Origin of the sequence: Pseudomonas sp. BRG-100 (assembly GCF_000737955.1) — a bacterium.
Lineage (GTDB): Bacteria > Pseudomonadota > Gammaproteobacteria > Pseudomonadales > Pseudomonadaceae > Aquipseudomonas > Aquipseudomonas synxantha_A.
Map to the genome: position 1 here is coordinate 1377714 of NZ_JPRX01000001.1, position 115343 is coordinate 1493056.

The 115343-nt window shown below is 58.2% G+C and carries 103 protein-coding genes and 1 pseudogene (1 of these 104 only partly in view); 36 read left to right on the plus strand and 68 right to left on the minus strand.

From position 1 onward, the window contains the following. The 3 genes from JH25_RS27850 to JH25_RS21255 all read left to right on the plus strand — a co-directional run. Positions 1-1162 (plus strand): RHS repeat-associated core domain-containing protein (locus tag JH25_RS27850; protein WP_177327393.1); only part of this gene is annotated, 1162 nt, incomplete at its 5' end. Further along, complete coding sequence (locus JH25_RS21260) at positions 1162-1551, plus strand: hypothetical protein (RefSeq protein WP_032877153.1); 390 nt, start codon at positions 1162-1164, stop codon at positions 1549-1551. The genes JH25_RS27850 and JH25_RS21260, both read left to right, overlap by 1 nt. A gap of 116 nt (positions 1552-1667) precedes the next feature. Then, on the plus strand, positions 1668-2030 hold the full coding sequence (locus tag JH25_RS21255) for an Mpo1-like protein (protein ID WP_005786360.1): 363 nt from the start codon (positions 1668-1670) through the stop codon (positions 2028-2030). A gap of 6 nt (positions 2031-2036) precedes the next feature. Here JH25_RS21255 and JH25_RS21250 read toward each other — a convergent pair whose 3' ends face one another. The 3 genes from JH25_RS21250 to JH25_RS21240 form a co-directional block, all read right to left on the minus strand. Beyond that, positions 2037-2834 (minus strand): acyl-CoA thioesterase, encoded by a 798-nt coding sequence (locus tag JH25_RS21250; RefSeq protein ID WP_032877154.1) that lies wholly within the window; start codon positions 2832-2834, stop codon positions 2037-2039. A gap of 89 nt (positions 2835-2923) precedes the next feature. Then, on the minus strand, positions 2924-3685 hold the full coding sequence (locus tag JH25_RS21245) for a CHAD domain-containing protein (protein ID WP_032877155.1): 762 nt from the start codon (positions 3683-3685) through the stop codon (positions 2924-2926). Between the two features lie 44 nt (positions 3686-3729). Beyond that, entirely contained in the window at positions 3730-4008 is a 279-nt protein-coding gene (locus JH25_RS21240; protein ID WP_005786355.1) for a hypothetical protein, read from the minus strand. A 205-nt stretch (positions 4009-4213) separates the two neighbouring features. On the opposite strand from JH25_RS21240, the gene JH25_RS21235 reads away from it, so the two are divergent. Further along, positions 4214-5251, plus strand: coding sequence for a patatin-like phospholipase family protein (locus JH25_RS21235; RefSeq protein WP_005786353.1), 1038 nt, complete (start codon positions 4214-4216; stop codon positions 5249-5251). 102 nt (positions 5252-5353) lie between these two features. Here the strand turns inward: JH25_RS21235 and JH25_RS21230 are convergent, their stop codons facing one another. The 8 genes from JH25_RS21230 to JH25_RS27615 all read right to left on the minus strand — a co-directional run bounded on the left by JH25_RS21230 (position 5354) and on the right by JH25_RS27615 (position 18623). Continuing rightward, on the minus strand, positions 5354-6043 hold the full coding sequence (locus tag JH25_RS21230; protein WP_032877156.1) for a response regulator: 690 nt from the start codon (positions 6041-6043) through the stop codon (positions 5354-5356). Between the two features lie 46 nt (positions 6044-6089). Then, positions 6090-8741: a sensor histidine kinase gene (locus JH25_RS21225; protein WP_032877157.1), complete on the minus strand. Its 2652-nt coding sequence runs from the start codon at positions 8739-8741 to the stop codon at positions 6090-6092. A gap of 77 nt (positions 8742-8818) precedes the next feature. Beyond that, positions 8819-9364, minus strand: a complete 546-nt coding sequence (gene kdpC, locus JH25_RS21220; RefSeq protein ID WP_032877158.1) for a potassium-transporting ATPase subunit KdpC — start codon at positions 9362-9364, stop codon at positions 8819-8821. Positions 9365-9391: 27 nt separating this feature from the next. After that, a complete protein-coding gene (gene kdpB, locus JH25_RS21215) occupies positions 9392-11449 on the minus strand; it encodes a potassium-transporting ATPase subunit KdpB (protein WP_177327394.1) in 2058 nt (685 codons plus the stop codon). A 12-nt stretch (positions 11450-11461) separates the two neighbouring features. Next, positions 11462-13156: a potassium-transporting ATPase subunit KdpA gene (gene kdpA, locus JH25_RS21210; RefSeq protein WP_032877160.1), complete on the minus strand. Its 1695-nt coding sequence runs from the start codon at positions 13154-13156 to the stop codon at positions 11462-11464. A gap of 8 nt (positions 13157-13164) precedes the next feature. Beyond that, positions 13165-13254, minus strand: a complete 90-nt coding sequence (kdpF, locus tag JH25_RS27855; protein ID WP_003218754.1) for a K(+)-transporting ATPase subunit F — start codon at positions 13252-13254, stop codon at positions 13165-13167. 224 nt (positions 13255-13478) lie between these two features. Further along, entirely contained in the window at positions 13479-17546 is a 4068-nt protein-coding gene (locus JH25_RS0126925; RefSeq protein WP_050549328.1) for a hypothetical protein, read from the minus strand. Between the two features lie 51 nt (positions 17547-17597). Then, entirely contained in the window at positions 17598-18623 is a 1026-nt protein-coding gene (locus JH25_RS27615) for a hypothetical protein (RefSeq protein ID WP_164699503.1), read from the minus strand. A 380-nt stretch (positions 18624-19003) separates the two neighbouring features. Here JH25_RS27615 and eat point away from each other — a divergent pair, with 380 nt between their 5' ends. Further along, positions 19004-20368: an ethanolamine permease gene (eat, locus tag JH25_RS21205; protein ID WP_032877161.1), complete on the plus strand. Its 1365-nt coding sequence runs from the start codon at positions 19004-19006 to the stop codon at positions 20366-20368. 110 nt (positions 20369-20478) lie between these two features. Then, complete coding sequence (locus tag JH25_RS27860; protein WP_003172675.1) at positions 20479-20646, plus strand: DUF2897 family protein; 168 nt, start codon at positions 20479-20481, stop codon at positions 20644-20646. An 8-nt stretch (positions 20647-20654) separates the two neighbouring features. Here JH25_RS27860 and JH25_RS21200 read toward each other — a convergent pair whose 3' ends face one another. From JH25_RS21200 to mtnA, 26 genes and pseudogenes are all read right to left on the minus strand, one after another. Then, positions 20655-21503, minus strand: coding sequence for an urea carboxylase-associated family protein (locus JH25_RS21200; RefSeq protein ID WP_032877162.1), 849 nt, complete (start codon positions 21501-21503; stop codon positions 20655-20657). Positions 21504-21517: 14 nt separating this feature from the next. Then, on the minus strand, positions 21518-22162 hold the full coding sequence (locus JH25_RS21195; RefSeq protein ID WP_032877163.1) for a GntR family transcriptional regulator: 645 nt from the start codon (positions 22160-22162) through the stop codon (positions 21518-21520). A 140-nt stretch (positions 22163-22302) separates the two neighbouring features. Then, positions 22303-22635, minus strand: a complete 333-nt coding sequence (locus JH25_RS21190; protein ID WP_032877164.1) for a ComEA family DNA-binding protein — start codon at positions 22633-22635, stop codon at positions 22303-22305. Positions 22636-22746: 111 nt separating this feature from the next. After that, entirely contained in the window at positions 22747-24741 is a 1995-nt protein-coding gene (locus JH25_RS21185; RefSeq protein ID WP_032877165.1) for a polysaccharide biosynthesis protein, read from the minus strand. A gap of 174 nt (positions 24742-24915) precedes the next feature. Further along, on the minus strand, positions 24916-26094 hold the full coding sequence (locus JH25_RS21180; RefSeq protein WP_032877166.1) for a DegT/DnrJ/EryC1/StrS family aminotransferase: 1179 nt from the start codon (positions 26092-26094) through the stop codon (positions 24916-24918). Between the two features lie 106 nt (positions 26095-26200). After that, entirely contained in the window at positions 26201-26818 is a 618-nt protein-coding gene (locus JH25_RS21175; protein WP_032877167.1) for an acetyltransferase, read from the minus strand. Further along, positions 26818-27411 carry a sugar transferase gene (locus JH25_RS21170; RefSeq protein WP_032877168.1) on the minus strand — a complete coding sequence of 198 codons (594 nt, stop codon included), beginning with the start codon at positions 27409-27411 and terminating at the stop codon, positions 26818-26820. The genes JH25_RS21175 and JH25_RS21170 overlap by 1 nt, the downstream gene beginning before the upstream one ends. Before the next feature lie 51 nt (positions 27412-27462). Then, positions 27463-28695 (minus strand): glycosyltransferase family 4 protein, encoded by a 1233-nt coding sequence (locus JH25_RS21165; RefSeq protein ID WP_032877169.1) that lies wholly within the window; start codon positions 28693-28695, stop codon positions 27463-27465. 4 nt (positions 28696-28699) lie between these two features. Beyond that, complete coding sequence (gene wecB, locus JH25_RS21160; RefSeq protein WP_032877170.1) at positions 28700-29830, minus strand: non-hydrolyzing UDP-N-acetylglucosamine 2-epimerase; 1131 nt, start codon at positions 29828-29830, stop codon at positions 28700-28702. A 29-nt stretch (positions 29831-29859) separates the two neighbouring features. After that, positions 29860-30975: a UDP-2-acetamido-2,6-beta-L-arabino-hexul-4-ose reductase gene (wbjC, locus tag JH25_RS21155; RefSeq protein WP_032877171.1), complete on the minus strand. Its 1116-nt coding sequence runs from the start codon at positions 30973-30975 to the stop codon at positions 29860-29862. Between the two features lie 2 nt (positions 30976-30977). Then, complete coding sequence (locus JH25_RS21150) at positions 30978-32015, minus strand: polysaccharide biosynthesis protein (protein ID WP_032877172.1); 1038 nt, start codon at positions 32013-32015, stop codon at positions 30978-30980. A 12-nt stretch (positions 32016-32027) separates the two neighbouring features. Next, the gene (locus JH25_RS0126930; protein WP_177327395.1) at positions 32028-32927 is read right to left on the minus strand and encodes a glycosyltransferase family 4 protein; all 900 of its coding nucleotides are present in this window, start codon (positions 32925-32927) and stop codon (positions 32028-32030) included. A gap of 307 nt (positions 32928-33234) precedes the next feature. Further along, positions 33235-34400, minus strand: a pseudogene (locus tag JH25_RS27865) (EpsG family protein). Continuing rightward, complete coding sequence (locus JH25_RS0126935; RefSeq protein WP_050549330.1) at positions 34393-35646, minus strand: oligosaccharide flippase family protein; 1254 nt, start codon at positions 35644-35646, stop codon at positions 34393-34395. Before JH25_RS0126935 ends, JH25_RS27865 begins: the two are co-directional and overlap by 8 nt. Positions 35647-36096: 450 nt before the next feature. After that, positions 36097-37386, minus strand: a complete 1290-nt coding sequence (locus JH25_RS21140) for a Wzz/FepE/Etk N-terminal domain-containing protein (RefSeq protein ID WP_081883287.1) — start codon at positions 37384-37386, stop codon at positions 36097-36099. Between the two features lie 333 nt (positions 37387-37719). Then, on the minus strand, positions 37720-37950 hold the full coding sequence (locus JH25_RS21135; protein WP_032877174.1) for a LapA family protein: 231 nt from the start codon (positions 37948-37950) through the stop codon (positions 37720-37722). Positions 37951-37974: 24 nt separating this feature from the next. Continuing rightward, positions 37975-38271, minus strand: a complete 297-nt coding sequence (ihfB, locus tag JH25_RS21130; protein WP_003189779.1) for an integration host factor subunit beta — start codon at positions 38269-38271, stop codon at positions 37975-37977. 131 nt (positions 38272-38402) lie between these two features. Then, on the minus strand, positions 38403-38687 hold the full coding sequence (locus JH25_RS21125; RefSeq protein WP_032877175.1) for a lipoprotein: 285 nt from the start codon (positions 38685-38687) through the stop codon (positions 38403-38405). Positions 38688-38847: 160 nt separating this feature from the next. After that, positions 38848-40533: a 30S ribosomal protein S1 gene (gene rpsA, locus JH25_RS21120; protein WP_005786304.1), complete on the minus strand. Its 1686-nt coding sequence runs from the start codon at positions 40531-40533 to the stop codon at positions 38848-38850. A 120-nt stretch (positions 40534-40653) separates the two neighbouring features. Then, entirely contained in the window at positions 40654-41343 is a 690-nt protein-coding gene (cmk, locus tag JH25_RS21115) for a (d)CMP kinase (RefSeq protein WP_005786302.1), read from the minus strand. Beyond that, positions 41340-43550: a bifunctional prephenate dehydrogenase/3-phosphoshikimate 1-carboxyvinyltransferase gene (locus JH25_RS21110; RefSeq protein WP_032881057.1), complete on the minus strand. Its 2211-nt coding sequence runs from the start codon at positions 43548-43550 to the stop codon at positions 41340-41342. The genes cmk and JH25_RS21110 overlap by 4 nt, the downstream gene beginning before the upstream one ends. A 28-nt stretch (positions 43551-43578) precedes the next feature. Next, entirely contained in the window at positions 43579-44691 is a 1113-nt protein-coding gene (gene hisC / locus JH25_RS21105) for a histidinol-phosphate transaminase (protein ID WP_032877176.1), read from the minus strand. Positions 44692-44700: 9 nt separating this feature from the next. Further along, entirely contained in the window at positions 44701-45795 is a 1095-nt protein-coding gene (gene pheA / locus JH25_RS21100) for a prephenate dehydratase (protein ID WP_003172650.1), read from the minus strand. Continuing rightward, positions 45795-46880, minus strand: a complete 1086-nt coding sequence (gene serC, locus JH25_RS21095) for a 3-phosphoserine/phosphohydroxythreonine transaminase (protein WP_032877177.1) — start codon at positions 46878-46880, stop codon at positions 45795-45797. Before serC ends, pheA begins: the two co-directional genes overlap by 1 nt. 245 nt (positions 46881-47125) lie before the next feature. Further along, a complete protein-coding gene (gene gyrA / locus JH25_RS21090) occupies positions 47126-49780 on the minus strand; it encodes a DNA gyrase subunit A (RefSeq protein ID WP_005786294.1) in 2655 nt (884 codons plus the stop codon). A gap of 425 nt (positions 49781-50205) precedes the next feature. After that, positions 50206-51276 (minus strand): S-methyl-5-thioribose-1-phosphate isomerase, encoded by a 1071-nt coding sequence (mtnA, locus tag JH25_RS21085; protein ID WP_032877178.1) that lies wholly within the window; start codon positions 51274-51276, stop codon positions 50206-50208. 109 nt (positions 51277-51385) lie between these two features. Between mtnA and JH25_RS21080 the strand changes: the two genes are divergently transcribed. The 4 genes from JH25_RS21080 (at position 51386) to JH25_RS21065 (ending at position 55083) form a co-directional block, all read left to right on the plus strand. Beyond that, complete coding sequence (locus tag JH25_RS21080) at positions 51386-52717, plus strand: TRZ/ATZ family hydrolase (protein WP_032877179.1); 1332 nt, start codon at positions 51386-51388, stop codon at positions 52715-52717. 64 nt (positions 52718-52781) lie between these two features. Continuing rightward, complete coding sequence (gene ubiG, locus JH25_RS21075) at positions 52782-53480, plus strand: bifunctional 2-polyprenyl-6-hydroxyphenol methylase/3-demethylubiquinol 3-O-methyltransferase UbiG (RefSeq protein ID WP_003172645.1); 699 nt, start codon at positions 52782-52784, stop codon at positions 53478-53480. A 4-nt stretch (positions 53481-53484) separates the two neighbouring features. Continuing rightward, positions 53485-54156: an N-acetylmuramic acid 6-phosphate phosphatase MupP gene (gene mupP, locus JH25_RS21070; protein WP_032877180.1), complete on the plus strand. Its 672-nt coding sequence runs from the start codon at positions 53485-53487 to the stop codon at positions 54154-54156. Between the two features lie 186 nt (positions 54157-54342). Beyond that, the gene (locus tag JH25_RS21065) at positions 54343-55083 is read left to right on the plus strand and encodes a YciK family oxidoreductase (RefSeq protein WP_032877181.1); all 741 of its coding nucleotides are present in this window, start codon (positions 54343-54345) and stop codon (positions 55081-55083) included. 133 nt (positions 55084-55216) lie between these two features. Here the strand turns inward: JH25_RS21065 and JH25_RS21060 are convergent, their stop codons facing one another. Genes JH25_RS21060 through JH25_RS21035 form a run of 6 tightly spaced genes read right to left on the minus strand, consistent with a single transcriptional unit; the run spans position 55217 to position 61376 of the window. Next, positions 55217-56731: an ABC transporter substrate-binding protein gene (locus tag JH25_RS21060; protein WP_032877182.1), complete on the minus strand. Its 1515-nt coding sequence runs from the start codon at positions 56729-56731 to the stop codon at positions 55217-55219. 31 nt (positions 56732-56762) lie between these two features. Beyond that, entirely contained in the window at positions 56763-57734 is a 972-nt protein-coding gene (locus JH25_RS21055; protein ID WP_032877183.1) for an ABC transporter ATP-binding protein, read from the minus strand. Further along, entirely contained in the window at positions 57731-58687 is a 957-nt protein-coding gene (locus JH25_RS21050; protein ID WP_032877184.1) for an ABC transporter ATP-binding protein, read from the minus strand. The genes JH25_RS21055 and JH25_RS21050 overlap by 4 nt, the downstream gene beginning before the upstream one ends. Continuing rightward, positions 58684-59541 (minus strand): ABC transporter permease, encoded by an 858-nt coding sequence (locus JH25_RS21045; RefSeq protein ID WP_005786281.1) that lies wholly within the window; start codon positions 59539-59541, stop codon positions 58684-58686. The genes JH25_RS21050 and JH25_RS21045 overlap by 4 nt, the downstream gene beginning before the upstream one ends. After that, a complete protein-coding gene (locus tag JH25_RS21040; protein ID WP_032877185.1) occupies positions 59538-60485 on the minus strand; it encodes an ABC transporter permease in 948 nt (315 codons plus the stop codon). The genes JH25_RS21045 and JH25_RS21040 overlap by 4 nt, the downstream gene beginning before the upstream one ends. A 3-nt stretch (positions 60486-60488) precedes the next feature. Then, positions 60489-61376 (minus strand): proline iminopeptidase-family hydrolase, encoded by an 888-nt coding sequence (locus JH25_RS21035; protein ID WP_032877186.1) that lies wholly within the window; start codon positions 61374-61376, stop codon positions 60489-60491. A 183-nt stretch (positions 61377-61559) separates the two neighbouring features. Here JH25_RS21035 and JH25_RS21030 point away from each other — a divergent pair, with 183 nt between their 5' ends. Together JH25_RS21030 and JH25_RS21025 are read left to right on the plus strand one after the other, a co-directional pair. Further along, positions 61560-62324 carry a LuxR family transcriptional regulator gene (locus JH25_RS21030; protein WP_005786276.1) on the plus strand — a complete coding sequence of 255 codons (765 nt, stop codon included), beginning with the start codon at positions 61560-61562 and terminating at the stop codon, positions 62322-62324. A 90-nt stretch (positions 62325-62414) separates the two neighbouring features. Beyond that, a complete protein-coding gene (locus JH25_RS21025) occupies positions 62415-63347 on the plus strand; it encodes a proline iminopeptidase-family hydrolase (protein ID WP_032877187.1) in 933 nt (310 codons plus the stop codon). A 100-nt stretch (positions 63348-63447) separates the two neighbouring features. Here JH25_RS21025 and JH25_RS21020 read toward each other — a convergent pair whose 3' ends face one another. Beyond that, positions 63448-64950, minus strand: a complete 1503-nt coding sequence (locus tag JH25_RS21020) for a nucleobase:cation symporter-2 family protein (protein ID WP_032877188.1) — start codon at positions 64948-64950, stop codon at positions 63448-63450. A gap of 157 nt (positions 64951-65107) precedes the next feature. On the opposite strand from JH25_RS21020, the gene JH25_RS21015 reads away from it, so the two are divergent. Next, complete coding sequence (locus tag JH25_RS21015) at positions 65108-65941, plus strand: nucleoside-binding outer membrane protein (RefSeq protein ID WP_032877189.1); 834 nt, start codon at positions 65108-65110, stop codon at positions 65939-65941. Positions 65942-66068: 127 nt separating this feature from the next. On the opposite strand, the gene punC is transcribed toward JH25_RS21015, so the two are convergent. After that, entirely contained in the window at positions 66069-67253 is a 1185-nt protein-coding gene (gene punC / locus JH25_RS21010) for a purine nucleoside transporter PunC (RefSeq protein WP_005786270.1), read from the minus strand. Positions 67254-67375: 122 nt separating this feature from the next. Between punC and punR the strand changes: the two genes are divergently transcribed. After that, positions 67376-68290 carry a DNA-binding transcriptional activator PunR gene (gene punR / locus JH25_RS21005; protein WP_032877190.1) on the plus strand — a complete coding sequence of 305 codons (915 nt, stop codon included), beginning with the start codon at positions 67376-67378 and terminating at the stop codon, positions 68288-68290. Between the two features lie 21 nt (positions 68291-68311). Here the strand turns inward: punR and JH25_RS21000 are convergent, their stop codons facing one another. Next, the gene (locus JH25_RS21000; protein WP_032877191.1) at positions 68312-69481 is read right to left on the minus strand and encodes an aspartate aminotransferase family protein; all 1170 of its coding nucleotides are present in this window, start codon (positions 69479-69481) and stop codon (positions 68312-68314) included. A 102-nt stretch (positions 69482-69583) separates the two neighbouring features. On the opposite strand from JH25_RS21000, the gene JH25_RS20995 reads away from it, so the two are divergent. Then, positions 69584-70489: a LysR family transcriptional regulator gene (locus JH25_RS20995; RefSeq protein WP_032877192.1), complete on the plus strand. Its 906-nt coding sequence runs from the start codon at positions 69584-69586 to the stop codon at positions 70487-70489. Here JH25_RS20995 and JH25_RS20990 read toward each other — a convergent pair. Both JH25_RS20990 and fabV read right to left on the minus strand, forming a co-directional pair. Next, entirely contained in the window at positions 70467-71108 is a 642-nt protein-coding gene (locus tag JH25_RS20990; RefSeq protein ID WP_032877193.1) for an HAD family hydrolase, read from the minus strand. The two genes, JH25_RS20995 and JH25_RS20990, sit on opposite strands and share 23 nt — an antisense overlap. A gap of 214 nt (positions 71109-71322) precedes the next feature. After that, positions 71323-72516 (minus strand): enoyl-ACP reductase FabV, encoded by a 1194-nt coding sequence (gene fabV / locus JH25_RS20985; protein WP_032881058.1) that lies wholly within the window; start codon positions 72514-72516, stop codon positions 71323-71325. Between the two features lie 276 nt (positions 72517-72792). On the opposite strand from fabV, the gene JH25_RS20980 reads away from it, so the two are divergent. The 4 genes from JH25_RS20980 (at position 72793) to JH25_RS20965 (ending at position 75959) form a co-directional block, all read left to right on the plus strand. Then, complete coding sequence (locus JH25_RS20980) at positions 72793-73617, plus strand: aspartyl/asparaginyl beta-hydroxylase domain-containing protein (RefSeq protein ID WP_032877194.1); 825 nt, start codon at positions 72793-72795, stop codon at positions 73615-73617. A gap of 148 nt (positions 73618-73765) precedes the next feature. Then, entirely contained in the window at positions 73766-75139 is a 1374-nt protein-coding gene (gene ppnN / locus JH25_RS20975) for a nucleotide 5'-monophosphate nucleosidase PpnN (RefSeq protein WP_032877195.1), read from the plus strand. A 170-nt stretch (positions 75140-75309) separates the two neighbouring features. Then, entirely contained in the window at positions 75310-75567 is a 258-nt protein-coding gene (locus JH25_RS20970; RefSeq protein ID WP_005786256.1) for an AbrB/MazE/SpoVT family DNA-binding domain-containing protein, read from the plus strand. Then, positions 75564-75959 carry a PIN domain-containing protein gene (locus JH25_RS20965; protein WP_032877196.1) on the plus strand — a complete coding sequence of 132 codons (396 nt, stop codon included), beginning with the start codon at positions 75564-75566 and terminating at the stop codon, positions 75957-75959. Before JH25_RS20970 ends, JH25_RS20965 begins: the two co-directional genes overlap by 4 nt. Before the next feature lie 126 nt (positions 75960-76085). On the opposite strand, the gene JH25_RS20960 is transcribed toward JH25_RS20965, so the two are convergent. Both JH25_RS20960 and JH25_RS20955 read right to left on the minus strand, forming a co-directional pair. After that, the gene (locus JH25_RS20960) at positions 76086-76415 is read right to left on the minus strand and encodes a YXWGXW repeat-containing protein (protein WP_005786252.1); all 330 of its coding nucleotides are present in this window, start codon (positions 76413-76415) and stop codon (positions 76086-76088) included. Between the two features lie 170 nt (positions 76416-76585). Continuing rightward, positions 76586-77482: a LysR family transcriptional regulator gene (locus tag JH25_RS20955; RefSeq protein WP_032877197.1), complete on the minus strand. Its 897-nt coding sequence runs from the start codon at positions 77480-77482 to the stop codon at positions 76586-76588. Positions 77483-77581: 99 nt separating this feature from the next. Between JH25_RS20955 and JH25_RS20950 the strand changes: the two genes are divergently transcribed. Beyond that, on the plus strand, positions 77582-78253 hold the full coding sequence (locus tag JH25_RS20950) for an NADPH-dependent F420 reductase (RefSeq protein WP_032877198.1): 672 nt from the start codon (positions 77582-77584) through the stop codon (positions 78251-78253). 64 nt (positions 78254-78317) lie between these two features. On the opposite strand, the gene mqo is transcribed toward JH25_RS20950, so the two are convergent. Beyond that, the gene (gene mqo, locus JH25_RS20945; RefSeq protein ID WP_032877199.1) at positions 78318-79964 is read right to left on the minus strand and encodes a malate dehydrogenase (quinone); all 1647 of its coding nucleotides are present in this window, start codon (positions 79962-79964) and stop codon (positions 78318-78320) included. A gap of 482 nt (positions 79965-80446) precedes the next feature. Here mqo and JH25_RS20940 point away from each other — a divergent pair, with 482 nt between their 5' ends. Further along, positions 80447-81634 (plus strand): MFS transporter, encoded by a 1188-nt coding sequence (locus JH25_RS20940; RefSeq protein WP_032877200.1) that lies wholly within the window; start codon positions 80447-80449, stop codon positions 81632-81634. 97 nt (positions 81635-81731) lie between these two features. Here JH25_RS20940 and JH25_RS27870 read toward each other — a convergent pair whose 3' ends face one another. Together JH25_RS27870 and JH25_RS0126940 are read right to left on the minus strand one after the other, a co-directional pair. Beyond that, positions 81732-81950 (minus strand): hypothetical protein, encoded by a 219-nt coding sequence (locus JH25_RS27870; RefSeq protein ID WP_081214412.1) that lies wholly within the window; start codon positions 81948-81950, stop codon positions 81732-81734. A gap of 145 nt (positions 81951-82095) precedes the next feature. Next, positions 82096-82386 (minus strand): DUF6124 family protein, encoded by a 291-nt coding sequence (locus JH25_RS0126940; RefSeq protein ID WP_032877201.1) that lies wholly within the window; start codon positions 82384-82386, stop codon positions 82096-82098. 526 nt (positions 82387-82912) lie between these two features. Between JH25_RS0126940 and JH25_RS20935 the strand changes: the two genes are divergently transcribed. The 3 genes from JH25_RS20935 (at position 82913) to tal (ending at position 85903) form a co-directional block, all read left to right on the plus strand. After that, a complete protein-coding gene (locus JH25_RS20935) occupies positions 82913-83350 on the plus strand; it encodes an acetyltransferase (protein WP_032877202.1) in 438 nt (145 codons plus the stop codon). Between the two features lie 227 nt (positions 83351-83577). Beyond that, a complete protein-coding gene (gene dusA, locus JH25_RS20930; RefSeq protein ID WP_032877203.1) occupies positions 83578-84573 on the plus strand; it encodes a tRNA dihydrouridine(20/20a) synthase DusA in 996 nt (331 codons plus the stop codon). Between the two features lie 403 nt (positions 84574-84976). Continuing rightward, positions 84977-85903 carry a transaldolase gene (gene tal, locus JH25_RS20925; RefSeq protein WP_032877204.1) on the plus strand — a complete coding sequence of 309 codons (927 nt, stop codon included), beginning with the start codon at positions 84977-84979 and terminating at the stop codon, positions 85901-85903. A gap of 201 nt (positions 85904-86104) precedes the next feature. Here the strand turns inward: tal and rssC are convergent, their stop codons facing one another. The 3 genes from rssC to JH25_RS20910 all read right to left on the minus strand — a co-directional run bounded on the left by rssC (position 86105) and on the right by JH25_RS20910 (position 88791). Beyond that, positions 86105-86587 (minus strand): anti-sigma factor antagonist RssC, encoded by a 483-nt coding sequence (rssC, locus tag JH25_RS20920; RefSeq protein WP_010212025.1) that lies wholly within the window; start codon positions 86585-86587, stop codon positions 86105-86107. Then, the gene (gene rssB / locus JH25_RS20915; RefSeq protein WP_005786210.1) at positions 86587-87768 is read right to left on the minus strand and encodes a two-component system response regulator RssB; all 1182 of its coding nucleotides are present in this window, start codon (positions 87766-87768) and stop codon (positions 86587-86589) included. Before rssB ends, rssC begins: the two co-directional genes overlap by 1 nt. A 333-nt stretch (positions 87769-88101) precedes the next feature. Next, a complete protein-coding gene (locus JH25_RS20910; RefSeq protein WP_005786208.1) occupies positions 88102-88791 on the minus strand; it encodes an MlaA family lipoprotein in 690 nt (229 codons plus the stop codon). Positions 88792-88987: 196 nt separating this feature from the next. On the opposite strand from JH25_RS20910, the gene JH25_RS20905 reads away from it, so the two are divergent. Beyond that, complete coding sequence (locus JH25_RS20905) at positions 88988-89596, plus strand: hypothetical protein (protein ID WP_032877205.1); 609 nt, start codon at positions 88988-88990, stop codon at positions 89594-89596. A 110-nt stretch (positions 89597-89706) separates the two neighbouring features. Further along, positions 89707-89973: a DUF4404 family protein gene (locus tag JH25_RS20900; protein WP_005786202.1), complete on the plus strand. Its 267-nt coding sequence runs from the start codon at positions 89707-89709 to the stop codon at positions 89971-89973. A 138-nt stretch (positions 89974-90111) separates the two neighbouring features. Here JH25_RS20900 and queF read toward each other — a convergent pair whose 3' ends face one another. Next, positions 90112-90942, minus strand: coding sequence for an NADPH-dependent 7-cyano-7-deazaguanine reductase QueF (queF, locus tag JH25_RS20895; RefSeq protein ID WP_032877206.1), 831 nt, complete (start codon positions 90940-90942; stop codon positions 90112-90114). A 66-nt stretch (positions 90943-91008) separates the two neighbouring features. Then, positions 91009-91530: a copper-resistant cuproprotein CopI gene (gene copI / locus JH25_RS20890; RefSeq protein WP_032877207.1), complete on the minus strand. Its 522-nt coding sequence runs from the start codon at positions 91528-91530 to the stop codon at positions 91009-91011. 158 nt (positions 91531-91688) lie between these two features. On the opposite strand from copI, the gene JH25_RS20885 reads away from it, so the two are divergent. After that, on the plus strand, positions 91689-92369 hold the full coding sequence (locus JH25_RS20885; protein WP_005786195.1) for a heavy metal response regulator transcription factor: 681 nt from the start codon (positions 91689-91691) through the stop codon (positions 92367-92369). Then, the gene (locus JH25_RS20880; protein WP_032877208.1) at positions 92366-93712 is read left to right on the plus strand and encodes a heavy metal sensor histidine kinase; all 1347 of its coding nucleotides are present in this window, start codon (positions 92366-92368) and stop codon (positions 93710-93712) included. Before JH25_RS20885 ends, JH25_RS20880 begins: the two co-directional genes overlap by 4 nt. 117 nt (positions 93713-93829) lie before the next feature. Here JH25_RS20880 and JH25_RS20875 read toward each other — a convergent pair whose 3' ends face one another. Genes JH25_RS20875 through JH25_RS20865 form a run of 3 tightly spaced genes read right to left on the minus strand, consistent with a single transcriptional unit; the run spans position 93830 to position 97076 of the window. Then, positions 93830-95074, minus strand: coding sequence for a lipoprotein-releasing ABC transporter permease subunit (locus JH25_RS20875; RefSeq protein ID WP_005786190.1), 1245 nt, complete (start codon positions 95072-95074; stop codon positions 93830-93832). A gap of 60 nt (positions 95075-95134) precedes the next feature. After that, positions 95135-95818, minus strand: coding sequence for a lipoprotein-releasing ABC transporter ATP-binding protein LolD (gene lolD / locus JH25_RS20870; protein ID WP_019818240.1), 684 nt, complete (start codon positions 95816-95818; stop codon positions 95135-95137). A gap of 7 nt (positions 95819-95825) precedes the next feature. Next, complete coding sequence (locus JH25_RS20865; protein ID WP_032877209.1) at positions 95826-97076, minus strand: lipoprotein-releasing ABC transporter permease subunit; 1251 nt, start codon at positions 97074-97076, stop codon at positions 95826-95828. A gap of 94 nt (positions 97077-97170) precedes the next feature. On the opposite strand from JH25_RS20865, the gene JH25_RS20860 reads away from it, so the two are divergent. Both JH25_RS20860 and JH25_RS20855 read left to right on the plus strand, forming a co-directional pair. After that, the gene (locus JH25_RS20860) at positions 97171-97749 is read left to right on the plus strand and encodes a PilZ domain-containing protein (protein ID WP_032877210.1); all 579 of its coding nucleotides are present in this window, start codon (positions 97171-97173) and stop codon (positions 97747-97749) included. A 44-nt stretch (positions 97750-97793) separates the two neighbouring features. After that, positions 97794-98516: a glycerophosphodiester phosphodiesterase gene (locus JH25_RS20855; protein ID WP_003172585.1), complete on the plus strand. Its 723-nt coding sequence runs from the start codon at positions 97794-97796 to the stop codon at positions 98514-98516. A 42-nt stretch (positions 98517-98558) separates the two neighbouring features. Here JH25_RS20855 and sthA read toward each other — a convergent pair whose 3' ends face one another. Continuing rightward, complete coding sequence (gene sthA / locus JH25_RS20850) at positions 98559-99953, minus strand: Si-specific NAD(P)(+) transhydrogenase (protein WP_005786183.1); 1395 nt, start codon at positions 99951-99953, stop codon at positions 98559-98561. A 213-nt stretch (positions 99954-100166) separates the two neighbouring features. Here sthA and JH25_RS20845 point away from each other — a divergent pair, with 213 nt between their 5' ends. Then, a complete protein-coding gene (locus JH25_RS20845) occupies positions 100167-100700 on the plus strand; it encodes a chalcone isomerase family protein (protein ID WP_032877211.1) in 534 nt (177 codons plus the stop codon). A 184-nt stretch (positions 100701-100884) separates the two neighbouring features. Here JH25_RS20845 and JH25_RS20840 read toward each other — a convergent pair whose 3' ends face one another. After that, positions 100885-102348 (minus strand): glyceraldehyde-3-phosphate dehydrogenase, encoded by a 1464-nt coding sequence (locus JH25_RS20840; protein ID WP_032877212.1) that lies wholly within the window; start codon positions 102346-102348, stop codon positions 100885-100887. 340 nt (positions 102349-102688) lie between these two features. Here JH25_RS20840 and mfd point away from each other — a divergent pair, with 340 nt between their 5' ends. From mfd to JH25_RS20825, 3 genes are read left to right on the plus strand one after another with little or no spacing between them, the layout of a single operon-like run. Then, positions 102689-106138 (plus strand): transcription-repair coupling factor, encoded by a 3450-nt coding sequence (mfd, locus tag JH25_RS20835; protein ID WP_032877213.1) that lies wholly within the window; start codon positions 102689-102691, stop codon positions 106136-106138. A gap of 11 nt (positions 106139-106149) precedes the next feature. Beyond that, a complete protein-coding gene (locus JH25_RS20830; RefSeq protein WP_032877214.1) occupies positions 106150-106716 on the plus strand; it encodes a CsiV family protein in 567 nt (188 codons plus the stop codon). Between the two features lie 9 nt (positions 106717-106725). After that, a complete protein-coding gene (locus JH25_RS20825) occupies positions 106726-109416 on the plus strand; it encodes a DEAD/DEAH box helicase (RefSeq protein ID WP_032877215.1) in 2691 nt (896 codons plus the stop codon). 101 nt (positions 109417-109517) lie between these two features. Here the strand turns inward: JH25_RS20825 and nagZ are convergent, their stop codons facing one another. Beyond that, on the minus strand, positions 109518-110528 hold the full coding sequence (gene nagZ / locus JH25_RS20820) for a beta-N-acetylhexosaminidase (RefSeq protein ID WP_032877216.1): 1011 nt from the start codon (positions 110526-110528) through the stop codon (positions 109518-109520). A 136-nt stretch (positions 110529-110664) separates the two neighbouring features. After that, a complete protein-coding gene (locus JH25_RS20815) occupies positions 110665-111372 on the minus strand; it encodes a TetR/AcrR family transcriptional regulator (protein WP_005786171.1) in 708 nt (235 codons plus the stop codon). A 263-nt stretch (positions 111373-111635) separates the two neighbouring features. Here JH25_RS20815 and lexA point away from each other — a divergent pair, with 263 nt between their 5' ends. Next, the gene (gene lexA / locus JH25_RS20810; protein ID WP_003172575.1) at positions 111636-112244 is read left to right on the plus strand and encodes a transcriptional repressor LexA; all 609 of its coding nucleotides are present in this window, start codon (positions 111636-111638) and stop codon (positions 112242-112244) included. Between the two features lie 10 nt (positions 112245-112254). Continuing rightward, positions 112255-112728: an SOS-induced cell division inhibitor SulA gene (sulA, locus tag JH25_RS20805; RefSeq protein ID WP_005786162.1), complete on the plus strand. Its 474-nt coding sequence runs from the start codon at positions 112255-112257 to the stop codon at positions 112726-112728. A 53-nt stretch (positions 112729-112781) separates the two neighbouring features. On the opposite strand, the gene JH25_RS20800 is transcribed toward sulA, so the two are convergent. From JH25_RS20800 to topA, 3 genes are all read right to left on the minus strand, one after another. Then, the gene (locus JH25_RS20800; RefSeq protein ID WP_005786160.1) at positions 112782-113015 is read right to left on the minus strand and encodes a hypothetical protein; all 234 of its coding nucleotides are present in this window, start codon (positions 113013-113015) and stop codon (positions 112782-112784) included. Between the two features lie 115 nt (positions 113016-113130). Beyond that, positions 113131-113652, minus strand: a complete 522-nt coding sequence (locus JH25_RS20795) for a DUF6586 family protein (protein WP_032877217.1) — start codon at positions 113650-113652, stop codon at positions 113131-113133. Between the two features lie 194 nt (positions 113653-113846). Further along, a protein-coding gene (gene topA, locus JH25_RS20790) for a type I DNA topoisomerase (RefSeq protein ID WP_032877218.1) crosses the window boundary here: on the minus strand, positions 113847-115343 show its 3' portion. The gene runs 1125 nt beyond the window's last position; the window shows 1497 of its 2622 coding nt (coding positions 1126-2622); its start codon lies off the right edge, out of view; the stop codon is at positions 113847-113849.

The window sequence follows — 115343 nt, forward strand, 5'->3', positions numbered from 1 at the left end:
TTCCCAAGACGTCCAGGAGCGCTTTGCCCACGACCCGGCGGGCAACCTGCTGATGCAAGACCGCCCCGGCCCGGACATCGTTGCCGGCAACCGCCTGATGATCCAGGGCGACCGCCATTACGACTACGACGCCTTCGGCAACCTGATCCGCGAACGGCGCGGCAAAGGCCATCAACTTGTCACGGAATACCGCTACGACTGCCAGCATCGGTTGATTGGCGTCACCAAACCCAACGGGCAGACCGCAAGCTATCGGTATGACCCGTTTGGGCGGCGTGTCAGCAAAACCGTGGATGGCGAGACCACCGAGTTTTTTTGGCAAGGCGACAAGCTGATTGCCGAGCACCATGCGGAACGCCATCGCAGTTACCTCTACGAGCCCGAAAGCTTCCGCCCATTAACACTGCTGGAAGGTTTCGGCCCAAAAGAGACCAAGCCCTACCACTACCAAGTCGACCACCTCGGCACCCCGCAAGAACTGACCGACACCGAAGGCGAAATCGTCTGGTCCGCCCACTACCGCGCCTACGGCCAGATCGCCCGGCTCGACGCAGGCAAAATCGACAACCCGCTGCGCTTCCAAGGTCAGTATTTCGACCAGGAAAGCGGCCTGCACTACAACCGCCATCGCTACTACAATCCGGATATTGGTCGTTACCTGACGCCGGATCCGGTGAAGTTGGCGGGTGGGATCAATGGTTACCAGTATGTGCCCAATCCTACTGGGTGGATTGATCCATTAGGTTTAGCTTGTGCGCCTTCAGACTGTCCTAATCCAAGCACGGGAAACAGCTGGAAACTTAACCCAGATGTCGATCTGGACTGGAGAAAACAAGCCGGCGACAGCTACCAACAAATGCATAATGGTTTGGATGAGGCTTTTCGCAGAACGGGTATACCCAAGACCGAGTACAGCGTATCGAAATGGAGCAAAGACCAATATGGAAAATCATTTCCAACGGAATGGCGGGTACAAACGGGTCCCAATAGGGGAGCTGAAGTGAATATTGACGATCCAGTACTCGTGCCAAGTAAGGAAGGCCCGAAATCCCCTCATATTGGCTATCAAACGCCTGGAAAGAGAGGTGAGGGAGGAGCAAAAAGAGGCCATATCCTGCTTCAACTCGTTCCCGTCAGCCGGTCAAGAATAGGTGTCCCCTGATGAGCTATTTGGAAGACGAAATAGACGCAGCCTTTAATACCTTGAACATCGGCGCTGGAAAGCTTGACTCAAGCGAACTCAACTTATTGATAAACGCCCTGACGAGAAAATTCTTCAAATCGCAAAGCAATGTGCTTGATCCCATCGAGCTGAACGAAAAAAGCACGGAGCACAACCCTGACTTTTGGAAGGAAATACCGTATCGCATCAGCGAGAGGGATCTAATTCTGGTGGTATTTGACTCAGCATATACCGCCTGGAAAATTGATAACTCTCGAGTTCTAGCATCTGTTTTAGGCGAAACCACCGGCTATCCATTTTGGATAACCGATAGCGAAATAACGTTTTTGGTGCATATGGATGATCATAACTGCGTCATTTGGGCATGAGGATCACTCCGCCAAACTGTTCTCTATAACCCTAATAGCCAGCCTTGATTCGCTACCCCGCCCGTGCGCACCTAAACTCTGTCCAAGTTGTTCCAACGGACAGAGGACTCACGATCATGGGCAAACGTCACCCCAATCTCCCCGCCTGGCAATGGCGTCATTACCCTCAAAACCATCAGCACCCGACCAACCTGGCGTTGCACCTGATTGCCGTGCCGCTGTTTATCGTCGGTTTCCTGCTGATCGTTTCAGGGGTGTTCAGCCTGAGCCTGGCCAGCTTGGCTATCGGTGTGGTCGGCATCGTGGCGGGCCTGGCGTTGCAGCGTCACGGCCACAGCCTGGAAGCCCAGGCCAGTGAGCCGTTCAGCGACCGTAAAGATGCGGTGCAACGCCTTGTTGTCGAGCAGTTCGTGACCTTCCCGCGCTTTGTGTTGAGCGGTGGCTGGTGGCGTGCCTGGCGGCAACGTCACCACCACTGAAGGGGCTTAGGCGAACACCACCACGGTCTGGCGGCTGAGGGCGATCAACTCGCCGGTCGGGCTCCACAGCGCAGCGGCCGCATGGCCGTAGCCGTCGCGGGCATGTTCGATGTTGACGTGGTATTGGCACCAATCGAGGGTGGTCAGGTCTTGCAGCGGCTGGATGAACTCGATGGTCCAGGTCAGGGTGCTGCCTGGCGCAGGCTTTTTCAGGTGTGGCAGCAGGGCCGGCGGCCAGGCGTCGACCAGGGCGAGGATATGCGCCTCGGTCAGTGGCTCTTCTTTCACATCCCCGCGCAACCGTACCCAACCGCCCATGTCGCGGGATTTGTTACCGGTGAACGGCAGGCCGCCGACACTCCAGCGCATCGCCAGATGGCGCATGAATTCAGGGGTGACGCCCTTGATGTAGGGCAACTCCTGACATTCATCCCAATGTTTGAATACCGGCGGAGCTTCGCTCGCCACGTCAATTTCCGATGCTCGAGACGCGCCAAAGCTGGCCTGGACCAGGGTCGCCACTTCGCCGTTCTGCAACACGCGGCCGAGCAACTGGCTGACGGCCTTGCCTTCGCGCAACACTTCGACTTGATAACTGGCGGGCACATCCGGCGCGACCGGGCCGACAAAGGTGATGGCCAGGGAGCGCAAGGGGCGATCCGCCGGCACCTGCGCGCGCAGGGCCTCATATTGCAGGGCGGCGACCAGGCCGCCAAAGGTGGCACGGCCCTGAGCCCATTCGGCAGGAATGGTGACGTCCAACGGGTTGCTTCGGGCAGCGTCGAGCAAATCACTAAAGCGCATGGCGACCTCACATCAAGAAAATCGATGGGGAATCTTAACCATCGAGACGGACCGGCACACCGCCCATTCCGGCCAAAAGCCGGACCGCGTTAAAAACAATCGGCGCTGAGTTTGTCCAGCACACGGTCAGCCTGCCCTTGAGCCTTGAGCATGGTGCGCTGCCAGATGGCAACGCAGGGTTGCAGATCCGCCTGCTGCCCGGCCTGGGCCAGCCACTGCCAGCAGTCATGCCAGTCGCCCAGGGCGCTTTGGGCTTTCTTCAATCGCGACATGGCGTTGGGGGATAGCTTGTCCAGTTCGGGGTAAGCCTCGGCGGCGTAACGCACGCGCTTGATCAGCAACCGCAGGCGGTGGCGATCATGCTCGGGATCCTTCAGGGCTTCATCGAGGTTCTGCCATTGCTTGGCCAGGCGTTTCTCGATGCGCGGGCGCAGGCCTTTGAGCAGTTTCTGGTGCTGGGAGGCGCGAATAAAGCGTGGGAATGCATCCAGAATCAGTAACAGGTGCGCCAGTTCCGGGCTTTGCGCCACATGGCGATAGGCCTCGGGTTGCAGGCGCAGGCGCCGATCAGCCGCCTCGTGATAACCGTGCTGATGCAGATACGCCGCCAGGACCTCGCGGTCACGCAGCGGCGTGGTCAATTGGCCAACCGTACTGGCGGCCAATTCAAGCTGTTCCACACCGGGCAGCCCGCGCAAAGGCCGCAACAAGCTGCGCAAGCGCCGCACGGTGGTGCGCAAATCATGCAGGGCTTCATCGTCAGTGACGGCGGCGAGGCGAGCCTGGCAGCTCAGTAACCCTACTTCCAGGCCTATGACCTGGGCGACTAACTGATTGACCAGCGCTGACATCCTGCCCTCACTTTCCAATGAATAATCCTACTCGCCGCTACAGGTCAACGCCCGGCGCGAGACTCACGAATATAGAACCGCGCCTTCTGGGCTTTGTTGGAGCACCCTTCAAACGCTTCAAACTGCTGCTGGGTCTTGGCGCCAGTCAATAGCGACAGAGCCTTGGAGTAGCTCACGGTACCAGCAAAACCTTCAGCCTTGGCCAGATCGAGTTCTTTCCAGGCGGCATCCAATTGGGAACCGCAGCTGTCGCGGTAGGCCGTCTTGCCGGCACAGCCGGCCAAGGCCAGCACGATCACAGGCACACACATCCAGGCTTTCATTGATGACACCTCAAAATAAGCAAAATCATTCGTAGCCTGTAGACGTTGCCCACAGGGAAAAGTGCCTTGTCCCTAGCCTGAAATCGGTCGTACCTATTGCCAGAGCATACCCGAGCGCAAAGGTTATCCTCTAAAAATAACCGAAGATTGAAGCCGCCCCCCGGATGGGTGCATTGTGGGCACCTGTTTTGCGAAGGACTGGGACATGAAAAAACGTGTTGCCTTAGTGCTGGGCTCCGGGGGAGCCAGGGGCTACGCCCATATCGGGGTGATCGAAGAAATCGAACGACGCGGCTATGACATCGCCTGTATCGCCGGCTGTTCGATGGGCGCGGTGGTCGGCGGTATCTATGCCGCAGGCAAGCTGGACGAATATCGAAACTGGATCGAAAGCCTGGACTACCTCGACGTATTGCGCCTGGTAGATGTGAGCTTTCGCCTGGGTGCGATTCGTGGCGAAAAAGTTTTCGGGCAGATTCGCAAAATCGTCGGCGAGATCAATATCGAAGAGCTGCGCATCCCCTACACCGCCGTGGCCACCGACCTTACCAACCAACAGGAAATCTGGTTTCAGGAAGGCTGCCTGCACCAGGCCATGCGCGCATCGGCGGCGATCCCAAGCCTGTTCACCCCGGTGATGCAAGGCAATCGGATGCTGGTGGACGGCGGGCTGCTCAACCCGCTACCCATTGTGCCGGTGGTGTCGAGCCACTGTGACTTGATCATCGCGGTCAACCTCAACGCCACCAACCAGAAGCACTATCGGCTGCCGGTGATCCAGCGCCCGCCGGCGTTCAAGAGCCGCTTCAACAGCCTGGCCAAATCACTCGGATCGCACCTGCCATTTCGCCGTAAACAGGCCGAGCAGTTGATGAAGCTCGAACAGGAAGCCTTGCAGGCCCAGGCAGCAGAGATCAACCCGTGGCTGGAGTCGGCTGAACCCGAATCCCAGCAACCCGCTGCCGCGCCGGAAAAAGCCGGCGCACCGAAGTCGGCGACCGGCTCGTTCATCATCGATAACGTCGGGCCTGCGTCGCTGCTGGACCTGATCAACCAGAGTTTCGAGGTGATGCAGACGTCATTGGCGCAGTACAAGATCGCAGGCTACCCGCCAGATGTGCTGATCAACGTGCCGAAGCGAGTGTGCCGGTTCTTCGAGTTCTACAAGGCGCCGGAGCTGATCGCCTTGGGGCGGGAGATCGCCAGTGATACGTTGGATCGGTATGAGAGTGAGCAGAGTTGAGCGCGTGGGTGTTGCTGATGGCCTCATCGCGGGCAAGCCCCACATTTTAATCTGTGAATACACTCAAAATGTGGGAGGGGGCTTGCTCCCTCCCACAAAAACTCAAGCATTCAGCAACCGATACCCCACCCCCGCCTCGGTCACGATAAACCGTGGCTGCGTCGGGTCATCCGCCAGTTTCTGGCGCAGGTGCCCCACCACGATACGCAGGTAATGGCTGTCTTCGGTGTGAGTCGGGCCCCAGATGTCCTTGAGCAATTGCTGCTGGGTAATCACCCGCCCCGGATGCCGGGCCAGTTGCGCCAGCACTGCATACTCCTTGCGGGTCAGCGCCACTTCGGCACCGTCCAGCAGCACGCGGCGATAAGCCAGGTCCACCGTCAGCGGGCCGAAATTCAAGGCGGCTTCCTGGGCCTCTCCCGCCGGTGCCTGACGCAACAACGCACGCACCCGAGCGAGGAATTCCTGGATGCCGAAGGGCTTGGTCACGTAGTCATTGGCGCCACCGTCAAGAGCCTCGACTTTCTGGCCTTCACTGGCCCGCACCGACAGCACCAGCACCGGTACCGTCGACCACTCGCGAAACTCGCGCAGCACCTGCTGGCCGTCCATGTCGGGCAGCCCCAGGTCGAGCACCAGCAGGTCCGGTTTGTTCAGGGCCGCTTGCGCCAGGCCTTCGTTGCCGGTGCCGGCCTCGATCACCTTATAGCCCTGGGAGGCCAGGCTGATGCGCAGGAGTTTGCGGATCTGCGGTTCGTCATCTATGACGAGAATCGTCGCGGTCTGGCTCATGGTGTCCGTCAAAATTCGTTAAAGAATCACCCCATTCAGGAGCCATTCAAAGGTCAGTGTCCAAGCCAGGTTGAGATTGTAGCGGCAGAAACAACGTGATGCAGGTACCCCGCCCATCAATGCCATCGGCCACGCTGATATGCCCACCATGCGCACCGACCATGCCCTGACAGATCGCCAGGCCAAGGCCGGTGCCCTGCCCGCCCCGATCACCGCGGGCAGCGGTATAGAACATGTCGAAAATCTTCGCACGCTCCTCCTCGGGAATCCCCGGCCCTTCATCCGCCACGGCAAAAAACAACTGCTCATCCTGCACGCCAGCGCGCAACTGCAAGCGACCCTGGGGCGGCGAAAACCGGGCGGCGTTTTCCAGCACATTGACCAATGCCTGTTCGATCAACGCCGCATGCACATACAACAAGGGCAGTTCCGACGGCACCTCGGTGCTCACTTGCAATGGCGCCAGCACCGCGCGCAAACGCCCGAGGGCACTGCCGACGATATCACCGGGCGACACCCAGTCGCGCGCCAGTTTCAGCGCGCCGTGGCCCAGCCGCGTCATGTCCAGCAGGTTCTGGATATAGCGGTCCAGGCGCTCGGCCTCATCACGGGTGCCTTCAAGCAATTCGCGACGATCCTCTATGGGAATGGCTTCGCCGAGGGCCAGCAGGCTATCGATACTGCCGCGCATGGAGGTCAACGGCGTGCGCAAATCGTGGGACACCGACGCCAGCAAGGCGCTGCGCAGTTGTTCGGTTTCACCGTGCAGACGCGCCGACTCCAACTCTTGCCCCAACTGCGCCCGCGCCAGCGCCTGGGCCAGTGGCTGGCTCAAGGCAGTGAGCAAACGTCGGCGTTGCCCGCTCAACTCCAGGCCCGGTTTGGCGCTGACACCGAGCAAGCCCAGCGGCCCCTCTTCACCCGACAACGGCCACCACCACCAACGTCCGAACGGCAAGGTGCCGGTGCCCATACCGGCAGGCTGATCATGCTGCCAGGCCCAATCGGCGGCAGCGCGTTCGGCTTCGGTGAGGGTCAGCGGGCCACCGGTCTCGACCGTCCAGCCGCCCTGACCGTCGCGATTGACCAGACACAAGTCAAGATCGCGCCAGCCTTGCAGATGGTGGGCGGCGGCGCTGATCACGGCTTGGCGATCGGTGGCCGCCGTGAGCTTGCGCGACAGGTCGAGCAGCTCGCTGGTTTCTTCCTGGGTATCGCGCAACGCCTGCAGCTGGCGGCGCTGGCGCGCGGCGAGGTTGCCGGTCAGGGCTGCCATCAGCAGGAAGAACAGCAGGGTCAGCACATCCTCTTCGCGCTGAATGGCGAAAGAAAAGTTCGGCGGGATAAACAGAAAATCGTAGGTCATGAACGACAGCGCCGCGCACACCAGCGACGGCCCCAGGCTGCTGCGCACCGCCACCAGCAATACGGCAGCGAGAAACACCAGCGAGATATTCGGCAGCGGCAACACACTGGACACGGCCCAAGCCACGGCCGCAGCAACCACCGTGGCAACCACCGCCAAAGCGTAATCGAACCACACCAACCCGCGCACATCCGGCAAGCGTGGCGGCGCCGGTATGTCATCGCTGTCGAGGACATTGATTTCCAGGCCACGGGCATTGCGCAACAGCCGCGCCGCCAAGCCACCACCGAACAAGCGCCGGCGCCAGCGCATCCGCGACTGCCCCACCAGCAACAAGCTGGCACGGCGTTCGGCGGCGTGCTGGATCAGGGTCTTGGCGACCTCCCCGGCCCGCAGTAACACCACTTCGCCGCCCAACCGCTCCGCCAGTTGCTGGGCGTTCTGCAGACGCAGGCGCGATTGCTCATCCCGCGCTCGGCCGTTGTCGACGTGCACCAGGCTCCAAGGCAAATGCCGACGCTGGGCCACGCGACTGGCATGACGCACCAGGCGTTCGGCTTGCGCGTCGCCATCCACGCCCACCAGCAAACGCCCACGTACCGCCGGCGCGGCCTGTCCGAGTTGGCGATAGCCCTGGGCCAGATCATCGTCGACGTGGGCGGCGGCGGTTTGCATCGCCAGTTCGCGCAGGGCCATGAGGTTGGTCTGGGTGAAAAACGCATCGATAGCCGCACGCGCCTGCTCGGGCACATACACCTTGCCGTCACGCAGGCGTTCGAGCAGTTCGCGGGATGGCAGGTCGATCAGCAACAGTTCGTCGGCCTCTTGCAGCACCCAGTCCGGCAGGGTTTCGCGCACTTGCACGCCGGTGATGCCACGCACCTGATCATTGAGGCTTTCCAGGTGCTGGACGTTGACCGTGGTGAACACATTGATACCGGCCGCGAGCAATTCCTGAATATCTTGCCAGCGCTTTTCATGACGGCTGCCGGGGGCGTTGCTGTGGGCCAGTTCGTCTACCAGCACCAGCTTGGGCTTGGCGGCGAGCAGGCCGTCGAGGTCCATTTCTTCGAGCATCACGCCGCGGTATTCGCTGCGCAACAGCGGTTGTTGCGGCAGGCCGCTGAGCAAGGCTTCGGTCTCGGCGCGGCCGTGGGTTTCGACCACCCCGGCAATCAGCCGTACGCCCTGGCGCAGTTGGGTGTGGGCCGCCTGGAGCATGGCGTAGGTCTTGCCCACGCCAGGCGCGGCACCGAGGAAGACCTTGAGCCGGCCACGGCCAGCCCGGGGCAGATCGGCTAACAGGGCATCGGCGCGGCCGGAGTCGCTCATACGGGTTCCTTCAGACAGGTATTTTCAGGTCAATGAAGATCAACTGTGGGAGGGAGCAAGCCCCCTCCCACAGGGGTTCAGAGTTTTTCCAGGGCCATGTTGAGGGCCAGGACGTTTACCACCGGCGGCCCTACCAACGGGCTTTCGATGTGCTCATCCAGCAACCGCTGCAAGGTCGCCACCGGCACATTGCGCGCAGCTGCCACTCGCGCCAGTTGATAGGCAATCGCGTGCGGTGGCAAGTGGGGATCAAGGCCGCTGCCGGAGGTCGTCAGCGAGGCCAGTGGCACCGGGCCCTGGCCAGGCACTGATTGTTTGCCGGCATCCTCGACTATGCGAGTCGCCAAGGCCGGATTGCTGGGGCCCAGGTTACTGGCACTGCTGGACACCGTCGCAAAGGCTCCTGCTGACGGGCGTGGATGAAACCAGCGGTCGCCGGTAAAGTCCTGGGCGATCAGGCTGGAGCCGCGCACCTTGCCGCTGGCGTCGTGCACCAGGCTGCCATTGGCCTGATCGGGGAAGGCCACTTGCGCCACGCCCGTGACCACCAGCGGGTAGGCGACGCCGGTGATCAGGGTCATGAGTACCAGCAGACTCAGGGCGGGGCGGATGATGTTTGTCATAGTCAAATCCTCAATAAATCAGACAGGTCAAACCAGGTGCAGCGCCGTCAGCAGCATGTCGATGGCTTTGATACCCACGAACGGCACCAAGAGCCCGCCCAGGCCGTAAATCAGCAGGTTGCGCCGCAGCAAGGCCGCCGCACTCGCCGCTTGCACCCGTACACCGCGCAGCGCCAGGGGAATCAGCACCACGATAATCAAGGCGTTAAACACAATGGCCGAGAGGATCGCGCTCTGCGGGCTCTGCAAGTGCATGATGTTGAGCACGCCCAGTTGCGGGTAGATCGAGGCGAACAGCGCCGGCAGGATTGCGAAGTACTTGGCCACGTCGTTGGCGATGGAAAAGGTCGTCAACGCGCCACGGGTTACCAGCAATTCCTTGCCGATCTGCACCACGTCCAGCAGCTTGGTCGGGTCGCTGTCGAGGTCGACCATGTTGGCCGCTTCGCGTGCGGCCTGGGTGCCGTCGTTCATGGCCATGCCGACGTCAGCCTGGGCCAGCGCAGGGGCATCGTTGGCGCCGTCGCCGCACATGGCAACAAGGCGACCATCGTTTTGTTCATGGCGAATACGCGCGAGTTTCTTCTCTGGCGTGGCTTCGGCCAGCACGTCATCCACCCCGGCTTCAGCGGCAATCGCGGCGGCGGTCAGGGGGTTGTCGCCAGTGACCATCACGGTGCGAATCCCCAACTTGCGCAACTCGGCAAACCGCTCGCGGATGCCGGGCTTGACCACGTCCTTGAGATGGATCGCACCGAGCAATTTGCCATCGGCGCAGACCAGCAATGGGGTGCCGCCGCTTTGGGCGATCTTGTCGATTTCCCGCGACAGCGCAGGTAAAAGCTCGCTGCGTTGCTGGCCGATAAACGCCAGCAGCGAATCCACGGCGCCTTTGCGGAACACGCGGCCCTGATAGTCGACACCCGACAATCGGGTCTCGGCGCTGAAGGGTACGGCGGTCAATTCATCCAGGCTTGGCTCGGCCTGCGGGTGCAAGGCACGCAGGTATTCAACGATGGATTTGCCTTCCGCCGTGTCATCGGCCAGGGATGCCAGCAGCGCGCCTTCAGCCAATTCCCGACCACTGACGCCAGGCGCCGCGACCACGGCCGAGCAACGACGGTTACCAAAAGTAATGGTGCCGGTCTTGTCCAGCAGCAACACATGCACGTCCCCCGCCGCTTCCACGGCGCGACCGGACTTGGCGATCACATTGAGACGCACCAGGCGATCCATGCCGGCAATCCCGATGGCGGACAACAAGCCGCCAATGGTGGTGGGAATCAGCGTCACCAGCAGTGCGACCAGGAACACCAGAGGCAGGCTGCCATTGGCAAAATGCGCGAACGGCTGCAAGGTCACCACTACCAGCAGGAAGATCAGGGTCAGGCCGATCAGCAGGATATCCAGCGCGACTTCGTTGGGGGTTTTCTGGCGTTTGGCGCCTTCCACCAACGCAATCATGCGATCCAGTGTGGACTCACCCGGGTTGGCGGTGATGCGAATCAGCAGCCAGTCCGACACCAGCCGTGTGTTGCCGGTAACGGCCGAGCGGTCGCCGCCGGACTCGCGGATGACCGGGGCGGATTCGCCGGTGATCGCCGCTTCGTTGACCGCCGCAATACCTTCGACGACCTCGCCGTCACCGGGGATCATTTCCCCCGCGGCAACACGTACCACATCGCCCTTGCGCAGGCTGGTGGCCGGTACCACCTTGAAGCTGCCATCGGCCTCCTGGCGCCGGGCGCTCAAACCTTCGCTGCCGGCCTTGAGGCTGTCTGCGCGGGCCTTGCCGCGGCCTTCGGCCAGGGCTTCGGCGAAGTTGGCGAACAGCACGGTGAACCACAGCCACACGGCGATTTGCACCGCAACAAAGGTGGGCACGGTGGTATCGGGCACAAAGCACAATACGGTGGTGAGGATGGCGGTCAGTTCGACCACCAGCATCACCGGCGAGCGTTGCAGTTGGCGTGGGTCAAGCTTGACGAAAGCCTGGACCAGCGCCGGGCGCCAGAGCGCCGAGATGGCGGTTTTGGCAGGCTCCTGGGTTTTGACCAGGGCCGCGTTTTTTGCAGGCATATTCATTTTCATGTCCCTTTAGAAGCCCATGCTCAGATGTTCAGCGATAGGCCCAAGCGCCAGCGTCGGCAGGAAAGTCAGGCCGCCCACCAGCAAAATGGTCACGGTCAACAAGGTCACGAACAGCGGGCCATGGGTGGGGAAGCTGTTCTGGCCAATCGGTGCGGCCTTCTTCATCGCCAGGCTGCCGGCCAGAGCCAGCACCGGGAGGATGTAGCCAAAGCGGCCGATCAACATGCCCAGGCCGAGCATCAGGTTATGGAACGCGGTGTTGGCACCGAGGCCGGCAAACGCCGAACCGTTGTTGGCACTGGCCGAGGTGTAGGCGTAAAGCAACTGACTGAAGCCGTGGGGGCCAGGGTTACTGATCGCGCCCGCCGGGCCCGGCAGGCTGGCGGCGATGGCACTCAACACCAGCACGCCGACCGGCATGACCAGCAGGGTCACCACCAGCAATTGCACTTCCTTGGCCTGGAGTTTCTTGCCCAGATATTCCGGCGTGCGGCCGATCATCAGGCCGGCGAGGAACACCGCGATCAGTACGTTAAGCAGCATGCCGTACATGCCAGCACCGACGCCGCCAAAGATCACTTCGCCAACCATCATGTTGACCAATGCCACCATCCCACTCAGCGGGCTGAGGCTGTCCTGCATACCGTTGACCGAGCCGTTGGATGCCGCGGTAGTGGTCACCGACCACAGCACGGTGCCGGTGGTACCGAAGCGTGTTTCCTTGCCCTCCAGCGGTGCGGTTTGCTCCACGGCCGGGTTGTTCAAGGTCGGATTGGGCTGGTATTCGGACCACAGCGACGTCGCGCCGCCGATCAGGAACAGCGCCAGCATACACGCGAGGATCGCCCGGCTCTGACGCAGGTCTTTGACGTAGTGGCCGAAGGTAAATACCAACGCCACCGGGATCAGAATGATCGAGGCCACTTCGAACAGGTTGGCCCAGGCTGTCGGGTCTTCGAACGGATGCGCCGAGTTCACCCCGAAGAAGCCGCCGCCATTGGTGCCCAGTTGCTTGATCGCAATCTGGCTGGCCGCCGGGCCCAAGGGAATCACTTGGTCCACGCCCTGCAGCGTGACGGCGTCAACATAGTGGGCGAAGGTTTGTGGCACGCCCTGCCACACCAGGAACAGTGCGAGCACCAGGCACAACGGCAGCAGGCCGTAGAGGGTGGCGCGCGTCATGTCGACCCAGAAGTTGCCCAAGGTCTGGGCAGATTTGCGTCCGATCCCACGGCACAAGGCAACCAGGACGGCGAGACCGGTCGCCGCACTGACGAAGTTCTGCACAGTGAGGCCGGCCATCTGGCTGAGATAACTTAGGGACGCCTCACCGCTGTAGTTCTGCCAGTTGGTATTGGTCATGAAACTGACGGCGGTGTTGAACGCCAGGGTCCATTCCTGGCCCGGCAACTTCTGCGGGTTCAGTGGGAGGGAGCCCTGGAATAACAGGATCGAGAACAACAACAAGAAGCCCGCAAGGTTGAACGCGAGCAAGGCCAGCATGTATTTCTGCCAGCTCTGTTCCTGCTGCGCGTCCACGCCCGAAAGGCGATAACAGACCTTTTCGACAGGCCCCAACACCGGCGTCAACCACGTGCGCTGGCCTTCCATCACCTTGTAGTAGAACCGCCCCAAAAACGGCGCCGGCACCAGTACCACGGCAAAGAAGGCGATGATCAGCCAATAGTCATAACTGTGCATAGCCGCTCCTAGTTCCGATCCGCGCGTAACAGCGCAACCAGCAGATAAATGAACAGCGCCACGGCCAATAGCAGTGACACTCCGTCCAGAACGCTCATGGAAATTTCCCCGTCTTGCGGCGATTGCCGCGTGTGGGGGCATTGTCCCTAGGAGGGGTGTAAAGGAACGAGAGCAAGGCGTTGGGTGAGGCGTAAAGATGGCGTAAAGAGTGGGTTTATCCGGGGTTTACAGGGGGCCTTATGGGGTAACCATCCAAAGGTGCCAGGTTAATGATCGCGAGCAAATCGACCCTTGCACTGCCACCTTTTGACCCACTGAGTGATTACAGAGGCGTGAACAAGTCGGAAACTCCTCCCGGCACCGCGGCCACGTTGGGATTTACCTGCGACTCTTTAAGCACTGACACTTGATACTCAGGTAAGCCCGATTCACCGTCGAAGTGCGACAGCATTGCCTTGCTCTGGCCTTTTCTCAAGGTCATTTCCAGGGCCGCTTTCATTTGCGTCTCGTCGGTGAATATCGCAAGACCATAGTTAGGGTCAAAATAGAACCATGTCTTGTTCCCATTGAGATCAACCACAACACGGGCCATCAAGCCATGGTCTGGGGTGCTGATTAACAAAGTTTTCGTTTCGCGGCTACTGGCCAAATCGGAAATGATACCGGTGGAGGGAACCTGTTTAAGTTCACCGGGTTGAAGGTATTTAGTTTCGATTTTTTCCTGAAGCCGGCTCAGCTTACTACGGAAGGTAGCGACTTGAGTGGCGCGCAGTTGTTCGGCATCGGCTTTCGCCGGGTCCAGTTTTCGCAACTCTGCAATGTCCTCGCCCGGAGGCACGGGGCGCATCGCCTGACTTAGATTTTCAAGAAAAATTTCGTGTTTGCCCTGCTTGAGGGCTTCCGCCATCAGCGTAGACAGCGCCGCGCACTCCCCCTCCGACAACAAGTCAACTCGACTGAGGTACAACCCTTGAGGAATACCCTTGATCACTATAGGCGGGCGGGCGTCTGTTAATCCAATGTCTTCGCTGAAACGTTTGAAGTTTCTCTTGCTCGCCTGTTCTCTTATCTTTTCCATATGCCTGACCAAGTAACCAATTTGTTCAGGTGTGCGTTCGGGTGCGATAGCCAGCTCTGCCACCTGATCGAGAGTCAGTTTTTCCGTCAACTTGTCTAGCCCTGCCGGCTGCCCTGCGCGATACCCTCTCGCATAGCCGTCTTTGTCAGTGAGGGCCGCTTTAAGATGGGCCATCTTGAACCTGTCGGGCAATTCTTGGAGATCTGCAATTCGTTTTGCCAGACTACCGAGTTGGCCCGGCGTACGGCGCTGGGCTACCGCAAGGCGTTTTAACTGATCGATGGTCATCGCTGGAGAGTAGCCATAGACGGCTTCTGGGTTTAACTCTCTCCACCCCTTTGAGTACGTGGCGAGGTCTTTACTCTTTGCATCGGCTATAACGTTATTGTAGTCAGTGCGAAAGTTTTTGTTGGGCGGCACAGGAGGTGCCAATGTGTTTGTTATTCTTTCCCACGACAGGTAATCAGAGAATCCTTTGATTTCCCCTTTGATTGCACCTTGTTCGGGCTTGAAACCCTTCGCGGTACCATATGGGCGACCGCTGATGGGGTCATAGAGACCCCACTTACCATTCTGGAAGACCGCAGATCCATGTAGGGTCTGCTCGCCAACCTTGAATGTACCGTTGGCTACCGCGTCATAACGCTTACTGAGGTTGATGAGTTCCGGCCGGCCTAATGTGCTCTTGACGAACCGGAAGTTGTTAATGACGTGGCCAGCGCCCTGGGTGACCACTTTCGCCCCCCCCACAATCAAGTCACCAACACCGGCTAGCGGATTGAGCTCGGATAGAAGGCTTGTGCCCATTATTTTGGTGACCTTGAGCACCTTTTTCAGTGCGCTCCCCCCTTTAGCCAGCACTTTCGCTGCTTTGGCAGCAGCACCGACACCAGCGGTGATAAAACCAAAAATATCAAATGCAACATCGGTGATTCCTTCACTGTAGTTACCGTCTATAAAGTTGACAATTGCCGATCGAAAGGGAATAAAGTCGAGAAGAAAATTCCCTATCACTTTCTCCTGTTCCGCCCCCTGTTCGGACCGCGTCGCCCCCATAGCGGCTTTCCGAATGGCAGGGTTATCGAAGTCCAGTGCCTTAACAATCGAGTCAGCAATATGGTTGGCTCGTTCGTCGGTGAACAGGTACGGTGCAGACGGTGCGGAGGCTCTTGGCTGATCAAGAATGTGTCGTTTGATATCATCAGCATGTCTCACGCCAAACGGTAATATAGCCGCTAGCGTATTACTGCCATCGACCCATTTACTTAAATCTTGATCGGGGAAAAACTCCTCGGTTTTAGTAACCTCGTTCTGAATGTACTCAGGATCACGCGGCACCTCAATATTGCCAAGGTTTTTGATCAGACCTTTTTCCGTATCGAACTCATAGTTACTGGTGGTGCCGTTGCGTTTAGCGGTTACTATTACCTTGGAACTGGTATGAAACAACGTATTACCCAACGTTCCGATTTTATAGCTTTTCTCTTGATAATATTGGATTTCGCCAAAGCTGAGATTTTTTTTATCTTCCGGTGGCAAGTTGGTAAGGGCGTTCATAATAGACAGCTTTTTGACTGCCTTATGGTTGGCTGTTACCGTTGAAAATGCCTCATCAAAATCTTTTTGAATACTAAATTCCGGACTCTTAGTAAAAGCGGTAAACCTCGCAAGATCAATGCCATCGCCCTCTTTAATAATTTTCCAGCGTTCATCCATTGCATTCCCTTCCATGACGATATCCAGCATGGAATAAGAAATGCCAGGAGCGTAGGACGCGTAGGGCGAAGTTTTGGCGAATTTAGGCTCCTCGAACGCTACGTTTTCCCCAAACGTCTTCTTGAGTAACGCCAGGGCGATCTCTCGACGGCTTGGCAGGGGCGTATCCAGTAAAGCCGAAGCTTTTTCGAGTTCTGTTTGCTGATGGTTGAAAGCCGCTTGCGCTTTGTTGATGTCGTCCTGGGTGTAAAGCGCATCCTGTTTTCCGTTGAGAATGTTATTGGCCACAGCCCAATTGAGCAGTATCGCCGTTTGCGCAGGCTTGGGAGCCGCGTCTCGGGTGTCGGCGGCGATCATCACTTCAGCGTAGGTCATATGGGCGACGCTGCCGGGTGACTGGGCTTCGATGGCGGCGACCGCAATGCACAGAGTCGCCCACGCCACACTGCCGTAGACCACACTGTCGGGGACATCTTTGACCAGTAATTGCGGCGCTGCCCGCATCAGCAACAGGTACGCCCCCGCCTTGGCCATCGCCGATGATGCACGGCCGGTTTCAATCAGGTGCCGGCTCAGGCCTTCGATGATGGCTGAGAGGGGCTGGCCCCAATATTTTTTATCGGTCAGGTCGAAACCGGCTACCCAATTTCGATGCGCCCTGGTGAGAGACTCCGGGTCCAGCGCCAGATTCATGAGTGCCAGCGTATAGTCATTGACGCTGATGTCCGTGGAGACGCCACCCAAATTGGTTTGCATCTCTAGTCCCAGCGCATGCCCTTGCGGGGAGCCCACGAGGGCCTCCAGCATCGTCACTGGATCCTGCAATACGTCCTGAGAGTGCGGTTGACGCGTGTTCAAGTAGTCCAGCAGCCCCATCTGCGTGCTGACCTTATAGTCACTGGCGACGGCCCGCACCGTCTGCTGCTCGCGGGCAGTCATAGGAATCGGCCAGGACAGGCCGCCCCCGAAATTGCCTAACGGGTGCTGCTGGGCCCTTGCAATTGCCGTTTGTGCCAGGGAAAGCAGCTCGTCCAGGGTCTTGGGCAGGGGCAAGTCATTTTCGTTGATGAATGCCTCCAGACTGATCGACTTACCGGGTTCGCGGACAGATGACTGGTAATGAGCAGAGTCCGGGGCAATTCTCATCGGCGTACTTTTCAAGAGGGCCGATATGTCCTGCGCCGTGGCGTTTTCCGGTAGCGCCTGGCCGGCCTGGTTAAGCTGTTGTGCCAAATACTGCCAGTTGCTGCGATTCGCTGTCCGTTGCTGCATAACCTGGAGATTGTCCTGCTCGCTCAAACGCTCCAGCAGCCACTCATTGCGTGCCCGCAGAACGTTATCGGCGCTGAAATGTGGCGCCAGAGCAGACGCCTGATCCAAGTCCCTGAGCGTTTGCGATCGTTGCCAAGGGTCCGTGCTCGCTACACCGCTATCGTCGTCGAATAGCGCTTGCAGCTCGGTGTTTACCTGCTGCTGCTGGCGTTCGAGCAGCTGCGGTACGCCTGCGGCAATGACGTCAGTGGTGAGTGGAATAAGGGTTTGGCTTAGCTCGTTTTCCCAACCAGGCTTGAGGCTTTGCTCGACCGAAATCGGCAAACGCTGCTTGGCCTGTTGCGCGGCATAAGCGTTGTTGCTGAGGCGCTGGCGCTAGGCTTGCAGGGCTTTGGCCGGGCTGTCGAACACCTCGTAGCCATCGCGGGGGGTATAAAGCACCGTGAGGCCGCGTTGCTCGCTGGGCGATAGTGCCCTGTTGGTGTCCGAGTTATTGAACGGGCGCTGTGTCGACGAACCGTCACTACTCGTGATCAGGAAGGCGCCTGCCATCAACGTACCGTTGGGCTTTGGCGTATCGAGCTTGAGCGGATACACCCCAGGCCGCTCTCCATCCTGCATGGCGCTTTCCCGCGCCTCCAGAGTGGGGTATTCAATCGCTTTGTCGATCAGCACCTTGGCGGCCGGGAGCATTGTGCCTTCTTCTACCTGAAGCGCTGCAAGGGTAGACAACATCTGCCGTTGAATACGCAGTAACTCGCCTTGCCGTGCCTCAGGGTTCGCTTCGCCAGAGCGTGGCTCCGTCCAGAATCGGGCAAGGCTCGAGGGCAGCTCTTTTTCGATGGTTTGGGCAATCGACAACAGGCTACCGGCAGCGTCCAGTTGTTTATCGCGTTCGGCCGGCGCGTCCCCCAGATAAAAACCGCAGTCTGTGGTGGCGGGGCTTGTGGAGGCGTCCGAGCCACCGAGCCCCTTGGAGGTCTTGAGCGCGTTAAAGAGTGCCGCAGTGGCAGGCTCTACAGAGAGCAATGTGCGCTGCCCCTGCTCATCAGTGTGATAGCGATGAAAATAGAGTTTAGTGGCGTCCAGCGGCGTCTGTTTGTAGAGCGCCTCAGCGAGTTGCTGTTCGATGACGCTCGAAAGGGTTGGCTGCTGGCCCGTCAGTGCGTGGATTTGCTGATTCAGCGCCCGAAATTGGTGAAGCAACTGAAGGTGTTTTTCGCTGATTTGCCGGCCGTTTTTCAAGCCTGCCGGGGTCACGCTGATGGGGGCAATGCCCTTCACATGAGGAATCGTTGATGGCTCATTTGCCGGCGATAGGGCATTGGCCTCGGGCAATAGAACGCTGTGCGAGGGGGGCAGATCCCGGCGCGCATGAAGACCAGTCACAGCTGAAGTCATTTCGGCTTTCTCGGATGTATTAACCCATGCGTCCCTGACGATTATTCATGTAACACTCTTCCTGAATGGGCACCGCATAGTGAAAACTGAGCAGGGAACAGTTCCGACAAGGTCGATCAGTAATAGTAAGTAAGCGTAAATGGACCGCCTCCAACAGCCCGTTGATTGCAACCATGTCATGGGCCAAGACATGCACCACCGTCAGGTCATGGCGGATAAACCGACCGGGCTGGCGCACATATCTGGTGCGCACCGGAAAACTTCAAACACAAAACCATCCTCCAAGCGACACTGGCGCCGCTTTACGACGTATCCCCATGGCATGGCACGCCTGCTGCAACACGCTGAACCATTTCCAACGGTTCAGGGAGCGCAGCACAATGAACACACAACTCAAACCCACCTTAGGCACCCTGCATCTCTGGGGCATCGCCGTGGGGCTGGTGATTTCCGGCGAGTACTTTGGCTGGAGCTACGGCTGGGGCGTGGCCGGCACCTTAGGCTTTCTGGTCACTTCGTTGATGGTCGCCGCGATGTACACCTGCTTCATCTTCAGTTTTACCGAGCTGACTACCGCCATTCCCCATGCCGGAGGCCCCTTTGCCTACAGCCGTCGCGCCTTTGGTGAAAAAGGCGGCTTGATTGCCGGGCTGGCTACCTTGATCGAATTCGTCTTCGCCCCGCCCGCAATTGCCCTGGCCATCGGCGCCTACCTGAACGTGCAATTCCCGGCACTTGATCCCAAGCACGCCGCCGTCGGCGCTTATATCGTGTTCATGGGCCTGAACATCCTCGGGGTCAAACTTGCCGCGACCTTTGAGCTGGTGGTGTGCGTACTCGCCGTCGCCGAACTGCTGGTGTTCATGGGCGTGGTCGCCCCGGCGTTCAGCTTCAGCAACTTCGCCCTCAACGGCTGGGCCGGTTCCGACACCTTCGGCGCGCCGGCGATTGCCGGGATGTTTGCCGCTATTCCCTTCGCCATCTGGTTCTTCCTCGCCATCGAAGGTGCCGCCATGGCCGCCGAAGAAGCCAAGGACCCCAAACGCACGATTCCAAAAGCCTACATCAGCGGCATCCTCACCCTGGTGTTCCTGGCCATGGGCGTAATGTTCTTCGCCGGTGGCGTAGGCGACTGGCGCACCTTGTCGAACATCAACGACCCACTGCCCCAGGCGATGAAAACCGTAGTCGGCGAAAGCTCCGGCTGGTTGCACATGCTGGTGTGGATTGGCCTGTTTGGGTTGGTGGCGAGCTTCCACGGCATCATCCTCGGCTACTCGCGCCAGTTCTTCGCCCTGGCCCGCGCCGGTTACCTGCCGCCCTTCCTGGCCAAACTGTCGCGTTTTCAGACACCCCATCGAGCAATTATTGCCGGCGGCCTGGTCGGCATCGCGGCCATCTACAGCGACGGCCTGATCAACCTGGGCGGCATGACCCTGACCGCCGCCATGATCACCATGGCGGTGTTCGGTGCCATCGTCATGTACATCATGAGCATGCTCAGCCTGTTCAAACTGCGTAAGACCGAGCCCCTGCTGGAACGCACCTTTCGCGCACCGGGCTACCCCATCGTGCCGGGTATTGCACTGGTACTGGCAGTGGTGTGCCTGGTGGCGATGGCCTGGTTCAACGCCCTGATCGGGCTGATCTTCCTGGGCTTTATGCTGGCAGGCTTCATCTATTTCCAACTGACCGCGCAAGACCGCGCCGACGCCCCGACAGATGCGATGTTGACGGGACTATAGCGCCCGCGAGGCAGAACGGGCCTACACTGAACTACTCAGAAAGCCCGTGACTCAAAGCAGTCATTACCGTGGGAAACTTTCCCACGGACATCTGCCTCAAGGAGAGCCTTATGCCGTGGTATGCGTGGTTGATTATGGTAGTCGCAATCGGGTCGATCGTCGGAGGGCTGATGATGCTGCGCGACAGCGCCAACAAAGTCGAACTCACCGACGAACAACGTAAACGCGTGGCCGAGCGCAATGCGCAGGCGGATGCCAAGGATGCGCAGGATCGCTGAACCTTGAGTTACTCCCAATCCGCCTTGGCGATATGCAAACCGTGCTGCCCCTTGTAGGCAGCACGTTCCGGCTGGCTCCAGCCATTGAGCAACTCATCCTCCAACCGGTAGATCTCCACCCCCAACGGACGACACACCGTCAGCGGATCCTGCGCATCCGGCCCCCACATCGGTAGCGATAAATCCCCGCCAGGGCACGTCGACAACGCACACAGCAAATCAATCTCGGCAAAAAACTCCAGGTAATCACCCTTCTGCGCCGGACAGGCTTTCATAAAGTACATGTCATCGTGATTGAGGCCCGTGCACTGGAAAATATTCAACACGTCATGCACGTCGAATTCCGTCAGCCCATGGGGCAATACCGCACGGGTCAGGTTCGAGTGGCAATGGTGATGAAAGTCCTCCCCAGTCAGCATCCGGTTCACATAGGGATCGCAGCGCGTACCAAGCAAATCGTGCAAGCGTCCGCCGTATTCATCGATGCCGTAACTGGCGAGGCTGTCGTCGGTGATGGTCACCAGCGGCCGTAGAAAAGGCAGGTTCGACCACAAGCGATCATGGGTGCTGACATGGGCACCCTGAAGCTGCCGAGTGCGCGCAGCCCACAAACGCTCGCGCGGGTCATTGGCGTTCCATACGTTGAAGTCCCCCACCTGCGGGCCCACCGGCGTGGTCACACGGAACACATGCCCGGCCGGCACTTTCCATGCCCTGCCCGTACGGATAGGTACCTCGAACTGTTCGATCAACGTGCGCTGGGTTTTCTGATCACGAATGCGCTCATAGAACGCCGTATCCACCTGCAATGCTGAGCCTTTGCTGACTTGGTACGCGGCCGGATAGTCTTTATACATGGGGCAATCCTCCATCAAGGGTGATCAAACAAGGCCAGGGAAAGATGTTCCGAATCATCCAGGTACAGGCTCATCGCCTCGCTGGCGGCCTGGGTTTGGTTGCGGGTTAACAGCGTGTATATCTCATGGTCGCGCTCCAGCCAGGGTAACTGGAAACTCTGCTCATCCGGCGCGGCGCAAAACACCAGGCGCAGCTGGGCGATCACCTGGGCAAAAAACTCGTCGAACAGTGGGCTGTCCATCAACGCGATGATCTGTTGGTGGAAAACAAGACTGTGGGTAGCCACCGCTCGCCAATCTTCGCGCTCCCGGGCCAGGGTGGTGGCGTCGATAGCGTTTTGCATGCGGCCTGATTGAGTGTCCGTCAGCGGGCCGCTTTGGGCTATGGCCTGCAATTGCAGGGTGCGGCGGACTACGAAGAGGTCACGTACTTCTGCCCGCTGCAGGCGCCGAACCATTACGCCCTTATTGCGGACATAGCGGGTAAGCCCTTCTTGGCCCAAGCGATGCAGCGCCTCACGGATAGTATTGCGCGAGGCGTTGTAGCCCTTGACTAAGTCGGCCTCGACGAGCGACACACCCGGCAGCAGCCGCCCGCCGATAATGTCGGCGCGTAATTCCAGGGCGATTTGGTCGGCTAAAGACAAGCTGGACGTCATGTACACCTCAAGATTGTTGAACAATCGTTGAGTTGAATGTAATCACGTTTCATGCCAACGCGGCCTGAGAGTAAATAGACGCAGCTTTGATAAAGGAAAGGCCGGTCAATGACCGGCCTTCTGGGGCTATCTTCGCATCTTCAATTAATAACCAATCTGTCGCGATTCTTCTCCAGCAGTGCTTTACCGATGCCTTTTACTTCCAGTAACTCATCCACCGCTGTGAACGGACCGTTGCTTTCGCGATACGCAACGATTGCCTTCGCCTTGGAAGCGCCGATACCGAACAGGTCGCGGCGCAGGGTCTCGGCATCGGCGGCGTTGAGATTGACCTTGGTGGATTGCTCGATCTTGGTCATTTGGGTGGAGATTGGGCTTGAAGCTTCCGGCTTGATGGGAGGCGCAGCGGTGGTGGCGACGGAGAGGGAGGTGAGGAAGGCGAAGACAAGAGACGAAATGTAGAGGTTTTGCATTGGTGACGCTCCATGACATCGGTAAGAGAAAAGCAGCTTTTCCGAAGCTGCTTTTCTACGTTAGGCGATGGGTGGAGGGTGTCAAAAATGGGTGAGTAACAGGGTGTTAACTCACGGCTCCAAGCGCCGCTGCTGGTAGATCCAGTCGACGATTTCGCCATCGGGGGAATAGCCGCTAACGGTATCGCGCAGAAGCTGGCGGACACGGGTGTAGTCGTCTTCATCAACCGCAGCAAGCAACTCAGTGAGCTTGCCTTTGAGCGCTTCCCATGAGAGATGATCTTCATTGGCACTCATGATCATCGGGTGCTGGGTAGCAACGACGTTGTCACCAATCAGCAACTCTTCGTAAAGCTTTTCACCGGGACGTAGGCCAGAGAATTCGATGGCAATATCACCGTGGGGATTCTTCTCAGAACGCACACTCAAGCCGGATAGGTGAATCATTTTTTCGGCCAGCTCGACAATCTTCACTGGCTCTCCCATATCCAGAACGAATACATCGCCTCCCAGCCCCATGGAGCCTGCCTGGATTACCAGCTGGGCCGCTTCAGGGATCGTCATGAAGTAACGAGTAATCTTTGGATGAGTAACCGTCAGCGGGCCGCCAGACTTGATCTGCTTGTGGAACAGCGGAATTACTGAGCCGGAAGAACCCAGCACATTGCCAAAACGAACCATCGTGAAACGGGTTTTGTTGACCCGTGAGATGTTCGACTTGTCACCAAACAGTACGGGAGCCGGTTCACGACTGAGCGCTTGTAGGGTCAATTCAGCCAAACGCTTGGTACTGCCCATGACATTAGTTGGGCGTACCGCTTTGTCGGTGGAGATCAAAACAAAGTTGGACACCCCGACCTGAAGCGCGGCCTGGGCAGTATTAAGCGTACCGATCACATTGTTCAGCACGCCTTCGGCAATGTTGTGCTCAACCATCGGCACGTGCTTATAAGCTGCGGCATGGTAAACAGTGTCTACGCGCCAGGTTTTCATGACATCTACCAGTTTTTCCTGGTTACGCACCGACCCGAGGATCGGCAATAGCTTAACTGGCAGCGACTCACGAACAACGCGTTGCTCAAGCTCCGAAAGGATGCTGTACAGATTGAATTCACTGTGCTCAAACAATAGCAGCGTCGTCGGACGTAACGCGAGAATCTGACGGCACAGCTCAGAGCCGATGGAACCACCCGCGCCAGTCACCAGAACATTTTGCCCCTTGATGCAGTGCTCCAGAAGCTCGGCTTGAGCAGGTACCGTATCGCGCCCCAACAAGTCGGCAATGTCGACTTCCTGAATATCGTCGACCTTGACGCGGCCACTGGCTAGATCCATGAAACCCGGAACGCTGCGTACGTGGAGCGGAAAACCTTCAAGGAAACCAAGGATTTCACGGCGACGACCGCGATTAGAGGAGGGTATTGCAAGCAGGATTTCTTGTGCGCCAGTGGTGTCGATCATGCGCTGGATGTGTTTGGGTTTGTAGACTTGCAGGCCTGAGATAACACGATCAGTGATGCTGATATCATCATCAATAAAAGCGACAGGACGCATCACCCTGCCCATGCGCAACGCTGCAACTAACTGGTTGCCCGCAGCGCCTGCGCCGTAGATAGCTACCCGTGGCAGACCATTATCACGACTCGTGAAAGGCACGTGCTGTGATGCAGCGAACCAGTCACCCAGAAAGTACTGACGCATAGCCAGACGCAGGCCGCCCACCATGATCAGGCTGAGCCACCAGTAGTTGAAGATAATAGATCGTGGAACCACGTTCTGATGGTTGCTGTACCAATAAACGACAACGCCGAGAATCAGCGACGAAAGGCTCACCGCTTTGATAATGGCTACAAGCGCATCGTTCCCGAAATAACGCATGACGGCACGGTACATTCCGAAACGAATGAAAAGAGGGATAGCGACCACTGGAGCAGTCAAAAACAACCATGGGTGTTGGATAACGGGGTTGACCATCTCGTCAATGCCCAAGCGCACCACAAAAGCCATCCACAGCGCAAACCACACCAGCAAAACGTCTGTGGAAACTTGTATCAGACGCTTCTGACGGCGCGGTAAACCCAGTAATAAAGCTCTCAATTTCTCCATAACCCCTTCAACCACCTTGTACTGCTCCTGCAACTTACGTTATCAGTGTCACGACCTAAACCAACGCACCCGTTGTTGATGTCGCCACTTGATCTGGACGCTCCATGAGCGTCGCCGCTTCTCAAACTGTAAAAAGCGGGCTAGGCTCGGCCCGCTCAATAACCGCTTACAGACTCAATCCACAGCTGCCAAACCCATAATTTCCTTGAGCACAGCACAGGTTTTATCAATCTCGGAAGCCTCAAGCGTCGGATGCACGAGAAACATGAGGCTGTTTTCGCCCAGTTCTTTAGCGACAGGGAGTCTATTTGCAGGACGCCATCCTGTGTTGTCGAATGCCTTTTCCAAGTACACCTCGGAACATGAACCCGAGTAGCACGGCACACCACGAGCGTTGATCTCGGACAGGATACGATCACGGTTCCACTCTGGCTTTAACTGCGCAGGTTCGACGAATACGTAGCATTTGTACGCTGCATGCACTGTATCTTCAGGAATGGCTGGAACTCGAATTCCTTTCAAACCCTTGGCACAGTCCCAAATGCGGTGCGCGTTAGCCAAACGGCTCGCTCGCCATGCAGGCATCCGGCGCAATTGAATGCGACCAATAACACCCTGCACCTCAAGCATACGCCAGTTGGTACCAAAGCTCTCGTGTACCCAGCGGAATCCGGGTGGATGCTTGCGCTCGTACACCGCCTCCCAGCTTTTACCGTGATCCTTGAAAGCCCACATTTTTAGCCATAGGGACCGATCATTGGTTGTGACCATGCCCCCCTCACCGCCGGTGGTCATGATCTTATCCTGACAGAACGACCAAGCGCCGATATGGCCGATAGACCCTACTGGGCGACCTTTGTAAACGGCGCCGTGCGCCTGGGCACAGTCCTCGATTACTTTCAGATCATGCGCTTCAGCCAAAGCCATGATCGGATCCATGTCACACGACCAGCCGGCCAGGTGAACGCAGATAATTGCCCTGGTACGTGGGGTAACGACAGCGGAAATCGTGTCGGCGGTGAAGTTTTGCGAGTCGCAATCAACATCAGCGAATACCGGGACGGCACCAGCGTTAACAATACTGGATACCGAGGCGAGAAACGTGCGCGACGTGACGATAACCTCGTCGCCAGCACCAATGCCCAATGCCAGCAATGCCAGATCAAGCGCAACAGTGCCGTTTGCCAACGCAATGGCATATTCAGTACCTGACCAAGCGGCAAACTCTTTTTCAAATTCGCGGCATTCTTTGCCAGTCCAATAGTTCACCTTATTGGAAAGGATGACATCGCGTACCGCGTCGGCTTCTTCAATAGTAAAAGAGGGCCAAGGAGAAAAGGGTGTATTCAGCACAACACAGTACCCGTTAATTTCGATGAGAAAGTAAGGAGCGCAGTAAGCGTCCGTTCGTCTGCCGCAATAGCTATAACAACTGAGTTCAACACACTGAAATGCTTGCCTAACGTGGCCTAGCAGGTACGCCAATGACAGTCTGTGAATCCGCGACATCGCTGACCACCGCCGCACCAGCACCCACCGTAACATGAGTGCCAATCCGTATGGACTGCCTGACGCAGGCGCCAATGCCGATCCAGCTCATGTTACCGACCTGCACAGTGCCTGCCAGTCTTGCCCCCGGGCTGATATGGACGGCTTCCCCAAGCACGCAGTCGTGATCAATACTACACCCAGTATTAAGAATTGCACCTAAACCGATTTGCGTACCGGCATTCACCACTACGCCTGCAAAAGCCACCGATCCCACTCCTATCGCAGCATGACGGCTGATAGTTGCCTGTGGGTGGATCAGCGAAACCAACCGGGCCCCGTCCCTCGCAAGCGCCATCAGCTTTGCATGACGCACCGTATTGTTGCCGATGGCAACTACGACACCTTCATAATCCCCGGCATGTTTCAGCAAAATCGAGGTATCGCCCGCAATACGCCAATCGCCGTTCGTCTCACGCCCTGACCAGTTGTCTTCAAAAAAATCTACGACGTCCCAACCACAACACTCCGCCGTATCAGCTACGACCTTCCCGTGGCCCCCGGCGCCGACAATGGCCAAGCGCTTCATTATTGACGCCCCGTAAACTTCGACATCGTCGCTTCGCCGTCGGCACTGATGCCTTCGCGGACAATCACTTTCTTCAAAGTCAGGAAAACAATCTTCAAATCCAGCCAAATACTTTGGTTATCGACGTACCAAACATCGAGTTTAAATTTATCTTCCCAACTCAAAGCATTACGTCCGTTAATTTGGGCCCAGCCAGTTACGCCTGGGCGAACTTCATGGCGCCGATATTGTTGCACGCTATAAAGCGGAAGGTACTCCATTAATAGCGGGCGCGGCCCAACCAAACTCATTTCGCCTTTTAAAACATTCCATAAGCCCGGAAGCTCATCCAAGCTGCTTGAACGCAGGAATGAGCCAAATGCAGTCATGCGTTCGGAGTCAGGGAGTGGTTTGCCATGGACATCGCACGCATCTTTCATTGTGCGAAATTTGATCATTTCAAAGGGTTTGCCATGCAACCCTGGACGTACCTGGCGAAACAGCACTGGAGCCCCCAGCTTACGGCGGACTTGCCAGGCGACAAGGGCAATGGCCGGCGAAAGCAACAACAGCCCCAAAAAAGACGCAACTATATCAAACAATCGCTTAAGCATCTGGCAATCCCACACTCAGTCCTGATGTTGACACTCTAACTTCGATGACTGTCACTGACCATCCTTCCCAGCCAGCCGCTTGAACACCGCCGCAAAGCTCTCAACACCCTTGCGCAATGACAAGTTGGCGCGGTAAAAATCACGCCCTTTTTGAGACAACGCCGTGCGCTCAGCAGGTGTTGCGTCCATCAATTTATCGACTGCATCAACCAACGAATTCGGGTTCTGTGATTCTACGACATATCCACAGCCACTTTGGGTGACCAGATCTGCCGCATCACCATCCACGCCCATTAGCAACGGCTTGCCTACCGCCATGTAGGCCTGCGTCTTGGAAGGTATGGTGATGGCAAACAACGGGTCTTTTTTAAGGTGGACCAGTAATGCATCCGCGTTGCTCAGGTAATTACCGACCTGGGCCATGGAAACCGCAGGTAGGAACACCACATTATTCAGCCCCTCATCACCAGCCCTTTGCTCCAGCCGCTCGACCTCGACACCACCACCTAGAAATACAAAAACCATGGCCTTGTCGCGTGACAGCAGTATTTTGGCTGCGTCTAGCACCGAGTCGAGCGCCTGGGCTTTACCTATGTTCCCGGCAAAAAGAACACGAAAGCGGGACGCGTCCGGAAAACCATCCGAAATCTTATCGGTGCTTGCCGTGATCTGATCTTCGGCGCACCAATTATAAATAACCTCAATCTTGTTTTCAGGCACACCACGTTCGATCAGTAAACGTTTGAAACCCGGCGACAGGACCACCACTTGATCAACATGGCGATAGACCCAGTCGCAAATTTTTGAAACGACATTTAATGCCTTCTCGTTTGAGAACATTCCTGTTGCCCGCAACGTATCAGGCCACATATCCTGAATGTCGTAGACCACTGGCACACGACGAAAAAACCGGATGAAAATAGCGGCAATACCCACGGTTAAGGGCGGGTGATAGGCGTAAATAACATCCGGACGTTTTGCACCGAACAAACCGTAAAACAAACTTGTTACCGCAAAACTTATATAGTTCGCGACGCGGCCCAAGCCGCTTTGACCATGACTCGGATACAAAGGCAGTCGTGTTATTTTGACTCCATCAATTACTTCTTTCTGAACCAAGCGCATCTTGAAGCCGGGGTAAATTTTACCGCCTGGGTAGTTAGGAAAACCAGTGACCACCTCAACGTCAAACCCTAGCTTCACCAGCTCTCGTGCAAAAACGAGTCCTTTGAATGTGGGTTCCGGATCGAACCACTGAGTCAAAAGCAAAACACGAACTGCCATTTAATTAATACCTTTTCCACACTATACGCATAACATAATCGCGATAGCTGTGAATGATCCGAACCACCTTAGCGGCAACGTTTGGCATGCTGTAATCTGCGACAAGGCGCAAGGTACGATCAGTCCCGCGCTGCTGGCTGTCAAGCAACTGCAGGCCCTGCATCACTCGCTCCACTTCCAGGCCTACCATCATCACCGCGGCCTCTTCCATACCTTCTGGGCGCTCATGAGCTTCGCGCAGGTTCAGAGCGGGGAAGTTTAGAATTGACGATTCTTCATTGATAGTACCGCTGTCAGACAGCGCGGCCTTGGACTCCAGTTGCAGCTTGTTGTAATCCTTGAAGCCCAACGGTTTGAGCAACTGCACATTTTCATGAAATGTGATGCCCAGTGCGTCAACACGTTTCTGCGTACGAGGGTGGGTTGAGACGATCACTGGGTGCCCGAAATGCTCGGCTACCGAGTTCAACACATCCACCAACTTCAGGAAGTTTTTATCGGAATCGATATTCTCTTCGCGGTGCGCGCTGACCACAAAGAACTTGCCGGCTTCAAGACTCAGGCGCTCGAGAATATCAGACGCCTCAATGCCTGAACGGTAGTACTGAAGCACTTCAAACATCGGGCTGCCAGTTTTGATAACCATGTCTGGCGACAAACCTTCTCGCAACAGGTAATCACGCGCAATGGTACTGTACGTCAGGTTGATATCCGCAGTGTGGTCAACAATTCGGCGGTTGATTTCTTCTGGCACGCGCATATCAAAGCAACGATTACCTGCTTCCATATGGAAGGTCGGAATCTTGCGACGCTTTGCCGGAATAACAGCCATGCAGCTATTGGTATCCCCGAGCACCAGCAACGCTTCAGGGTTCACGTCTGCCAGTACCCGATCAACTGCGATGATCACATTACCGATCGTTTCCGCGCCGCTGGCACCTGCAGCATTTAGAAAGTGATCAGGTTTACGAATACCCAGATCGTCAAAGAAAATTTGATTTAGTTCGTAGTCATAATTCTGACCGGTATGAACGATAATATGCTCACAGTGTTCATCTAGGGCCGCCATGACACGAGAAAGACGGATAATTTCGGGCCGAGTTCCTACAACAGTCATCACTTTCATTTTTTTCATAAAACCTCCTTACTATTATAGCCAGCTTGTTATGCTGTACCCACAGCCAGCGCATAAGTATCCGGTTGAGCTCGGTCAAATATTTCATTCGCCCAAAGCATAACAATCATTTCATCCTGACCAATATTAGTAACGTCATGAGTCCAACCCGGAACAGTTTCAACAATTACAGGTTTCTCGCCGCTTGTATGCAGCTCATAAAACTCACCAGTTACAACATTCCTAAACTTAAAGCTTGCATTACCACGTATAACTAAAAACTTCTCAGTTTTAGTGTGATGGTAGTGCCCCCCCCGAGTAATACCAGGATGAGCGGTAAAGTATGAAAACTGCCCAGCATTCGGTGTTTTGAGCATTTCAACAAATACACCACGAGGATCACCGTACTTCGGTACCTCATAGGTGAAATTTTCTGGCGGAAAGTAGCTCAGATAGGTAGCGTAAAGCGCCCTAGTAAGACCAGTGCCCACTGTTTCCGTGATCAATGTAGTACGACTTTCATGAAACGCATGCAGCGTTGCAGACAAATCACCTACAGTAATTTGATATTGAGGGTTGACCTCTACAAATGGACTCGTCGTTTCCAAGCCATCCATCACATCCATAAAACACTTGATTACATCATCAATATATACAAGTGTAATTTTTGCGGAGGGGTCATTGATTTTTACAGGCAGGCCCCTTGCAATATTGTAGCAAAAAGTTGCAACAGCCGAATTATAATTAGGACGAGCCCATTTACCAAATACATTAGGCAGTCGAAACAAATACACGGCAGAACCGTGAAGGGAAGCCAGCTGTTTCAGAATATCTTCTGCTCCACGCTTACTTGCCCCATAAGCATTGTCTTGCTCTGCTTGTGTTGAAGACGTGTATATGATCGGAATTTTTCGCCCGCTAGCAATTACAGCATCTGCGAGTAAACGGGTGAGATCAGTATTTCCTGCCTTGAACTCTTCAACATTTTTAGGGCGATTGACACCAGCCAGATGAAAAATAAAGTCTACATGCTTTACTTTCTCGGAAAGGCTTTGACGGTCGTCGTCACGAGAAAAGCGAAAAACTTGAATGTCTTTTCGCTCTGACAAATGAATAGTCAAGTTCTGTCCGACAAATCCATTTGCGCCAGTAATTAGTACTTTCATCATCATTCCTCAGGTGTCGCGTGCTCACCACGTTGAATCGCTTGCATGAAGTCCAGCTTGAGCAACAAACGTTTCATACCCTCGACATCAAGACGCTCAGTGTTATGTGAGTTATAGTCTTCAGTATGAGAAATTTTTTCCTCTCCCTGCTCAACAAATTTACTGTAGTTCAAGTCACGCAAGTCAGGTGGTACACGGAAGTAATCGCCCATATCCTCGGCGCAGGCCATTTCTTCTCGGCTCAGAAGAGCTTCATACAGTTTCTCTCCGTGGCGTGTACCAATAACTTGGATAGGGTGGTCGGGCTTACCAACGAGGGAGGTTAATGCACGAGCAAGTGTTTCAACCGTTGCAGCAGGTGCCTTCTGCACAAAAATATCACCATTATTCCCATGCTCAAAAGCATAAAGAACCAAGTCAACTGCATCCGCTAGTGTCATCATGAAACGCGTCATGTTAGGATCTGTAATTGACAACGATTGTCCAGCACGAATCTGCTCAATAAACAGAGGTATAACGGAGCCACGAGACGCCATTACGTTGCCGTAACGGGTTCCACAAATAACTGTTGAGTTGTCATTACGGGACTTTGCAACCATAACCTTTTCCATCATGGCCTTGGAAATACCCATGGCATTGATAGGGTATACAGCTTTATCCGTGCTAAGACAAACAACTCGTTTGATATTATTTTGAATAGCGGCTTCTAGTACATTGTCCGTCCCTAAAACGTTGGTTTTAACCGCTTCCATAGGGTGAAATTCGCAAGAAGGAACTTGCTTGAGTGCTGCGGCATGGTAAATAAAGTCAACACCACGAGTGGCATTCAAAACGCTTTGAAAGTCGCGAACATCTCCAATATAAAACTTTAATTTAGCGCTATTATAACGCTTACGCATATCGTCTTGTTTCTTTTCATCTCGACTGAACACACGAATTTCTTTCAGGTCCGAATCCAGAAAGCGCTTCAATACTGCATTCCCAAAAGAACCAGTACCACCAGTAATCATCAACGTCGCATCTTTGAAAACATTAGTCATATATGTATCTCCTTACAAAACAGAAGTGATTGTTTCTCTTGCTTTTTCGACAGTTAGGCGCTCTTCATAATATCGACGCCCCGCTTGGCCCATCGTTTTTCGTAGTGACGGGTCTAAAGCTAATTTGGTCAGTTTCTCATGTAAAAGCTGACTATTACCCGCTATTACGGAAAAACCTGCTTTGATATCATTCTGCAAAATACTTCCAAAATCGGTCACCGCGTCGAGCGAGGCTAGGATCGGTAGAGATACCTTGAAGTAATCCACGGATTTGGAAGGAAAACTTGGCACACTGAGTTTGCTCGACAGGGAGATCAAGCCAATATCACTGGCTTGAACTACGCTTTGGTACTCCTCACGAGGTACGTAGTCTAAAAAAATCACATTCGTTAGGCCCTGATTGAAAGCTCTATTTTCGAGACGTTCACGCTCAGTGCCTTTACCTATGAATAAAAAGCAAACATTATCCTTTGCATCAAAGCTCAATTTCGCCAAATCTAATATATTTTCAAGCTCTTGAACAATGGACATTGCCCCTCCATATACCGCAATAACCTTATCCATCGGCAACTTGTATTTCGCCCTGATAAACTCCTTGTCAACAGGCTCTACGGTTTTCACTTTCGCCCAAAGAGGTAGTATCTCCACGCGAGATGGGTCCACACCGGAAAAATTCTCTAGCAAAAATTTAATATTCCCCTTTGTCATGCAACCAATACGATCAAAGGAGCGGTACATCATATTTTCAAGGCGCTGAAAAAACCAAAAGAACAACTTATTCCTAATAGCCCCCAAATCCCTTAGATAAAAAGGAAAAAAATCCCATAACACCAAGTAAGTCTTAGCCTTATAGTTACGCTTAAAAAAATTAGACAATCCTACAATAGTAACGCAAGGTGTATTAGCGATCAAAAGATCACACTCTTTAACGTGTCGCTTAATCACAATCCGCGCCCAATACGGAAACAATAAAATTTTCAGCGCAGTACCGACAAACCCTGTCGTATAAAAAAATCGAATAACCGAATTCTGACAACCTTGACCCCATCTATCTCTTTGACTGACGATTTTGGGTCATCTCGAAGCCAAGAAAATACAACTGTACACATATTGTATCCGTCGTCTCTGAACGAATATGCCATCTCATTCGTCAACCAAGCATCGGACGCATGCTCAGCATACTTAGTTGTTAACAAAACTACACTTTTCATAAACACCGTCACTTCGACCATAGGACATCAAGTTGATTTAATAGGTCATCGGTTCGCTGTTGACCTGTTGAATTGCTCTTATCAAAAAACAATTGGCTTTGATAGGGAATATAGACAATTGAAAGTGGGCTACTCAAGAATCGGTAAAATGGAATGTACGCCAGGAGACAAGTCATCATAAGGGCCAGAAGACGATCACGGACATTGAAACGTGCAAGAAATGCCAAACAGACGCCTACAGTAAAAATACAAAAGAAAAACTGATATCGCGTAGAAAACGTTGGAAACCCGTAGACGACCAAGGGTATTAGTATACCGAACATTGCTAAACGATGAATACTAGACGACCACCTTAAACTGCTGGTTGATTCGAGATCTTGCCTCCCCCACGACATGTATACAAAAATAAACACAATCGTCGACACCGATGCATAAACTCCTCGATAGAGCAAGGAGGCGTTATAAACATCTCGATCCAGATAGATCATATATTTGGGATCGAGATAAACGACTAAATACTCAGCTATGGACCGGACGACATCTATTGAGGAAAGATAAAAGGAAACCGCTAATGCAAAAAAAATCAAAAAAATGTTCTTGCCAACCTTTATATTAAAAGCTAAAACCAAGAAAAATAGCGCTCCAACAACCGAGTAGTGTAATGATACCGCTATGCCAAAAATAATCCACGCTAGGAACTTCTGGTTTCCGACATAGCAACGCACACCATAAAAAAATAAACTAGCAGCTAAGCCTTGTCGAACAAGCGAAAAATATGGAATTAGATAAAAGTCTGGAATAGAATAAATTATAGCTATAACCAATAAGCTGTATTTTGGAAAAAAAAATCGAATAGCAGCAGCCAGCAGCATGATTTCCAACACACTAACGACGACTATGAAATCATGAAACTTAAAACCTAAAAACGAAAAAAATGAACTAATAACTCATAACCGATTTCAAAATTGAGATTAAAGGCTTCGCCGGCTGCGACATTTACGAAATGGGCTTCATACACCGGCCAGTCATATCCTGTCTCAAACTTTAGAGCAAGAAACAGCGTTAAAATACCGACCTGTATAATATAAAGATGAATATTCTTAATTTGCGGTAATAAAATCGATATAAAGGCTATACCCCAAATGAGGACATATACCAGATTATAATCAAACATGAGCTGCCTCACCGCGCGGACCTAACGTCCTGGAAAATTTCAAAAACCAACACAACAACGCTCCCAACGAAAAGGCGGCCTGAATTACATAGCCAAGCGCCATGTGAGAGAAGTTAAAATATTGGAGTGCCATTATAGAGCATAATACATAAACCAATGCTGTAAGCACTTCGTACACGAGGTAAAACAAAATCCTTTGTTTTGCTATAAAAACATACAAGAACACCCAAGTCATCACCTTTAACGCATCGCCGACAACATACAAATCAAGAATCTGTGCCGCACCATCAAAGCCATGGCCGTATATAGCACTAACAACATAACTAGACAAAACTTTAACACACACAACCATAATTAATGAAAAAACTATTGCAATTTTAAATACCTTCCATACTTCCGATTTCAACCCAAAACCGTTCAATGCTGAATATCTAGGAAGTAATATCGTTGAAAATAATACGCTTGCTATGCCGACGTATATGTCAGAAAGCCGAGTAGCAGAGTACCAAATACCTGCAGACGACACAGACACATTATCCGAAATGAAGTACCTCAGATAGATTTGCCCACCGTATACCACAAGAGCAGAAACCAAAGCCATTAAAGAAAACTGCAAAAGTGTTGCTGATAACAGTTTAAAATCTTCAATCGCTATTCTCCACCCTCGCCCAGCCCATCCTCTAAAAAACAACAACAATATCAGCCCCGCAATTAGCGGAGCCAGTACAACAGAGTAAATAGCACCGTCAAAATAAAAATATACAGCCAACAATATTGTTATAACGGAAGTAAGAAAAGACAAAAAAATCGAGTAGAGAAAATACAAACGATAGTTCTGCACACCATTATAATAGGAAGCAAAAAGACTGTTAATCCCAAGACAAAATGCCGTTACTGGCAGTACGAGCAAAGCATAGCGCCACTGCCCCTCAAAGAAGAAATCGGAAATTGCGTCGACAAAAACGAAGAAAATCAAAAAAAGAATTACGCTGTATATCAACAAAAGAAGGAACGAACACGCGATCACTTTATCTTTCTGCGCCCGCCCTTCAGATATTAACTTGACTACTCCAGTGGATGTTACTGAAGAAGCGCCCGCACTGGCAATTTGCAAAAAAGCCTGTAACTGACCCAATACCGCCATGCCAGATGGCCCTGCGTAATAGGCTACTATTTTTAATGAAACGATTGAAAAAATCAGTTTCACAATCGCCTGCGAACCAACATTAATTACGGACTTAATCATAGGGGATTTCGAGGCTCAAATTATGCGGAAACAATCAATTATTCACTAAGAAGAGCTTACTAACGTCATCATCAAGTCCAAACTCACTTTCGAAAAATTGATCCCCTCTTATCAAGACCTAAGCCATTCCGCTCAATAGAAGGGAATCAAAATAACATCACTGGAAACTTTCGCCCAAACTCACTTCTTGGCTTAAGACACAGACCGTGGTAGAGAGCACAATCATACCCAAATTTAAGGCGGTGTACAGCAATGCGTCGAAGCCGCATAGCTCGGGGCAAAATTACCACTCGCCATCTCACCCTGATACATTTTTTATCATAGACCTTACGCAGCCAATCTCGCTGTCTCATGCAGAGGTACTCGCTCCCCCCGTCCGCCTCCCTTAACACACACAATTTTTGCATAGCAAACACACCAATCACACCGCTCCAAAAAAGCTATCTATTTTTAGCTAGATTTTGATAACCGTGGGCCGGAACGACTAATACTAATCAATAGAGCAATGCCGACGCCTAGGCACAATCCGATGAATAAACCAGTCAGCACGATTAAACGCTTATTAGGTTTAATCGGAGATAATGGCTCAAGCGCTTCTTTATCTATAGCCACAAGCTTAAGTGTGTTGATATCAATATTTTTAAGATTATTCAGACGTGCCATTTCTGCACGCAAGGGTTCTATACCACTCAAAAAAAGATCTTCATTTTCACGACGATTAAGCACTTCAATTTGACGATTTTCTTTCAACAACTCCAACTCTTTAGCAATTTGTGCAATACGCCCCTCAGTAAAATCGTCGGATTTGCGCTGCCTCAGAGCTGTACGCTCCGCTTCCAATGTCTCAGCCCCCATAAAATACAGAGGGATTTGTTGATTATTGATTTCCGTCCGCATTACGCTAGATGAACCTGAATGGTCAGACTCACTTAATGCAGATGGAGTGGTAGGCTTTTTAATATTTAATGACTTAGCAATCACAATTGCCTCATCAAGTTGCGCCATTCGATCAGCACGCAAAGTCTTTAACTGAGAGCGAAGAGCCTTTAACTCATCCTGCAACTGAGCTCGCCTAAGATTATCTGCCTCAAGCAATTTGGCAATTTTAGCTTCTTTATCGTTTTCATAATTGGAGCGTGCAGCGTCCAACTTACCTTTGAGCTCTCTTAAACGGTTTTTAATGATTACATCCATGTCGGCCGCGATTTGAGCACGCTCGATATTAATTGCATAATTTACAAAACCATTAAGAATAGCTACACCATCAATACCTTTCGGATAAATCATCTCCAAACGAATATAGGCGCTTAAAAGATCTACTTTTTTTGGATCAGGTAATATCAAATTAATTGAGTTTCGATTAAACTCTTCGAAACTTTGCTCTAAGGTACGACCGGGTTGTTCAAACCGACTAAACAAGCTTCGATTTGCTCTAAAAAAACCCAACCGAGTGTCATAAGACTCTAGAGCGGCGCCAACTCTAGTCAACGCCTCATTAGGTGGCAGTCTATAAACCTCAGAACGGTTCAAGGCGTCTAGCTCATTGATGGCTGCCGGCCGCAAAACACTACTGACTTGATATTCAGGCGTCACCCAGTAGGCGTATGCCACTGAAAGGAAGGTAATAATTAAAGCTACTAATGCAATCAATTTTTTTTGTCGCCAGGCGGCATTGAAAATTACTGCAAGATCAATTTCTCCGGACGAATGTGCCGGGGGGATACGAAAGTTACTACTCACAACAAAAACCTGCCTTCAAGAGAAACTGCGGGCTCGTTATGCAGACACCATTGTGTGTTTTTTATTCCAATTGGATGACCGCCAAAACCAAGCGTCTCTGCCAAATTTTGAGCGCACAAAATGCCTGTTATCGAGAACAGATTCCATTCTGCCATCTCTCCGGCATATTACAAGTCTTGACATGTATGTCAGACAATTCTAATTTTTCCAATGGAACCGTCGCGACCAACGGGGCTAAGTCGATAGGCCACCATAAAGAATTACCGGCTTCCTGCGTGATAACATTTCTGACAAACGGTCACCAGTCGCAGGTGGATACCGCCAGGAGCAATGCTAAGCAATCGCCTTACCCCGACGCCTACGCACAAACACCCCCAACACCGGCCCAATCACCATCCCCACAATCAAAGCCACCACCACAAACACCGCCACCGGCATCTGCGCAGTACTCCACCCCAGGAACGACAGCGCCACACCCTGCTGGTTCTCCAGCACAAATGCCAAGACCACCAACGCCGCAAGCACTGCAATCAATACCGCAACAACGCGCTTAACCCCACGCATACCCTTCTCCTTCCCCAAAAACACTCAGACGCCTTCTTCCTCTTCTTCGTTCACCCGATCACGCAATTCCTTGCCCGGTTTGAAGTGGGGTACGAATTTGCCATCGAGGCTGACGGATTGGCCGGTTTTTGGGTTGCGGCCTACGCGCGGTGCGCGGTAGTGCAGTGAGAAACTGCCGAAGCCACGGATTTCGATGCGGTCTCCGGTGGCGAGGCATTGGGACATTTGCTCAAGCATGGTCTTGATAGCCAGCTCCACATCCTTGGATGAGAGCAGCCCTTGATGGGTGACAATTCGTTCGATCAACTCCGACTTCGTCATATTTTTCCCTTCTTTTTCAAGCAGCTAGGAAAAGCGCTTCGAAGGTTTTAGCATGACTTGATGAATTTGAACAGCCCATGTGTAAACTTATCTGCCGACCGCATAAACGCCTTCAGCCACCCTACTGTTACTCATTTACAGATAACCAACATCGTCCGCGTAACTGCGCCAGCCGGGTTCCAGCCGAACAGGTAGTCACCCTCTTCATCCTCTGCATCACTGGAGCGAGTGATGACTTTGTAGCCCTGCATCTTGCACTCACGGGCAGCACGCTTCTCGCACTTCTCCCATTTATTACCCAAGCCGGAACAGTCGATCTCGATGCCACTGACACCTCGCTTGGCGTGCGTCTTGGCGCTGGTGGAGGAGCAGCCGGCAAGCACTGCCAATGCAAGTATTACGATAATCCTGTTCATTCAAACCCTTATTGAGTCAGCAACGCGAAATAGCCGTTTCAAAGACTATAGTCAGTTCTGACATTGGGCTGAACGCCTTCGTTCGATGCAGTTGCTTCATCAAATTTCAGGCGCAAAAAAGGGCGACCGAAGTCGCCCTTTTTCAACAGCTTTACAGAACTTAGTTCTGCTTGGCCATTGCCTGGCGCAGCAGTGCCGCCATGGTGGTGTCAGCAGCAGCTTCCGGAGCAGCTTCTTTCAAGCTCTGGATAGCTTCTTTCTCTTCCACTTCGTCTTTCGACTTGATGGAGAGTTGGATCACGCGGCTCTTGCGATCAACGCTGATGATCTTGGCTTCTACTTCCTGGCCTTCTTTCAGAACGTTGCGCGCGTCTTCAACGCGGTCACGGCTGATTTCGGAGGCTTTCAGAGTCGCTTCGATATCGTCGGCCAGAGTGATGATGGCGCCTTTAGCGTCAACTTCTTTCACAGTGCCTTTAACGATGGCGCCTTTGTCGTTCTCTTGAACGTACTCGGAGAACGGATCGCTTTCCAGTTGTTTGATACCCAGGGAGATGCGCTCGCGCTCTGGGTCAACCGACAGGATAACGGTGTCCAGCTCGTCGCCCTTCTTGAAACGACGAACAGCTTCTTCGCCAACTTCGTTCCAGGAGATGTCGGACAGGTGAACCAGGCCGTCGATGCCGCCGTCCAGACCAATGAAGATACCGAAATCGGTGATCGACTTGATGGTGCCGGAGATTTTATCGCCCTTGTTGAACTGGCCAGAGAAATCTTCCCATGGGTTAGATTTGCACTGCTTGATGCCCAGGGAGATACGACGACGCTCTTCGTCGATGTCCAGAACCATGACTTCCACTTCGTCGCCGACTTGTACGACTTTCGAAGGGTGGATGTTCTTGTTGGTCCAGTCCATCTCGGAAACGTGTACCAGGCCTTCCACGCCTTCTTCCAGCTCTGCGAAGCAGCCGTAGTCGGTCAGGTTGGTAACACGCGCGGTTACGCGAGTGCTTTCTGGGTAACGAGCCTTGATAGCAACCCATGGATCTTCGCCCAGCTGCTTCAAGCCCAGGGAAACGCGGTTACGCTCACGATCGTATTTCAGAACCTTGACATCGATCTCGTCGCCAACGTTGACGATTTCGGAAGGATGCTTGATACGCTTCCAAGCCATGTCGGTAATGTGCAGCAGGCCATCGACGCCACCCAGATCGACGAATGCGCCGTAATCGGTGAGGTTCTTGACGATACCTTTGACTTGTTGGCCTTCCTGCAGGGATTCCAGCAGAGCTTCACGCTCGGCGGAGTTCTCTGCTTCCAGCACGCTGCGACGGGAAACGACAACGTTGTTGCGCTTCTGGTCGAGCTTGATGACTTTGAATTCGAGTTCTTTGCCTTCCAGGTGCGTGGTGTCGCGCACAGGACGAACGTCGACCAAAGAACCTGGCAGGAACGCACGGATGCCGTTAACGTCGACAGTGAAGCCGCCTTTAACCTTACCGTTGATAACGCCCTTGACCACTTCTTCAGCTGCGAAGGCTGCTTCGAGAACAATCCAGCATTCAGCGCGCTTGGCTTTTTCACGGGACAGCTTGGTTTCACCGAAACCGTCTTCAACCGAGTCCAGAGCAACGTGAACTTCGTCACCGACATTGATAGTCAGGTCACCAGCATCGTTGTAGAACTGTTCCAGCGGGATCAGAGCTTCAGACTTCAGACCAGCGTGAACGGTTACCCAGCGAGCTTGGTAATCGATATCAACGATAACACCGGTGATGATGGAGCCTGCCTGAAGGTTCAGGGTTTTTAGGCTTTCTTCAAAGAGTTCCGCAAAGCTTTCGCTCATTTTAATTCCTGTTGATAAGGGCGAAGAATACGCCCATCTCCACACCCCAGACGGTGTGGGTCAGTTTCAGTTAAAAGAAGCCACCGCAGGACTATGACTGGTCCCCTGCGGCCTTCTTGATCACCCGGCGATATCGCGAATGGCGATTTCACTCATGATGCGTTCCAGCACCTGCTCGATGGACAACTCCGTGGAATCCAGCTGTATGGCGTCAGCCGCCGGCTTGAGCGGGGCTACCGCACGCTGGGTATCACGCTCATCGCGTGCACGGATCTCATCTAGCAGACTCGACAGACTAACACCATCGACTTTGCCCTTCAACTGCAAGTAGCGGCGGCGCGCTCGTTCCTCGGCACTGGCCGTGAGGAATATCTTCAACGGCGCCTCGGGAAACACCACCGTGCCCATGTCACGGCCGTCGGCCACCAGGCCCGGCGGCTCCTGGAACGCACGCTGGCGCTGCAGCAAAGCCTCACGAACCGCCGGCAAAGCAGCCACTTGGGAGGCGCCGGCACCGATGCTCTCGGTACGAATCACATCACTGACTTCGTCGCCTTCCAGAATGATGCGCTGCAGTTGACCGTCGGTCGCCGCGATGAACTGCACGTCCAGATGGGCGGCAATTTTCGTCAGCAACTCTTCGTTGGTCAGATCGACACCATGGTTGCGCGCCGCGAATGCCAACAGGCGGTACAGCGCGCCGGAATCGAGCAGGCACCAGCCCAGGCGCTTGGCCAGGATGCCGGCGATGGTGCCTTTGCCCGAGCCGCTTGGCCCGTCGATGGTAATCACCGGTGCTTTGATATTCACAATTGAGCCTCTTGGGCAACACGAATGCCGACGTGGGCACACAGTGTAAGAAAGTTCGGAAAAGACGTAGCAACATTGGCGCAGTCACGAATACGAATCGGCGCCGCTGCCTGCAGGGAGGCCACGCTGAACGCCATGGCAATGCGGTGATCGCCATGGGCATGCACTTCGCCACCGCCTATCGGGCCACCGTCAATGATAATCCCATCAGGCGTGGGTTGGCACTTCACACCCAGGGCCAGCAGACCGTCGGCCATAACCTGGATACGGTCCGACTCCTTGAGCCGCAGCTCCTCGGCACCGCGTAATACGGTGCGCCCCTCGGCGCAGGCAGCGGCGACAAACAATACGGGAAACTCATCGATCGCCAACGGCACCAACGCCGCTGGAATCTCGATACCCTTCAAGACAGCTGCCCGGACACGCAAGTCCGCAACAGGCTCGCCACCTACCTCACGCGGATTTTCAAGGCTAATATCAGCCCCCATCAGCCGCAGGATATCGATCACGCCGGTGCGGGTAGGATTGACGCCGACATGCTCAAGCAGCAACTCCGAACCCTGGGCAATCGAGGCCGCCACCAGAAAAAACGCCGCAGACGAAATATCCCCAGGCACTTCAATGTGGGCAGCCGTCAACCGATGACCTGACTCCACCGACGCCGTCGCGCCCTCCACCGCCACCGGATAACCAAAGCCACGCAACATGCGCTCGGTATGATCGCGGGTCGGCGCAGGCTCGGTGACTGCGGTTTTACCTTGTGCATACAGACCAGCCAGCAACAGGCAGGATTTAACCTGCGCACTGGCCATCGGCAACGCGTAAGTCAGGCCCTTGAGCGTCTGCCCACCACGAATGGTCAGCGGCGGACGCCCTTCAGGACCGGTCTCGATCACCGCGCCCATTTCCCGCAGCGGCTTGGCCACGCGACTCATCGGGCGCCTGGACAGCGATGCATCACCGGTCAGGACGCTATCGAAGCTTTGCGCCGCAAGCAGACCCGCCAACAGGCGCATTGATGTACCGGAGTTACCCAGGTAGATCGGCCCTGGCGCTGCCTTCAAGCCGTGCAGGCCAACCCCATGAATAGTCACTCGCCCATGGTGCGGGCCCTCGATCACCACGCCCATGTCGCGAAACGCCTGCAAGGTCGCCAGGGCATCTTCGCCTTCAAGGAAACCGTCGACCTCCGTTACGCCGTCAGCCAATGAACCCAGCATGATCGATCGATGGGAGATCGACTTGTCACCTGGCACCCGAATGCATCCGCTCAAGCGGCCACCCGGATTGGCGATAAAAGTCAGCTCATCGGCGTTCACTGCAGTTTCCATATAGGCCCGGCGCGCCAGGATCTTGCTGAAATGCTCTCGCGCCATCCGCGCCCGGGTGAACACACCCAGTAACTGATGGCCATCACCCGCATCCACCGCATCGCGCAAGGCGTCGAGGTCAATGCGGAACGTGTCCAGGGTGCGCAACACCGCTTCGCGATTGGCGAGAAAGATGTCATGCCACATCACCGGGTCACTGCCGGCAATCCGCGTGAAATCGCGAAAACCACCGGCGGCGTAACGGAAAATCTCGAGGTTTTCGTTGCGCTTGGCCAACGAATCCACCAAGCCGAATGCCAGCAGATGGGGAAGATGGCTGGTCGCGGCCAACACTTCATCGTGGCGCTCGACCTGCATATGCTCCACATCCGCGCCCAGCTCGCGCCAGAGCCGATCCACCACGGCCAACGCCGCCGGATCAGTCTGCGCCAGCGGCGTCAGGATCACCTTATGCCGACGGAACAACTGCGCATTGGACGCTTCCACCCCGCTCTGCTCGGAACCGGCAATCGGATGGCCCGGCACAAAGCGCGGCGGCATAGCGCCAAACGCCAATTGTGCCGCGCGCACCACATTGCCTTTGGCGCTGCCGACGTCCGTGAGGATCGCCTGCCCCAGGTCCATGCCAGCCAATACGGCGAGCAATTTCTCCATGGCCAGGATCGGCACCGCAAGCTGGATCACGTCCGCGCCCTGGCAAGCGATTGCCAGGTCCGCTTCACAGCGATCCACGACACCCAACTCCACCGCCAGCTTGCGCGATTGCGGGTCAAGGTCCACGCCGACTACTTCGCCACACAGCCCGCTGTCCCGCAGGCCCTTGGCGAACGAACCACCGATCAACCCCAGGCCGACCACCACCAGGCGACCGATCATAGGCACAGCAGGTTGCAATGCAGTGACATCAACCACGGGCCAGAACCTTGGCCAACGCCTCCAGGAAGCGGCTGTTCTCGGCCGGCAAACCAATGGTGATACGCAGGTGGTTCGGCATACCGTAGTTGGCCACCGGACGCACGATCACGCCTTCGCGCAACAAGCCCTGAAATACCGGTGCAGCCTCTTGGCCGAGGTCGACGCAGATGAAGTTGCCCTTGGACGGAATCCAGCCCAGGCCCAACTCGCGAAAGCCGTCCTGCAACTGCAACATGCCGCTTTCGTTAAGGCGGCGTCCTTCTTCCAGGTATTGGGCATCCTTCACCGCCGCACACGCAGCCGCCAGGGCCAGGCTGTTGACGTTGAACGGTTGGCGTACGCGGTTCAGCACATCGGCCACTACCGCTGTGGACAGGCCGTAGCCAACCCGCAACGACGCCAGGCCATAAGCCTTGGAGAAGGTGCGCGACACCAGCAGGTTCGGGTAGGCCGCGAGGAAATCCAGGCCATCGGGCAGGTCGCCGCCTTCGGCGTACTCGATGTAGGCTTCGTCCAGCACAACCAGCACATGCTCCGGCACGTTCTGCAGGAACTCGTTCAGGGCCTGCGCATCGAACCAGGTGCCGGTCGGGTTGTTCGGGTTAGCGATAAACACCACGCGGGTTTGCGCATCGATCGCTGCCAGCATCGCCGGCAGGTCGTGGCCCCAGTTCTTGGCAGGAATGACGCGCGCATCAGCCCCTACGGCCTGGGTCACGATCGGGTAGACCGCGAATGCATGCTCACTGAACACCGCATTCAAACCGGGCGCCAGGTAGGCACGCCCGACCAGTTCAAGAATGTCGTTGGAGCCATTGCCCAGGGTCACCTGATTGAGCTCGACCCGGCATTTTTCTGCCAGCAGGGACTTGAGGGCAAAGCCATTGCCGTCGGGATAACGGGTCAGCTCGGCAAGCTCCTCCCGAATCGCCGCCAATACTTTGGGGCTCGGACCCAGCGGGTTTTCGTTACTCGCCAGCTTGACGATCCTGGACGGGTCCAGATTCAACTCACGGGCCAGTTCGTCCACAGGCTTGCCTGGAACGTAAGGCGAGAGTTGTTGCACGCCCGGCTGAGCCAGGGCGAGGAAGTTGCCACTCATGTCAAAGCCTCACAAAACCGCTTTCGGGTAGGAGCCCAGCACTTTGAGTGCCACGGCTTCCTGACTGATCTTCTCCAGCACGCCCTTGACCAGCGGGTCGCGGTGGTGGCCGATGAAGTCGATAAAGAACACGTAGGTCCATTTACCGCTGCGCGAAGGACGAGTCTCGATGCGCGTCAGGTCAATCCCGTTGTCGTGGAATGGCACCAGCAGCTCATGCAACGCGCCGGGCTTGTTGCTCATGGAAACGATGATCGAAGTCTTGTCGTCGCCGGTTGGCGGCACTTCCTGGCTGCCGATCATCAAGAAGCGCGTGGAGTTGTCCGGGCGGTCCTCGATTTTCTCGGCCAAGCGTGTCAGCCCGTAGAGGCCCGCAGCCATATCGCCGGCAATCGCCGCCGAGTTCCACTCACCCTTGACCCGCTTGGCCGCTTCGGCGTTGCTGGACACCGCCACGCGCTCGACATTCGGGTAATGGGCGTCCAGCCACTTGCGGCACTGGGCCAGGGACTGAGCGTGAGAGTAGATACGGCTGATGCTGTCGGTCTTGGTGTTCTCGCCCACCAGCAGGTGGTGGTGAATACGCAACTCGACTTCGCCACAGATCACCATGTCGTGCTCGAGGAAGCTGTCCAGCGTGTGGTTGACCGCGCCTTCAGTGGAGTTTTCCACCGGCACCACGCCAAAATTCACCGCGCCGGCCGCCACTTCGCGGAACACTTCGTCGATGGCCGCCATCGGCTTGCTGATCACCGCGTGGCCGAAGTGCTTCATGGCCGCCGCCTGGGTGAAAGTGCCTTCGGGGCCCAGGTAGGCCACTTTCAGCGGCTGCTCAAGGGCAAGGCACGAAGACATGATTTCACGGAACAACCGCGCCATCTCCTCATTGCCCAGCGGCCCCTTGTTGCGCTCCATCACGCGCTTTAGCACCTGGGCTTCGCGCTCAGGCCGGTAGAACACCGGCACTTCGCCTTCCGCCAGGGACGCCATTTTCACCCGAGCCACTTCCTGGGCGCAGCGCGCGCGCTCACTGATCAGCTCCAGGACTTTCTCGTCCAGGCTGTCAATGCGTACGCGCAGGGCTTTGAGTTCTTGCTCAGACATTAGCCGTGTTCCTTTTCGAACTCTGCCATGTAGGCAACCAGCGCGTTGATGGCGTGGATGTCGACAGCGTTATAAATGGAGGCGCGCATACCACCGACCGAGCGGTGGCCCTTGAGGTTCAGCAAGCCACGCTCGTCGGCGCCGGCCAGGAACGGCTTGTCCAGGCGATCATCGGCCAGGCGGAACGGCACGTTCATCCACGAGCGGTCGGTAAGGTTGATCGGGTTGCTGTACAGGCCGCTGGCGTCGATGAAGTCGTACAGGGTGCGCTTCTTCTCTTCGTTGCGCTTGCCCATCGCAGCCACACCACCCTGCTCCTTGAGCCATTCGAAGACCAGGCCGGACAGGTACCAGGCAAACGCCGGCGGGGTGTTGTACATCGAGCCGTTATCGGCCGCGACCTTGTAGTTGAGCATGGTCGGGCACAGCGAACGGGCGCGGCCGAGCAGGTCTTCGCGGATGATATTGACCAGGATGCCGCTCGGGCCGATGTTCTTTTGCGCACCGGCGTAGATCATGCCATACCGGGACACGTCGATCGGGCGCGAGAGGATGTCCGAGGACATGTCGCACACCAGCGGAACGTCACCTACTTCAGGCACCCAATCAAATTCCAGGCCACCGATGGTTTCGTTCGCGACATAGTGAACGTAGGCCGCGTCCTTCGTCAGCTTCCACTCGTTCTGACCTGGAATGGCGAAGTAGTCGTAGGGCTTGGCGGTACCGGCCACATTGACGTGACCGTAGCGCGAGGCCTCTTCAATGGCTTTCTGACCCCAGATACCGGTGTCGATATAGTCGGCAGTGCCCTCTTCGGGCAACAGGTTCAGTGGGATCTGAGCGAACTGCTGGCTCGCGCCGCCTTGCAGGAACAACACTTTGTAGTCGGAGGGGATGTCCAGCAAGTCGCGCAAGTCCTGCTCGGCCTTGGTGGCGATGGACACGAACTCATCGCTGCGATGGCTCATTTCCATCACGGAGAGGCCTTTTCCATGCCAGTCGAGGAGTTCACCCTGCGCACGCTGCAGGACTGCTTCAGGAAGCGCCGCGGGACCGGCACAGAAGTTATAGGCTCTCTTGCTCACATCCAATCTCACTCTGATCTGGTGGGGCTGCAATCATGTTCGGCAACACCCTTTGTCTGAAGCCAACCCGTGTGGGAGCTGGCTTGCCTGCGATACAGGCACCTCGGTAGTTCCAGTGATACCGCGGTGATGCTATCGCAGGCAAGCCAGCTCCCACATGGACCGCGTCCAGGCAAAGGACGTGTATTTTTCAAAGGGGACAAACAACAAGGGGGCGAATCTTCATCCGCCCCCTGTGTGTCCGCTTATTCCTGCGGTTCTTCTTCGTCTGCGGCAGCATCGAGGGTTGGCTCGTCGACGTTGTCATCGCCGGCTGCGATCACCTCGCCGTCGAACTCCTCGCCTTCCAGCTCTTCACCTTCAACTTCCGAAGGCTCCTGCACACGCTCCAGGCCGACCAGTTTTTCATCCTTGGCCAGCTTGATCAGGGTCACGCCCTGGGTATTACGGCCCAGGCTCGACACTTCAGCCACACGGGTACGCACCAGCGTCCCCTGGTCGGAAATCAGCATGATCTCCTCGCCATCAAGCACCTGTACCGCGCCAACCAGGCGGCCGTTGCGGTCGTTGCTGACCATGGCGATCACGCCCTGGCCGCCACGCTTGTACTCCGGGAACTCGCTGATGGCAGTGCGCTTGCCATAGCCACGCTCGGAAGCGGTGAGGATCTGGCTGCCTTCTTCCGGGATCAGCATCGAAATCAGCTTCTGCCCTTCCGGCAGGCGCATACCACGTACACCGCGGGCGGTACGGCCCATCGCGCGCACGTCGGATTCCTTGAAGCGCGTAACCTTGCCGCCATCGGAGAACAGCATGACTTCGCGCTCACCATCGGTAATGGCGGCGGAAATCAGTACGTCACCTTCATCCAGCTCCAGGGCGATCAGGCCCACGCTGCGTTGACGGCTGAAGGATTCCAGCGGGGTCTTCTTCACGGTGCCCTTGGCGGTAGCCATGAAGATGAAGTGACCTTCGGTGTATTCCTCGACCGGCAGCATGGTGGTGATGTATTCATCACTGTCCAGCGGCAGCAGGTTGACCAATGGGCGACCACGGGCAGCACGGGAAGCTTCCGGGATTTCGTAGGTTTTGAGCCAGTACACCTTGCCCTTGCTGGAGAACAGCAGCAGCGTGGTGTGGCTGTTGGCGACCAGCAGGTGAGCGATGTAGTCCTCATCCTTGACGCCGGTAGCCGATTTACCTTTACCGCCACGACGCTGGGCCTGATACGCAGCCAACGGCTGGGTCTTGGCATAGCCACCGTGGGAGATGGTCACGACGCGCTCTTCTTCCGGGATCATGTCACCCAGGGTCAGGTCCAGGCGCGCATCGAGGATTTCGGTGCGGCGCACGTCGCCGTACTCGGCGCGGATCACTTCCAGTTCTTCGCGGATCACTTCCATCAGGCGCACGGCGCTGCTGAGGATGCGGATCAACTCGCCGATCTGGTTGAGGATCTCCTGGTACTCGGCCAACAGCTTCTCGTGCTCAAGACCGGTCAGGCGGTGCAGGCGCAGTTCCAGGATGGCCTGGGCCTGCTCCGGCGACAGGAAGTACTTGCCTTCGCGCAGGCCGTATTGCGGGTCCAGGGTTTCCGGACGGCAAGAATCGGCGCCTGCGCGCTCAACCATGGCCACCACGGCACTGGATTCCCAAGGCGTGCTGATCAACGCTTCCTTGGCTTCCGACGGGGTTGGCGAGGCCTTGATCAGGGCGATCACCGGGTCGATGTTCGACAACGCAACGGCCTGGCCTTCCAGGATGTGGCCGCGCTCGCGAGCCTTGCGCAGTTCGAACACGGTACGGCGGGTGACCACTTCGCGACGGTGACGTACGAAGGCTTCCAGCAGGTCCTTGAGGTTCAGGATGCGTGGGCGGCCGTCGATCAGTGCAACCACGTTGATACCAAACACGCTTTGCAGCTGGGTCTGGGCGTAGAGGTTGTTGAGGATCACCTCAGGCACTTCGCCACGACGCAGTTCGATCACCACGCGCATACCGTCTTTGTCGGACTCGTCGCGCAGTTCGGTAATGCCTTCGAGCTTCTTCTCTTTAACCAGCTCGGCGATCTTCTCGATCAGACGTGCCTTGTTCAACTGGTACGGGAGTTCGGTGATGACGATCTGCTGGCGGCCACCGACCTTGTCGATGTCTTCGATCATCGAGCGGGCGCGCATGTAAATGCGCCCGCGACCGGTGCGGTAGGCTTCGATGATGCCGGCGCGACCGTTGATGATCGCGGCGGTCGGGAAGTCCGGGCCGGGGATGTACTGCATCAGCTCATCGACAGTCAGCTCGGGGTTGTCGATAAGGGCCAGGCAACCGTCGATGACTTCACCGAGGTTGTGCGGCGGGATGTTGGTGGCCATGCCCACGGCGATACCGCTGGAGCCGTTGACCAGCAGGTTGGGGATCTTGGTGGGCATGACGGCCGGGATCATTTCGGTGCCGTCGTAGTTCGGCACCCAGTCCACGGTTTCTTTATGCAGGTCGGCCAGCAGCTCGTGCGCCAGCTTGGTCATGCGCACTTCGGTGTATCGCATGGCCGCGGCGTTGTCGCCGTCGACCGAACCGAAGTTGCCCTGGCCGTCTACCAGCAGGTAGCGCAGGGAAAACGGCTGGGCCATCCGAACGATGGTGTCGTACACCGCAGTGTCGCCGTGAGGGTGATACTTACCGATCACGTCACCGACAACACGGGCAGATTTCTTGTACGGCTTGTTCCAGTCGTTACCCAGCTCGCTCATCGCGAACAGCACACGCCGGTGCACGGGCTTCAAGCCATCGCGCGCATCAGGCAGTGCCCGACCGACAATTACGCTCATCGCGTAGTCGAGGTAGGACTGTTTCAGCTCGTCTTCGATATTGACCGGGAGGATTTCTTTGGCCAGTTCGCCCATGAGAAGCCTGATTCCTTTTTCGGGTGAAACCTCGTCACATCCATTCGGGACGAACGAAGCTCGCCGCTGCCGGCACGGTGCCTGACAACGACTTACGACAAATCAACGAGTTATGACACGGATCTGCGCGTTATGAGCAACCCCTCGGGGCAGCTCTGGAAACCGCCGGATGTTATCACAATCGCCGCCACGCACCTATCCCCCTGATGCGCATGGAGGCTAGTAATTTGACGGATGACAGGCTTGAAGGGGACGAGAGGGGCTCAGAGGTGGGGTGATGCTGTTTTTTGAGGATGGATCCGAGGGTTTTATTGACTTTCGGGCCCAATCGGGGGCAAGCCCCCTCCCACACTTGAATTGTGAACACAGTCAAAATGTGGGAGGGGGGCTTGCCCCCGATTGCTATTTCACAGACACCACTGTCCTCAATGCAGCCGCTTACGGCACATCAACCTGGCCAATTTGGCAGTATCCGGCCGCTCGACCACGCCTTTCTCAGTCACGATCACATCAATCAGGTCGGCCGGGGTCACATCAAATACCGGATTAAACGCATCCACCTCCAGGCGCTGCCCCATGACGTGCAGCAGCTCAGCGGGATCGCGCGCCTCCAGTGCAACATCATCGCCAGTAGCCATCATCAAATCGAGCGTCGAACTCGACGCCACCACCATAAAGCGCACGCCATGGTGCATGGCACAGACGGCCAGCTGATAAGTGCCGATCTTGCTGATCACGTCGCCATTGGCGGCAATACAGTCAGCACCGACCACCACCCAGGTCACGCCTTTGGTCTTGAGGATATGCGCCCCGGCGGAGTCGGCATTCACCGTCACCGGGATGCCCTCGCCCGCCAACTCCCACGCCGTCAGGCGCGAGCCTTGCAGCCATGGACGGGTTTCGTTGACATAGACCTGCTCGACCAGCCCCTCCAGGAACGCCGCGCGAATCACGCCGTGGGCCGTGCCGACACCGCCCGTGGCCAATGCACCGGCGTTGCCATGGGTGAGGATCGCCTGGGCGTTGCCCTGGTGCTTGCGAATCCGCTCCATACCCAACTGGGCCATGACCACATTGGCCTCCCGGTCGCTTTCATGGATCACAATGGCCTGGGCTTCCAGCACGGCAACCGGGTCGGCGTGCTGCTTGAGGCGGTCCAGGCAGTCGCGCATATTCTTGAGTGCCCAGAACAGATTCGACCCGGTCGGGCGGCTATCGGCCAGCAGCGCGTAGTCTTCTTCCCACGCTGCCTGCCAGTCGCCACCCTCGGCAATGCGCTCACGGGCAGCCAGCACCAAGCCATAGGCGGCACTGATGCCGATGGCTGCTGAGCCCCGCACCACCATCGAACGAATGGCCTCGGCCACCGCCGCGACGGTATGGCAGGCCACCCAGCTCTCCCGGGACGGCAACACGCGCTGATCGAGCAGGTACAGCGCGCCGTCACGCCAATCGATGGCCTTCACTTTCTCTGCAGCCAACAGTCGGTCGCGCATCCCTTACCCCGCACTCATGAACAAAAGCCGCGGATTATAGCGATCCGCCAGCCAGGGCGCTCGGGTATACTTCGCCCTTCTTTTATAGCTGCCTGGGAAGAAGCCTGCGATGACCTCCACTGCCGCCCCGCTCGACGTGTTGCTCTTGCCGACCTGGCTGGTACCGGTCGAACCTGCCGGCGTGGTGCTCAAAGAGCATGGTCTGGGCATCCGCGATGGGCGCATTGCCTTTATCGGCCCACGGGCCGCCGCATTGAAGCTGGCGGCCAATGAGGTGCGCGAACTGCCCGGCATGTTGCTCAGCCCCGGCTTGATCAACGCCCACGGCCATGCGGCAATGAGCCTGTTCCGTGGCTTGGCCGATGACCTGCCGTTGATGACCTGGCTGGAAAAACACATCTGGCCGGCCGAAGCCAAATGGGTCGATGAAGCCTTTGTGCGCGACGGCACCAACCTGGCCATCGCCGAACAGATCAAGGGCGGCATCACTTGCTTCTCCGACATGTACTTCTTCCCCAAGGTCGCCAGCGATTGCGTGCACAATAGCGGTATGCGCGCGCAGATCGCCATGCCGATCCTCGACTTCCCGATTCCCGGCGCCAGCACTGCCGACGAGGCGCTTCGCCAGGGCATCGAGCTGTTCGGCGACCTCAAGCACCACCCGCGCATCAAGATCACCTTCGGCCCTCACGCGCCCTACACCGTGTGCGACGCCAACCTGGAAAAGATCCGGGTGATCGCCGAAGAGCTGGACGCCGCGATCCATATGCATGTGCATGAAACCGCCTTTGAAGTACAACAAGCCGTGGAGCAGACCGGCGAGCGGCCATTGGCGCGCCTGGGTCGCCTCGGCTTGCTCGGGCCGCGCTTCCAGGCCGTTCACATGACCCAAATCAGCGAAGAAGACTTGGCTTTGCTGGTAGAAAGCAACACCAGCGTCATCCATTGCCCGGAATCGAACCTGAAACTGGCCAGCGGCTTTTGCCCGGTTGAGCGCTTGTGGCAGGCTGGGGTCAATGTGGCCATCGGCACCGACGGCGCCGCCAGCAACAATGACCTGGACCTGCTGGGCGAAACCCGTACCGCCGCGATGCTGGCCAAGGCCGTCGCCGGCTCGGCCACCGCCCTGGACGCCCACCGTGCCCTGCGCATGGCAACGCTCAACGGTGCACGGGCCATGGGCCTGGAAAGCCAGATTGGCTCGCTGGAAGTCGGCAAGGCCGCAGATATAGTCGCCTTCGATCTGTCGGGGCTGGCGCAACAACCGATCTACGATCCGGTCTCACAGCTTATATATGCCACCGGACGCGATTGCGTGAAACACCTTTGGGTCGCCGGCAAGCTATTGCTCGACGACCGGCAATTGACCCGCATGGATGAACAACAGTTGACCGCCACGGCCATTGCCTGGGGCCAACGCATCAGCGGGCACAGCGAATAACGAAGGCGCTGAGCCCATGCGCTCTGCACCCACTCACCGATTTTTCAGATTTAGAGGATTCATCATGAGCAACGTCGACCACGCAGAAATCGCCAAATTCGAAGCCCTCGCCCACCGCTGGTGGGACCGCGAGAGCGAGTTCAAACCCCTGCACGACATCAACCCGCTGCGGGTCAACTGGATTGACGAGCGCGTCAACCTGGCCGGCAAGAAGGTGCTGGACGTGGGTTGCGGCGGCGGCATCCTCAGCGAAGCCATGGCTCAACGCGGCGCGACCGTGATGGGTATCGACATGGGCGAAGCGCCATTGGCCGTGGCGCAGTTGCACCAGCTCGAATCCGGCGTGAGCGTGGAATACCGCCAGATCACCGCCGAAGCCCTGGCCGAGGAAATGCCCGAGCAGTTTGACGTGGTGACCTGCCTTGAGATGCTGGAACACGTGCCGGACCCATCCTCGGTCATCCGTGCGTGCTTCCGTATGGTCAAGCCGGGCGGCCAGGTGTTCTTCTCCACCATCAACCGCAACCCCAAGGCTTACCTGTTCGCGATCATTGGCGCCGAATACATCATGAAGCTGCTGCCGCGTGGCACCCATGACTTCAAGAAATTCATCCGCCCCTCCGAGCTGGGTGCGTGGAGCCGTCAGGCCGGGCTGACCGTCAAGGACATCATCGGCCTGACCTACAACCCGCTGACCAAGCACTACAAGCTGGCCAGCGATGTTGACGTCAACTACATGATCCAGACCCTGCGCGAGGAGTAAGCCTGTGAAGTTGCGAGCGGTTCTCTTCGACATGGACGGTACCCTGCTGGATACCGCGCCGGACTTTATCGCCATCTGCCAGGCCATGCGCGCCGACCGCGGCCTGGAACCGATCAACCCGCAGCACATCCGCGATGAAATCTCCGGCGGTGCGCGGGCGATGGTTGCCGTGACCTTTTCGATGGATCCTGAATCGCCAGGCTTTGAAGAGCTGCGCCAGGAATTCCTCGATCGCTACCTCAAGGGCTGCGCGGTGCACAGCAAACTGTTCGACGGCATGGCCGAGTTGCTGGAAGACATCGAGAAGGCCAAGTTGATCTGGGGTGTGGTCACCAACAAGCCCGTGCGCTTTGCCGAACCGATCATGCAGCAACTGGGCCTGGCCGAGCGCTCGGCCGTGCTGATCTGCCCGGACCACGTGAAGAACAGCAAGCCGGACCCGGAGCCGATGATTCTGGCGTGTAAGCTGCTCGACCTCGACCCGGCGAGCGTATTGTTCGTGGGCGATGACCTACGTGATATCGAATCCGGCCGCGATGCCGGTACGCGCACGGCGGCGGTCACCTATGGCTATATCCACCCGGATGACAACCCGCGTCACTGGGGCGCGGATGTGGTGGTGGATCACCCGCTGGAATTGCGCAAGGTGCTGGATAACGCGCTGTGCAGTTGCTGATGGCTCCCACACTCTAATGACCCATGAAGATTAAAAAATGTGGGAGGGGGCTTGCTCCCGATAGCTGTGGGTCAGTCAGTAAATGCAGTGACTGACACACTGCTATCGGGAGCAAGCCCCCTCCCACATTGGATTTTCAATGCACTCAAAATTGGTATTACCTACTGAATTTTGTCGAGGCTATTTATGTTTGATTATTCTGCCCCTCCAGAACTGCTCAAAGGCCGGGTCATCCTGGTCACCGGCGCCGGCCGCGGGATTGGCGCAGCAGCGGCAAAGACCTATGCCGCCCATGGCGCCACCGTGCTGTTGCTGGGCAAGACCGAAGCCAACCTGGCCCAGGTGTATGACCAGATCGAAGCCGCCGGCCAGCCGCAACCGGTGGTGATCCCGTTCAACCTGGAGACCGCCCTGCCCCATCAATACGATGAGCTGGCAGCAATGATCGAAAAAGAATTCGGCCGCCTCGACGGCCTGTTGCACAACGCCTCGATCATCGGCCCACGCACGCCCATCGAGCAGTTGTCCGGCGAGAATTTCATGCGCGTGATGCATGTAAACGTCAACGCGATGTTCATGCTGACCAGCACCTTGCTGCCGCTGCTCAAGCTGTCCCAGGATGCATCGGTGGTGTTCACCTCCAGCAGCGTCGGGCGCAAGGGGCGGGCGTACTGGGGGGCTTATGGTGTATCGAAGTTTGCTACCGAAGGCTTGATGCAAACCCTGGCCGATGAGCTGGAAGATGTAGCGGCAGTGCGCGCCAACAGCATCAACCCGGGCGGTACACGCACGAGTATGCGGGCCCAGGCGTATCCCGGTGAGAATCCGATGGAAAGGCCGGCGCCGGAAGACATCATGCCGGTGTACCTGTACCTGATGGGGCCGGACAGTGCTGGCATCAATGGGCAGGCGTTTGATGCGCAGTAAGCCCTGACACCCCGCAAAAAAATGTGGGAGCTGGCTTGCCTGCGATAGCATCACTGCGGTGTAACTGAAGCACCAAGGTGTCTGCATCGCAGGCAAGCCAGCTCCCACACTGCTTTGTGGTGTAGTCAAAAACTCAGTTTTTGACTACTTCTTCAAGGGTGAAACGGCCCAGCGGGTTCTGCAGGAAGTTGCTCACATTCTTGCGTGAAATATTGATGTACGGGCTGTAGTACAGGTCAATCCAGTTCACATCCTGTTTCGCCAGTTTCTGCAACTCGACATACATCTGCTCACGCTTGGCCGGGTCTGCCTCGACTCGCGCCGCAGCTACCAGCGCCTTGACCTTGTCGTTCTTGTAGCGGGTCATGTAGTTCTGGTTGGTGTCGTGGCCCAGCACGAAGGTGGTCTTCTGGTCCGGGTCGAGGATGTCGTTGGTCCAGTACATCACCGAAATATCGTACTCACCGTCCACCAGCATCTGCCAGCTTTGGGTCGGGTCGACCTTTTGCAGGTTGGCGGTCACGCCGACCTTGGCCAACTGGTCCTTGATGATCACCGCAATCTGCTCGTCGGCCTCGTTGCCGGCGTTGACCACGTAGTTGAGCTTCAAGTCCTTGGCACCGGCCTCTTCCAGCAGTTTCCTGGCCTCAGTCGGGTCATAAGGACGTTGCAGGTTGTTGGCGTAGTGGTACAGCGAGCCTTTGGGAATGTAGGAATACGCCACGGTGCCTTGACCGTAAGTGGCGGTTTTCACCAGCGATTGTTTGTCGATGGCCATGTCCAATGCCTGGCGCACCTGCGGCTTGGCGAGCAAGCCGTGCTCGTGGTTGATCAACAAGTGATCTTCACGGGTGGACGGGTCGGCGTGGATCACCACGTTCTTGTCTTTCTTCAGCTCTTCGACCCGCGAGAACGGTACGAAGATCGCCGTGTCGAGTTCGTTGTTCTGCACCATGCGCATACGGGTGTTGTCGTCGGTCACCGACACCCACTCCACGCCGTCGAGGCTGACGTTATTGGCCTGCCAGAAATTCGGGTTCTTCTTCAGGATGACCCGGTCGCCCTTGCGCCACTCTTCCACGGTAAACGCGCCGGACGTCACCGGGTTTTCCGAGTAGGCGTCTTCGCCCATCGTGTTCATGGCTTTTTCCGACAGGATCGACACCGTCGGCGACGCCAATTGCGAGAGGAAGGCCACCGCCGGGGTTTTCAGAGTGACCACCAGGGTCTTCGCATCGCTGGCCTTGGCGGTGTTGATCAGGCTGAACGGATCGCTCCACAACGACGCCTTGTTGTCGCGGATGCGCAACAGGCTGAACGCCGCGTCGGCCGCGGTGATCTTTGATCCGTCGGAGAACTTCGCTTCACGCAGTTTGAAGGTGTAGGTCAAGCCATCCTCGGATATCTCCCAGCTCTCGGCCAGGCCCGGTTCCATCTTGGTGCCCAGGTTATCCACGCGCACCAGGGTGTCGTAGACGTTGGCAAACACCCAGGTGTCGCGGTTTTGCGCGCTTTTGATCGGGTCAAAGGTGGTGCTGTCTTCACGGCAGCCGATGGTGAGAACACCAGCGGCCTGGGCCAGTCCTGCGGTCAGCGACCAGGCGGTCAGCGTAGCGGCGGCGAGCAACTTCAAGTGGCGCGATTGCATATCACAACTCCTTGTTAATGAATGGCAGAGGTCAAGGCAAAGGTTCTTCAAGCACGCAACTGTACCGATGCTCGTGCAGGAAATGGGTCGGCGGCAACACCGCGGAACACACGGCTCGCGCATACCGGCAACGCGGGTGAAACGCACAGCCTGTAGGCAGATTCAGTGGGCTTGGTGGCTCACCCGGCAAGGGGTGCGCGGGCAATGGCCGATGCGGGTCAATCTCGGGAATCGCCTCGATCAACGCCGCCGTGTACGGATGACGCGGCGTGGTGAACACCGCCTCCACCGGCCCTTCTTCGACGATCTTGCCCAGGTACATCACCGCCACGCGGTCGCACAGGCGCCGCACGATGGCCAGGTCATGGGCGATAAACAGGATCGCCAGGTTCATGCGTTGTTGCAGTTCCAGCAGCAAGTTGATGATCTGGCCCTGGATCGACACATCCAGCGCGGCCACGCATTCATCGGCAATGATCAGGCGCGGCTCCACCGCCAGTGCCCGGGCGATACCCACGCGCTGGCATTGGCCGCCGCTGAGGGAGCCCGGTTTGCGCCCGGCCAACTCGGGGCGCAGGCCCACCAGTTCCAGCAGCTCGTTGACGCGTGCCGGGATCTGCTCCACAGCCACCTTGCGCTGCACGCGCAACACCTCGGCGAGGGTTTCGCCAATACTGTGCCGGGGGTTCAGCGCGGCGTACGGGTCCTGGAAAATCATCGCGGTTTCATGGCGCAGGCGGGCGATGTCGATGGCGCTGCCGTGCGCCATATCGATACCGTCAAACAGCACCTGGCCGGCGCTGATCGGGTTGAGGTGCAAAATCGCCCGGCCCAGGGTGCTCTTGCCGCTGCCGGACTCGCCCACCAAGCCGAGGGTTTCACCGGCGGCAAGGTTCAGCGACACCCCGTTCACCGCCCTCACCCACTGCTTGTTCAGGCCGAGCAGGCCACTGCCGGACGCGGCAAAGCGCACCTCCAGGTCCTTGATCTGCAACAGGCTCATGGGCGCCCTCCCAGTGGATAGTGACAGGCCACGCGTGCGCCTTGGGGCAACAGCTCGGTGCATAAGGCCCCGGCCTGCGGGCAACGCGGATTAAAGCGGCAACCGTCAGGCAAGGCATCGAGCAACGGCGGCTGGCCAGGGATTGTGCGCAACAAGGCATGACCGCTGCTGTGGGCCGGCTGGCAGTCGATCAGCCCAGCGGTATAGGGATGTTGCGGCCGCGCCAGCAGCTCGTATTTGCTGCCGTGCTCGCACAGGCGCCCTGCGTACATCACCGCGATGGAATCGCAGGTTTGCGCGACCACGCCCAGGTCATGGGTGATCATGATGATCGACAGGCCACGCTGGTCGCGCAGGTCGAGCAACAGGCGCAGGATTTGCGCCTGCACCGTCACATCCAGGGCCGTGGTCGGCTCGTCGGCAATCAGCACTTTCGGGTTGCAGCCCAGTGCCACGGCGATCATCGCGCGCTGGCGCATACCGCCGGAAAACTCATGGGGATAGTTGTCGACCCGCGCCTGCGGGTCAGGAATCCCGACCTGGCGCAGCACCTCGATAGCCTGCAAGCGGGCGTCCTTTTTCGACGCACCTTGATGCAGGCGGATGCCCTCGGCGATCTGCTCGCCAATGCGCATCAGCGGATCCAGGTGGCTGCTGGGGTTCTGGAAGATCATGCCCAGTTGCCCGCCACGCACGGCGCGCATACCGGCGTCATCCAGTTGCAGCAGGTCCTGGCCGGCCAGGCGTACGGCGCCGCCTTGCACACGCAGGCTGGGCGATGGCAGCAGGCGCATCAAGCCGCGGCAGGCCATGGTCTTGCCCGACCCGCTCTCACCCACCAGGCCGAGAATCTCACCTTCGGCCAGGTCGAAGGACACGCGATCCACCAAGGTGACATCACGCCCGCTGTTGTTGGCGATCACGCTGAGGTCGCGCACTTGCAGCAGGCTCACGAGCGGTCCCCCAACACTTGCGCGACACCGTCGGCCAACAGGCTAAAGCCCATGGCCAGGGTCACAATGGCCAACCCCGGGAAGGTGCAGATCCACCAGGCCGTGGTGATAAAGGCTTGCCCCTCGGCCACCATCGTCCCCCATTCCGCGGTAGGCGGTTGCACGCCCAGGCCCAGGTAACTCACGGCGGCGCCGTTGAGCAGCACCAGCACCGCGTCGGACATGGAAAACACGATGGAGCCAAACAGGGCATTGGGCAGCAAATGCCGGAACAGAATGCGCCCATGGCCAAACCCCAGGCTCTTGGCAGCCAGGGCAAACTCGCTTTCCTTGAGCACCAGGATCTGCGAGCGAATCAACCGCGCATACGACACCCAGCCCACCAGTGCCATGGCGATATAAAAGCTCTGCAAGCCAGGCCCCAGAATGGCCATGATCGCCAGCATCAGCACCAGGAACGGGAACGCCAGCACCACATCGATCACGCGCATACAGAAACTGTCGAAACGCCCACCCACATAACCGGACACCGCGCCGACGAAAGTGCCGATGATGAACGGGAAGATCACCCCGACAATCGCCAGTTGCAGGTCGATGCGCGCGCCCCAGATCACCCGCGATAACACATCCCGGCCGTAATTGTCGGTACCCAGCGGATGGGCAAGGCTGGGCGCCAGCAAACTCATGTCGGTGTTTTGCGCGATGGGGTCAAACGGTGCGATCCACGGCGCAAACAGCGCCAGGGCCAGCCACGTCAACAGGATCAGCAGGCCCCAGGCGGCGGTCAGGCGGCCATTGCGAAAGCCAAAGCGCAGGCGCAAGCGCCAGGGTGCAATCAGTGGGCGGCTGCTCATTGCATCTTCACCCGTGGGTCGAGCGCTACCGTCACTATGTCGGCGACGAAGTTGACCACCACCGTGGCGCAGGCCAGCACCATCGCCACGCCCTGCACCACCATGTAGTCACGGGTGAAAATACCGCGCACCAGCAATTGGCCGATGCCCGGAATCGCAAACAGGCTTTCGATGACCACCGTACCGCTGATCAGCCAGCCGATGTTGACCGCCAGCAGGTTGACGGCCGGCACCAGCGAGTTGGGCAGTACATGCCGACGAAACACCGCAGCCTCGGACAAGCCTCGGGCCCGGGCGGCGGTGACATGATCGGCCTGCAGCTCCATCAACATACTCGCCCGCAGGTTGCGCACCAGCACCGCCGACAGCGCCAGGGCGATGGTCAGGCACGGCAACACCATATGGTGGGCCTTGTCCAGCCAGGTCCGCCCATAGCCAGACACCGGGAACAGGCCCCATTGCACGCTCAGCAGCAGGATCAGCATCAAGCCCAGCCAGAATGCCGGCATCCCCAGGCCGACCGTGGTGAAAACGCGGATCAGGTTGTCCGCCCAACCGCCTTTGTGGCGCGCCGCTACTGTCGCCAGCGGCACCGCGATCAGCAACGCCAGGGCCACGCTGCCCAGCACCAGCACCAGCGTCGGCTCGATGCGGGTAACGATCAGTTTCAGCGCGTCGACCTTGTACAGCAGCGATTGGCCGAGGTCGCCCTTGAGCAGGTTTTTCAGGAAGTAGAAGTATTGCAGCCACAAGGGCTGGTCGAGGCCGAACTGGGCACGGATTTTCAGCAGCGCATCCGGCGTACTGCGCGAGCCAAGCAAAGCCCGCGCTGGGTCGCCGGGGATCGAGCGCACCAACACAAAAGTGATCAGGCTGATGCCAAACAGCACCGGCAGCAGTTGCAACGGCCGGGACAGGACAAAACGGTAACGCGCCAGGTTCATCCGTCAGCCTCGGTTGCGAGCGAGAAAGTCCAGCAGCACCGGGAAGTACGCTTGAGGTTCCTCATAAAACGGCATATGGCTGCTATTGGGGAATACGTGCAGTTCGGCGTGTGTGGCGGCCAGCTTCATGCGCATGGCGCAGGCGGGGGTCAGTTCGTCGTGCTGGCCGGTAGTGATCAGGATCGGCATCCTGAATTCAGCCATCTCCTTGAGGCGGTTCCAGTCCTTGAGATTGCCGATATAAAGGAACTCGTTGGGGCCCTGCATGGTTGCGTAGGGCCCCATGTTCCAGTCGCCCAGGGAGCGTTTGAGCGGCTCCGGCCACTCGTCGAGGCGGCACACATGGCGGTAGTTGAGTAAGGTGATGGCGGCCTGGTATTGCGGGTGGTCGAGGGTGCCCATGGCTTCGTGGCGTTGCATCATGGCCACGGTTTCGCTGCCCAGGGCGCCTCGCAGGCGTTCGAGTTCCTGGGACAGATGGGGAATGTCGCCGACGGTATTTTCCAGGATCAGGCTTTTCAGCGCATCGGGATAATGGATGGCGTATTCGATACCGAGCCAACCGCCCCAGGAATGCCCGAGCAAATGCACGCGGCCCAGGCCCAGGGCTTGGCGCACGGTCTCGACTTCTTCGACATAACGGCGGATTTCCCACAGCGCAACATCGGTCGGTCTGGCTGATGCGCCCGTGCCAAGCTGGTCGAATGCAACCACTCGCAGGTTATGCGCTTTGAGCCAGCCATGAGCGTCACGCAGATAGTCACACGGCAGGCCTGGGCCGCCGTTGAGACACAGCAGCACTTCATCGCCTTCGCCAAAGCTGTAGACCACGAGGTTATGGCCGTCGACTTGTACGTTGTACTGCTGGTCGGGGGCAATTTCACGCCACATGCATACATTCCTTGTGTTGTATCGGCCTGGCGGGTAGCGGCCGTTTATCAGGTCAACACTACCGAGGATACCGTGCGTCCATAACCTAGTATTTCCTATAGGTTTGGCCTGGCTGTCCTTCGCCGGGGCGTGGCATTCTACTTGCAGCAAGTCGAGATTCAAATGAATTCGGGAGCAGAACGGATGCTGGCCAAGCTGACCGCCTTCAATAATCGCCTCATGCCGGGCAGGAGCCTGGATGAACAGATGGACAATACGTTTATTCTCGCCCAACAACTGGGCTTCGATGCGCTGGTGTACGACTACACGCCGGTGCCCATCGACCTCAATGGCACGCTGATTACCCCCTCGGTGTTGCAACTGCGCAACACACCGCCCGACTGGCACGCCTTATGGTGCAGCGAAGGGTTTTACCAGATCGACCCGGTGCAGCACCTGGCGTTGAGCACGGTATCGCCGTTTGTCTGGTCCTATGAAGCGAAAACCGAGACCGCCCTGCAAAAAATCATCGACCCGTGCCACGCCCCCGTTTCCTCGTACCTGCACGAACGTGAACTGACCTGCGGCGTCAGCGTGCCCATTCACTTGCCCCGTGGTGGCTTCGCATCGCTGACCGGCCTGCGCACCGGCAAGGCGCGCACGGTATTGAAGGACGCACAGCACACATTGGCCGACTTCAGCCTGATCACCCATGCCCTGCAGGAAGCGGCTTACCCGTTGTTCAGCAAGGAACTGCGCGCCTACCCGCACATCCACCTGACCAAGCGCGAACGCGAATGCCTGAAATGGGCCGCCGATGGGCTGACCGCCGCCGAAATCGCCACCAAACTGAGCCGCTCCCTGGCAGTCGTCACCCTGCACCTGGCCTCGGCCATGCACAAACTGGGGGCTAAGAACCGCGTCCAAGCGGTGGTGCGGGCCACGCATTACCGCTTGCTGGAAGGTTGAGTTTTCGCAAAAACCTAGCTGTTTTGCTAGTTACCTAAACTTTTTGTTCAGATTATCGTAACCCTGATCATTTTTTTCAGAGGGTACGAAATGGAATTCATCGAAAAAGTTCGCGAAGGCTTCGCACCCTTTGGCGCCTACCAGACCTGGTATCGCGTCACCGGTGACCTGGGCACGGGCCGCACGCCGCTGGTGATCATCCATGGCGGCCCGGGCTGCACCCACGATTACGTCGATGCCTTCAAGGATGTCGCCGCCAGCGGCCACGCGGTGATCCACTATGACCAACTGGGCAACGGTCGCTCCACGCACCTGCCCCACAAAGATCCTTCGTTCTGGACCATCGGCCTGTTCCTCGACGAGTTGAACAACCTGCTGGACCACCTGCAGATCAGCGAGAACTACGCGATCCTCGGTCAATCCTGGGGCGGTATGCTGGGCAGCGAACACGCGATCTTGCAGCCCAAGGGCCTGCGCGCGTTTATCCCCGCCAACTCACCGACCTGTATGCGCACCTGGGTCAGCGAAGCCAATCGCCTGCGTAAACTGCTGCCCGAAGGTGTGCACGAAACCCTGCTCAAACATGAACAGGCCGGCACTTATCAAGACCCGGAATACCTGGCGGCCTCGCGGATTTTCTATGACCAGCACGTGTGCCGGGTCAACCCATGGCCCGAGGAAGTGGCGCGCACCTTCGCCCAGGTCGACGCAGACCCGACGGTGTACCACGCCATGAGCGGCCCGACTGAATTCCACGTGATCGGCAGCTTGAAGAACTGGAACGTGATTGGCCGCCTGGACGCGATCAAAGTGCCTACCCTGGTGATTTCCGGTAGGCATGACGAAGCCACACCGCTGGTGGTCAAGCCGTTTCTGGATGAGATAGCAGACGTGCGCTGGGCACTGTTTGAAGACTCCAGCCACATGCCCCATGTGGAAGAACGCCAGGCGTGCATGGGGACCGTGGTGAAGTTTTTGGATGAGGTGTGTTCAATGCCGCACAAAGCCCGCAAGGCTGGCTAGATTCCAATGTGGGAGGGGGCTTGCTCCCGATGACGGTGTATCAGTCAATATCTTCAGTGGCTGACACACTGCTATCGGGAGCAAGCCCCCTCCCACATTTTTAGACCTCTGTGGTTTCGGGTTTTGCGGCTTTCTTCGAGGTATCCGCTACCAGAGGAATCTCCTTACCCTCTGCATCAAACAACTTCCCGCCCCGGTAATAATCCCCATCACGCAGCGCGGCCACGTCGCGAAAGCACAGGCTGCGCTCAGTCCCCGCCACAAACACTGACTGCTGGTCCGAGTTACCCGCCGTGAAGTGGTTGAACGCCAGGTTCAGCAGGATCGCCATGATTGCCGACGAACTGATGCCCGAGTGGAAGATGGTCGCGAACCAGCTCGGGAACTGATCGTAAAAGCTCGGCGCGGCGATGGGGATCATGCCAAAGCCGATGGACGTGGCAACGATGATCAGGTTCATGTTGTTGCGGTAATCCACCTTGGACAGCGTACGAATGCCACTGGCCGCGACCGTGCCGAACAACACGATCCCCGCGCCACCCAGCACCGAGGTGGGCACCGCCGCGATCACCCGCCCCATAAAGGGCAACAGGCCCAGCACCACCAGGAACACCCCGCCGGTGGCCACCACAAAGCGGCTCTTCACACCGGTCACCGCCACAAGGCCGACATTCTGGGCGAACGCGCTTTGGGTGAACGAACCAAAGATCGGCGCGAACATACTCGACAGCATGTCGGCGCGCAGGCCATTGCCCAGGCGCTTGGAGTCAACCTTGGTGTCGATGATCTCGCCCACTGCGAGGATGTCCGCCGAAGTTTCCACCAGCGTCACCATCACCACGATGCACATGGAAATGATCGCGGCCACATGAAAGGTCGGCATACCAAAGTGGAAAGGTGTAGGAAAGCCAAACATCGGCCCTTGCGTGACGCTGGAGAAGTCAGCCATGCCAAGCAGTACGGCGATTACTGTGCCGATCACCATTGCCAGCAGGATCGACAAACGCGAGATCGTGGCGCTACCGATTTTGCTCAATAGCAGCACCAGCACCAGAGTCAGGGCCGCGAGGCCGACATTCGACATGCTGCCGAAATCCGCCGCACGGCTGTTGCCGCCCATGGCCCAGCGCGCAGCCACTGGCATCAGCGTCAGACCGATAGTAGTGATCACGATGCCGGTCACCAGTGGCGGAAAAAATTTGGTAATGCGTGAAAACACCGGGGTGATCAACAGGCCGATCAACGACGCGGCCATCACCGCACCGAGAATTGCCGGAATACCTCCCGCACCGTCGCTGCCGACAATCGCCACCATGGTCGCCACACCCGCGAACGACACGCCCTGCACCAATGGCAACTGACAGCCGAAGAACGGCAGGCCAAGGGTTTGCAGCAACGTGGCCAAGCCACCGGCAAATAACGACGCGGCAATCAACAGACCAATATCCGCCGGCGACAACCCGGCGGCCTGGCCGACGATCAACGGCACGGCGACGATGCCGCCGTACATGGTGAGTACATGCTGCAGGCCGTAAGCCATGTTGGCGGCAACGCCCAGATTTTCATCTTCGGGCCGCTGCGGTGACGCCTTCGGGATAGTCATGGTGAGGGGTTCTCTGTTTTTGTTGTGCGCTCACTGTATGCAATATTCAGACTGTATGTCCATAGAGTTGTATACAATCAATCGAACAAGATACCCTCCCGCGGCGTTACAAAAATAATCCGGCCGTCATGAGCCAGAACGCCAAAGGACAAAAATAATGAAAAAGGCACTACAGGGCGCAACCGTTGCATTGACCCTTCTGGGCGGTGGTGAGGCTGTCGCGGTGGAATGGATGAACAACAGCGTAGGATTTCGCTACGGCCAGCACTTCACCAATCCGAACAACCCCGACGATTTCAGCAAGCGCATCTACAGCTTCACCCACGCCAGCGGCTACCGCTACGGCAGCAACTTCCTCAACCTCGATGTGTTTCTGTCCGATAGCCGTGACCCACGCAAGGGTACCGACCATGGCGGCAGCGAGGTGTATGCCGTGTACCGGCACCAGCTGTATGCCTCGCGCGTGTTCGATCTGCCGCCGGGCACCGGGTTGATCAAGGATTACGCCCTGACCCTGGGTTTCGACGCCAACCGCAACAACAACTTCGCCTCAGCCAAAAAGCGCGCGCTGGTGATCGGCCCGACCTTGAAGTTCAACACCGTCGGCGTGCTGGACCTGAGCCTGATGTACTACAAGGAAAAGAACCACACCGGCATTCCCGGCGCGCAAGAGTCGAATCACACCTTCGACGACACCTACATGCTTAACCTGACGTGGATGCGCCCGTTCGAGGTCGGCAACCACGCGGCGAAATTCCAGGGGTTTATCAATTACGTCGGGGAGAAAGGCGAGGACTATCATGGCCGCGATACCGCGCCGGAAGGGCTGATGCGTACTGCGCTGATGGTGGCGCTGCGGCCGGGTAAAAGCGTCAAGCCGAACCTGTACCTGGGGGTGGGCTATGAATACTGGCATAACAAGTTCGGCGTGGATGGTGGCCGTGGCAGCCGCACCTCAACGCCGACGCTGAACATGGAAGTCACGTTCTAACTGAAGAAACGCAAAAAAATGTGGGAGCTGGCTTGCCTGCGATAGCGGTGTATCAGTGCCAGATGGGCTAACTGACAGACCGCTATCGCAGGCAAGCCAGCTCCCACAGTTTGATCGTATTGTCAGCTCAGGCGCTGGCCAGTTCGGAAGTATTGCGCTTCGGCCGCGCCAGCCAATACCCCAACACCGCCAACGGCGCCGTCGCCAACATCACAATCACCGTGATCATCAGCGGTTGCTCGATCATCGACGACACCAACAAGCTGGCCAGGAAGCACAGGCCCAGTTGCAGGGTGTTTTGCAGGGCCGCGGCCTTGCCGGAGTTTTCGGCAAATGGCATCAGCGCATTCGCCACCACGATCGGGTAGCTGGCGCCGTTGCACAGCGCCATCAGGCAGAACGGAATCAGCAAGGTGGTCAGGGTCGGCACGCTCAAGGTGGCCACCAGGTACAACGCCACCATACTCAGGCAATAGGCGCCCAGCAACCACGGCAACAGGGTTTTGCCCGCCAGGTGCTGCAAGGCGCTGCGGCAACTGTAGCCGCCAACGAGAAACGCCAGGGTCGGCAGTACGTAGCTCAGGCCGATGTCATTCGGGCTGTAACCCATGCCGCCGAGGATGAACGGCGAGGCCGTGAGCCATGCGAAGAAGCTGGCCGAACAGGCGGCGAAAATCATCACGTTGCCGGTAAACACCCGCGAGGTGAGCAACTGTCCATACCCCAGACGCGTGGGTCCGCCCTTGTGCTCCACACGCTTGGGCAGGCTACGCAGGAACAAGGTCGGCAACAGCAGCAATAGTGACACCACCAGCAACACGCCGAAGATCGCCTGCCAGCCAAAGTGATTCAACACCATGGCACCCAACAACGGTGCAAGGGCCGGCGACAGCGACATCAACGGCATGATGCTGGCGAAGACGCGATGGGCCTTGTCGGCCGGGTAGCGATCAATCACCAATGCCTGCCAGCTCACGGCCGCGGCACACACACCAATCGCCTGTATAAAGCGCAGCGCCAGCAGTTGCGGGGTGGTCTCGACCCAGAACATGCCCAGGCAACCGAGCACAAACAGACTCAAGCCCGCGAGCAGAATGGGCTTGCGCCCCAGGCGGTCCGAGAGCGGCCCCCACACCAACTGCCCCACCGCAAAGCCGGCGAGAAAAATGCTCAAGCTGGCGCCCACCGCGCCAGCACCAATATTCAACTGCTCGCCCATGGCGCCAAACGCCGGCAAGTACATGTCCATGGCGAGATAGCCGAGCATACTCAGCCCCGCCAGATACCAGGTAAAACCAAAAGAATTTTTCATCGAAGCCTTGTAAAAACTGCCATCAAACTATTTGCTGACTGGCACCCATTATGAAGCTGACAAAATCTGTGTGAAGCGATAATAATTGGACACTCTCATCAATAAATTTGAAGGCAGCCCACATGTGGTCGGAATATTCTCTGGATGTGGTCGACGCCGTCGCCCGTCACGGCAGCTTCAGCGCCGCCGCCCAGGAACTGCACCGCGTACCGTCGGCCATCAGTTACACCGTACGCCAACTTGAAGAATGGCTGGCCGTGCCCTTGTTTGTGCGCCGGCATCGCGACGTGGAACTGACCCCCGCAGGCCGCCTGTTTATCGACGAAGCCCGCAGCGTGATGAAGAAAATGCTCGGCACCCGACGCTTGTGCCAGCAGGTGGCCAATGGCTGGAGCGGCCAGTTGAAGGTGGCGGTGGACTCCATCGTCAAACCCCAGCGCTGCCGCCAATTGGTGCTGGACTTCTATCGGCAGTTTCCCGAGGTGGAACTGCTGCTCGAATACGAGGTGTACAACGGTGTATGGGATGCGCTGGCCGATGAGCGCACCGACATCGTGATCGGCGCCACCAGCGCAGTGCCGGTGGCCAGTCACTTCAGCTTCCGTGACATGGGCCTGTTGAACTGGCTGTGTGTGGTCAGTGCCCGGCACCCCTTGGCGGCGGTGGAAGGCTTGCTCAGTGATGACCAATTGCGCCCTTTCGCCTCACTGTGCATGACTGACACCTCGCGCAATCTGCCCAAGCGTGACACCTGGACCCTGGATAACCAGCGCCGCCTGGTGGTGCCCAATTGGGCTTCGGCCCTGGATTGCCTACGCGATGGGCTGTGTGTAGGGATGGCGCCGGCCCATCAGGTATTGCCATGGATCGAGCGCGGCGAGTTGGTGGCGCTGCAATTGAGCCGGCCCTTTCCAGCCAGCCCATCATGCGTGGCGTGGGCGCAGAGCAAGCTTTCGCCGGCCATGGCGTGGTTGCTGGAATACCTGGGAGATACCGAAACCATGAACCAGGAATGGCTGAATGGCCCCTCCCTCTGAACCCCACACTTTGATTGCATTTCAATCCAGCAATCGGGTGATGGCACGTACGATCATTTCGACTTCCTTGCTGTGCAACGTCAGCGGCGGCAACAGGCGAATGATCTTGCCCCGTGTGACGTTGATCAGCAGCCCGTGCTCCTGGGCGGCACGTTGGGCCAGGTCGCGATAAGGGCTGGCCAGCTCAATCCCGATCATCAAGCCTTTGCCACGAATTGCCCGGACGTGCGGGTGCCCATCCAGCTCCATGCGCAAGCGCGCCAGCAAGTGTTCGCCCTGGTGTGCGGCGTTTTGCAACAAGCCTTGCTCATGAATGATATCCAGCACGGTGCAACCGACACGGCACGCCAGCGGGTTGCCACCAAAGGTGCTGCCATGACTGCCTGGGGTGAACAGCTCGGCGACGGCGGCGCGGGCCAGGCAGGCGCCGATGGGCACGCCATTGCCCAGGCCTTTGGCCAGCGTCATCACGTCTGGCACGATGCCTTCGTGCTGGAAGGCAAACCAGGTGCCGGTGCGCCCGATGCCGGTCTGGATTTCGTCGAGCATCATCAGCCAGCCGTGGCGCGTGCAGTGGTCGCGCAAGGCTTTGAGATAACCCACTGGCGCCACCACCACACCACTTTCACCCTGGATCGGCTCAAGCAGCACAGCTGCGATGCGCGTGCCGAACTGCGCAGTGATCACCTCCAAAGCCTGCATATCGCCAAAGCCTACCTTGATGAAATCCCCCGGCAGGCGCTGAAAGCCCAGGCGCACCGACGGCCCGTCGCTGGCGGCCATGGTGCCCAGCGTGCGGCCGTGAAAGGCGTTCTCCATCACCACCACCAACGGTTGTTCAATGCCTTTTTTCCAGCCATGCAAGCGCGCCAGTTTCAGCGCTGTCTCGTTGGCCTCGGCGCCGGAGTTGTTGAAGAACGCGCGATCGAGCCCGGACAGCTGCGCCAGGCGTTGGGCCAGCCGTTGTTGCCAGTCGATGCTGTAGAGGTTGGACGTGTGCAGCAGCAAACCGGCTTGTTCGCTGATAGCTGCCACCAGCCTGGGGTGTGAATGGCCAACATTGGTCACCGCCACGCCGGCGACAGCGTCCAGGTATTCGCGGCCCTGCTGGTCCCAGAGGCGCGTGCCCAGGCCACGGGTGAAGCTCAGGGCCAAGGGTTGGTAGGTGCTCATCAGGCAGGCGGCGGTCATGGTTGCGGCTCCAGTGCATCGTTGCGGTGATGGAAGTATCGTTAACCACCTGCGCTGGATAAACTGCGAATATCTGCAATGACTTTAAACCAGGGCTTGATAATGGATCTGTTCCAGGCAATGTCGGTGTACGTGAAAGTGGTCGAAACCGGCAGCATGACTGCCGCCGCGCAAGAATGCGGGATGTCGACCACCATGGTGGGCAACCATCTGCGGGCGCTGGAGCAACGGTTGGGCGTGAGCTTGCTCAAACGCACCACGCGTAAACAGAACCTGACCGAATTTGGCGGGCAATACTATCAGCGCTGCCTGGAAGTGCTGGGGCTGGTGGCGGACTCCGAACTGCTGGCCGAGCAGATCCACAGCGAAGCCCCTAAAGGCAGCCTGCGTATCACCGCGCCTCCCGTGTTCGGCACCGAACGCCTGGTGCCGGCCTTGAGCGAGTTTTCCCAGCGCTACCCGCTTATCGACCTGTACGTGGTGCTGGGCAATGAACGCATGGACCTGGTCGACAGTGGCTTCGACGTAGCGATCCGTCTCGGTGAACTGGGGACCTCCAGCCTGATCGCCCGGCCTATGCAGCCCTATACGCTCACCCTCTGCGCATCGCCTGCCTACCTGGCGCGACGCGGCACGCCGCAGACCCCGCAGGACCTGCAACAACATGACTGCCTGGCATTCGCCTACCCTGCGAACGACAACTGGCGTGACACCGACAAACTGTGGCGCATGAGCGAGGATGGCAGCGAGGTGGAGGTTCCGGTGGCGGGGTCATTGACCATCAACAGCTCGCAAGGCTTGCGCCAGGCGGCCGTCAACGGCATGGGCATCACGATGCTGGCCGACGCCTTGGTGCAACCGGACCTGGAGAGCGGCAAGCTGGTGGCCCTGTTAACCACGTATAAATTGCCCAGCCGCCCGATGCACCTGCTGTATCGCCATGACCGTTACCGCCTGCCCAAGCTGCGGGCATTCGTCGACTTCGTCATGGAAAAGTGGGCACATTAAAGGCCACGCCCAACGCCCGCAGACGCGCGGCGGTACGCTCGGCAGATACATGATGAATGCCCTGCCAACCCAAGGCGATAGCGGCCTCGGTGTTGCCGGCGACATCGTCGATAAACACCACTTCACTCGGTTTTATGTCCGGCAGGTGAGCGCGGATCTGATCAAGGCTGGCGTGGTAGATCGCCGGATCAGGCTTGATCAATTCCAACTCGCCGGACACGACGATGTTTCGAAAGAGTTGCAGGAACGGATAGTGGGCCCGAGCGTAGGGGAAGGTCTCCGCCGACCAGTTAGTAAGCCCGAACAATGGCATATCGGCTTTGTGCAACGCCTTGAGAATCGCCACACCGTCGGCTAACTCACCGCGCAGCATCTCGTGCCAGCGCTCGTAGTAAGCCTGGATCAAGGGTTCGTGATCGGGATGCAGGTCAATCAGGGTGCGGGTGGCTTCGGCCAGGGTACGACCGGCATCTTGCTCGGTGTTCCAGGCCTGGGTGCAGATGTTATCGAGGAACCACTGCCGCTCTGCCTCATCGGCGATCAGCTTGCGGTACAGGTGCTGCGGGCTCCAGTCGAACAGGACACCGCCGAAATCAAAAACTACTGCACGAATCGTCATCAGATCCTCCGTTGGCGTGGCTTGATAGCAGCTGGAGTCTGGCAGATCTGGAAGAGAGAGGCGCGCGCCGGGGCGTAAGAAGTGTCTGAAAAGACTCGGATCAACTGTGGGAGGGGGCTTGCTCCCGATAGCAGGGTGTCAGCCACTGAAGATAGTGACTGATACACCGCCATCGGGAGCAAGCCCCCTCCCACATTTTGGTCTGGATCAGACCTTAAGCTTGAATCAGGCCGTTGATTTTGACGGTCGGGTTCACGTCCGCGTCGTAATCCACGCCGTCAACTTCAAAGCCGAACAAGCGCAGGAACTCAGCCTTATAGCCGGCAAAATCGCTGATTTCGTTGACGTTGTCGTCGGTAACCTGGTTCCATAGCGCGGCCACGGCGTCCTGGACCTTCGGTTCCAGCTCGGCCAGGTCGGCGCGCAGGCGGCCATCGGCGTCGAGCTTAGGTTCTTTACCGTACAGGCTGTCCTTGAACAGGCCGTAGACTTGCTCGATGCAGCCTTCGTGGGTGCCCTGCTCTTTCATCACCTTGAACAGCAACGACAGGTACAGCGGCATGATCGGGATCGCCGAGCTGGCCTGGGTCACCACGGCCTTGAGCACAGACACGCGGGCGTCGCCCTTGAGCGCCGCCAGGTTTTCGCGCAGGGTCAGGACTTTCTTGTCCAGGTCTTTCTTGGCTTCGCCGATGGAGCCGTTCCAGTAGATGTCCTGGGTCAGCTTCTCACCGAGGTAGGTGAAGGCGGTGGTCTTGGCGCCTTCGGCCAACACATCGGCGTCACGCAGGGCATCGATCCACAGCTGCCAGTCTTCGCCGCCCATGACCTTCACGGTGCCGTCGATTTCTTCCTGGGTTGCAGGCTCAAGAGTGGTGTCTACCACTACGCCCTTGTCGGTGTTGATACCGCGCAGGGTCACGGCCTTGCCGATTGGCTTGAGGGTGGAGTTGTGCACCACGCCTTGCGGGTCGGTACGGCGTGGCGCGGCCAGGCTGTAGACCACCAGGTCGATCTTGCCCAGGTCTTTCTTGATGGTGTCGATGGTCAGGCGCTTGATCTCGTCGGAAAACGCGTCGCCGTTGATGCTCTTGGCGTACAGGCCTTTTTCCACGGCAAACTTCTCGAATGCCGCGCTGTTGTACCAGCCGGCGGAGCTCAGCTTGCCTTCTTCGCCTTCTTTCTCAAAAAACACGCCCAGGGTGTCGGCGCCACAGCCAAACGCAGCACTGATGCGCGCGGCCAGGCCGTAACCGGTGGAGGCGCCGAGGACCAGCACCTTCTTGGGGCCGCCTTCGATGACGCCATTCTTGGTTACGTAGTCGATCTGCTCTTTGACGTTCGCTTCACAGCCAACAGGGTGGGCGGTCACACAGATAAAGCCACGAACCCGCGGTTTGATGATCATAAAAATTTCTGCCTCTTCCAAGGTGCCGAAGGCCAATGGTGGCCATTCAACTTCAATCGTACCGGTCTATGACGTCCAAAAAACCGAAGCGTCACGATAGTCGCAAATCTTCTGTTCTCAAAATTCAATCCACAAAACGTCGAAGCCTGCACGGCAACGGTTACAAATTGTGCAGCGGCTTCACAATTTCACCCTATTTAAAAACGCCTGCCGGCGCCAGAAACCCCTATGATGACGACATTGTTTCAATATGTTTCGGCCTTGGAGCCTCGTTTCATGAGCAAAAATGCTGTCGGCAAAAAGCTGGTGTCCCTGGCGTGGGCACTCGGCGTTCTGCTGTTGATCTATTGTTTCCCGCGCAGTTGCCTGGTGTTTCTGCTGTTGGTGGTGTGCTGCGGCGTTTATGACTTCCTGCGTAACGGCCTGTACGACCGCGACACCATCAAGAAATACTTCATCGGCAACGGTCGCAATACCTGGGTGCTGGCACCGTTCAACACCCTGCTCGATCTGCTGAGCAGCCGCAACCGCCATGTCTATACGATGCAAGACCTGCCACCGGCCTGGCGCGAAGACCTGCAACAGGTGATCGACGACGCCATGGCCCGCAAGGATGAAATCATCGGTTACCTGGACGAACGCATGGCCGAGAAGAAACGCGGCATGTTGTTTTTCCAGTGGTACGGCCGCCCCATCGAGACCACGCTGGATATCCCGCAACTGCGCATGAAATTGCCATTCGTGAAGACCATCGGTGTCTCGGTATTCAACGAGAACCGTTCCACGTCCTTTCACTTCGGCCCCCTGCGCATGATGTTCCGCGTGCTCTACAACATGGCCCCGGCGCCCCACCACGAAGGCGTGTATATCCAGGTAGGCAAGCACAAGCACTACTGGCACGACGACCCGCTGTTTATCTTCGATGACACGCTGATGCATGCGTCCTTCAACAAAAACGACGCCAAGCGCTACTGCCTGTTCATCGACATCGTGCGCCCGACCTTGCTGCCGTCAGTGCTCAACGCCGTGATCGCAGGCTTTGCCGGGCTGGTCTTTACCCTGCGTCGGGTTTTCTACAAAAACTGGAAGCTGATTCAGTAAGTTCTGCGGCATGATGGTGCTGGACGGTATTTGCGCTGGGCCTCGCGCCTGAGGTAAATAACCGTCTCGTGCGACCTTAATTGGCGCTCACCATTCTCAAGCCATCGCCCCGAAACGGGCGCGGTGGCTGTGCTTTCAAGGAATCAGAATGCTCCAACGTCAAGTCATCAATGCCTCCGTCAGCCCCAAGGGCAGCCTCGAAACCCTGTCCCAACGTGAAGTGCAGCAACTGAGTGAAGCCGGCACCGGCAGCATCTACACCCTGTTCCGCCAATGCGCCTTGGCCATCCTCAACACCGGCGCGCATATCGACAACGCCAAGACCATCCTCGACGCCTACAAAGACTTTGAAGTGCGTATTCACCAGCAGGACCGCGGCGTACGCCTGGAACTGCTCAACGCCCCGGCCGATGCCTTTGTCGATGGCGAGATGATCGCCAGCACCCGCGAGATGCTGTTCAGCGCCTTGCGTGACATCGTCTACACCGAGAACGAGCTGGACAGCCAGCGCATCGACCTGAGCAACTCCCAAGGCATCACCGACTACGTGTTCCATCTGCTGCGCAACGCCCGCACGCTGCGCCCGGGTGTGGAGCCCAAGATCGTGGTGTGTTGGGGCGGCCACTCGATCAACACCGAAGAATACAAATACACCAAGAAAGTCGGGCACGAACTGGGCCTGCGCAGCCTCGATGTGTGCACCGGCTGCGGCCCCGGCGTAATGAAAGGCCCGATGAAGGGCGCGACCATTTCCCACGCCAAGCAACGCATCACCGGCGGGCGTTACCTGGGCCTGACCGAGCCTGGGATCATCGCCGCCGAAGCACCGAACCCCATCGTCAATGAGCTGGTGATTTTGCCGGACATCGAAAAACGCCTGGAAGCCTTCGTGCGCGTCGGCCACGGCATCATCATCTTCCCCGGCGGTGCCGGCACGGCAGAAGAGTTTTTGTACCTGCTGGGCATCCTGATGCACCCCGACAACCGCGACGTGCCGTTCCCGGTGGTGTTGACCGGGCCCAAACACGCCGCGCCTTACCTGGAACAGCTGCACGCGTTCGTCGGCGCCACCCTCGGCGAAGCGGCGCAGCAGCATTACCAGATCATCATCGACGACCCCGCCGAAGTGGCGCGCCAGATGACGGCCGGCCTCAAGGCAGTGAAGCAGTTCCGCCGCGAGCGTAACGACGCGTTTCACTTCAACTGGCTGCTGAAGATCGACGAAGGCTTCCAGCGCCCGTTCGATCCTACCCACGAAAACATGGCCAGCCTGCAACTGAGCCACGCGCTGCCGCCCCATGAACTGGCAGCCAACCTGCGCCGGGCGTTCTCGGGGATTGTGGCGGGTAACGTCAAGGACAAGGGCATCCGCCTGATCGAAGAGAACGGCCCGTATGAGATCCACGGCGACCCGGCGATCATGAAACCGCTGGATGAATTATTGAAGGCGTTCGTGGCCCAGCACCGCATGAAACTGCCGGGCGGCGCGGCGTATGTGCCGTGCTATCGCGTGGTGCAGTAAGCCAGCGGCGGTAGGTCATAGTTTGTATCTGTTTGGGGCGTAGCCAACGGTGTGAGGATCGAGCATTCGGACTAGGGTTTTACTACCGACTGACTCACACCTGCGAGCGACCTATGGACCAACGGATATTGTCCTCTGTCATTCCTTACCCTAAGGTAAGGAATATCACGATGGAGATCTTCACTATGGCTACCGCCACACTCACTTCAAAAGGGCAAATCACCATCCCTGTCCAGGTCAGGACAGCCCTGGGCCTGGAAACAGGCGACCGGGTGGAATTCGTCGAGATGGAAGACGGCAAGTTTTCCATGATCGCCGCCAGCAAAACCGTCAAGGACCTCAAGGGGTTGATCCGCAAACCCGCTCACACCGTGTCTATCGAAGACATGAACCGAGCCATCGCGGCCCAGGGAGCAACCGCTGGATGATCGGCCTGGATACCAACGTGCTGGTGCGTTATGTGACCCAGGACGACCCGGTTCAATCAGCTAAAGCATCCCAACTGATCGAATCGCTCACCGCCGCCTCACCCGGTTTTATCAGCCTGGTGACGCTTACGGAGCTGGTGTGGGTGTTGCAGTCCTGCTACCAGTCGGCCAAAAGCGACGTGGTGACGGTGCTGGAAACCTTGCTGCACACACGGGAACTGACCGTCGAGCACGCCGATATCATCTGGCAGGCCCTGCGCAGGTTCACCGCAAGCAAAGCGGACTTTGCCGACTGCCTGATCGAACGCTGTGGCCACGCAGCCGGTTGCGAGTACACCGCCACCTTTGATCTGAACGCGGCCAAGGCAGCGGGGATGAAACGGATCGGCTAGGCCGGCTTTTTTGTAGGAGCGAGCGTGCTCGCGAAAAACGCCAACGATTACGCGAGCACTCAGGGAGCACGCGGTGCCTGTGGTTTTTTCGCGAGCAAGCTCGCTCCAATGGGAGATGGCGTTGGGTCAGCGGACCCAGCCACCGATCTGCCAATGGTAGCCATCATTGCGCTGCACCCAGTGCGGGTGTACGTAACGATAACCCTGACGCACCGGTTCCCAATGGCCGTGCACTGCTACATAACGCCCGCCCTCCCAACGCCAGTAACCGCGTGACCAGATATAACCTTCGCGCACCGCCGGCTCGACTTCGATCACCTGCACCGGCGGCGGTTGCGGCGCCACCACATCAACGTACTCGTGTTGTACCGGCCTGCGCTCATGCACAACACGCTCTTGCACACACCCGGAAGCGGCGACCACCATGGCGGCCAATGCTGCATAACGTAGCAACATACAAAACCCTCGGGCGCGAACGCCCAACACCTGCATCAGAAAGAATTCCTTCCTTTGTTGCAGCCGGGCCCTGCTTGGGCCTGGGTTATTTTTAACAGGAGATGTCTGTCAGATTGCTGAACCTGTAGACCTTTAACGTGCCTCCCGGCGACCGCCACGGTGATGAACCTTCATACCGGACCAAAACGTCCCAGCACAGCCTCGACAAAGCACCGCAACTTGGCAGTGCGCTGGCGGTTTGCGGTGTAGACCAAATGCATCGACCGGCTTGGAGCCTCAAACTCCGGTAGCACCCGCACCAACTCGCCACTCGCCAACGCCGTTCGCAGAAAGTCTTGCGGGCCGAGCACAATGCCAAAACCATCCAATGCCGCCGACATCAATGCCCGGCTTTCATTGATGAGCAAACGACTGGCCACTCGTACCTTGTAGGAAACCTTGCCCTGGAAGAACACCCACTCTCGATCCGCCGGACGCGATGAAAAGGCGTACCCCAGGCACTCATGACGCTCAAGATCCGCCGGCTTCTGAGGTGTGCCTCGCGCCATCAGGTAAGCCGGTGCAGCGCAGGCCACCAACCGATAAGGTGCCAGGGGTCTCGCTGTCAGGCCGCTCGTGCCCAACGGACCAATGCGAAACGCGGCGTCGTAGCCCTCCTCCACCAAGTCGACGAAACGATCCGTCAGGTGCAAATCGAGTTCTACCTGTGGGTTGTCACGTAAAAACCCGGTGATCAACGGCATCAAGCTGTAGGAGCCAAAGGTCACCGGGGCGGTGACCTTCAGCTTGCCGCGCGGCGTGTCGTTCATGACCTGTGCCAGGGAGTCGGCGGCCTCGGTCTCCGTCAGGATATGCTTGCAGCGTTCGTAATACTCCACTCCCAGTTCAGTCAGGCTTTGTCGACGCGTAGTGCGGTTGAGCAATCGCGCACCCAAACGTTGTTCCAACGCGGTGACATGCTTGGCCACCATCTGCGGCGACATGCCCAAGCGTTCGGCGGCCCTCGCATAGGAGCCCAATTCAGCGGCTATCACGAAGGCGTTCATGCTTGATAGGCGGTCCATCATTCCCAACTCCCAGTAACAACACCCACACCGAAATGCTGATTTATCACGTTATGGTTGCCAATCATCATAGCCACTTCCTACTTCCACTGGAGCAAGCACATGAAGATTGGCGTGATTGGAGCAGGTTTTATCGGGCGTGCCGTGGCGCAACTGGCGCTTGCCGCCGGGCATAAGGTGATGTTGAGCAACTCCCGCGGCCCACACACCATGAGCAGCGTGGTGAGCGGCATACTCGGCGTACAAGTGGGCAGCGCGGATGATGCCGCCAGGTTTGGCGATGTGGTACTCGTGGCGACTCCGCTGGAGCACTACCGCAGCGTCCCTGCCCAATGGCTGGAGGGCAAGACGGTGATGGACGCCAACAATTACTACCCCGATCGCGATGGGCATATCCCGCAACTGGACCGGTTTGAAACCACCACCAGCCGATTGCTGGCCGACCATTTGCCGCAATCACACGTGGTAAAAGTATTTAATGCGATCTTCGCCCCAGACCTGACGCAGGATGCCCGCCCGCGCGGCGCTCCTGACCGCCGCGCGTTGCCAGTGGCAGCAGATCACGCTGCGGCAAAAGCGCAAGTGATTACGTTACTCGACGAACTGGGCTTCGATGCCGTGGATGCCGGAGGGCTGGATGAAAGCTGGCGATTCGAGCGGGCTAAACCGGCGTATTGCGTACCCCTGAACCAAGCGGGCTTGAAGGCTGCGCTGGCAGCGGCCGAGCGTACGGTTGAGCTGCCCCCGGTGGAGCGACACCCGCCGCGCGCCTGATCGTTCACGCACAAAAAAGCCCGCTGACCGTCACCGGTTCAGCGGGCTTTTTCGTAGGTGTTGCTTACAGCGCCAGGTCAGACGCCGGCTTGCTCGGCTCAGCCGCAGGCTTGGCAGCCTCGGTAGCCTGTGGAGCAGCCAGTTGCGGGATCGCTGGCGGTGGTGTCAGTTGCAGCACACCGGCCGTGTAGGCCCATTCCTTGGCAACAGCTTCAGGGCTGTCGTTCAGCTTGGTGCCGTAGCTTGGCACGATCTGGTGCAGTTTTTCCTGCCAGGCCGGGCTTGCTACCTTGTCCTTGAAGACTTTTTGCAGCACGGTCAGCATGATCGGAGCCGCGGTGGACGCGCCTGGCGATGCACCCAACAGGCCGGCAATGGAGTTGTCAGCAGAGCTGACCACTTCGGTACCGAGTTTCAGCACGCCGCCCTGCTCTTCGTCACGCTTGATGATCTGCACGCGCTGGCCGGCTTGCCACAGGCGCCAGTCGGACTGCTTGGCGTTCGGGAAGTACTCTTGCAGCGCCTTGAAGCGGTCGTCGTCCGACAGCATCAGTTGGCCGGCGAGATACTCGACCAGTGGGTATTCACGAATACCGACTTTGGTCATGGGCCAGATGTTGTGGGTGGTGGTGCTGGTCAGCAGGTCCAGGTACGAGCCTTCTTTCAGGAACTTGGTCGAGAAGGTTGCGAATGGGCCAAACAGGATCACGCGCTTGCCATCCAGCACGCGGGTATCCAGGTGCGGAACCGACATCGGTGGCGAACCGACCGAGGCTTTACCGTAGGCCTTGGCCAGGTGCTGCTCGGCGATTGTCGGGTTCTCGGTCACCAGGAACGAACCACCGACCGGGAAGCCAGCGTATTCCTTGGCTTCCGGAATGCCCGACTTCTGCAGCAGGTGCAAGGCACCGCCGCCGGCGCCGATGAACACGAACTTGGCGTCGGTTTCAGTTTTGGTGCCGTCTTTGAGGTTTTTGTAGCTCACACGCCACGAACCGTCGTCGTTGCGGGTGATGTCCTGCACTTCGCTCGACACCTTCAAGTCAAACTTCGGCGTGGTTTGCAGGTGAGCGACGAACTGGCGGGTGATCTCGCCGAAGTTCACGTCGGTACCGATCGGGCTCCAGGTGGCCGCGATTTTCTGGCTCGGGTCACGCCCTTCCATCATCAGCGGAACCCACTTGGCGATCTGCGCCGGGTCTTCGGAGTACTGCATGCCGGCAAACAACGGGCTGGCCTTCAGGGCTTCGTAGCGCTTTTTCAGGAACTTGATGTTGTCATCGCCCCACACAAAGCTCATGTGCGGTGTGGAGTTGATGAACGAACGCGGGTTCTTCAACACGCCCTGCTGAACCTGCCAGGACCAGAACTGACGGGAAATCTGGAACGCTTCGTTGATCTCGACCGCTTTCGGGATCTCAACGTTGCCGTTCTTGTCTTCCGGGGTGTAGTTCAGCTCAGCCAGGGCCGAGTGACCGGTACCGGCGTTGTTCCAGCCGTTGGAGCTTTCTTCGGCCACGCCATCGAGGCGCTCGACCATCTCCATCGACCAGTCCGGTTCCAGCTCATTGAGCCAGACACCCAGGGTCGCACTCATGATGCCGCCGCCGATCAGCAGCACATCGACTTTCTTTGCCTCTTCCGCGTGAACGGACGTGATCCCCATCGACAAAGCCAGCCCCAGCAGGGCAGTGTTTACTTTTTTAAACATCAGTAGCACCTATGATAAAACGCCATCCGCCCTACCGCCCCCGATCATGAGTAACCCTCGTTCACGCTACGTCAGGCAACGTACCGCGGGGTCTGCACATTCACATGAAGGCTGCAGGGTGGGCACACAAGGCCGATGGATCGACCTCACTGTTATGTCCCTTCTGCGCTGACTTCTTATCGTTATTGGCTTCAGCTACCTGGGCGACAGCCAACCGCTGGGACGTATACGGGTGTACGCACCAGGGAAAGACTAGACCAAGACGGCGCGCAGAATATCACGCTAAACAGCGTTTATGCGCCGTTTGGCCAATTGACAGCCCTAAATCGCGGGTTTTAATGCGCCGGTGTCAAGCCTGACAGCCGCGACCTGCGGTCACAGGCCTGGAACTCTCACGCAAATGGCGGTTCTAGACACCTTCGCCGTTGCCTGCGTAGCATCGGCAGCTGTCCTTCGTGCACACCTTCCACACAGAGTTACCCATGACTACCCAGCAAACACCCGGGCACGTACTGCCCGCGCGCAGCGCCGCGAAAATGGAAGCGGCCATGGCCGTAGGCGCCTTCGCGATCGGCACCGGCGAATTCGCCATCATGGGCCTGATGCCCGACATCGCCCAGAACCTGGGCCTGAGCGAACCGCAAGTCGGCCACGCCATCAGCGCCTACGCCCTGGGCGTGATGGTCGGCGCCCCACTGCTGGCCATCCTCGGCGCCAAGCTGCTGCGCAAACACATGCTGCTGTTACTGATGGGCCTGTACGCGCTGGGCAACTTCGCCACCGCCTTCACCCCCACCTTCGGCTCGCTGGTGGCCTTCCGCTTTATCAGCGGCCTGCCCCACGGCGCCTACTTCGGCATCGCCGCCGTGGTCGCCTCCAGCATGGTGCCCACCGACAAACGCGCCGGCGCCGTAGCCCGCGTGATGATGGGCCTGACCCTGGCCATGCTGCTCGGCAACCCCATCGCCACCTTCCTCGGCCAACACCTGGGCTGGCGCTCGGCGTTCGCCCTGGTCAGCGTGATCGCCCTGCTCACCATCGCCCTGGTCTGGCAATTCGTGCCCCACCGCCACGACGAACAACGCAGCGACCCGCGCAAGGAACTGCGCGCCTTCACCAAACCCCAGGTCTGGATGGCCCTGTCCATCGGTGCAATTGGCTTTGCCGGGATGTTCTGCGTATTCAGCTACCTGGCGCCGACCATGCTCGAAGTGACCAAGGTCTCGCCGCAATGGATCCCCTTCGGCCTCGCCGCGTTCGGCGTCGGCGGTATCATCGGCAACATTGCCGGTGGCAAGCTGTTTGATCGCATGCAGTTTCGAGCCGTAGGCTTGATATTGGTGTGGTCGATGGCCGTGCTGCTGTTCTTCCCCTTCGCCGCCTCGTCGCTATGGGGCGTGCTGCTGAGCATGGGGTTGGTTGGCACTATGGTTGCGCTGGCAGCACCGTTGCAGATTCGCCTGATGGACATTGCCCACGAAGCGCCAAGCCTGGCGGCAGCGTCCAACCATGCCGCGTTTAACCTGGCGAATGCGTTGGGGCCGTGGTTTGGTGGGATGGCCATCACTGCCGGTCTAGGCTGGACCAGCACCGGCTACATCGGCGCCGCAACAGCCCTGGTCGGCCTGGGCCTCTACCTGATCGCTCGGCGTCTGAAAGGCGGCCACTAACGCCACAAGTTTTGCGCCGATCATAGATCCAATGTGGGAGGGGGCTTGCCCCCGATAGCAATGGGCCAGTCAACACACCACTGACTGACCCCCTCCTTCAATCATCATGCAACAACCCCGAACCATACTCCCCATAACTACTCCCCAGCCCACTGCCGCCAAAATTCATCTTGGCGGCTTTGCTGGGGCTGTGGTCCCCAAACGACTGGCATCCGCCTGAAAAGCACGGGTCACTGCTCACGGCTGGTGAAGATGAACAAGCACTCAACATCAACGTGCCGGTGATCATCACGACTTTGACGAGGTTCGAGATCATGGTTTCAACTCCCTATGGGCTGGAGGCGCTGGGGTCCTCTCTTGCAGGCAATCGTAGACCTCAACTGCGCAGGGAATTATGAAACTTTGCTGGGGGACAGCATGAGTTCAGGTTGCCGCCTTGGGTAAGGCGGCAGGGTTGGTTGTCAGGCTTTGACTGGGGCGGTGACAGGCGCAACCTGCTCCTGGGCTCGGTCAACCAGCAGCGAGCTCAACTCGATTAACTGCTGAATGCCTAGGGCGATGGCGCGCTGGGAATCGTCGAGGTCGAACGCCAAAGTGGCGGCCATTTCGTTGGCGGCTGCGAGGTTTTCGGCGGCGTTAGCCAGGAGGGTTTCGGGGTCGAGGGTTGGGTTTACGAGGAATAGGTTGTTGCTTGGACATTCGATGGACGATTTACTTTGATCAAGTGAAGGACTGCGAGTGTCGTGGTGCATGGGCGAAGCTCCAATATTCGGGAGTTAAAAACGCCTTAGCAATACGGACTTCCACCTCCGGCCACTGGGTATTCAGCGGCTTGACGAGATTAGCTATGGATGATCCAGGGGGCAAGCCGAAAAAGCGTAGGATATTTCCTGGAAATCCTGACCTATTCCCATAGATCACTCTGTCGCTTCATACGTTGCACCGATGAGGGCTTGGACAAAATATTTTTAAAGGCATTAATTTGTTAAAGGCTTCCAGACCAGATTTCTGCGTACCATTTTTTGCACCTTTCATGCTGTAGAAGCCCCTACTGAGTACCGGCATTGAGTGCGCACATTTTGAATATCGATCAAGTGCCCGTTTTCTTGACGCATCGAAAAACACAAAGTATTTTTCAGCTCCCCTCCTTTTCGGCTACCTCTGCCGTGCACCGCCCAGGCGTTAACTCGCGAAGCGGTCATACAGATGCCGACACTTACACGGCCGCTATTTACCGGCGAGCCTCTATTTAGATATCAAGTGTATAAGGTTGATTTCATGATTATTCGTCAGGCAAGTGCTGCCGACTATCCGCAACTGCTCGACATTTGGCTGCGATCCGTTCGCGCCACTCACCACTTTCTTCAAGAGTCCGACATAGATGCGCTGCTTCCGCAGCTCCGCGACATCTATCTACCCGTTGTTGACGTATGGGTTGCGGTAGACGTGAAAGACAACCCGCTTGGCTTTATTGGACTCAACCAAAGCCACGTAGAAATGCTCTTTATTGATCCTGATCTTCGCGGCCAAGGTATGGGCCGTGCACTACTAAATCACGTTCGCAGTTCGCGCTCTACGATGAGCGTTGACGTAAACGAGCAAAACCCCCAGGCGGTAGGCTTCTATCTCCATTACGGGTTCGTTCAAACAGGCCGCTCTCCTTTGGATGGTGAAGGCAGGCCGTTCCCGCTACTACACATGAACTTATCCCGCTAAGAGCACGATAAAGAATCGGCCCTACACATTCGTGTAGGGCCGACTCACAAGTAGTGAAACCAGGCCCCCAGGACCGAAAAGAGGCCGTGCGTTCGGGAAAAGGGGACCGGGAAACGGGGACAGATTTATTTAATATTTGGGGCTCGCGCCACCCAATCAACACCCAGCCCCCTCCGACCCATTCCTGATAAACTGCCCACCCTTCGCATTCTCCATCCAAGACTCCAATGCCTTCAGCCATAGCTCCACCGAAAGCCCTCTCCCGCCGCTTCTCCGTCGCCCCCATGATGGACTGGACCGACCGCCACTGCCGGTTCTTCCTACGCCTGCTCTCCAAACACGCCCTGCTCTACACCGAGATGGTCACCACCGGCGCTATCCTCCACGGCGATCACGACCGCTTCCTGCGCCACAACGAAGCCGAGCACCCGCTGGCGCTGCAATTGGGCGGCAGTGTTCCGGCTGATCTGGCCGCCTGCGCCCGTATGGCCGAAGCCGCCGGTTACGACGAAGTGAACCTGAACGTCGGCTGCCCCAGCGACCGCGTGCAGAACAACATGATCGGCGCGATCCTCATGGCGCACCCTGCCCTGGTAGCGGATTGTGTGAAGGCGATGCGCGATGCGGTATCGATCCCGGTGACGGTGAAGCACCGTATCGGCATCAATGGCCGGGACAGTTATGCCGAGCTGTGTGATTTCGTCGGGACGGTAAAGGATGCAGGTTGCACCAGTTTTACCGTGCATGCGCGGATTGCGATTCTGGAGGGGTTGTCGCCCAAGGAGAACCGGGACATTCCGCCGTTGCGTTATGACGTGGCGGCGCAGTTGAAGCGGGATTTTCCGGAGTTGGAGATTAATCTCAATGGCGGCATCAAGACGTTGGAGCAGTGCCAGGAGCATTTGCAGACGTTTGATGGGGTGATGTTGGGGCGGGAGGCTTATCACAATCCGTATTTGCTGGCCGAGGTGGATCAACAGCTGTTTGGCAGCACTGCGCCTGTCATCACCCGCGCCGAGGCGCTGGCACAGTTGCGCCCGTATATAGCCGAGCACTTGGCAACAGGTGGCTCGATGCATCACATCACGCGCCACGTTCTGGGGCTGGGAACCGGTTTCCCGGGGGCGCGTAAGTTTCGGCAATTGTTGTCGGTGGATATTCATAAGGCGGTGGATCCGTTGGCGTTGCTGGATCAGGCGGGGGAATTGTTGGAGGGGCGGTGACGGGTTGGGTGTCAGTGGGGATATTTGGGGCTGACAGACCGCTTTCGCGAGCAAGCCCGCTCCCACAGTTTTGAGCGATGTGTGTCAGGTGAATGTCAGTGGCTGGACTGGCGTTATCGCAGGCAAGCCAGCTCCCACAGTTTGACTGATGGGGGTCAGGTGAATATCAGTGGCTGGGCTGGCGTCATGCAGGCAAGCCGGCTCTCACAGTTTGATTGGGGTGGTCATCGGGCAGTTGGGTTGAACCTGCCAGCGATTTTGCCCTCCTATTGAACACCACTGCCGGTAATTCAAACGGCCGTTTCCAGGTTATTGCCCTCGCAAACGACCTAACGCATTTGCGCCCTTGAGCGCCTGCCAGCGCTCGGGTAATGTCATCAGACCCACAGGACAGAGCACGCCCATGACTTCCAAGCTGGAACAACTCAAGCAATTCACCACCGTCGTAGCCGATACCGGCGATTTTTCCACCCTCGCCAAGCTCAAGCCGCAAGACGCTACCACCAACCCTTCCCTGCTGCTCAAGGCTGCATCGATTCCAGGCTATGCCAAGCTGCTGGATGAGTGTGTACAGGACTGCAACGGCGATGTGGGCCTGGCCAGTGACCGCTTTGCGGTGGCGGTGGGTCAAGAAATTCTCAAAGTAGTGCCGGGCCGTATTTCCACCGAGGTGGATGCGCGCCTGTCGTTCGACGAGGCGGCCATTCTCAAGCGTGCGCACCGTCTGATCGACCTGTACGACAAAGCTGGCGTTGGCCGTGACCGTGTGCTGATCAAGATCGCCTCCACCTGGGAAGGCATCCGTGCCGCGGAGAAGCTGGAAAAAGAAGGCATCCAGACCAACCTGACGCTGTTGTTCTCGTTTGCCCAGGCCGTGGCCTGCGCCGAAGCCGGTGTGTTCCTGATTTCGCCATTCGTGGGCCGTATCTACGACTGGTACAAGAAGGCCAACGGCAACGACTACACCGGTTCCGATGACCCGGGCGTGCAGTCGGTGACGCGCATCTACAACTACTACAAGGCCAATGGCTACAAGACTGTGGTGATGGGTGCGAGCTTCCGTAACCTGAGCCAGATTGAAGAGCTGGCCGGGTGTGACCGCCTGACCATCAGCCCGGACCTGCTGGAGAAGCTGGCGGCAGATGACGGCAAGCTGGAGCGTAAATTGTCGCCAGGCCATGCCGGTGAGGCTCGTGTGCATATGACTGAAGCGCAGTTCCGTTGGGAGTCCAACGAGGATGCGATGGCGACTGAGAAGCTGGCAGAGGGCATTCGCCAGTTTGCTCGCGACCAGGAGAAGCTGGAGGCGTTGTTGTCGGCCAAGCTGTAAAGGCAGATAGCAGCAGAAAGGGCGGCACCTGTGAGGGTGCCGCCCTTTTTTGTGTGCGCCAGCCTCAAGCCAGTCGCAGATCAACTGTGGGAGGGGGCTTGCTCCCGATTGCGGACTGTCAGTTGGATATGTGCCGACTGATACACCGCTATCGGGAGCAAGCCCCCTCCCACATGGGTATGTGTTTGGTCAGAGAAGCCGTCAGTGGCGCTCGAGGGCGTTGACCAGGTCGTGGAAGGCTTCGCGGTTGGACTCGTTGAGGCCCATGAGGATCTTGTGCGCTTCCAGCACCTTGACCCGTACGATCTCTTCGGACTGGTCTTGCGACGGCAGGTCGGTGAGGCATTCCGGGCAGGGAATTGGGCGGTCAACGATGTTGAACACCTGGTCGAAGCCCATCGACTGCAACAGACGGGTGATGTCTTCGTGGGTGGTGACGACCGTCGGCAACAGGCCGACCTTCTGCCGAGACAGAATCGACAGCTTGGCCAACAGCCCCAGAGTGGTGCTGTCGATGCTGCGGGTTTCGGTCAGGTCGATCACGATCGCCGAGAAGTTCAGCGCTGTGAAGATCCGCTCAATCGTCGCATCCAGGGCCGAACACAAGGTCAGGCGCACTTCACCGACAAACTTCAGGACGAAGGTCCCGTCTTGCTCGGCGAATTGGATTCTTCCGGTACTCATCAAAGATTCCTGCTCAACACCAATAGGGCGATATCATCCGGCATCTCCCCTAGCGTGGCCAATCCAAAAACCTGCCGCAGACCATCCAGGCTGCCGCCCGCCGACTTGACCTTTTGGGGCAAGGCGGCTTCTTTCTCTTTGAGTGTAGGCTCTGGAAGAAGGTCCAGGATGCCATCGGACATCAGCGTCAGGCTGAAGGTCGGCGGCAGTTCCAGGATGTGGTCTTCGTAGGTGGCTTCGTTGAACAAGCCCACCGGCAGGCCACGCCCTTCCAGGTAGCGCACACTGTCAGGAGTGTACAAAACAGGCATCGGCAGGTGACCGCCAATGCTGTAGGTCAAAAGACCGGTTTCTTCGTCGATCACGCCGCCGACCATCGTCACGTGCTTGCCCAGCTTGCAGCTGATCAGGCCCCGGTTGATGTGGCCCAGCACCTCGGAAGGGGTGAACTCCGGCAAGGTGCCATTGCGCTTGGACTCGAACAACAGCCGCGTGGTCATGAACTTCAACAACACGGTCACAAAGGCAGAAGAGGCGCCATGGCCGGAAACGTCGGCCAGGTAGAACGCCACGCGTCGCTCATCGACGCGGAAGTAGTCGACAAAATCACCCGACAGGTACAACGACGGGATGATCTGGTGGGCAAACTTGAACTCGTCGATGCTCCAGGGGCTCACCGGCAGCATGTTCATCTGCACCTGGCGACCGGCGTTCTGGTCTTCCTGGAGCAGATTCAGGCTGGCTTCGAGCTCGCGGTTGGCGGTCTCGAGCTTTTCGCGGTAGCGCTGGTTTTCCAGGAGCAGGCGGGCACGGTCCAGGGCGCGGCGCACCGAGTGCTCCAGCACGGCCAGGTCTTCCAGGGGCTTGATCAGGTAATCGGCAGCGCCCAGGCGCAGGGCTTCGACAGCGTCGTTCATGACACCGGCACCGGACACGACAATCACCGGCGTTTGCGGGGCAAGCTCGGTCACCTGGCGAATCAGCTCCAGGCCGCCCATCTGGGGCATGCGCAGGTCGCAGATCACAAGGTCGGGCTTGTCGCGCTCGAATACCTGGAGACCCTGTTGGCCATTACTGGCCTGCAGGACGCTGAAGCCACTGTCTTCCAAGTAGGCCGCGAGGCTCGCGCGCACTACTTCGTCGTCATCGATTATCAGCAGCGTGGCACTGGTTTTTTGCATGTGGGCAAACGGCGCCAGAATTAGGTTGGCGTAGGCGGCTCGGCAATGGCCGGGCTCACGTACTGGATTCGCTTTCTAGCCTCTCTGTCCTACAAAGCATTGGGATTTCGCCCATGCACAACGGTAAAGCAGAGGTGCCCTTCTAAGGCGCAGACGGTACTCCCATCCGTGAGGGGTTTCAAGCTCATGGCGATGGTCGCCGGGCGTCTTTACCCTGCAAATCACCGGGAGTTATAAGAACCGCTTGGACCACAACACAAAGTAAGGTTGGAGCACGCATAAAAAAAGGCGACCATCAAGAGGTCGCCTTATTTCATTTCAAGATGTCACGGCTTAAAAGTCGTCGACAACCTTGCCATCCTTGACCTTGAACTCACGGTTCTGCAGGTAGGCGTTACGGATAAAGGTGTACTTGTCGCCGCTGATCAGCTTCTCGCTGTCGAGCAGGCTGGCGCGCACGTCAACGACGTTGAGGCCGAAGGTACTGTTACGCCAGCCGATGTCGTTCATGTAGCGGTACGGCTGGGTGTAGCTGTCGACGTACTTGGACGGCGCATCACGCAAGGTGCTTGGGCCCAGCAATGGGATCATCACGTAGGGGCCGCTGCCGACGCCCCAGTAGCCGAGGGTCTGGCCGAAGTCTTCGTCGCTGCGCTGCAGCCCCATTTTGGTGCCGACATCGATAAAGCCCAGCACGCCAAAGGTGGTGTTGACCAACAGGCGAGCAGTGTCGACGCCTGCATTGTGCGGCTTGAGTTGCAGCACGTTGTTGGCCAGGTTGCCGACATCGCCGATGTTACGGAAGAAGTTGTGAACGCCGTCCTGCACAAACTGCGGGGTGACGAACTGATAGCCCTGGGCGATCGGCTTGAGGGCGTAGGTATCAACGGTGTCGTTAAAGGTGAAGATCGGGCGGTTGACGCTTTCCCATGGATCATCTTCCGACGCGGCTTGAGCGGCGAACGGTGCCAACAGGATGGTGGCACACACCGATAGCTGAGCGAAGTAGTGGCTCCAGCGCATAGCTTTTGCTCCTTGAATGGTCTGTCATGGGCGCTATGCCCTGAATAAGGCCGTCAGTATATGACGGAAGTGTGTGTTTAGGCAGCTACCAGGGTCCTGTCTCACGAAAAATGCACAAAATTCCTACAAACACTGTCAGTGTCATGGCCTTGTCATGCCACCCCGATAGTGTTGCTGCTATTTCAGGGACGTTCAGATGCCACACGCCGAGATTGCCATCGCCACAGCCCCCTCGTTGACCGCCGTGCTATTTGGCCTGAGTGGCTGCCTGGTGGATTTCGGTTCCCTGGCGCGTACCGACTCGCCCTGCCCCGGCTGCGTGGCTACACCCGGCGCCTTGAAAAGCCTGCGTAGCCTGAAAGAACAAGGCGTGCCCTGCGCCTGGCTGGATGAACTGCCCCCATCGGTGACCGCGCCCCTTTCCGCCAGCCTGCCGAGCTGGATCAAGGCCGCCTCGCCCTCCTCCATCCGCTGGCCCGCGCCCCACGCCTGCTGGCAAGCCTTGATGGAGTTGAACATTGAGCGCCTGGAAGGCTGCGTGCTGGTCAGCGGCGAGCCGCGCCTGCTGCAATCGGGCTTGAATGCCGGGTTGTGGACTATCGGCCTGGCCTCCTGTGGCTCGCTCTGCGGCCTGTCACCCGAGCAATGGCAGGCACTGACCGCGCAACAACGCGAATACAAGCGCGGCAAGGCGACGGTAGCGCTCTATGGCCTGGGCGTGCACTCGGTGATCGACCACCTGGGCGAGCTGGGCAGTTGCCTGGCGGACATCAGCCTGCGCCGGCTCAAAGGCGAGAAGCCCTGATCAAGATCATGCACGGTTGGCCGCAGTGGATTAATCTACAGGCCAGCCCGTAGACCTTTCACGGCGTGCCGTGGTCTATGCCAGTGACTATCGATAAAAGGAAAGACGTCATGCCTGATCGCAAAAAGCTGGAAGAACAGGTCGAGATTCTGCGTGGGCAGTTGGAACAGGAGCCGCCGCTGTCGGAAGAAAAACGTGAAGCGCTGGAAGCCCTGATTGCCAAGTTTGAATTACAACTCGAACTTGAACCGGCGACTCAGACACCCAGTATTTCCGACGATGTGAATCAAGCGGCCATAGAGTTCGACGCTGAACACCCGGTCATTTCCGGGACATTGCGCAATATCATGATCACCCTGGGCAATATCGGCATCTAACCCGAACACAGGCCCAGCAAAAAACCAAAATGTGGGAGGGGGCTTGCTCCCGATAGCAGAAGTTCAGACACAGATGCTGTGACTGACACGCCGCTATCGGGAGCAAGCCCCCTCCCACATTTAGTTTTGTGTGCAGGCTTACTGGCGCGCCAGGCGCACGTTCAGGAATTGGGTGTTCTCAGTGCTGCGGTACGGGTTGATATCCAACCCTCCTCGACGCACATAGCGCGCATACACCGTCAACTTCTCCGGCTTGAGCAAGCGCTGCAGGTCGAGAAAGATGCGTTCCACGCACTGCTCATGAAAGTCCGAGTGCTGGCGAAAACTCACGATATATTCCAGCAGGCTGGCGTGATCCAGCGCCGCGCCACGGTACTCCACCACCACACTGCCCCAATCGGGCTGGCTGGTCACCGGGCAGTTGGATTTGAGCAGGTGGCTGTGCACACTCTCCTCAACAACACGCGAGTCATCACAGCGCAGCAGCTCCGGCCGCGGGTGCTCGTAGCTGCTGACATTGATATCCAGGCCGTCAATACACGCACCCGGCAACGCCATCACACCTTCGGCCTCGATGTCGGCCAGGCTGCGGATGCGCACGGTCACCGGCTTGCCGGCAGCGGCGCTGAGGTCAGTGCGCAAGGTAGCTTCAAGGCTTTGCGTATCGGCAAACGCAGTCTGGTTCAGCGAGTTGAGGTACAACTTGAACGACTTGGACTCGATGATGTTCGGCGAGTCCGCCGGAATGCTGAACTCACCGATGGCCACCACCGGCTTGCCCGATGGCAGCAACCAGGACAATTCAAAGCAGTTCCAGAAATCCACGCCCTTGTACGGCAGGGTGTCGGCGCTCAGGCCCAGTTCGGCCCACTTGGCGGCACGCGGAATCGGGAACAGCAACGAAGGCGTATAGGTAGAGATGTATTCACTGGACTTGCCCAGCGGCGAATGTTCGGCTGCGGGATGCATGGCGGAAACCTGGCTAAATAAACCGCGCCAGTCTACCAGCCTTTGCCCCCTGCCTTAACAAACGCCTCACTCAACGGTCAGCTTGCCGACCATGCCCGCCTGATAATGGCCGGGAAGGTTGCAAGCGAACTCCAGGCCAGTGGCCTTGGTGAAGGTCCACGTCAGTTCGGCCGTCTTGCCCGGCTCCACCAACACACTGTTGGGATCGTCATGCTTCATGCCGCCCATATCGCCGTGGCCCATGGCGCTGTGGTCCATCTTGCCCATACCGGTGGCGGTGAGCATGCCGCTGGCTTGCATCTGCAGCATCTCTTTCTGGTGAGCGGCATGCATCGCCGCGTCGCCCAGGTTGAATTCGTGGAGCAAGCGGCCTTTGTTGACCAGCACAAACCGCACGGTTTCACCGGCTTTTACGTCCAGGCTCTTGGGCTCGAAGGCAATGTCCTGCAGGGTGACTTCCACGGTACGCGTGGCCTTGGCTGCCGGAGCCGGCTGGCCGAACGCGTAACCATGAGCCGCATCCGCCAGCGCATTGAAGCTAAGCGCCAATAAGCAGCCCGCCATTAACAGGGATGTACGCAACGCCATTTCTCACGCTCCAAAAATAGGTGACCAGCTTGGGCCGCACTTTAAGATAGCCTCGCTGCCAGCCAGCTGACTGCTAGATTACAACTTTGTCAGCTTGCGCCCATACCCTTGCGCCCACGGTATAAAGGCCCGCGCTTACCCCTTGCCAAGAGCCCAACATGAAACTGCTGATCGTCGAAGACCAACCCAAAACCGGCCACTATCTGCGTCAAGGCTTGGCCGAGGCTGGCTTTACCACCGAACTGGTGGCCGACGGCACGACCGGCCAACACCTGGCGCTGAGCGGGGATTATGACTTGTTGATCCTCGATGTGATGCTTCCGGGCCGCGACGGCTGGCAGATCCTGCAGGCGGTGCGCAGTGCCGGCCTGGACATGCCGGTGCTGTTCCTCACCGCTCGCGATGCCGTGGAAGACCGCGTTCATGGCCTGGAACTGGGCGCCGACGACTACCTGGTCAAGCCCTTCGCCTTTTCCGAACTGCTGGCCCGGGTGCGCACTTTGTTACGCCGTGGCAGCAGCACACCGCAGGAAACCACCCTGCAACTGGCCGACCTGCGCCTGGACCTGATCCGTCGCCGCGTCGAGCGCGACGGCCAGCGCATCGACCTCACCGCCAAGGAGTTTGCCCTGCTGGAAATGCTGCTGCGTCGCCAGGGCGAGGTGCTGCCCAAGACGCTGATCGCGTCCCAGGTGTGGGACATGAATTTCGACAGCGACACCAACATTATCGAAGTGGCGATCCGCCGCCTGCGCCTGAAAGTCGACGATAACTTCCCCAACAAACTGATCCACACCGTGCGCGGCATGGGTTACGTGCTGGAGGAGCGCTTCACGTGATCAAGCGCCTGTCCCTGACCAGCCGCCTGGCGCTGCTGTTTGCCGCCTGCACCGCGGTGGTCTCGTTGATCGCCGGCGTACTGTTCAATCGCGCCAGCGAAGCGCACTTCGTCGAGCTGGACCAGCAACTGCTCGACAGCAAGCTGGTGGCCCTGCGCAGTGCCTTGCAGGGTGTCGACTCACGTGAAGCCTTCGCCCTGCGCGGCCCGCAATTGCGCGCCGAGCTGGATCACCAGCCCGACTTCACCGTGCGCATCACGGCGGCTGGCCAGCGCTGGGTGGACGGTGCGCCGAACCTCAGCGTGCCCGCCGCCCCGGGCCTGCACAGCCTGCAAAACGCAGGCACCGACTACCGTGTGTACAACGCGCCGTTGACGCCCGGCCAACCCGGTTCGCCACAGCTGAGCCTGATACTCGACATCACCCACCACCAGCACTTCCTGGAGCATATGCAACGCTTGATCTGGCTGACCGTCGGCCTCTCCGCGCTGGCTACCGCCCTGCTCGGCGCCTGGGCTGCGCGCAGTGGGTTGCGACCGTTGCGGCGCATGGGCGAGGTGGCCGCCAGCGTATCAGCCCACTCGCTGACCCAACGCCTGCCCCAGGCGCAAATGCCGGTGGAGCTGGCGGAACTGGCCCAAGCTTTTAACGCCATGCTGGAGCGCCTGGACGACGCGTTCCAACGCCTCTCGGCGTTTTCCGCCGATATCGCCCACGAACTGCGTACCCCGCTATCGAACCTGCTGACCCAAACCCAGGTCATTCTCACCCAGCCACGCCCACTGGAGGATTACCGCGAGGCGCTGCACAGCAACCTGGAAGAGTTGCAGTGGATGGCGCAACTGGTCAACGACATGCTGTACCTGGCCAAAGCCGACCACGGCCTGCTGATGCCCAACCGTGAAGCCCTGGATCTGGGCGATGAGGTCGACGCACTGTTGGAGTTCTTTACCCTGCTGGCGGAGGACGCACAGGTCACGCTGGTACGCGAAGGCAGCGCCCATACGCTGGGCGATCGCGGCATGTTGCGCCGGGCCCTGTCGAACTTGCTGGATAACGCGCTGCGGTTTACTCCACCAGGCGGTGAAGTGCGGGTGCGGATAGAGAGTGGCGTGACACTGACAGTTGAGAACACCGGGGAAGGTATTCCTGCGCAGCTGTTGCCGCGGCTGTTTGACCGGTTCTACCGAGCCGACCCGTCAAGGCGGCCAGGCAGCAGTGAACATGCGGGGCTGGGGTTGGCGATTACCCAGTCGATTATGCGGGCGCATGGGGGGAGGATTTATTGTGAGTCGCAGGCGGGCTGGACCAGGTTTGTGATTGAGTTGCCCAAGGGAGATTGATGCAAGCTGGGCCGGCCCTATCGGGGGCAAGCCCCCTCCCACATTTTGACCTCATTGTTCCTTTATAAACGCGGTCCAGTGTGGGAGGGGGCTTGCCCCCGATAGCGGTCTAAGACCTTACGAATATCTCAAGGCATGGGCCGGCTCAATCTTCGCCGCCCGATACGCCGGGTAAATCGTCGCCAAAAAGCTCAACACAAACCCCGCCGAGCAAATCAGCAACACATCCCCACCTTGCAGCTCCGAAGGCAGGTTGCTGACAAAATACACATCCGAACTAAAGATATGCTGCCCGCTCACCCGCTCCAGCCAACCTACCAGTTCGCTCACGTTCAGCGCTGCAATTACCCCCAGCACGCCGCCGATCAAGGTGCCGACCACGCCGATCACCGTGCCCTGCACCATGAAGATCGCCATGATCTGCCGAGGCGTGGCGCCGATGGTGCGCAGGATCGCGATGTCCGCGCCCTTGTCGTTCACCACCATGATCAACGTGGCGATGATGTTGAACGCAGCGACTGCGACGATCATCAGCAACAACAGACCGATCATGGTCTTTTCCATCTTCATCGCGCTGAACAGGCTGCCCTGGGTGTGGGTCCAGTCATCCGGCTTGTAAGCCGCGCCGAGGCTGGCAGCGATATCCGCCGAGACTTTGGGCGCTGCGTACAGGTCCTTCACCGCCAGGCGCACGCTTTGCACCTGGTTGGGCTGCCAATGCTGGATTTCTGCCGCGTCGGCCATGTGGATCAGGGCCATGGAGCCATCCAGCTCGGCGCCGACCTTGAAGATACCCACCACATTCAACCGCTGCATACGCGGGGTGATGCCGCCCGGCGCGCTGCTCAGTTCCGGCACGATCAGGGTCAGCTTGTCGCCCACGTTCAGGCGAAAGCGCCGCGCGGTGATATCGCCGACCACCACGCCAAACTCGCCGGGTTTGAGGTCGTCCAGTTTGCCGCGCACGATGTGCTGGGTCACGATCGACACTTTGCCTTCCTGGGCCGGGTCGACGCCGCTGATCTCGATCGGCTGCATGGCGCCCTTGTAGGAGAACATGCCGTCCATCTGTGTGAACGGTACCGCAGCTGTAACTTGCGGATTCTTCATCGCCGCGGCCGCCACCGGTTGCCAGTCATCAATCGGCTTTACGCCAACAATTGTGGCGTGGGGCACCATGCCGAGGATGCGCGAACTCATTTCGCGCTGGAAGCCGTTCATCACAGACAGCACCACGATCATGGCCAATACGCCCAGGGCGAGGCCGATCATCGAGGTCATCGAGATAAACGAGACAAAACGGTTACGGCGCTTGGCGCGGGTATAGCGCGTGCCGATGAAAATGGATAACGGTCTGAACATTCGCGTACACCGCCTGAAAAAATGAAAAAGCCCGACGCCAGGCGCCAGGCTTGAAACAGGTCAGATGGCGACCAGGTGACCTTCCTGCAGGTGCAACACGCGGTCCATCTGCCGGGCCATGCTCATGTCATGGGTCACCACCAGGAACGCGGTGCGCATCTGGGTGCTCAGTTCCAGCATCAAGTCCTTGATGCCCTGGGCGGTGTGGGAGTCGAGGTTGCCGGTCGGCTCGTCGAGCATCACCAGGCCAGGGTTGTTCACCAGGGCGCGGGCAATCGCCACACGCTGGCGCTCACCGCCGGACAGTTCGGCCGGCTTGTGCTCCAGGCGATGGCCGAGGCCGACGCGTTCCAGCAAGGCGGTGGCACGTTGGCGCGCCTCCGGGATCGCGGTCTTGCCGATCAACAGCGGCATGCACACGTTTTCCAAGGCGGTGAATTCCGGCAACAGGTGGTGAAACTGGTACACAAAGCCCAGCGAGCGGTTACGCAGTTGGCCACGGGCCTTTTCATTCAACGCCGACAGTTCTTCGCCGGCCAGCCATACGCTGCCCTGGGACGGCGTATCGAGGCCGCCCAACAGGTTCAGCAAGGTGCTTTTGCCGGAGCCGGAACTGCCGACGATCGCCACGCGCTCGCCCGGATGCAGCTCCAGTTGCAGGTTCGACAGCACGACCACCGATTCCGGGCCTTCCTCGTAGGATTTGCCCAGGTTGCGGCAGCTCAGGATTGCTTTTTCACTCATGCCCGATTCACTCATAACGTAATGCCTGTGCTGGCTGGGTACGTGCCGCGCGCCAGGCTGGATACAGGGTGGCAAGGAAGCTCAGGACCAACGCGGCGCCGCCCACCATCAGCACGTCCTGGGTTTGCACCTGGGACGGCAAGTAGTCGATGAAGTAGACGTCAGCGTTGAGAAACTTGTGGCCGATCACTTTTTCAAGCAAGGCGATGGCGGCGCTGACGTTCAGCGCGGCCAGAATGCCCACCGCGGTACCGATCAGGGTGCCGACCACGCCAATCACGGTGCCCTGCACCATGAAGATCGCCATGATCTGCCCCGGCGTGGCGCCCAGGGTACGCAGGATGGCGATATCGCCCTTCTTGTCGTTCACTACCATCACCAGCGTGGAAATGATGTTGAACGCAGCCACGGCGACGATCAGCAGCAACAGCAGGCCGATCATGGCTTTCTCCATGCGGATGGCCTGGTAGAGGTTGCCGTGGGTACGGGTCCAGTCGCGGGCGTAATACTCGGATTCACCCAAGTGCTGGGCGATTTCCCAAGCGCCGCGCGGGGCGTCGAACAGGTCGTTGAACTTCAGCCGCAGGCCCTGCACCTGGTCCGGCTGCCAGCGATGCAGGCGGGCCAGGTCGGTAAGGTTGGTCAGGCCGATGTAACCGTCGATCTCGCCGGCGCCGACGTGGAAGGTGCCGACCACGGTAAAGCGCTTCATGCGCGGGAACATGCCCGCCGGGGTCACGGTGACTTCCGGAGCGACGAAGGTCAGCTTGTCGCCAACGCCCACACCGAGCTTGGCCGCGGCCTTGTCACCGATAACGATGCCGAAACTGCCAGGGGCCAGGTCGTCGAGCTTACCTTGCTGCATGAACTTGTCGATGATCGAGACGTTGCGTTCCTGGGCCGGGTCGATGGCATTGAGCAGGATCTTCTGCACCTTGCCGTCGTTGGTCAGCAACCCCTGCATCTGGGTAAACGGCGCGACCGCCACCACCTTGGGGTTCTGCTTGACCTTGGCGGCCAGGCTTTGCCAGTCGTTGATGGGCGCATCGCCCTCGATGGTCGCGTGGGGCACCATGCCCAGCACACGGGTACGCATCTCATGATCGAAGCCGTTCATCACCGACAGCACCACGATCATCACGACCACGCCCAGGGCGAGACCGATCATCGAGGTCAAGGAAATGAACGACACAAAATGATTGCGACGCTTTGCACGGGTATAACGCGTGCCGATAAATACGAAGAGAGGTCTGAACATGTCGGGGCTTGTTCGGAGGAAAAGAAGACGTCCCGGTGGCGGGGTCTGGTAAGCAGCTTTACACTCAGACCATTACCGTTACCTGGGGTTCGCCATGTCGACATTAGATGAAGAAGAGCGCCGCGAATACTACCGTATCGACGACATGATCGCACTTCAAATCAGCACATTGTCTGGTCCCGACGCGGAGAGCAAGGAAGTGTTGCTGGATGATTCGCCGCTGTTCAATCTGCTCAGCGAACTGCACCTGAGCGAATTCGAAGCCCAGCACCTGCTGCGTCAGATCAGCGAGAAAGATCGCAGCCTGGCGGCCTTCCTCAAGGTACAAAACAAGCGCTTGGATCTGCTCAGCCAAGTCATGGCCCGCGGCCTGCTGGCTGAAGTGGGCGCGCCGCAACCGGTGATTCTTTCCGAAGGCGGCATCGACTTCCGGCACCCTACCCCGCTGGCCCCCGATACCCATCTGGCAGTCAAGCTGGTGCTGATGCCCCAAGCGCTCGGCCTGTTACTGCGCGCACGGGTAACCCATTGCGATCCCCAGGGCGAGGGCTTTGATGTGGGCACGGAATTCGAATCCATGACCGACGCCCAACGCCAACTGCTGGCGCGCTACATCCTGCAAAAGCAGGCGCAGGAACGCCGTCTGGCGCGAGAGCAAAGCGACGACCTCTGAATACCTATTCATTCCGCCAGCGATCCTGGCGCAAAGGAGCAACTGTGACCCTGATCTACGGCCATCGCGGTGCCAAAGGCGAAGCACCGGAAAATACCCTGACCAGTTTTCAGGAATGCCTCAAGCACGGCGTACGTCGTTGCGAACTGGACCTGCACCTGTCCATGGACGGCGAGCTGATGGTCATCCATGACCCGACCCTCAAGCGCACCGCCGACCGGCGCGGCAAGGTCGTCGAGTACTCGGCGGCTGATCTGGTGAAGATGGACGCGCGCAAAGGCGGCCCGGGTTGGGTCAGCCCGTGCCCGATCCCACGCCTGGAGGAGCTGTTCGAAAAGTGCGACTTCGATCACTGGCAACTGGAAGTCAAAAGCGCTTCACGCACTCGCGCTGCGACCACCGTGCTGGCAATCCGTGAGATGGCCGTACGCTTTGGCCTGATGGACAAGGTCACCGTGACGTCAAGCTCACGGGAAGTGTTGAAAGCCGCAGTAGAACTCACCCCGGACCTGTCACGCGGGCTGGTGGCCGAGTACGCCTGGCTCGACCCTTTGAAGGTCGCGCAGAACTACGGCTGTGAGTACCTGGCATTGAACTGGACGTTATGCACCCCTGAGCGGCTGGAGAAAGCCCAGCGCCAGGGTTTGCATGTATCCGTGTGGACGGTCAACGAACCTGCGCTGATGCGCAGGCTCGCCGACTTCGGCGTAGATAGCCTGATTACAGACTTTCCCGGTTTGGCCACTGCCACTCTCGGGAATTACTGAAATCGGTCTCCCCGGCCGGCTCAGGCCACCGGCCGGAGCCGCTCAAAAAAGCCGGTTGAGGCCGTCGTAGGCAGCTACCCGATAGGCTTCGGCCATGGTCGGGTAGTTGAAGGTGGTGTTGACGAAATACTTGAGGGTATTTTGCTCACCCGGCTGGTTCATGATCGCCTGGCCAATGTGCACGATCTCCGACGCCTGGTAGCCAAAGCAATGCACGCCGAGTACTTCCAGGGTCTCGCGGTGGAACAGGATCTTCAGCATGCCTTGCGGCTCACCGGCGATCTGCGCACGTGCCATGCTCTTGAAGAACGCCTTGCCGACTTCGTAAGGCACCTTGGCCTTGGTCAGTTCGTGCTCGTTCTTGCCGATGGAGCTGATCTCGGGAATCGTGTAGATCCCGGTCGGCACATCATTCACGTAGCGCCAGCTGCCATTGTCGACGATGCTGCCGGCGGCCGAACGGCCCTGGTCATGGGCGGCACTGGCCAGGCTTGGCCAGCCGATCACGTCACCGGCACCGTAGATATTGGTTACGCAGGTGCGGTAGTTCTCGTCCACCTCGATCTGGCCACGGCTGTTGACCTTGACCCCAATATTTTCCATACCCAGCTTGTCGGTGTTGCCGGTACGGCCATTGCACCACAGCAAGGCGTCGGCCTTGATCTTCTTGCCGGACTTGAGGTGCAGGATCACACCGTTGTCCAGGCCTTCGACCCGCTCGTACTCTTCGTTGTGGCGCACGGTGATGTTGTTGTTGCTGAAGTGGTAGCTCAACGCCTGGGAAATTTCCGAGTCGAGGAAGCTCAGTAACTGGTCACGGTTGTCCACCAGCTCCACCAGTACACCCAGGCCGCTGAAGATCGAGGCGTATTCGCAGCCGATCACGCCGGCGCCATAGATGATCAGTTTGCGCGGGGTGTGGCCCAGGCTGAGGATGGTGTCGCTATCGTAGATACGCGGGTGGTGGAAATCGATGTCCGCCGGGCGATACGGGCGCGAACCGGTGGCGATGATGATGTGCTTGGCCACCAGCTTCTCGACCACGCCATTGGCGCAGACCACTTCGACGGTTTGCTCGTCGGCGAAGCTGCCGGTGCCGAAGAACAGGTCGACGCGGTTACGGGCGTAGTAGCCGGTACGCGAAGCGACTTGCTTGGAGATGACTTTTTCGGCGCTTTTCAACACGTCCGGGAACGAGAACCAGCGCGGCTCGCCAATGGCCCGGAACATCGGGTTGGTGTTGAACTGCATGATCTGGCGCACGGAGTGACGCAACGCCTTGGACGGGATGGTACCCAGGTGGGTGCAGTTACCGCCGACCTGACGACGGCTATCGACCATCGCCACCTTGCGCCCTGCTTTGGCAGCGTTCATCGCCGCACCTTCTCCAGCCGGGCCGGAACCCAGTACCACCACGTCGTAGTTGTAGACAGCCATGCGTACTCCTCAGAACAGGCCAGGCGTACGGTTGGACGCCGGGCTAAATCATGCCGCGGCCAGCGGTCATGAAGGACAATTTGGCTCAAGTGTGTGAACCGGGGCACAGTCTATAGAAGGCCGAGCGCCGCGAACATTAACCCTTGGTCGCGTCGTAGGCCAGTGTTGCCATACTACAGGACGCAAATCAGCGCCGAATTGAGGGTGAGCCTTATGCGACAACTATTTTTTTGTTTAATGCTGATAGTGTCGCTCACGACGCACGCCAACGATGCGAAGCGGCTCAAGCAGGCAAGCTTCCCCGCACAGGTCGAGGGGCTGGCCCTGAAAAACCAGGCGGTGTTCAACTATCTTTGGGCGGATGTGTATGCGGCGGCGCTGTATGCACCGGCTGACCTCGCTGCAAAGCAAGCCTGGGAGCAACAGAAGGCTGTGCGCCTGGCGTTGTATTACTTTCGCGACATTGACCGCGATGATGTAATCAAGGCGGCCGCGGTAACCCTGGAACGCCAGCAAGCCAATGCTCGATTAAAGCCGCAGTTGGATCAGTTGCACGCCAGCTTTCGCAACGTCCGCAGCGGTGATCGTTATGCCCTGGATTTTCGTCCGGGCCGTGGGTTGAAGCTGGAGATCAATGAGCAGGTGGTGTTCAGCAGTCGTGATGAGGAACTGGCGCGGGCCTACCTGGGCATCTGGCTGGCGCCCAAAGGGCTGTCTGATGAGTTGCGCGACAAGTTGCTGAATTGATGTGTCGGCTGTAGCACCGCCATCGGGGGCAAGCCCCCTCCCACAGTTGACCGAGGCCACCCTGAAGGAATACGACCCAATGTGGGAGGGGGCTTGCCCCCGATGAGGCCCTCCAGGCGACACAAAATCCACAGGCATAAAAAAGCCCCGAACCAGTCGGGGCTTTCTCATTCAGCCCAAAGGCTTAGCGCGGGAACGCAGGCGGGTTGACCCCAGCCATGTCTTCCATCACGCGAACCACCTGGCAGCTGTAGCCAAACTCGTTGTCGTACCACACGTACAGCACAACACGGTTGCCCTGAGTGATGGTCGCTTCCGCGTCCACCACACCCGCGTGGCGCGAGCCAACGAAGTCGGTGGAGACCACTTCCTGCGAGTTGACGAAGTCGATCTGCTTGTGCAGGTCGGAGTGCAGCGCCATGTAGCGCAGGTACTCGTTCATCTCTTCGCGGGTGGCGGCTTTCTCAAGGTTGAGGTTGAGAATGGCCATCGACACGTTCGGCGTCGGTACACGGATCGCGTTACCGGTCAGCTTGCCGGCCAGCTCAGGCAGGGCCTTGGCAGCAGCGGTGGCAGCACCGGTCTCGGTGATCACCATGTTCAACGCGGCGCTACGACCACGGCGATCGCCCTTGTGGAAGTTGTCGATCAGGTTCTGGTCGTTGGTGTACGAGTGAACGGTTTCAACGTGGCCGTTGACGATACCGAACTTGTCATTCACAGCTTTGAGCACCGGCACGATGGCGTTGGTGGTGCAGGAAGCGGCGGACACGATCTTGTCGTCAGCGGTGATTTCAGCGTGGTTGATGCCGTGCACGATGTTCTTGAGCTTGCCTTTGCCAGGCGCGGTCAACACGACACGGTCGATACCCGGGCAAGCCAGGTGCTGGCCCAGGCCCTCGGCATCACGCCATACGCCGGTGTTGTCCACCAGCAGGGCGTCCTGGATGCCGTACTGGGTGTAATCCACCTCGGTCGGGTTCTTCGCGTAGATCACCTGGATCAGGTTACCGTTGGCGGTAATGGTGTTGTTTTCTTCGTCAATGGTGATGGTGCCGTTGAACGAGCCGTGTACCGAATCGCGACGCAGCAGGCTGGCGCGCTTGGTCAGGTCGTTCTCGGCGCCTTTGCGCACCACGATGGCACGCAGGCGCAGGCCGTCGCCGCCACCGGTTTTCTCGATCAGGATGCGCGCCAGCAGGCGGCCGATACGGCCGAAGCCGTACAGCACCACGTCGGTGCCTTTGCGGGCGGCAGCGTTTTGCTGGCCAACCACATCGGCCATTTCTTCACGCACGAACTGCTCGGCACTGCGGCCGGCGCCTTCCTTGCGGAATTTGTAGGCCAACTTGCCCAGGTCTACCGAGGCCGCGCCGAGCTTGAGCTCGCTCATGGCTTTAAGCAGTGGGAATGTTTCGTGGACGGAGAGTTCGCTGTCGTCGGCGGAGCGATGGCGCGCAAAGCGGTGAGCTTTGAGAATCGCGATGACAGACTGGTTGATCAGGCTGCGGCCATAGATCGAGCTCACCACATTGTTATTGCGGTACAGCTGGCCGATAAGCGGAATCATCGCTTCTGCGAGTGCTTCACGGTCGATCCATTCACCAAGACACTGGTCGGGCTTCTGAGTCACGGGAACCTTCCACATGTAGGGGCAGAAAAAAGGGGCTACATTATGTCGCCCGACTGGCCGTTGAGCAATGCGCGAGGGGCAACAAAAAGCCCTTGCAAAAAAATACCTCCGCGCTACAGCCCAGTAAATACGCGGGTTCCAGAAGGCTACTAGTCCAGCGCCATCGCCGACTTGTCCGTAACCCTCCTAAACATTCGCGCATTTTGGCACTACATATTGAGTCAAAACCCGCCATTGTTTGTCTTAGCCACTACATTTCCTACAAACCGTAATAGGCACAGTCAGCAACTGACAGGCGGCACCTGGGGCCGTTACAATTACCGACTTTGTCGCAACGCTTGGAGCTCAACCTTCCGTGCCCGTTCTGCGTCTACCGCTACTCCCTGCCGCGGCAGGTAAACAGCACTGGGGCAACCTGCCCGGTGCCGCCCTGAGCCTGGCCATTGCCGAGGCTGCCAGCGCAGCCAAGCGCTTTACCCTGCTGCTCACCGCCGACAGCCAAAGTGCTGAACGGTTGGAGCAGGAGCTGAGCTTCTTCGCCCCGGATTTGCCGGTACTGCATTTTCCCGACTGGGAAACCCTGCCCTACGACCTGTTCTCGCCGCACCAGGACATCATCTCCCAGCGCATCGCCAGCCTGTACCGCTTGCCGGAACTGGCCCACGGCGTGCTGGTGGTGCCGATCACCACCGCCCTGCACCGCCTGGCACCGACCAAGTTCCTGCTCGGCAGCAGCCTGGTGCTGGACGTGGGCCAGAAGCTCGACGTCGAGCAGATGCGCACGCGCCTGGAAGCCAGCGGCTACCGCTGCGTCGACACGGTGTACGAGCACGGTGAGTTCGCGGTGCGCGGCGCCTTGATCGACCTGTTCCCGATGGGCAGCAAGTTGCCGTATCGCATCGACCTGTTCGATGACGAAATCGAGACCTTGCGCACCTTTGATCCGGAAAACCAGCGCTCCATCGACAAGGTCGACTCGATCAAGCTGCTGCCGGCGCGGGAGTTCCCGCTGCAAAAAGACGCGGTCACCCGCTTCAAGGCGCGCTTTCGTGAGCGCTTTGACGTGGATTTCCGTCGCTGCCCAATCTTCCAGGACTTAAGCAGCGGGATTACCCCAGCGGGTATCGAGTACTACCTGCCATTGTTCTTCGACGAAACCTCCACCCTCTTCGACTACCTGCCCCAGGACACCCAGGTGTTCTCGCTGCCAGGCATCGAGCAGGCGGCGGAAAACTTCTGGAACGACGTGCGCAACCGCTATGAAGAGCGCCGCGTCGATCCGTCCCGGCCTTTATTGCCGCCCGCCGAATTGTTCCTTCCCGTAGAAGACTGCTTCGCCCGCTTGAAAAACTGGCCGCGCGTGGTCGCCAGCCAACAAGATGTAGACGCCGGCAGTGGTCGGGAACGCTTCCCCGCGGGAACCCTGCCCGACCTGGCGATCCAGGCCAAAGCCGCGCAACCGTTGGAAGCGCTGTCCAACTTCCTCGGTGACTTCCCTGGCCGCGTGCTGTTTACCGCCGAGTCCGCCGGGCGCCGCGAAGTGCTGCTGGAGCTGTTGGAACGCTTGAAACTGCGGCCCAAGACCGTCGACAGCTGGCCGGATTTTGTCAATAGCAAAGAGCGCCTGGCGATCACCATCGCCCCCTTGGACGAAGGCTTGTTGCTGGACGACCCGGCCCTCGCCCTGATCGCCGAGAGCCCGCTGTTCGGCCAGCGCGTGATGCAGCGCCGTCGCCGGGAAAAACGCGCAGACGCCAACAATGATGCAGTGATCAAGAACCTCACCGAACTGCGCGAAGGCGCCCCGGTGGTGCACATCGACCACGGTGTCGGCCGCTACCTGGGCTTGCAGACCCTAGAGATCGACAACCAGGCCGCCGAATTCCTCACCATGGAATACGCCGAGGGCGCCAAGCTCTACGTGCCGGTGGCCAGCCTGCACCTGATCGCCCGTTACACCGGTAGCGACGACGCTTTGGCACCGTTGCATCGCCTGGGCTCCGAGACCTGGCAGAAAGCCAAGCGCAAGGCCGCCGAACAGGTTCGCGACGTGGCCGCAGAATTGCTCGACATCTATGCCCGCCGTGCCGCCCGCGAAGGTTACGCGTTCGCTGACCCGAAAGCCGACTACGCCACCTTCAGTGCCGGCTTCGCCTTCGAAGAAACTCCGGACCAGCAAACCACCATCGAGGCGGTGCGCGCCGACATGCTCGCGCCCAAGCCGATGGACCGCCTGGTGTGTGGCGACGTGGGCTTCGGCAAAACCGAAGTGGCCATGCGCGCTGCCTTTATTGCAGTGCACGGCGGTCGCCAGGTGGCGATCCTGGTGCCGACTACCCTGCTCGCCCAGCAGCACTACAACAGCTTCCGCGACCGCTTTGCCGACTGGCCAGTGACCGTGGAGGTGATGAGCCGCTTCAAGTCCGCCAAGGAAGTGAATGCCGCCGTTGCCGACCTGGCCGAGGGCAAGATCGATATCGTCATCGGCACCCACAAGTTGCTGTCGGACGATGTGAAGATCAAGAACCTGGGCCTGGTGATCATCGACGAAGAGCACCGCTTTGGCGTGCGCCAGAAAGAACAGCTCAAGACCCTGCGCAGCGAAGTCGACATCCTTACCCTCACCGCTACGCCGATTCCGCGCACGCTGAACATGGCCGTATCGGGTATGCGCGACCTGTCGATCATCGCTACGCCACCGGCGCGCCGCCTGTCGGTGCGCACTTTCGTGATGGAGCAGAACAAGAGCACGGTCAAGGAAGCCCTGCTGCGTGAACTGCTGCGCGGCGGCCAGGTGTATTACCTGCATAACGATGTGAAGACCATCGAGAAATGCGCCGCCGACCTCGCCGAACTGGTGCCGGAAGCCCGTATCGCCATTGGCCACGGGCAGATGCGCGAGCGCGAACTCGAACAGGTAATGAGCGACTTCTACCACAAGCGCTTCAACGTGCTGATCGCCTCGACCATCATCGAGACCGGCATCGACGTGCCCAGCGCCAACACCATCATCATCGAGCGCGCCGACAAGTTCGGCCTGGCGCAGCTGCACCAACTGCGCGGCCGCGTCGGGCGCAGTCACCACCAGGCCTACGCCTATCTGCTCACGCCGCCACGCCAACAGATCACTTCCGATGCGGAAAAACGCCTGGAAGCGATCGCCAACACCCAGGACCTCGGCGCCGGCTTTGTGCTGGCCACCAACGACCTGGAAATCCGTGGCGCCGGCGAACTGCTGGGCGATGGCCAGAGCGGGCAGATCCAGGCGGTCGGCTTCACCCTGTATATGGAGATGCTCGAACGCGCAGTGAAAGCCATCCGCAAGGGCGAGCAACCGAATCTCGATCAACCCCTGGGCGGCGGCCCGGAGATCAACCTGCGCTTGCCGGCATTGATTCCCGAAGACTACCTGCCGGATGTGCATGCGCGGCTGATCCTCTACAAGCGCATCGCCTCGGCCACCGACGAAGAGGGCCTCAAGGACCTGCAAGTAGAGATGATCGACCGCTTCGGCCTGCTGCCCGAACCGACCAAGAACCTGGTGCGCCTGACCCTGCTCAAGTTGCAGGCCGAGCAGTTGGGGATCAAGAAGGTCGACGCCGGGCCGCAAGGTGGGCGTATCGAATTCGAAGCGCAGACGCCGGTCGACCCGTTGGTGCTGATCAAGCTGATCCAGGGCCAGCCCAACCGCTACAAGTTCGAAGGGGCTACGCTGTTCAAGTTCATGGTGCCGATGGAACGTGCCGAAGAACGCTTCAATACCCTGGAGGCGCTGTTTGAGCGCCTCATCCCGAAATCCGCTTGAAGGACGCCGCCATGCGCTTGTTCCGCATTCTGAGCCTGTTGTTGGTGGTACTCGCGCCTTCGGCATTTGCCGACAGCCCGTACCAGGTGGAAATGATCCTGGTGCGCCAGAATGCCGAGCCGGTGATCAACAGCCGCGCCGCCCCGGAGAACTGGGACGGCGGCGCCCAGCGCCTGGGCGAGCGGCTGAGCCCGCCGCGCCTGGGCAACATCGTGGAAAAATTGCGCGCCGATTCCAACTACACCGTGCTCGCGCACAAGGCCTGGGAACAGAACCTGGGCGAGCAGCCGGTGAGGATCGCGATCACCGACGGCCAGGAGCAATTCGGCCAGTTCCCTATCGAAGGCGTGCTGAGCCTGCAACTGGGTCGTTTCACCGACATCGATGCCGACTTCTGGATCAACCAGTTCGACGGCAACGGCAGCGTGATCGCCAGTGAACACCTGGCGCAGAAAGACGTACGCACCAAGAACAACCAGCTTAATTACCTGGACGGCGGCCACCTGGCGTTGCTGATCAAGATCACCTCGCTGACCGCCAAGCCGCCCAGCGCACCGCCGCCCGACATGCAGGACTGATCCAGCGCCATGCCCCTCACTTCGCCTCTGACCAAACCCCTGGCCCCTTCGTGGGCCAATCGCTTCAAAGAGCAGAGCCTGGAGCGCGGGCGGCGTTACGCACTGGAAAATCGCGTGCGTATCGTCGAGTGCGGTGACAGCACCATTACCGCCAGTTGCGAAGGCTCCGGCGGTAACGTCTATCGGCAAACCATCTCGTTGCGTGAGTCGGCCAAGGGCCTGCTGATCCTGGTGGATAGCCGCTGTACCTGCCCGGTGCACACCAACTGCAAACACATCGCGGCGGTGCTGCTCAAGGTCCAGGAAACCCTGGCCTATCCGGCGGCGACCCAGGATGCGCAACTGCTGGAAAAACTCCAGGCCGTGCTGGATAACCGCGTGGTCCTGCCGCAGGTGGTCATGGAGGATGTGCAGCCCGTGCCACGCCTGTGGCTGGCGAGCGTCGAGTTCAGCGCGTTCGAACCGCGCAACGGCAAGATGCAGCGCTATATCCAGCACCGTGCGGCACTGTCGTTCAACTACCTGGGCAATTACGTCAGTGGGCAAAAGAACGCCGATATTATCGTGCGCCAGGACACCCAGAGCCTGCGAATCAAGCGCCACCCCGAGCTGGAACAAGCCTGTCGCGAACAGCTGCGTCTGCTGGGTTTCAAGATCGCTACGCGCCAAAGCAAGGCCTTGCCTGAAAGCGCCGGCGAGCTGTTCGAGATGGTCAATGACAGCGCCTGGCTGAACTTCACGCTCAACTCATCGCCCACGCTGCGGGCCGAGGGCTGGGAGCTGCAAATCGATGAAGACTTCGGTTTCGACCTGAGCCCGGTGGACGACTGGTACGCCAGCGTCGATGAAGCGCCCGAGCGTGACTGGTTCGACCTGGAGTTGGGCATCATCGTCAATGGCGAACGGTTGAGCCTGCTGCCGATCCTGTTGAACCTGATGCGCTCCCACACCGAGATCCTCAACCCGGAAAAACTCGCAAGGCGCCGCGATGATGAACTGATCCTGGTGAATATCCCCGGGCTGCCCAACGGCCACGGCCCGCTGCAAGTGGCGCTGCCCTACGGGCGCTTGAAGCCGGTGCTGGCGACTCTCGGCGAGTTCTACCTGCAAGAAACCGGCACCACGACGTTGCGCCTGGCCAAGGCCGACGCGATCAGGCTCAACCCGCTGGAAGACCTGCCGTTGCAATGGGAGGGTGGCGAGAAGATCCGCAACTTCGCCCAACGCCTGCGGGACATCAAGGACTTCACCTGCGTGGCGCCCGAGGGCCTGAACGCAACCTTGCGCCCCTATCAACTGGAAGGCTTGAGCTGGATGCAGTCACTGCGCCGGTTGGAAGTGGGCGGGATTCTCGCGGACGACATGGGCCTGGGCAAAACCCTGCAAACCCTGGCGCATATTCTCACCGAGAAAATCGCCGGGCGCCTTGATCGGCCCTGCATGGTCGTGATGCCCACCAGCCTGATTCCGAACTGGCTCGACGAAGCAGCGCACTTCACCCCGCAACTGCGGGTGCAGGCGCTGTACGGCGCAGGGCGCAAGAAACACTTCGCCAACCTGCACGACTACGACCTGCTGCTGACCACCTATGCCCTGCTGCCCAAGGACATCGACACGCTCGCCGCCCTGCCCTTGCATGTATTGATCCTGGATGAAGCGCAGTACATCAAGAACCCGTCCAGCAAGGCCGCCCAGGCCGCACGCGAGCTGAATGCCCGCCAGCGCCTGTGCCTGAGCGGCACGCCATTGGAAAACCACTTGGGTGAACTGTGGTCGCTGTTCCACTTCCTGTTGCCGGGTTGGCTGGGCGACGTGAAGAGCTTCAACCGTGATTACCGCGTGCCGATTGAAAAGCGTGCCAGCGAGGTGCGATTGCAGCACCTCAACGGTCGGATCAAACCCTTCCTGCTACGCCGCACCAAGGAACAAGTGGCAACCGAACTGCCACCCAAGACCGAAATTATCCACTGGGTCGACCTCAACGAGGCCCAGCGCGATGTGTACGAAACCATGCGCCTGGCCATGGATAAAAAGGTGCGCGACGAAATCACCCGCAAGGGCGTGGCACGCAGCCAGATCATCATCCTTGAAGCGCTGCTCAAACTGCGACAAGTGTGCTGCGACCTGCGCCTGGTCAACGACGCTACTCTGCCGGCGCGTGGCAGCAGCTCGGGCAAGCTCGACAGCCTGATGGACATGCTTGACGAGCTGTTTGCCGAAGGCCGCAGGATTCTGCTGTTCTCGCAGTTCACTTCGATGCTGAGCCTGATCGAAATCGAACTGAAAAAACGCGGGATTGCCTACGCATTGCTGACCGGCCAGACCCGTGACCGACGTACACCGGTGAAGGATTTCCAGAGCGGCAAGTTGCAGATCTTTTTGATCAGCTTGAAGGCCGGTGGCGTGGGTTTGAACCTGACCGAAGCCGACACGGTGATTCACTACGACCCGTGGTGGAACCCGGCCACGGAAAACCAGGCCACCGACCGTGCGTATCGCATCGGGCAGGAAAAGCCAGTGTTTGTGTACAAGATGATTGCGCGGGGCACGGTGGAGGAGAAAATTCAGCACTTGCAGAAGGAGAAGTCCGACCTTGCGGCGGGTGTTCTGGATGGCCGGACCACTGGCGATTGGCAGTTGGGTAATGAGGATATCGAGGCGCTCTTCACACCACTGCCTAATAAGCAAGAGAAGCGCTGACTGTTAGATCGCTATCGCAGGCAAGCCAGCTCCCACACTTGAATGTATTCACACATCAAAATGTGGGAGCTGGCTTGCCTGCGATGGCCGCGCTTCGGTTTTCAGCCGATCAACTGCGCATCGCGCAACGCAGTAAGCGCTGTCAGCCAACGCGGGTCCTGCTTATAGTCCGTTGAGGCAACCGCCTGCCCACGCATACGCGCTATCCGCGCCGATGGCGTGACCTTCATCCGCTGTGCCGCACTCAGCGCCAACTCGGCCGCCGCACGGTCATTGCACACCAAGCCCATGTCACAACCAGCGGTCAACGCCGCTTCGATACGGCTGGCCGCATCGCCGACCACATGGGCGCCCGCCATGGACAGGTCATCACTGAAGATCACCCCGTCGAACTGCAACTCACCGCGCAGGATGTCCTGCAACCAGCGACGCGAAAAACCAGCAGGCTGGGCATCAACCTGCGGGTAAATGACGTGCGCCGGCATCACGGCGGCCAATTGCTTACTCAGACGTGCGAAAGGCACCAGGTCGTTGGCGCGAATCTGTTCCAGGCTGCGCTCGTCATTGGGAATGGCGACATGGGAATCGGCCTCGGCCCAACCGTGGCCAGGGAAGTGCTTGCCGGTGGCAGCCATACCGGCGCTGTTCATGCCGCGAATAAAGGCACCGGCCAGTACGGCGGCGCGCTCGGGGTCGCCTTCGAAGGAGCGAGTGCCGACCACGGCGCTGCGTTGGTAATCCAGGTCCAGCACTGGGGCGAAACTCAGGTCGAGACCCACGGCCAGTACTTCGGTGGCCATGATCCAGCCGCACTGTTCTGCCAGGTATTCAGCGTTGGGGTTATCGGCCAGCGCGCGCATGGCTGGCAGGCGCACAAAGCCCTGGCGCAGGCGCTGTACGCGCCCGCCTTCCTGGTCGACCGCCAGCAGCAGGTCCGGGCGCACCGCACGGATCGCCGCACTCAGCTCGCGAACCTGGCGTGGATGCTCGATATTGCGCGCAAAAATAATCAGACCGCCCACTTCCGGTTGGCGCAACAGGTGACGATCCTCGGCCGTCAGCCAGGTACCGGCAACGTCGACCATCAAAGAACCTTGCAGGGCAGCAGTCATAAACCTTCCTTAAATAACGCACACAACCCGTCGGGCTGACCAGGCACGGTCAGCACGACGGGTTGCGGATAAATAGCTGAAATCGGCATGGCGGCTAGCTTAGCGGATGCTAGCGGCCACGCACACCCAGGGGCGATCAAACCTTGGCAGCGACCGGTGCAGTTTTGCTGCGTGGGCGCAATTGGGCGGCAGCCATGGTCGAGTCGGTGACGCCGGTCTCGGCGCGCATACCCGCAGCGAGGAACGGCACCATCAGGCGCATCACCTGTTCGATCGAGGTGTTCACGCCGAAATCGGTCTCGGCTATCGCTCGCAACGCCTTGATCCCGGACATGCTGAACGCCGCAGCGCCGAGCATGAAATGCACGCGCCAGAACAGTTCGATAGGCGGAATACGTGGGGCCGCCTCGTTGACCAGCAACATATAGCGGCGGAATACTTTGCCGTACATGTCTTCCAGGTAACGACGCAGGTGGCCTTGGCTCTGGCTGAACGCCAGGCCCAGCAGGCGCATGAAGATCGACAGGTCATTACCACTGCGAGGTTGCACGACCAACGCCTGCTCTACAAGAATTTCCAGCAGCTCTTCCAGGCTTGGCTTGTGATCAGCCTTGGCCTGGCGGCGCTCCAACTCACGGTCGAGGCTGGCACAGAATGGCCCCAGGAAGCGGGAAAACACCGCTTGGATCAGGGCTTTTTTCGAGCCGAAATGATAGTTCACGGCAGCGAGGTTGACCCCAGCCTTGCTGGTGATCAGCCGCAATGAGGTTTCAGCAAATCCTTTTTCCGCGAACAATTGCTCGGCAGCATCGAGAATGCGTTCAACGGTTTCCGACTGGGCCATGGCTACTCCGCCTGACAAACACTTGTTTGAAACATACGTTTCAGAGTGTGTCTTGTCAAGCCTGCGGGTTCGCTTTCCGGCCGGGCAGTCACCCCTTTCATCGCTATTTAATCACATCCCTTTCGCCGTGTAGGCAACACCCTATCTACGTTGTAGGAAGGGTGACGCATGACCGTCCAGCGGAGTCGCGCAAAAGGATGATTGCCAAGCGCAGTTCACTGTATATAATCCCAGTCACTGTATAAAAAGACAGAGCGATCAACATGCTAAAACTGACGCCACGCCAAGCCGAGATTCTGGCCTTCATCAAGCGCTGCCTCGATGACAACGGTTACCCGCCTACCCGTGCGGAGATTGCCCTGGAACTGGGGTTCAAGTCCCCGAATGCCGCGGAAGAACACCTCAAGGCGCTCGCTCGCAAAGGCGCGATCGAAATGACTCCAGGGGCTTCACGCGGTATCCGCATCCCTGGCTTTGAAGCCAAGGCCGACGAATCGACACTACCGATCATCGGCCGCGTCGCTGCCGGTGCGCCGATCCTGGCGCAGCAGCACGTCGAGGAATCCTGCAACATCAACCCGACCTTCTTCCATCCTCGCGCCGACTATCTGTTGCGTGTGCACGGCATGAGCATGAAAGACGTAGGCATCTTCGATGGCGACCTGCTCGCAGTGCATACCACCCGTGAAGCCCGCAATGGCCAGATCGTCGTCGCCCGTATCGGTGATGAGGTCACGGTCAAACGCTTCAAGCGTGAAGGCAGCAAGGTCTGGCTACTGGCCGAGAACCCTGAGTTCGCCCCGATTGAAGTCAACCTGAAAGATCAGGACCTGGTGATCGAAGGCTTGAGTGTCGGCGTCATTCGCCGCTAAAGGAGGCATCATGCAGCTCGTGCACACCCCACAACACACACAACTGTCGCTGTTCGAGGCCTTTATGGCCCAACCCCTTGCGCCCATCCTCAAGGAAACGGTCGAAGCCCCCTGGGGCGGTGAACCTGAGGCGTTCAGTGAATTGTCGTTGCGCGGTGCGGCCGAAAGCTGCCTGAACCTGCTGGCGCCAATTCTGCGCGAATTGAGCGAAGACCAGGACGCACGCTGGCTGACACTGATCGCCCCGCCCGCCAGCCTGACCCAGGCCTGGCTGCGGGACGCCGGCCTCAACCGCGAGCGCATCCTGCTGTTGCAGCCACGGGGAGCGCAGAGCGCCCAGCAGTTGACCTGTGAGGCCTTGCGTCTAGGCCGCAGTCATACGGTGGTGAGCTGGTTGAATCCGTTGAATGCGAGCGCCAAGCAGCAACTCATCAGTGCCGCACGTACGGGCGACGCTCAGAGTTTGAATATTCGTTTGGGATAAAACTACAGCTTGGCTTGCAGTGATCGGGCTTGGAAGCCCCCTCACCACAAGACTCAGTGAAGTACGCGCGGGCCGTCGTCCTTCTCCGGTTCGCCTTCAGCCAGGCGACCTGCCATCTGCACGCCCACGCTCAACATGGCTTTAGCCACTTCCACGTGCTGGCCCTGCAGGAACACTTTGGCATCTTCGGAAAAATCCAGAATAACCAGAGAACCTTCGTCCTCAGCCCGGCGCAGTTCGATTCGGCCATCAGGCAGTTCAACAATTTCCAGAAAGGACGTTGGCATAAAAGTCTGTTCTCCACGAAAGGCCGAGATTATATCAGTCATCCACCCAGCCTCGCAGAGGAACCGGGCAGGTTTCTTTACGGCTTGATGAATGGTGCCCGGCGAGCGCCGACCTTCAGCACTCGTTCAACCCCTCACGAAAACGCAGCGCCATCTTTTTCAGCTCCTGGCGCCAGCCTTCCAACTCTTCGCGCCCCAAGGGCTTGGGCTCATCCTGTTCCAGCGCCACGGCAACGATCAGCGGCTGGGTGACATCGCCCTTGGGCACATGGGGAATACGTGGTGGATGGAACATATCGGCATGGGCCTTGAGCAGCCGTGCCACCCAACTGTCAGGGCTCTGGGCCATTTCCACCAGCTCGGCCAACTCAGGGATCGCCATCGAATCGAGCACTTCACGATTCATGATCATTTCTGCACGGGGGGCACCCGCCTGGGGCAAGCGGTAGAACCCTGCAATTTCATGACACAGCCCCAGCAACGCGCCATAGAGATGGAACAAGGCCGCTTCGCGTCCCGCCTGCACCAGCGCGATGGCATTCATCTCCTTCCCTTCCTCTGCACGGCCAAGGGCGTCCAGGGATAAACCCGCGAAGTAAATTTTCTGATTGGTACGGGTATAGAGTTCGTTGGCCATGACGGCAATCTCCACAACGAATAGGCGTGATGCTGGCTGAACAGTGTCACGGATCAGCCGAACGTACTGCAAGTGCAAATGTGGGAGGGGGCTTGCTCCCGATGGCGGTGGGTCAGTTACAGATGTATCAACTGACACTCCCTCATCGGGGGCAAGCCCCCTCCCACATTTGGATCTTCAGCGCATCCGACGGATCAAGCGCCCTGGCGCTTGTCCTCGACCTTCCACTTGCCGCCGTCGTAGAACGCTTTCCAGCCGGTAGGCTTGCCGTCCACTTCGGTCTGCACGTACTGCTCCTTGGTCTTGCGGCTGTAGCGGATTACGGCTGGGCGACCATCCGGGTCCTTCTTCGGCGCTTCACACAGGAAGTGGTACTTCGGATCGATCTCGTCCTTGTGCGGCACGATCTCCAGCACCAGCGGCGCACGGGTCTCGCGGTTTTTCGGGAACTGGCTGGCAGCCAGGAACAGCCCCGAAGCACCGTCACGCAGGATGTAGGTGTCGTTGACCTTTTCGCACTTGAGCTCCGGCATCTTCACCGGATCCATCTTCGGCGGCGCCGCATCACCGCTTTTGAGCAGTTTGCGCGTGTTCTTGCAGGTAGGATTGGTGCAGCCGAAGAACTTGCCGAAACGGCCGGTCTTGAGCTGCATCTCGCTGCCGCACTTATCGCATTCCAGGCTCGGACCTTCATAGCCTTTGATGCGGTAGGTGCCCTCTTCGATCTCGTAGCCATTGCAATCGGGGTTGTTACCGCAGATGTGCAACTTGTGCTTCTCGTCCAGAAGGTAGGCGTCCATCGCCGTGCTGCAGATCGGGCAGCGGTGCTTGCCACGCAGCACCAGCGACTCGGATTCACCCTCGTCATCAGCCGCGATTTCATCGCCCGGCACCAGGTTGACGGTCGCCTTGCAGCGCTCTTTGGGCGGCAGGCTGTAGCCTGAGCAACCGAGGAACACGCCCGTGGAGGCGGTACGAATCTGCATTGGTCGACCGCAGGTGGTGCACGGAATATCCGTCATCACCGGCTGGTTGGCGCGCATACCGCTCTCAGGGTTCTCGGCTACTTCGAGTTTTTTCTTGAAGTCGCCGTAGAACTCATCCAGCACGTTTTTCCAGTCGCGTTCGCCCTGGGCCACGTCATCGAGATTCTCTTCCATGCCGGCGGTGAAGCCGTAGTCCATCAGGTTGGAGAAGCTCTCGGACAGGCGCTCGGTAACGATATCGCCCATCTTTTCCGAATAGAAACGACGGTTGTGCAGCGCGACGTAGCCACGGTCCTGGATGGTAGAAATGATCGCTGCATAGGTCGACGGGCGACCGATACCGCGCTTTTCCATCTCTTTCACCAGGCTGGCTTCGGAATAACGCGCCGGTGGCTTGGTGAAGTGCTGGGATGGGTCGAGCTTGATCAGCTTCAACGTATCGCCCTGGGCCATGTCCGGCAGCACGTCGTCATCGCCAGGCTTGGCGATTTGCGGCATGACACGGGTGTAGCCGTCGAACTTGAGGATACGGCCCTTGGCGCGCAGCTCGAAGTCGCCAGCGCCCACACTGACAGTGGTAGACAGGTATTGCGCCGGCAGCATCTGGCAGGCCAGGAACTGGCGCCAGATCAGCTCGTAGAGGCGCTCAGCGTCACGCTCCATGCCGCTCAGCTTGGCGGGCGTGGTGTTGGCGTCGGAAGGACG

Coding starts and splice junctions, on each gene's coding strand:
- JH25_RS21260 (WP_032877153.1), top strand. CDS start 1,162: ATGAGCTATTTGGAAGACGAAATAGACGCAGCCTTTAATACCTTGAAC.
- JH25_RS21255 (WP_005786360.1), top strand. CDS start 1,668: ATGGGCAAACGTCACCCCAATCTCCCCGCCTGGCAATGGCGTCATTAC.
- JH25_RS21250 (WP_032877154.1), bottom strand. CDS start 2,834: ATGCGCTTTAGTGATTTGCTCGACGCTGCCCGAAGCAACCCGTTGGAC.
- JH25_RS21245 (WP_032877155.1), bottom strand. CDS start 3,685: ATGTCAGCGCTGGTCAATCAGTTAGTCGCCCAGGTCATAGGCCTGGAA.
- JH25_RS21240 (WP_005786355.1), bottom strand. CDS start 4,008: ATGAAAGCCTGGATGTGTGTGCCTGTGATCGTGCTGGCCTTGGCCGGC.
- JH25_RS21235 (WP_005786353.1), top strand. CDS start 4,214: ATGAAAAAACGTGTTGCCTTAGTGCTGGGCTCCGGGGGAGCCAGGGGC.
- JH25_RS21230 (WP_032877156.1), bottom strand. CDS start 6,043: ATGAGCCAGACCGCGACGATTCTCGTCATAGATGACGAACCGCAGATC.
- JH25_RS21225 (WP_032877157.1), bottom strand. CDS start 8,741: ATGAGCGACTCCGGCCGCGCCGATGCCCTGTTAGCCGATCTGCCCCGG.
- kdpC (WP_032877158.1), bottom strand. CDS start 9,364: ATGACAAACATCATCCGCCCCGCCCTGAGTCTGCTGGTACTCATGACC.
- kdpB (WP_177327394.1), bottom strand. CDS start 11,449: ATGAATATGCCTGCAAAAAACGCGGCCCTGGTCAAAACCCAGGAGCCT.
- kdpA (WP_032877160.1), bottom strand. CDS start 13,156: ATGCACAGTTATGACTATTGGCTGATCATCGCCTTCTTTGCCGTGGTA.
- kdpF (WP_003218754.1), bottom strand. CDS start 13,254: ATGAGCGTTCTGGACGGAGTGTCACTGCTATTGGCCGTGGCGCTGTTC.
- JH25_RS27615 (WP_164699503.1), bottom strand. CDS start 18,623: ATGACTTCAGCTGTGACTGGTCTTCATGCGCGCCGGGATCTGCCCCCC.
- eat (WP_032877161.1), top strand. CDS start 19,004: ATGAACACACAACTCAAACCCACCTTAGGCACCCTGCATCTCTGGGGC.
- JH25_RS27860 (WP_003172675.1), top strand. CDS start 20,479: ATGCCGTGGTATGCGTGGTTGATTATGGTAGTCGCAATCGGGTCGATC.
- JH25_RS21200 (WP_032877162.1), bottom strand. CDS start 21,503: ATGTATAAAGACTATCCGGCCGCGTACCAAGTCAGCAAAGGCTCAGCA.
- JH25_RS21195 (WP_032877163.1), bottom strand. CDS start 22,162: ATGACGTCCAGCTTGTCTTTAGCCGACCAAATCGCCCTGGAATTACGC.
- JH25_RS21190 (WP_032877164.1), bottom strand. CDS start 22,635: ATGCAAAACCTCTACATTTCGTCTCTTGTCTTCGCCTTCCTCACCTCC.
- JH25_RS21185 (WP_032877165.1), bottom strand. CDS start 24,741: ATGGAGAAATTGAGAGCTTTATTACTGGGTTTACCGCGCCGTCAGAAG.
- JH25_RS21175 (WP_032877167.1), bottom strand. CDS start 26,818: ATGAAGCGCTTGGCCATTGTCGGCGCCGGGGGCCACGGGAAGGTCGTA.
- JH25_RS21170 (WP_032877168.1), bottom strand. CDS start 27,411: ATGCTTAAGCGATTGTTTGATATAGTTGCGTCTTTTTTGGGGCTGTTG.
- JH25_RS21165 (WP_032877169.1), bottom strand. CDS start 28,695: ATGGCAGTTCGTGTTTTGCTTTTGACTCAGTGGTTCGATCCGGAACCC.
- wecB (WP_032877170.1), bottom strand. CDS start 29,830: ATGAAAAAAATGAAAGTGATGACTGTTGTAGGAACTCGGCCCGAAATT.
- wbjC (WP_032877171.1), bottom strand. CDS start 30,975: ATGAAAGTACTAATTACTGGCGCAAATGGATTTGTCGGACAGAACTTG.
- JH25_RS21150 (WP_032877172.1), bottom strand. CDS start 32,015: ATGACTAATGTTTTCAAAGATGCGACGTTGATGATTACTGGTGGTACT.
- JH25_RS0126935 (WP_050549330.1), bottom strand. CDS start 35,646: ATGATTAAGTCCGTAATTAATGTTGGTTCGCAGGCGATTGTGAAACTG.
- JH25_RS21135 (WP_032877174.1), bottom strand. CDS start 37,950: ATGCGTGGGGTTAAGCGCGTTGTTGCGGTATTGATTGCAGTGCTTGCG.
- ihfB (WP_003189779.1), bottom strand. CDS start 38,271: ATGACGAAGTCGGAGTTGATCGAACGAATTGTCACCCATCAAGGGCTG.
- JH25_RS21125 (WP_032877175.1), bottom strand. CDS start 38,687: ATGAACAGGATTATCGTAATACTTGCATTGGCAGTGCTTGCCGGCTGC.
- rpsA (WP_005786304.1), bottom strand. CDS start 40,533: ATGAGCGAAAGCTTTGCGGAACTCTTTGAAGAAAGCCTAAAAACCCTG.
- JH25_RS21110 (WP_032881057.1), bottom strand. CDS start 43,550: ATGATCGGTCGCCTGGTGGTGGTCGGCCTGGGGTTGATCGGTGGTTCG.
- hisC (WP_032877176.1), bottom strand. CDS start 44,691: ATGAGTGGCAACTTCCTCGCCCTGGCTCAGCCGGGCGTGCAACAACTC.
- pheA (WP_003172650.1), bottom strand. CDS start 45,795: ATGTCTGAGCAAGAACTCAAAGCCCTGCGCGTACGCATTGACAGCCTG.
- gyrA (WP_005786294.1), bottom strand. CDS start 49,780: ATGGGCGAACTGGCCAAAGAAATCCTCCCGGTCAATATCGAAGACGAG.
- mtnA (WP_032877178.1), bottom strand. CDS start 51,276: ATGCGCGACCGACTGTTGGCTGCAGAGAAAGTGAAGGCCATCGATTGG.
- JH25_RS21080 (WP_032877179.1), top strand. CDS start 51,386: ATGACCTCCACTGCCGCCCCGCTCGACGTGTTGCTCTTGCCGACCTGG.
- ubiG (WP_003172645.1), top strand. CDS start 52,782: ATGAGCAACGTCGACCACGCAGAAATCGCCAAATTCGAAGCCCTCGCC.
- JH25_RS21065 (WP_032877181.1), top strand. CDS start 54,343: ATGTTTGATTATTCTGCCCCTCCAGAACTGCTCAAAGGCCGGGTCATC.
- JH25_RS21060 (WP_032877182.1), bottom strand. CDS start 56,731: ATGCAATCGCGCCACTTGAAGTTGCTCGCCGCCGCTACGCTGACCGCC.
- JH25_RS21055 (WP_032877183.1), bottom strand. CDS start 57,734: ATGAGCCTGTTGCAGATCAAGGACCTGGAGGTGCGCTTTGCCGCGTCC.
- JH25_RS21045 (WP_005786281.1), bottom strand. CDS start 59,541: ATGAGCAGCCGCCCACTGATTGCACCCTGGCGCTTGCGCCTGCGCTTT.
- JH25_RS21040 (WP_032877185.1), bottom strand. CDS start 60,485: ATGAACCTGGCGCGTTACCGTTTTGTCCTGTCCCGGCCGTTGCAACTG.
- JH25_RS21035 (WP_032877186.1), bottom strand. CDS start 61,376: ATGTGGCGTGAAATTGCCCCCGACCAGCAGTACAACGTACAAGTCGAC.
- JH25_RS21030 (WP_005786276.1), top strand. CDS start 61,560: ATGCTGGCCAAGCTGACCGCCTTCAATAATCGCCTCATGCCGGGCAGG.
- JH25_RS21025 (WP_032877187.1), top strand. CDS start 62,415: ATGGAATTCATCGAAAAAGTTCGCGAAGGCTTCGCACCCTTTGGCGCC.
- JH25_RS21020 (WP_032877188.1), bottom strand. CDS start 64,950: ATGACTATCCCGAAGGCGTCACCGCAGCGGCCCGAAGATGAAAATCTG.
- JH25_RS21015 (WP_032877189.1), top strand. CDS start 65,108: ATGAAAAAGGCACTACAGGGCGCAACCGTTGCATTGACCCTTCTGGGC.
- punC (WP_005786270.1), bottom strand. CDS start 67,253: ATGAAAAATTCTTTTGGTTTTACCTGGTATCTGGCGGGGCTGAGTATG.
- punR (WP_032877190.1), top strand. CDS start 67,376: ATGTGGTCGGAATATTCTCTGGATGTGGTCGACGCCGTCGCCCGTCAC.
- JH25_RS21000 (WP_032877191.1), bottom strand. CDS start 69,481: ATGACCGCCGCCTGCCTGATGAGCACCTACCAACCCTTGGCCCTGAGC.
- JH25_RS20995 (WP_032877192.1), top strand. CDS start 69,584: ATGGATCTGTTCCAGGCAATGTCGGTGTACGTGAAAGTGGTCGAAACC.
- JH25_RS20990 (WP_032877193.1), bottom strand. CDS start 71,108: ATGACGATTCGTGCAGTAGTTTTTGATTTCGGCGGTGTCCTGTTCGAC.
- fabV (WP_032881058.1), bottom strand. CDS start 72,516: ATGATCATCAAACCGCGGGTTCGTGGCTTTATCTGTGTGACCGCCCAC.
- JH25_RS20980 (WP_032877194.1), top strand. CDS start 72,793: ATGAGCAAAAATGCTGTCGGCAAAAAGCTGGTGTCCCTGGCGTGGGCA.
- ppnN (WP_032877195.1), top strand. CDS start 73,766: ATGCTCCAACGTCAAGTCATCAATGCCTCCGTCAGCCCCAAGGGCAGC.
- JH25_RS20970 (WP_005786256.1), top strand. CDS start 75,310: ATGGAGATCTTCACTATGGCTACCGCCACACTCACTTCAAAAGGGCAA.
- JH25_RS20965 (WP_032877196.1), top strand. CDS start 75,564: ATGATCGGCCTGGATACCAACGTGCTGGTGCGTTATGTGACCCAGGAC.
- JH25_RS20960 (WP_005786252.1), bottom strand. CDS start 76,415: ATGTTGCTACGTTATGCAGCATTGGCCGCCATGGTGGTCGCCGCTTCC.
- JH25_RS20955 (WP_032877197.1), bottom strand. CDS start 77,482: ATGATGGACCGCCTATCAAGCATGAACGCCTTCGTGATAGCCGCTGAA.
- JH25_RS20950 (WP_032877198.1), top strand. CDS start 77,582: ATGAAGATTGGCGTGATTGGAGCAGGTTTTATCGGGCGTGCCGTGGCG.
- mqo (WP_032877199.1), bottom strand. CDS start 79,964: ATGTTTAAAAAAGTAAACACTGCCCTGCTGGGGCTGGCTTTGTCGATG.
- JH25_RS20940 (WP_032877200.1), top strand. CDS start 80,447: ATGACTACCCAGCAAACACCCGGGCACGTACTGCCCGCGCGCAGCGCC.
- JH25_RS27870 (WP_081214412.1), bottom strand. CDS start 81,950: ATGATCTCGAACCTCGTCAAAGTCGTGATGATCACCGGCACGTTGATG.
- JH25_RS0126940 (WP_032877201.1), bottom strand. CDS start 82,386: ATGCACCACGACACTCGCAGTCCTTCACTTGATCAAAGTAAATCGTCC.
- JH25_RS20935 (WP_032877202.1), top strand. CDS start 82,913: ATGATTATTCGTCAGGCAAGTGCTGCCGACTATCCGCAACTGCTCGAC.
- dusA (WP_032877203.1), top strand. CDS start 83,578: ATGCCTTCAGCCATAGCTCCACCGAAAGCCCTCTCCCGCCGCTTCTCC.
- tal (WP_032877204.1), top strand. CDS start 84,977: ATGACTTCCAAGCTGGAACAACTCAAGCAATTCACCACCGTCGTAGCC.
- rssC (WP_010212025.1), bottom strand. CDS start 86,587: ATGAGTACCGGAAGAATCCAATTCGCCGAGCAAGACGGGACCTTCGTC.
- rssB (WP_005786210.1), bottom strand. CDS start 87,768: ATGCAAAAAACCAGTGCCACGCTGCTGATAATCGATGACGACGAAGTA.
- JH25_RS20910 (WP_005786208.1), bottom strand. CDS start 88,791: ATGCGCTGGAGCCACTACTTCGCTCAGCTATCGGTGTGTGCCACCATC.
- JH25_RS20905 (WP_032877205.1), top strand. CDS start 88,988: ATGCCACACGCCGAGATTGCCATCGCCACAGCCCCCTCGTTGACCGCC.
- JH25_RS20900 (WP_005786202.1), top strand. CDS start 89,707: ATGCCTGATCGCAAAAAGCTGGAAGAACAGGTCGAGATTCTGCGTGGG.
- queF (WP_032877206.1), bottom strand. CDS start 90,942: ATGCATCCCGCAGCCGAACATTCGCCGCTGGGCAAGTCCAGTGAATAC.
- copI (WP_032877207.1), bottom strand. CDS start 91,530: ATGGCGTTGCGTACATCCCTGTTAATGGCGGGCTGCTTATTGGCGCTT.
- JH25_RS20885 (WP_005786195.1), top strand. CDS start 91,689: ATGAAACTGCTGATCGTCGAAGACCAACCCAAAACCGGCCACTATCTG.
- JH25_RS20875 (WP_005786190.1), bottom strand. CDS start 95,074: ATGTTCAGACCGTTATCCATTTTCATCGGCACGCGCTATACCCGCGCC.
- lolD (WP_019818240.1), bottom strand. CDS start 95,818: ATGAGTGAAAAAGCAATCCTGAGCTGCCGCAACCTGGGCAAATCCTAC.
- JH25_RS20865 (WP_032877209.1), bottom strand. CDS start 97,076: ATGTTCAGACCTCTCTTCGTATTTATCGGCACGCGTTATACCCGTGCA.
- JH25_RS20860 (WP_032877210.1), top strand. CDS start 97,171: ATGTCGACATTAGATGAAGAAGAGCGCCGCGAATACTACCGTATCGAC.
- sthA (WP_005786183.1), bottom strand. CDS start 99,953: ATGGCTGTCTACAACTACGACGTGGTGGTACTGGGTTCCGGCCCGGCT.
- JH25_RS20845 (WP_032877211.1), top strand. CDS start 100,167: ATGCGACAACTATTTTTTTGTTTAATGCTGATAGTGTCGCTCACGACG.
- JH25_RS20840 (WP_032877212.1), bottom strand. CDS start 102,348: ATGTGGAAGGTTCCCGTGACTCAGAAGCCCGACCAGTGTCTTGGTGAA.
- JH25_RS20830 (WP_032877214.1), top strand. CDS start 106,150: ATGCGCTTGTTCCGCATTCTGAGCCTGTTGTTGGTGGTACTCGCGCCT.
- JH25_RS20825 (WP_032877215.1), top strand. CDS start 106,726: ATGCCCCTCACTTCGCCTCTGACCAAACCCCTGGCCCCTTCGTGGGCC.
- nagZ (WP_032877216.1), bottom strand. CDS start 110,528: ATGACTGCTGCCCTGCAAGGTTCTTTGATGGTCGACGTTGCCGGTACC.
- JH25_RS20815 (WP_005786171.1), bottom strand. CDS start 111,372: ATGGCCCAGTCGGAAACCGTTGAACGCATTCTCGATGCTGCCGAGCAA.
- lexA (WP_003172575.1), top strand. CDS start 111,636: ATGCTAAAACTGACGCCACGCCAAGCCGAGATTCTGGCCTTCATCAAG.
- sulA (WP_005786162.1), top strand. CDS start 112,255: ATGCAGCTCGTGCACACCCCACAACACACACAACTGTCGCTGTTCGAG.
- JH25_RS20800 (WP_005786160.1), bottom strand. CDS start 113,015: ATGCCAACGTCCTTTCTGGAAATTGTTGAACTGCCTGATGGCCGAATC.
- JH25_RS20795 (WP_032877217.1), bottom strand. CDS start 113,652: ATGGCCAACGAACTCTATACCCGTACCAATCAGAAAATTTACTTCGCG.